Origin of the sequence: Kitasatospora sp. NBC_01539 (assembly GCF_045040525.1) — a bacterium.
In the GTDB taxonomy this organism is placed as follows: domain Bacteria; phylum Actinomycetota; class Actinomycetes; order Streptomycetales; family Streptomycetaceae; genus Kitasatospora.
Genome location: NZ_CP109390.1, coordinates 8639561 through 8754013, shown reverse-complemented (window position 1 = coordinate 8754013; position 114453 = coordinate 8639561). Strand labels below are relative to the sequence as shown.

General features: G+C 75.3%; 99 protein-coding genes (2 of these 99 only partly in view). 40 read left to right on the top strand and 59 right to left on the bottom strand.

Annotation, left to right across the window (positions count from 1 at the left end):
* Positions 1 to 790, bottom strand: partial view of a class I SAM-dependent methyltransferase gene (locus OG335_RS37890; RefSeq protein WP_405009323.1) — the 5' portion only. 101 nt of this gene lie to the left of the window's left edge; the window shows 790 of its 891 coding nt (coding positions 1–790); it begins with the start codon at positions 788 to 790; the stop codon falls past the left edge of the window.
* Positions 791 to 881: 91 nt separating this feature from the next.
* Complete coding sequence (locus OG335_RS37885; RefSeq protein WP_405015291.1) at positions 882 to 1736, bottom strand: spermidine synthase; 855 nt, start codon at positions 1734 to 1736, stop codon at positions 882 to 884.
* 243 nt (positions 1737 to 1979) lie between these two features.
* Here OG335_RS37885 and OG335_RS37880 point away from each other — a divergent pair, with 243 nt between their 5' ends.
* Both OG335_RS37880 and OG335_RS37875 read left to right on the top strand, forming a co-directional pair.
* Positions 1980 to 2939 carry an alpha/beta hydrolase gene (locus OG335_RS37880; RefSeq protein WP_405009324.1) on the top strand — a complete coding sequence of 320 codons (960 nt, stop codon included), beginning with the start codon at positions 1980 to 1982 and terminating at the stop codon, positions 2937 to 2939.
* Between the two features lie 48 nt (positions 2940 to 2987).
* A complete protein-coding gene (locus tag OG335_RS37875; RefSeq protein WP_405009325.1) occupies positions 2988 to 3458 on the top strand; it encodes a hypothetical protein in 471 nt (156 codons plus the stop codon).
* Here the strand turns inward: OG335_RS37875 and OG335_RS37870 are convergent.
* The 8 genes from OG335_RS37870 to OG335_RS37835 all read right to left on the bottom strand — a co-directional run bounded on the left by OG335_RS37870 (position 3455) and on the right by OG335_RS37835 (position 13379).
* Positions 3455 to 4681 (bottom strand): ATP-grasp domain-containing protein, encoded by a 1227-nt coding sequence (locus OG335_RS37870; RefSeq protein ID WP_405009326.1) that lies wholly within the window; start codon positions 4679 to 4681, stop codon positions 3455 to 3457. The two genes, OG335_RS37875 and OG335_RS37870, sit on opposite strands and share 4 nt — an antisense overlap.
* A 34-nt stretch (positions 4682 to 4715) precedes the next feature.
* Complete coding sequence (locus OG335_RS37865) at positions 4716 to 5969, bottom strand: MFS transporter (RefSeq protein WP_405009327.1); 1254 nt, start codon at positions 5967 to 5969, stop codon at positions 4716 to 4718.
* Complete coding sequence (locus tag OG335_RS37860) at positions 5966 to 7171, bottom strand: ATP-grasp domain-containing protein (protein WP_405009328.1); 1206 nt, start codon at positions 7169 to 7171, stop codon at positions 5966 to 5968. The genes OG335_RS37865 and OG335_RS37860 overlap by 4 nt, the downstream gene beginning before the upstream one ends.
* Positions 7172 to 7223: 52 nt before the next feature.
* Complete coding sequence (locus OG335_RS37855; protein ID WP_405009329.1) at positions 7224 to 8180, bottom strand: cupin-like domain-containing protein; 957 nt, start codon at positions 8178 to 8180, stop codon at positions 7224 to 7226.
* 5 nt (positions 8181 to 8185) lie between these two features.
* The gene (locus tag OG335_RS37850) at positions 8186 to 8962 is read right to left on the bottom strand and encodes an alpha/beta hydrolase (RefSeq protein ID WP_405009330.1); all 777 of its coding nucleotides are present in this window, start codon (positions 8960 to 8962) and stop codon (positions 8186 to 8188) included.
* Between the two features lie 44 nt (positions 8963 to 9006).
* On the bottom strand, positions 9007 to 9717 hold the full coding sequence (locus OG335_RS37845; RefSeq protein WP_405009331.1) for a GNAT family N-acetyltransferase: 711 nt from the start codon (positions 9715 to 9717) through the stop codon (positions 9007 to 9009).
* Positions 9717 to 11474 (bottom strand): AMP-binding protein, encoded by a 1758-nt coding sequence (locus OG335_RS37840; protein ID WP_405009332.1) that lies wholly within the window; start codon positions 11472 to 11474, stop codon positions 9717 to 9719. Before OG335_RS37840 ends, OG335_RS37845 begins: the two co-directional genes overlap by 1 nt.
* A 138-nt stretch (positions 11475 to 11612) precedes the next feature.
* Positions 11613 to 13379 (bottom strand): hypothetical protein, encoded by a 1767-nt coding sequence (locus tag OG335_RS37835; protein ID WP_405009333.1) that lies wholly within the window; start codon positions 13377 to 13379, stop codon positions 11613 to 11615.
* A gap of 619 nt (positions 13380 to 13998) precedes the next feature.
* Between OG335_RS37835 and OG335_RS37830 the strand changes: the two genes are divergently transcribed.
* Complete coding sequence (locus tag OG335_RS37830) at positions 13999 to 14943, top strand: hypothetical protein (protein ID WP_405009334.1); 945 nt, start codon at positions 13999 to 14001, stop codon at positions 14941 to 14943.
* Between the two features lie 18 nt (positions 14944 to 14961).
* Here the strand turns inward: OG335_RS37830 and OG335_RS37825 are convergent, their stop codons facing one another.
* The 5 genes from OG335_RS37825 to OG335_RS37805 form a co-directional block, all read right to left on the bottom strand.
* Positions 14962 to 16101: an AI-2E family transporter gene (locus OG335_RS37825; RefSeq protein WP_405009335.1), complete on the bottom strand. Its 1140-nt coding sequence runs from the start codon at positions 16099 to 16101 to the stop codon at positions 14962 to 14964.
* Between the two features lie 158 nt (positions 16102 to 16259).
* Complete coding sequence (locus OG335_RS37820) at positions 16260 to 17366, bottom strand: winged helix DNA-binding domain-containing protein (protein WP_405009336.1); 1107 nt, start codon at positions 17364 to 17366, stop codon at positions 16260 to 16262.
* Positions 17363 to 18058, bottom strand: coding sequence for a glycerophosphodiester phosphodiesterase (locus OG335_RS37815; protein WP_405009337.1), 696 nt, complete (start codon positions 18056 to 18058; stop codon positions 17363 to 17365). Before OG335_RS37815 ends, OG335_RS37820 begins: the two co-directional genes overlap by 4 nt.
* 37 nt (positions 18059 to 18095) lie before the next feature.
* Complete coding sequence (locus OG335_RS37810; protein WP_405009338.1) at positions 18096 to 18512, bottom strand: molybdopterin-binding protein; 417 nt, start codon at positions 18510 to 18512, stop codon at positions 18096 to 18098.
* A gap of 181 nt (positions 18513 to 18693) precedes the next feature.
* Positions 18694 to 19905, bottom strand: a complete 1212-nt coding sequence (locus tag OG335_RS37805; protein WP_405009339.1) for an ROK family transcriptional regulator — start codon at positions 19903 to 19905, stop codon at positions 18694 to 18696.
* Positions 19906 to 19994: 89 nt separating this feature from the next.
* On the opposite strand from OG335_RS37805, the gene OG335_RS37800 reads away from it, so the two are divergent.
* The 3 genes from OG335_RS37800 (at position 19995) to OG335_RS37790 (ending at position 23045) form a co-directional block, all read left to right on the top strand.
* Entirely contained in the window at positions 19995 to 21212 is a 1218-nt protein-coding gene (locus OG335_RS37800; RefSeq protein ID WP_405009340.1) for an MFS transporter, read from the top strand.
* Between the two features lie 148 nt (positions 21213 to 21360).
* Positions 21361 to 22329: a deoxyribonuclease IV gene (locus OG335_RS37795; RefSeq protein WP_405009341.1), complete on the top strand. Its 969-nt coding sequence runs from the start codon at positions 21361 to 21363 to the stop codon at positions 22327 to 22329.
* Complete coding sequence (locus OG335_RS37790; RefSeq protein WP_405009342.1) at positions 22326 to 23045, top strand: TVP38/TMEM64 family protein; 720 nt, start codon at positions 22326 to 22328, stop codon at positions 23043 to 23045. The genes OG335_RS37795 and OG335_RS37790 overlap by 4 nt, the downstream gene beginning before the upstream one ends.
* Here OG335_RS37790 and OG335_RS37785 read toward each other — a convergent pair.
* A complete protein-coding gene (locus tag OG335_RS37785; RefSeq protein ID WP_405009343.1) occupies positions 23035 to 23379 on the bottom strand; it encodes a DUF2568 domain-containing protein in 345 nt (114 codons plus the stop codon). The two genes, OG335_RS37790 and OG335_RS37785, sit on opposite strands and share 11 nt — an antisense overlap.
* A 120-nt stretch (positions 23380 to 23499) precedes the next feature.
* Between OG335_RS37785 and OG335_RS37780 the strand changes: the two genes are divergently transcribed.
* From OG335_RS37780 to OG335_RS37765, 4 genes are all read left to right on the top strand, one after another.
* Complete coding sequence (locus tag OG335_RS37780) at positions 23500 to 24012, top strand: DinB family protein (RefSeq protein ID WP_405009344.1); 513 nt, start codon at positions 23500 to 23502, stop codon at positions 24010 to 24012.
* 268 nt (positions 24013 to 24280) lie between these two features.
* Positions 24281 to 24676, top strand: a complete 396-nt coding sequence (locus OG335_RS37775; protein ID WP_405009345.1) for a cell division protein SepF — start codon at positions 24281 to 24283, stop codon at positions 24674 to 24676.
* Positions 24677 to 25076: 400 nt separating this feature from the next.
* Positions 25077 to 25631, top strand: a complete 555-nt coding sequence (locus OG335_RS37770; RefSeq protein ID WP_405009346.1) for a TetR/AcrR family transcriptional regulator — start codon at positions 25077 to 25079, stop codon at positions 25629 to 25631.
* The gene (locus tag OG335_RS37765) at positions 25628 to 27223 is read left to right on the top strand and encodes an MFS transporter (RefSeq protein WP_405009347.1); all 1596 of its coding nucleotides are present in this window, start codon (positions 25628 to 25630) and stop codon (positions 27221 to 27223) included. Before OG335_RS37770 ends, OG335_RS37765 begins: the two co-directional genes overlap by 4 nt.
* Positions 27224 to 27334: 111 nt before the next feature.
* Here OG335_RS37765 and OG335_RS37760 read toward each other — a convergent pair whose 3' ends face one another.
* On the bottom strand, positions 27335 to 27928 hold the full coding sequence (locus OG335_RS37760) for a helix-turn-helix transcriptional regulator (RefSeq protein ID WP_405009348.1): 594 nt from the start codon (positions 27926 to 27928) through the stop codon (positions 27335 to 27337).
* Positions 27929 to 27945: 17 nt separating this feature from the next.
* Positions 27946 to 28341: a hypothetical protein gene (locus OG335_RS37755; protein WP_405009349.1), complete on the bottom strand. Its 396-nt coding sequence runs from the start codon at positions 28339 to 28341 to the stop codon at positions 27946 to 27948.
* A gap of 270 nt (positions 28342 to 28611) precedes the next feature.
* Between OG335_RS37755 and OG335_RS37750 the strand changes: the two genes are divergently transcribed.
* Positions 28612 to 29007, top strand: coding sequence for a hypothetical protein (locus OG335_RS37750; RefSeq protein WP_405009350.1), 396 nt, complete (start codon positions 28612 to 28614; stop codon positions 29005 to 29007).
* Positions 29008 to 29107: 100 nt separating this feature from the next.
* Here OG335_RS37750 and OG335_RS37745 read toward each other — a convergent pair whose 3' ends face one another.
* The 5 genes from OG335_RS37745 to OG335_RS37725 form a co-directional block, all read right to left on the bottom strand.
* Positions 29108 to 30565 (bottom strand): oxidoreductase, encoded by a 1458-nt coding sequence (locus OG335_RS37745; RefSeq protein ID WP_405009351.1) that lies wholly within the window; start codon positions 30563 to 30565, stop codon positions 29108 to 29110.
* Between the two features lie 148 nt (positions 30566 to 30713).
* Positions 30714 to 35501, bottom strand: a complete 4788-nt coding sequence (locus OG335_RS37740; RefSeq protein WP_405009352.1) for a trypsin-like peptidase domain-containing protein — start codon at positions 35499 to 35501, stop codon at positions 30714 to 30716.
* Positions 35502 to 35572: 71 nt separating this feature from the next.
* A complete protein-coding gene (locus tag OG335_RS37735) occupies positions 35573 to 35914 on the bottom strand; it encodes a trypco2 family protein (protein WP_405009353.1) in 342 nt (113 codons plus the stop codon).
* Positions 35915 to 36029: 115 nt separating this feature from the next.
* On the bottom strand, positions 36030 to 37580 hold the full coding sequence (locus OG335_RS37730; protein ID WP_405009354.1) for a glycerol-3-phosphate dehydrogenase/oxidase: 1551 nt from the start codon (positions 37578 to 37580) through the stop codon (positions 36030 to 36032).
* Positions 37577 to 38161: a TetR/AcrR family transcriptional regulator gene (locus tag OG335_RS37725; RefSeq protein ID WP_405009355.1), complete on the bottom strand. Its 585-nt coding sequence runs from the start codon at positions 38159 to 38161 to the stop codon at positions 37577 to 37579. The genes OG335_RS37730 and OG335_RS37725 overlap by 4 nt, the downstream gene beginning before the upstream one ends.
* A gap of 20 nt (positions 38162 to 38181) precedes the next feature.
* Here OG335_RS37725 and OG335_RS37720 point away from each other — a divergent pair, with 20 nt between their 5' ends.
* The 3 genes from OG335_RS37720 to OG335_RS37710 all read left to right on the top strand — a co-directional run bounded on the left by OG335_RS37720 (position 38182) and on the right by OG335_RS37710 (position 41087).
* Positions 38182 to 39813, top strand: a complete 1632-nt coding sequence (locus OG335_RS37720; protein WP_405009356.1) for an FAD-binding oxidoreductase — start codon at positions 38182 to 38184, stop codon at positions 39811 to 39813.
* On the top strand, positions 39810 to 40736 hold the full coding sequence (locus tag OG335_RS37715) for a diacylglycerol kinase (RefSeq protein WP_405009357.1): 927 nt from the start codon (positions 39810 to 39812) through the stop codon (positions 40734 to 40736). Before OG335_RS37720 ends, OG335_RS37715 begins: the two co-directional genes overlap by 4 nt.
* A 99-nt stretch (positions 40737 to 40835) precedes the next feature.
* A complete protein-coding gene (locus OG335_RS37710; protein ID WP_405009358.1) occupies positions 40836 to 41087 on the top strand; it encodes a hypothetical protein in 252 nt (83 codons plus the stop codon).
* A 72-nt stretch (positions 41088 to 41159) separates the two neighbouring features.
* Here the strand turns inward: OG335_RS37710 and OG335_RS37705 are convergent, their stop codons facing one another.
* Both OG335_RS37705 and OG335_RS37700 read right to left on the bottom strand, forming a co-directional pair.
* Positions 41160 to 41771, bottom strand: coding sequence for a DUF5994 family protein (locus OG335_RS37705; RefSeq protein ID WP_405009359.1), 612 nt, complete (start codon positions 41769 to 41771; stop codon positions 41160 to 41162).
* A 126-nt stretch (positions 41772 to 41897) separates the two neighbouring features.
* Positions 41898 to 42086 (bottom strand): hypothetical protein, encoded by a 189-nt coding sequence (locus tag OG335_RS37700; RefSeq protein ID WP_405015267.1) that lies wholly within the window; start codon positions 42084 to 42086, stop codon positions 41898 to 41900.
* A gap of 116 nt (positions 42087 to 42202) precedes the next feature.
* On the opposite strand from OG335_RS37700, the gene OG335_RS37695 reads away from it, so the two are divergent.
* Positions 42203 to 42703 carry a hypothetical protein gene (locus tag OG335_RS37695; protein ID WP_405009361.1) on the top strand — a complete coding sequence of 167 codons (501 nt, stop codon included), beginning with the start codon at positions 42203 to 42205 and terminating at the stop codon, positions 42701 to 42703.
* A gap of 12 nt (positions 42704 to 42715) precedes the next feature.
* Here OG335_RS37695 and OG335_RS37690 read toward each other — a convergent pair whose 3' ends face one another.
* The 8 genes from OG335_RS37690 to OG335_RS37655 form a co-directional block, all read right to left on the bottom strand.
* Positions 42716 to 45190, bottom strand: a complete 2475-nt coding sequence (locus tag OG335_RS37690) for a SpoIIE family protein phosphatase (protein ID WP_405009362.1) — start codon at positions 45188 to 45190, stop codon at positions 42716 to 42718.
* A gap of 130 nt (positions 45191 to 45320) precedes the next feature.
* Entirely contained in the window at positions 45321 to 45974 is a 654-nt protein-coding gene (locus tag OG335_RS37685) for a TetR/AcrR family transcriptional regulator (RefSeq protein WP_405009363.1), read from the bottom strand.
* A 43-nt stretch (positions 45975 to 46017) separates the two neighbouring features.
* The gene (locus tag OG335_RS37680; protein WP_405015292.1) at positions 46018 to 47616 is read right to left on the bottom strand and encodes an AMP-binding protein; all 1599 of its coding nucleotides are present in this window, start codon (positions 47614 to 47616) and stop codon (positions 46018 to 46020) included.
* Positions 47617 to 47908: 292 nt separating this feature from the next.
* Positions 47909 to 49090, bottom strand: a complete 1182-nt coding sequence (locus OG335_RS37675) for an acyl-CoA dehydrogenase family protein (protein ID WP_405009364.1) — start codon at positions 49088 to 49090, stop codon at positions 47909 to 47911.
* Positions 49091 to 49147: 57 nt separating this feature from the next.
* Complete coding sequence (locus tag OG335_RS37670; protein ID WP_405009365.1) at positions 49148 to 51088, bottom strand: biotin carboxylase N-terminal domain-containing protein; 1941 nt, start codon at positions 51086 to 51088, stop codon at positions 49148 to 49150.
* An 11-nt stretch (positions 51089 to 51099) separates the two neighbouring features.
* A complete protein-coding gene (locus OG335_RS37665) occupies positions 51100 to 52698 on the bottom strand; it encodes an acyl-CoA carboxylase subunit beta (protein ID WP_405009366.1) in 1599 nt (532 codons plus the stop codon).
* Entirely contained in the window at positions 52695 to 54455 is a 1761-nt protein-coding gene (locus tag OG335_RS37660) for an acyclic terpene utilization AtuA family protein (RefSeq protein WP_405009367.1), read from the bottom strand. The genes OG335_RS37665 and OG335_RS37660 overlap by 4 nt, the downstream gene beginning before the upstream one ends.
* A gap of 169 nt (positions 54456 to 54624) precedes the next feature.
* Positions 54625 to 55476, bottom strand: a complete 852-nt coding sequence (locus tag OG335_RS37655) for a LysR family transcriptional regulator (RefSeq protein ID WP_405009368.1) — start codon at positions 55474 to 55476, stop codon at positions 54625 to 54627.
* 93 nt (positions 55477 to 55569) lie between these two features.
* Here OG335_RS37655 and OG335_RS37650 point away from each other — a divergent pair, with 93 nt between their 5' ends.
* Positions 55570 to 56301, top strand: coding sequence for an SDR family NAD(P)-dependent oxidoreductase (locus OG335_RS37650; protein ID WP_405009369.1), 732 nt, complete (start codon positions 55570 to 55572; stop codon positions 56299 to 56301).
* A gap of 145 nt (positions 56302 to 56446) precedes the next feature.
* Here OG335_RS37650 and OG335_RS37645 read toward each other — a convergent pair whose 3' ends face one another.
* Positions 56447 to 57349 carry a LysR family transcriptional regulator gene (locus OG335_RS37645; protein ID WP_405009370.1) on the bottom strand — a complete coding sequence of 301 codons (903 nt, stop codon included), beginning with the start codon at positions 57347 to 57349 and terminating at the stop codon, positions 56447 to 56449.
* Positions 57350 to 57527: 178 nt separating this feature from the next.
* Here OG335_RS37645 and OG335_RS37640 point away from each other — a divergent pair, with 178 nt between their 5' ends.
* Positions 57528 to 58466: a family 2A encapsulin nanocompartment shell protein gene (locus tag OG335_RS37640; protein WP_405009371.1), complete on the top strand. Its 939-nt coding sequence runs from the start codon at positions 57528 to 57530 to the stop codon at positions 58464 to 58466.
* Entirely contained in the window at positions 58441 to 60246 is a 1806-nt protein-coding gene (locus tag OG335_RS37635) for a family 2A encapsulin nanocompartment cargo protein cysteine desulfurase (RefSeq protein ID WP_405009372.1), read from the top strand. The genes OG335_RS37640 and OG335_RS37635 overlap by 26 nt, the downstream gene beginning before the upstream one ends.
* Before the next feature lie 84 nt (positions 60247 to 60330).
* Here OG335_RS37635 and OG335_RS37630 read toward each other — a convergent pair whose 3' ends face one another.
* Positions 60331 to 61332, bottom strand: coding sequence for a GlxA family transcriptional regulator (locus OG335_RS37630; RefSeq protein WP_405009373.1), 1002 nt, complete (start codon positions 61330 to 61332; stop codon positions 60331 to 60333).
* A gap of 71 nt (positions 61333 to 61403) precedes the next feature.
* Between OG335_RS37630 and OG335_RS37625 the strand changes: the two genes are divergently transcribed.
* Positions 61404 to 62744 carry an MFS transporter gene (locus tag OG335_RS37625; protein WP_405009374.1) on the top strand — a complete coding sequence of 447 codons (1341 nt, stop codon included), beginning with the start codon at positions 61404 to 61406 and terminating at the stop codon, positions 62742 to 62744.
* Positions 62745 to 62752: 8 nt separating this feature from the next.
* Here OG335_RS37625 and OG335_RS37620 read toward each other — a convergent pair whose 3' ends face one another.
* Both OG335_RS37620 and OG335_RS37615 read right to left on the bottom strand, forming a co-directional pair.
* Positions 62753 to 63187, bottom strand: coding sequence for a hypothetical protein (locus OG335_RS37620; RefSeq protein ID WP_405009375.1), 435 nt, complete (start codon positions 63185 to 63187; stop codon positions 62753 to 62755).
* 360 nt (positions 63188 to 63547) lie between these two features.
* On the bottom strand, positions 63548 to 64507 hold the full coding sequence (locus tag OG335_RS37615; RefSeq protein ID WP_405009376.1) for a helix-turn-helix domain-containing protein: 960 nt from the start codon (positions 64505 to 64507) through the stop codon (positions 63548 to 63550).
* A 102-nt stretch (positions 64508 to 64609) separates the two neighbouring features.
* On the opposite strand from OG335_RS37615, the gene OG335_RS37610 reads away from it, so the two are divergent.
* Positions 64610 to 65641: a saccharopine dehydrogenase NADP-binding domain-containing protein gene (locus tag OG335_RS37610; protein WP_405009377.1), complete on the top strand. Its 1032-nt coding sequence runs from the start codon at positions 64610 to 64612 to the stop codon at positions 65639 to 65641.
* A 332-nt stretch (positions 65642 to 65973) separates the two neighbouring features.
* Positions 65974 to 66225 (top strand): chaplin, encoded by a 252-nt coding sequence (locus OG335_RS37605; RefSeq protein WP_405009378.1) that lies wholly within the window; start codon positions 65974 to 65976, stop codon positions 66223 to 66225.
* 74 nt (positions 66226 to 66299) lie between these two features.
* On the opposite strand, the gene OG335_RS37600 is transcribed toward OG335_RS37605, so the two are convergent.
* Entirely contained in the window at positions 66300 to 67229 is a 930-nt protein-coding gene (locus tag OG335_RS37600) for a Gfo/Idh/MocA family protein (RefSeq protein ID WP_405009379.1), read from the bottom strand.
* A gap of 333 nt (positions 67230 to 67562) precedes the next feature.
* Between OG335_RS37600 and OG335_RS37595 the strand changes: the two genes are divergently transcribed.
* Positions 67563 to 68201 carry a DedA family protein gene (locus OG335_RS37595; protein WP_405009380.1) on the top strand — a complete coding sequence of 213 codons (639 nt, stop codon included), beginning with the start codon at positions 67563 to 67565 and terminating at the stop codon, positions 68199 to 68201.
* A gap of 172 nt (positions 68202 to 68373) precedes the next feature.
* A complete protein-coding gene (locus OG335_RS37590; protein ID WP_405009381.1) occupies positions 68374 to 68658 on the top strand; it encodes a DUF427 domain-containing protein in 285 nt (94 codons plus the stop codon).
* A gap of 7 nt (positions 68659 to 68665) precedes the next feature.
* Here OG335_RS37590 and OG335_RS37585 read toward each other — a convergent pair whose 3' ends face one another.
* The 7 genes from OG335_RS37585 to OG335_RS37555 form a co-directional block, all read right to left on the bottom strand.
* Positions 68666 to 69583 carry a LysR family transcriptional regulator gene (locus OG335_RS37585; protein WP_405009382.1) on the bottom strand — a complete coding sequence of 306 codons (918 nt, stop codon included), beginning with the start codon at positions 69581 to 69583 and terminating at the stop codon, positions 68666 to 68668.
* 72 nt (positions 69584 to 69655) lie between these two features.
* Positions 69656 to 71605, bottom strand: a complete 1950-nt coding sequence (locus tag OG335_RS37580) for a phosphatase PAP2 family protein (RefSeq protein ID WP_405009383.1) — start codon at positions 71603 to 71605, stop codon at positions 69656 to 69658.
* 322 nt (positions 71606 to 71927) lie between these two features.
* Positions 71928 to 73121, bottom strand: a complete 1194-nt coding sequence (locus OG335_RS37575; protein ID WP_405009384.1) for a glycine C-acetyltransferase — start codon at positions 73119 to 73121, stop codon at positions 71928 to 71930.
* Between the two features lie 21 nt (positions 73122 to 73142).
* Positions 73143 to 74171, bottom strand: coding sequence for an L-threonine 3-dehydrogenase (gene tdh / locus OG335_RS37570; protein ID WP_405009385.1), 1029 nt, complete (start codon positions 74169 to 74171; stop codon positions 73143 to 73145).
* Positions 74172 to 74465: 294 nt separating this feature from the next.
* The gene (locus tag OG335_RS37565; RefSeq protein ID WP_405009386.1) at positions 74466 to 75533 is read right to left on the bottom strand and encodes a hypothetical protein; all 1068 of its coding nucleotides are present in this window, start codon (positions 75531 to 75533) and stop codon (positions 74466 to 74468) included.
* Between the two features lie 277 nt (positions 75534 to 75810).
* Positions 75811 to 78273 carry a glycoside hydrolase family 9 protein gene (locus OG335_RS37560; protein WP_405009387.1) on the bottom strand — a complete coding sequence of 821 codons (2463 nt, stop codon included), beginning with the start codon at positions 78271 to 78273 and terminating at the stop codon, positions 75811 to 75813.
* 493 nt (positions 78274 to 78766) lie between these two features.
* The gene (locus OG335_RS37555; protein ID WP_405009388.1) at positions 78767 to 79825 is read right to left on the bottom strand and encodes an ATP-dependent DNA ligase; all 1059 of its coding nucleotides are present in this window, start codon (positions 79823 to 79825) and stop codon (positions 78767 to 78769) included.
* An 80-nt stretch (positions 79826 to 79905) separates the two neighbouring features.
* On the opposite strand from OG335_RS37555, the gene ligD reads away from it, so the two are divergent.
* Positions 79906 to 80889 carry a non-homologous end-joining DNA ligase gene (gene ligD, locus OG335_RS37550; RefSeq protein WP_405015293.1) on the top strand — a complete coding sequence of 328 codons (984 nt, stop codon included), beginning with the start codon at positions 79906 to 79908 and terminating at the stop codon, positions 80887 to 80889.
* Between the two features lie 69 nt (positions 80890 to 80958).
* Here ligD and OG335_RS37545 read toward each other — a convergent pair whose 3' ends face one another.
* The 3 genes from OG335_RS37545 to OG335_RS37535 form a co-directional block, all read right to left on the bottom strand.
* Complete coding sequence (locus OG335_RS37545; RefSeq protein ID WP_405009389.1) at positions 80959 to 81663, bottom strand: histone deacetylase; 705 nt, start codon at positions 81661 to 81663, stop codon at positions 80959 to 80961.
* Between the two features lie 38 nt (positions 81664 to 81701).
* Complete coding sequence (locus tag OG335_RS37540) at positions 81702 to 82505, bottom strand: alpha/beta fold hydrolase (protein ID WP_405009390.1); 804 nt, start codon at positions 82503 to 82505, stop codon at positions 81702 to 81704.
* A gap of 237 nt (positions 82506 to 82742) precedes the next feature.
* On the bottom strand, positions 82743 to 83591 hold the full coding sequence (locus OG335_RS37535) for an SMP-30/gluconolactonase/LRE family protein (RefSeq protein ID WP_405009391.1): 849 nt from the start codon (positions 83589 to 83591) through the stop codon (positions 82743 to 82745).
* 117 nt (positions 83592 to 83708) lie between these two features.
* Here OG335_RS37535 and OG335_RS37530 point away from each other — a divergent pair, with 117 nt between their 5' ends.
* On the top strand, positions 83709 to 84998 hold the full coding sequence (locus tag OG335_RS37530; RefSeq protein WP_405015266.1) for an NAD(P)/FAD-dependent oxidoreductase: 1290 nt from the start codon (positions 83709 to 83711) through the stop codon (positions 84996 to 84998).
* Between the two features lie 125 nt (positions 84999 to 85123).
* Positions 85124 to 85780, top strand: a complete 657-nt coding sequence (locus tag OG335_RS37525) for an HAD family hydrolase (RefSeq protein ID WP_405009393.1) — start codon at positions 85124 to 85126, stop codon at positions 85778 to 85780.
* Between the two features lie 65 nt (positions 85781 to 85845).
* Here OG335_RS37525 and OG335_RS37520 read toward each other — a convergent pair whose 3' ends face one another.
* Positions 85846 to 87024 (bottom strand): 8-amino-7-oxononanoate synthase, encoded by a 1179-nt coding sequence (locus tag OG335_RS37520; RefSeq protein WP_405009394.1) that lies wholly within the window; start codon positions 87022 to 87024, stop codon positions 85846 to 85848.
* A gap of 151 nt (positions 87025 to 87175) precedes the next feature.
* Between OG335_RS37520 and OG335_RS37515 the strand changes: the two genes are divergently transcribed.
* The 3 genes from OG335_RS37515 (at position 87176) to OG335_RS37505 (ending at position 90830) form a co-directional block, all read left to right on the top strand.
* A complete protein-coding gene (locus OG335_RS37515) occupies positions 87176 to 88768 on the top strand; it encodes a PucR family transcriptional regulator (protein WP_405009395.1) in 1593 nt (530 codons plus the stop codon).
* Between the two features lie 267 nt (positions 88769 to 89035).
* Positions 89036 to 89617 carry a TerD family protein gene (locus OG335_RS37510; protein ID WP_405009396.1) on the top strand — a complete coding sequence of 194 codons (582 nt, stop codon included), beginning with the start codon at positions 89036 to 89038 and terminating at the stop codon, positions 89615 to 89617.
* 103 nt (positions 89618 to 89720) lie between these two features.
* Entirely contained in the window at positions 89721 to 90830 is a 1110-nt protein-coding gene (locus tag OG335_RS37505; RefSeq protein ID WP_405009397.1) for a hypothetical protein, read from the top strand.
* Here OG335_RS37505 and OG335_RS37500 read toward each other — a convergent pair.
* The 3 genes from OG335_RS37500 to pgm all read right to left on the bottom strand — a co-directional run bounded on the left by OG335_RS37500 (position 90799) and on the right by pgm (position 95558).
* Positions 90799 to 93180: a SpoIIE family protein phosphatase gene (locus tag OG335_RS37500; RefSeq protein ID WP_405009398.1), complete on the bottom strand. Its 2382-nt coding sequence runs from the start codon at positions 93178 to 93180 to the stop codon at positions 90799 to 90801. The genes OG335_RS37505 and OG335_RS37500 overlap by 32 nt on opposite strands.
* A gap of 110 nt (positions 93181 to 93290) precedes the next feature.
* On the bottom strand, positions 93291 to 93869 hold the full coding sequence (locus OG335_RS37495; protein WP_405009399.1) for a PadR family transcriptional regulator: 579 nt from the start codon (positions 93867 to 93869) through the stop codon (positions 93291 to 93293).
* A gap of 48 nt (positions 93870 to 93917) precedes the next feature.
* On the bottom strand, positions 93918 to 95558 hold the full coding sequence (gene pgm, locus OG335_RS37490; RefSeq protein ID WP_405009400.1) for a phosphoglucomutase (alpha-D-glucose-1,6-bisphosphate-dependent): 1641 nt from the start codon (positions 95556 to 95558) through the stop codon (positions 93918 to 93920).
* Positions 95559 to 95954: 396 nt separating this feature from the next.
* On the opposite strand from pgm, the gene OG335_RS37485 reads away from it, so the two are divergent.
* The 3 genes from OG335_RS37485 (at position 95955) to OG335_RS37475 (ending at position 98670) form a co-directional block, all read left to right on the top strand.
* Entirely contained in the window at positions 95955 to 96332 is a 378-nt protein-coding gene (locus tag OG335_RS37485; protein ID WP_405009401.1) for a hypothetical protein, read from the top strand.
* 219 nt (positions 96333 to 96551) lie between these two features.
* Entirely contained in the window at positions 96552 to 97154 is a 603-nt protein-coding gene (locus OG335_RS37480; RefSeq protein ID WP_405009402.1) for a carbonic anhydrase, read from the top strand.
* 46 nt (positions 97155 to 97200) lie between these two features.
* On the top strand, positions 97201 to 98670 hold the full coding sequence (locus OG335_RS37475; protein ID WP_405009403.1) for a SulP family inorganic anion transporter: 1470 nt from the start codon (positions 97201 to 97203) through the stop codon (positions 98668 to 98670).
* Positions 98671 to 98825: 155 nt separating this feature from the next.
* On the opposite strand, the gene OG335_RS37470 is transcribed toward OG335_RS37475, so the two are convergent.
* The 3 genes from OG335_RS37470 to OG335_RS37460 are packed head-to-tail and all read right to left on the bottom strand — an operon-like array spanning position 98826 to position 101679.
* Complete coding sequence (locus OG335_RS37470; RefSeq protein WP_405009404.1) at positions 98826 to 99491, bottom strand: lactate utilization protein C; 666 nt, start codon at positions 99489 to 99491, stop codon at positions 98826 to 98828.
* The gene (locus tag OG335_RS37465) at positions 99488 to 100927 is read right to left on the bottom strand and encodes a lactate utilization protein B (RefSeq protein ID WP_405009405.1); all 1440 of its coding nucleotides are present in this window, start codon (positions 100925 to 100927) and stop codon (positions 99488 to 99490) included. The genes OG335_RS37470 and OG335_RS37465 overlap by 4 nt, the downstream gene beginning before the upstream one ends.
* Positions 100924 to 101679, bottom strand: coding sequence for a (Fe-S)-binding protein (locus OG335_RS37460; protein WP_405009406.1), 756 nt, complete (start codon positions 101677 to 101679; stop codon positions 100924 to 100926). Before OG335_RS37460 ends, OG335_RS37465 begins: the two co-directional genes overlap by 4 nt.
* Positions 101680 to 102104: 425 nt before the next feature.
* On the opposite strand from OG335_RS37460, the gene OG335_RS37455 reads away from it, so the two are divergent.
* Positions 102105 to 102740 carry a GNAT family N-acetyltransferase gene (locus OG335_RS37455; protein WP_405009407.1) on the top strand — a complete coding sequence of 212 codons (636 nt, stop codon included), beginning with the start codon at positions 102105 to 102107 and terminating at the stop codon, positions 102738 to 102740.
* 227 nt (positions 102741 to 102967) lie between these two features.
* Positions 102968 to 103714 (top strand): alpha/beta hydrolase family protein, encoded by a 747-nt coding sequence (locus OG335_RS37450; RefSeq protein ID WP_405009408.1) that lies wholly within the window; start codon positions 102968 to 102970, stop codon positions 103712 to 103714.
* Positions 103715 to 103817: 103 nt separating this feature from the next.
* Here OG335_RS37450 and OG335_RS37445 read toward each other — a convergent pair whose 3' ends face one another.
* Together OG335_RS37445 and OG335_RS37440 are read right to left on the bottom strand one after the other, a co-directional pair.
* Positions 103818 to 104309 (bottom strand): Zn-ribbon domain-containing OB-fold protein, encoded by a 492-nt coding sequence (locus OG335_RS37445; protein WP_405009409.1) that lies wholly within the window; start codon positions 104307 to 104309, stop codon positions 103818 to 103820.
* Positions 104310 to 104442: 133 nt separating this feature from the next.
* The gene (locus OG335_RS37440; RefSeq protein ID WP_405009410.1) at positions 104443 to 105168 is read right to left on the bottom strand and encodes a TetR family transcriptional regulator; all 726 of its coding nucleotides are present in this window, start codon (positions 105166 to 105168) and stop codon (positions 104443 to 104445) included.
* A gap of 356 nt (positions 105169 to 105524) precedes the next feature.
* Between OG335_RS37440 and OG335_RS37435 the strand changes: the two genes are divergently transcribed.
* The 6 genes from OG335_RS37435 to OG335_RS37410 all read left to right on the top strand — a co-directional run bounded on the left by OG335_RS37435 (position 105525) and on the right by OG335_RS37410 (position 112912).
* Positions 105525 to 106874, top strand: coding sequence for a transaminase (locus tag OG335_RS37435; protein ID WP_405009411.1), 1350 nt, complete (start codon positions 105525 to 105527; stop codon positions 106872 to 106874).
* Positions 106875 to 107034: 160 nt separating this feature from the next.
* Positions 107035 to 107475 carry an Lrp/AsnC family transcriptional regulator gene (locus tag OG335_RS37430; RefSeq protein ID WP_405009412.1) on the top strand — a complete coding sequence of 147 codons (441 nt, stop codon included), beginning with the start codon at positions 107035 to 107037 and terminating at the stop codon, positions 107473 to 107475.
* Positions 107476 to 108008: 533 nt separating this feature from the next.
* Entirely contained in the window at positions 108009 to 108533 is a 525-nt protein-coding gene (locus OG335_RS37425; protein ID WP_405009413.1) for a SigE family RNA polymerase sigma factor, read from the top strand.
* Positions 108533 to 109345, top strand: a complete 813-nt coding sequence (locus OG335_RS37420; RefSeq protein WP_405009414.1) for a hypothetical protein — start codon at positions 108533 to 108535, stop codon at positions 109343 to 109345. Before OG335_RS37425 ends, OG335_RS37420 begins: the two co-directional genes overlap by 1 nt.
* 195 nt (positions 109346 to 109540) lie before the next feature.
* Complete coding sequence (locus OG335_RS37415; protein ID WP_405009415.1) at positions 109541 to 111562, top strand: FAD-dependent oxidoreductase; 2022 nt, start codon at positions 109541 to 109543, stop codon at positions 111560 to 111562.
* 207 nt (positions 111563 to 111769) lie between these two features.
* Complete coding sequence (locus OG335_RS37410) at positions 111770 to 112912, top strand: ferritin-like protein (protein ID WP_405009416.1); 1143 nt, start codon at positions 111770 to 111772, stop codon at positions 112910 to 112912.
* Here the strand turns inward: OG335_RS37410 and OG335_RS37405 are convergent.
* On the bottom strand, positions 112905 to 113417 hold the full coding sequence (locus tag OG335_RS37405; RefSeq protein ID WP_405009417.1) for a methylated-DNA--[protein]-cysteine S-methyltransferase: 513 nt from the start codon (positions 113415 to 113417) through the stop codon (positions 112905 to 112907). The two genes, OG335_RS37410 and OG335_RS37405, sit on opposite strands and share 8 nt — an antisense overlap.
* Positions 113418 to 113448: 31 nt before the next feature.
* Positions 113449 to 114453, bottom strand: partial view of a LysR family transcriptional regulator gene (locus tag OG335_RS37400; RefSeq protein WP_405009418.1) — the 3' portion only. 27 nt of this gene lie beyond the right edge of the window; only the last 1005 of its 1032 coding nucleotides appear in the window; the start codon falls outside the window, past its right edge; the stop codon is at positions 113449 to 113451.

Sequence of the window (114453 nt, the reverse complement as noted above, 5' to 3'; positions counted from 1 at the left end):
ACGGCAGCAGGGCGCCGACGACGCCGCGTCCGCCGGCGGGGAGCACGTCGCGGATCTCGGTGACGGCGGGGTGCGCGGAGGCGAGCTTGGGCTGCTCGTCGGCGTCCATGCCCCAGGGCATCGGCGGGGCGGTCCAGCCGCGGCTGCGCAGGCGCCCCCGTGAGGCGAGGCGGGCGAACCAGCGGGGTACCGCGTCGAGGACGAGGGTGCCGTCGGGGAAGCGCTCGGCGCAGCGCGCGAGGAGGTCGCGGACCTCGGTGGGGCGCAGGTACATCAGCAGTCCCTGCGCGGTGATCAGGACGCCGCGGGAGTCGTCGACCTCGTCGAGCCAGGCCGGGTCGGTGGCGGAGCAGGCGAGGAGGCGCTGGCGCGGGGCCGCGGGCAGGAGCTGTTCGCGCAGGGCGACGGCCTCGGGGAGGTCGACGGAGAGCCACCGGGCCCGCCCGTTGTCGACCCGCCAGTACTGGGTTTCGAGGCCGTCGCCGAGGCAGACGACGGTGCCGTTGGGGCGGCGGGCGAGGAAGTCGGCGACCTCGCGGTCGAAGCAGCGGACCCGCAGCGCCTGGATCTGCCCGGCGAGGCCGCCGTCGGGGCCGAAGCGCTCGGTGAAGGGGTAGTCGATCCGGTCGACCAGCTCGACGGCCTTGGGGTCGGGCAGCACGGTGTCGGGGCGGCGTGCCTCGACCGCGCGGTGGTGGAGCGTCCAGAGCGCGGTCTCGGGGATCCCGCCGAGGGCGGCGCGGATCCGCTGCTGCGGCGCGTGGTCGTGCTCCGGCTCCTGGGCCGTCATCGCCGTGCTCCCTTCCGAGGGGCCGTGGACCGCCGGACCGCGGAGGCGGCCCGGCCGGCCCGTCCCGGCTGCATTCTGCCCGGCCGGGCGCTCAGCCGACGCTGAACGCGCCGTCCGGTGGCGGCGGCGAGTCGACGGCGTCCTCGTCGCGGACCGGCCGGGCCCGGCCGACCAGGGCGTCGAGGGCGGCCCCTTCGGAGAGCCGGGCCGGGAACGGGTCGGCGGCGAGGCGGCGGGCGAGCACGTCGGCGGGCAACGGCGAGAACGAGCCGACCAGCAGGATGTTGCCGTAGCGGCGGCCGCGGAGCACGGACGGCTCGGCGACCAGGCAGGTGTGCGGGAACACCGCGCGCACGGTCGCGGCCTGCGCGGCGGCGAAGGCGAGCGGCGGGCCGTCCGCGAGGTTGGCGGCGTAGCAGCCGGTGGGGCGCAGCGCGGCGGCGGCGAGCCGCACGAACTCCAGCGAGGTGAGGTGGGCGGGGGTGCGGGAGCCGTGGAAGACGTCGGAGACGACGAGGTCGGCGGCGGCGGGCGGGGCCGCGGCGAGCGCGGTGCGGGCGTCGCCGACGGTGACCTCGATGCCGGACGGCCAGGGCAGGTGCTCGGCGACGAAACCGACGAGCGGCCCGTCCGTCTCGACGACGTGCTGCGGGGAGCCGGGCCGGGTGGCGGCCAGGTAGCGGGGCAGCGTGAGCGCGCCGCCGCCGAGGTGCAGGGCGTCGAGCGGCTGCCCGGCGGGGGCGAGCACGTCGACGAGGTGGCCGATCCGGCGGGTGTACTCGAACTCGAGGTGGGTGGGCTCGGCGAGGTCGACGTACGACTGCGGGGTGCCGTCGAGGGTGAGCAGCCACGCCTGCGGGCGGTCGAGGTCGGGGAGCAGCCGGGCGGTGCCGAGCGCGACGGGGCGCTGTACGGGCCGGGCGTCGTCGGCCGGGTCGTCGGTCAGGTCGTCGGCCGCCGGGTCGGTCACGGGGTGGGCCTCGGGCTGCGTCACGGGGCGGGTCACCGGGCCGGGCGGGCGGACGGCAGCGGCTGCGCGGACGCGGCGGTGCGGTGGGTGAGGCTTCTGGGCATGTCGGAAAGCCTATGCCCCCGCCCGGGAAGGCCGGCACGGAGCGTTCGGCTACCGGCCGGTATCGTCAGGGGTCCTGGCAGTGGCGGGTCGGATCAGAGATTGGGTGCGGCAGACGTGGAGTTCCGAGAAGACATCCTGGGTGCCCCGTACGAGGCGGCCGAGCTGCCGCTCACCGCGGACGAGGAGGGGGAGGTCAGCGCGACGCTGGTCCGCCGCGTCGTCCCCGGTTCCCGGCAGGCCGTCCTCTACCTGCACGGCTACACGGACTACTTCTTCCAGACCAACCTCGCCGACCACTTCACCGCGGCGGGCTTCTCCTTCTACGCGCTCGACCTGCGCAAGTACGGCCGGTCGCTGCGCGCCCACCACTCGCCGAACTTCGTCCGCGACCTCGCCGCCTACGACGAGGAGATCGACGCGGCGGTGCGGATCGTCCGCGAGGAGGACGGCCACGACCGGCTGCTGGTCAACGGCCACTCGACCGGCGGACTCGTCGCCGCGCTGTGGGCGTCCCGGCGGGCGGGCCGCGGCACGGTGGACGGGCTCTTCCTCAACAGCCCGTTCCTGTCGATGCCGGCCGGGGCCGCGGTGCGCACGCTGGGCGCCCCGGCCCTCGACGTGCTCGGCCGCGTGGCGGCCACCCGCAAGCTGCCGGCGCCGCTCAACCCGCACTACGTGCACAGCCTCCACCGCGACCACCGCGGCAGCTGGGACTTCGACCTCGCGCTCAAGCCCGCGGAGGGCTTCCCGCTGTACGCGGGCTGGCTCGCGGCGATCCAGCGCGGGCAGCGGCAGGTGCGCCGCGGGCTCGGCGTCGACTGCCCGGTGCTGCTGATGGCGTCCACGGCGTCCACGGTCACCAACCGGTGGGATCCCGCCCTGCTGCGCACCGACGCGGTGCTGCGCGCCGACGACATCGCCGCGCTCGCGCCCCGGATCGGACGCCACGTCACGACCGTCCGGATCGACGGCGGCATGCACGACCTCGTGCTGTCGGGCGAGGCCGCGCGCACCCAGGTCTTCACCGAGCTGGACCGCTGGATCGGCGCGTACTTCCCGGCACCGCGCGCCTGAACCCGCGAGCGGCGCCGTCCGCGCCGGGCGGTGTGGGACGATCCGGAGATGATCAACTCTCAGGATCTGGTCGGCAGGCAGCTGCTGAAGGTGACGACGTCCTGGCACCACTACCCGGGGATCGAGCCCTGCCTCCTCCACCTGTGGCTGCACCTGGACGGGCTCGGTCCGGTGCGCTTCCGGCCGGAGGGGGTCGGCCTGGCGCTGGACGCCGACCGGCCGCACGGCCCGTTCGACATGGGCGAGCACGGCCGCACCGCCGTGGAGGACGACCTCCCGGACTTTCCGCTCGCCCCGCTCGTCGGCGGCCGGGTGGAGTCCGTCCGGGAGGTCCGGTACCGGGACGGGCCGCTGGAGTTCCCCATCGGCGTGGCCATCGGCTTCACCGCCGGGCCGGTGCGCATCCTCAGCCTCGGGGACGAGATCGTCGTCGCCCGTGACGAGCACCTGGGCGCGGTCGAGGCGCACCTGCACGTCGCGGCCGCGGCGGAGGTCTCCCCCGAGGCCGACCCGGTCTAACTCCCGTGCCGGTCGCCGGTGTGGACGAACCGGAGCGAGGCGACGGCGTCCCTGGCCCGCTGCAGGGCCTCCGCGGAGGTGCCGCCGGTGGCCAGGACGAGCGCGGAGCGGTCCGAGCTCCGCAGTACGGCGGACTGCCGCGCGCCGGGCTGCTTGAGCAGTTCGACGCGGTGCACGTACGGCAGGGCGCGGACGCCGTCCACCCCGCGTACCTCGACCAGGGTGCTGGTCGGCGGACCGGACGGGTCGGCGTACCAGACCGCCGCCGCGCGGTGCGCCGTGACCGGGTCGGGGAGCAGCGCGGACACGTCCTCGCCGATGCTCTGCCGGGCCACCAGCTCGTGGACGTCCACACCGGTGGCGAGTTCCACCAGATCCATGATCGAGTCGCCGCCGATGCGGTTGTGGGTCTCGATGATGCGCGGGCCGTCGGCGGTCAGCACGAGCTCCGTGTGGGAGGGGCAGTCGTGGAACCCGAGGGCGTCCAGCACGCTCTGCACGTAGCGGACGACCGACTCCCGGTCGTCCGCCGACAGGGGGGCGGGCACGACGTGCCCGCGTTCGACGAACGTCCGTCCGTCGCTGTGCTTCTCGGTGACCGCGAGGACGTGGTGGCGGGTGCCGACCGAGAGCGCCTCCACGCTGTACTCGGGGCCGGTCAGGAACTCCTCGACCAGGACGCCGCGGTCGATCTGCTCCTCGCCCAGCCGCAGCAGCGCCGCCTCGACGTCGCCGGGGCCCGCGATCCGGGCGACGCCCTCGCTCGCCTCGCCGTCGACCGGCTTGACGATGCACGGCAGGCCCACCGCCCGGACGGCCGCGGCGACCGACTCGCGGCCGCGCGCGAGCCGGTGGCGGCAGCCCGGCACGCCGTGCTTGTCGAGGACCTCCCGGGTGCGGGCCTTGTCCAGCACCCGGTCGAACAGGTCGGTGTCCACCACGGTGGGCACGCCGAGCCGGTCGGCGACGGCCCGGACGACGCGGTAGGTGTGCTCGTTGAAGGCCGCGACCGCACCGAACGGCGCGGCGGCGTGCAGCACGGCCGCCACGTCCGCCCACAGCTCGGGCCCGGCGTCGTCGTCGAGGATCACCACGTGCCGGTACGGGCCCGCCGGGTCACCCGGACGGGCCCGTCCGCGGGGCACCATCAGCACCAGCTCGTGCCCCTGGGCGTGCAGCCGGTCGTGGCACATCCGGTTGGTGCCTGCCACCAGTACGCGCATGTCGCGCCTCTCCTCTCGACGGCCCGCGGGCCGGTCAGTCGACGGCCACCCGGCGGTCCTCCGCGGGGGCCAGGGCCCGCAGGCCCGCGCTGCTCACGCGGAGGCGCTGGGTGAGCACGGCGGACAGCAGGGCGACCACCGCGGCGATCAGCCAGAAGGACGGGCCGTGCCCGCCGCCGTCGAGCCACCGGTAGAGCGCGACGCCCGCGCCGGCACCCACCGCCTCCCCCACGGCGTTGCCGATCGAGAACAGGCCGTAGCCCAGGGCGCGGCTCGCCGTGCCGAGCAGGCCCAGCAGCAGGACGTCCATGGTGGGCACGAACAGCATCTCGGCCAGCGTGAACAGCACCACGCCGACCACCGCGCCCGGGTAGCCGGGCAGCAGGTAGACGGTGGCGAAGGCGAGCGCGAACAGCGTGTACGAGGCGACCGCGGTGACGGTCTGCCGGCCTCCGGAGAGCCGTTCGCCGAGCCGGGTCACCCCGAGCTGGGCGACCACCACGAGCAGGGCGTTCAGCGTGTAGAGCGGGCCGAGGCCGCCCGCGGCGGCCGGGCCCGACGACACGTGCAGGGCCAGGGCGTTGAACAACTGCCCGTAGCAGCACCAGCCGAGGAGGTTGATCAGCATGAAGGCCCGCATGCCGGGCAGCCGCAGGATCGTGAGGTACCCCTGCAGCGAGGAGCCGGCGGGCCGCTCCGGACGGTCGGGGACGAGCCGGCGGTAGTTCAGGAACGTGACGGTGCCGGCCAGGCAGTAGACCGCGGCGACCCCGGTCAGCACGGCGCCGTGCCGGTGGTGGGCGACGAGGAACAGCGCGGCCGGCGCCGCGGCGGCGGAGGCGACGTTGACCGCGATGTTGACCAGGGAGAAGAGCCGGGCGCGGTCGCCCGAGCGGTCGCCGGCGTCCGCGGCCAGCTGCTTGGCGGCGAGGGCGTTGACGGAGACGCCGAGCCCGGCGAGGGCGAGCGTCGCCGCGGTGGCCGCCAGGCCGTCGGCGACCCGCAGGCCGACGAAGCCGACGGCGGCGGTGAGGCAGCCGGCCAGCACCGAGGAGGGCGCCGGGATGCGGTCCAGCCAGCGCGCCAGCGGCACCTTCGCGACCTTGTTGGCGATGGTGAACACGAGGATCAGGAAGCCGGTCTGCGCGCCGCCGAACCCGGCCGCCGTCAGGGAGACGGCGAGCGTGGAGAGCAGGCCGAAGAGGCCCGTGTTCGTCATGAAGTAGTGCAGGGTGACGGCGCGCGTGGTGCTGCGGGCGGCCGGGCCGTGCGGCCGGTCCGCCGTCATCCGCGACGGGCCGGCGCGGGGTCGATCCGCACCCGGTCGCGGGCGGACTCGGCCCGGGCCAGCGCCTCCGCGGTGTCCTCGCCCTCGCAGAGCACGTAGCCCTGCCGCGAGTCCGAGGAGGCGATCGGGCCGAGGACGCGTCCGGGCGTCAGCGTGCACACCAGCCGGCGGACACCGGGCGCCTGCCGGGCCTCGGCCAGCCCGTGCACCGCCCCGACCGTGGTGTGCTCGAAGGCCAGGAAGCGGATCGCCGCGGCACCCGCCCCCGGGGACCGGGCCGGGGCCGGAAGGCCGAGCAGCCCGGCGAGCGTCTCGCTGATGAGGTCGGCGCCGGTCACCAGCTCGGTCATCTCCCAGATCTGGTCGCCGCCGATCCGGGTCTGCGCCTCGATCAGCCGGGGCCCGGCGCGGGTGACGCGCAGCTCGGTGTGGACGGGCCCGGTGCGCTGACCGATCAGGTCGAGGAAGCGCAGCACCAGGCCGTCGACGGCCTCCCGGTCGGCGGGGGCGAGCCGGGCGGGCATCTGGTGGCCCAGCTCGACGAACCCGGGTGCGCCGGTGGTGAGCTTCTCGGTCACCATGACGATCTCGTGCTTGCCGTCCTGCGAGACGGACTCGACGCTGTACTCGGGGCCGTCGAGGTACTCCTCGGCGAGCACCGGCCCGGCCGCCACCAGGCTCGTCCAGCCCCAGCGTTCGTCGAGTTCGGACGCGTCGGCGACCAGGTAGACGCCCTCGCTGAGGCCACCCGCCGGCGGCTTCAGCACGATCGGCCGGCCGCCGAGCGCGGCCATGAACTCCCGCGCGTCGGAGGGTGTCTCGCACAGCCGGTGACGCACCGGGCTGAGGCCGTGCCGGTCGAGCAGCGCCCGGGTGCGGGTCTTGTCGCGGGTCAGCAGCACGGCGGCGAGGTTGTCGCCGGGCACACCGAGCGCGGCCGCGCACCGCGACGCCGGCTCCAGGCCGTACTCGGTGAACGACAGCACGGCGTCGAACGGGTCGGCCGCGTGCCAGGCCCGGGCCACCGGCAGGACCTCGTCGAACACCCGGTAGTCGCGCACGGCGTAGCGCTCCGCGCCTGCCGCGTGCTGCACGTCGTCCCGCTCGGGGCTCTGGATCATCGAGTAGCGCAGGCCCAGCCGGCGCACCTTGGGCAGTTCGTGCCCGCGCCCGCCGACCAGCAGGATGTGCTGTGCCCTCACCGGAGCCGCCTTCCGTCCGTGTCGTACCCGCCTGTCCGGAGCCGGCCCGGGCTCACTGCCGCAGCCGGGAGAGGTCGATGTCCATCTGGTGGGCCAGGGCGCGGCCGCGCGCCATGACGACGTCGAACAGCTCGGAGTGCGTACGGCGGAGCTCGTCCGGGTTGAGGGCGAGGGCGAGGAGTTCGCCGACCCGCTGGCGCACGTGCAGCTGGAGGTTGGCCTCGTCGAGGGCCTTGCGGCCGAGACCGATCGAGTCGCTGAGCAGTTCGATCCGGTGGAACCACCAGGCGGGGAGGTAGAGCACGTCGCCGGGCCTCAGCGCGAAACGGGTCAACTGCGCGGCCGGCGAGGCGCACAGGGCCTCGACGTCGAGCTCGCCGTCCGGGCCGGGCAGCAGCTCGGCGTCGGGGCCCATGATCGACCAGAGCTTCTCGCCGACGATCTGCGCGTGCAGCACGTCGACCGAGTAGGAGTCCTGGTGCAGCCGGGTGATGCCGCCCTGCTGGCCGAGCCAGAGCTGGTGGTTGGTGGAGCCCGCGTCACCGTACAGCTTGCGGCGGAAGTCGTAGCGGGCGATGTCGAGTTCGGGCATGTCGGCGGCCAGCTCGGGCGCGCTGGTCTTGTAGTACCACTCCTGGAGGTAGATCGGCGCCGCGCCCGTACCCGCGCTCGCCTTCAGCATCTCCACGAACCCGCCGAACGTCGTGGAGCGGGCGGCCGCGCTGTTGTAGCTGTCCACGACCACCGGCAGCGATCCGCAGCGCTCGGCCAGGTGCTCGAACGACCAGGTCCGTACGGACGGCCAGTCGGCGGCGTAGCCCTCCAGCACCACCGGCCGGCCCTTCGCCCGGTACTCGGCGTCGAACTCCTCACGGCCGATGCCGCTGCGGCGCTCGATGTCCGGGGCGGAGGCGTACGCCTCGGCGAGCGGCCCCTGGTGGAAGGCCGCCTCCACCGCCTTGAGGCTTGCCAGATCACGCCGCTTCAGGTAGTTCGGTTCGACCGCCATGGTCGTCAACTCCTCTGCAGGGTGGGTGCTTCGGCGGACAGCAGGCGCAGCATCGCCTGCACGACCTCGTCGCGGCGCTCCGGCTGCCCGGGCAGCCAGCGGTGCACGAAGTGGTCGCAGTCGTCGAGCCGCACGACCTCGGCCGAGCGGGCGTTCCGCGCGCTCTCCAGGTATCCGTCGACGACCTCGGGCCCGACCACCTGGTCCTGCCCGGCGGTGACGACGAGCAGGTCGCCGTCGAAGTCGCGCAGGCCCGCGTAGGCCGGGGAGTCGGGGTAGTTTCCGGGCCTCGCGAGGCTGCCGTCGAAGGGCAGCCCCTCGGCGTCCGCCGGGTAGGCCGCGGGGCAGAACAGCACCAGCCCGCGGGGCCGCAGCCGGGGCACCGACGCGGCGGCCAGATGGGCGCCCATGCTGGTGCCGATGAGCACCGGCGCGGTGGCGGGGTCGAGGTGGGCCGCGGCGGCGAGGGTCTCCGCCCGGCGGCCCCGCAGGGTCGACGTGGTGAGCGCACCGGTGCTCTCGCCGTTGCCCCCGAAGTCGAAGGTGAGCCAGCCGTGGCCGTGCGCCGCGACGGCGTCCAGCAGGTAGCGGATCCGGTGCCGGGTCGCGGTGGTGCCGAGCCCGTGCAGGGCCAGGACACCCGGCCGCGACCCGTCGGCCCGGACCGTCCGGGTGGCGGCGAGGCGCTGCCCGCCGCCCTCGAAGACGAAGTCCTCGGTCTCCGCCTCACCGCCCGCGCTGCCGTCCCGTACGCCGTCGCTCGCCACGGTGCTGTTCCCCACGGTGCCGCTCCCCCTCGGTGGACCTGCGGATGTCCGGACCCGGTTCAGCCGATGCCGGTACCGGTGTCGGTACCGGTGTCGGTACCGGTGTCGGCGTCGGCGTCGGCGTCGGTGGTGTGTGTGCCGGTGCTCCCGGCGCCGGCGGTGCCGGGGCTCTCCCCTCCCCCGAGGACCCGGCCGAAGCGCTCGCGGCGCACGGTGGGCCAGTCCTCGCGGAGGATGCTGTAGTAGACGACGTCACGGCGCCGGCCACCGGGCATGACGTTGAAGCTGCGCAGCACGCCCTCCTCGGTCGCCCCGATGCCCTCCAGCCCCCGACGCGCGCCGGTGTTCAGCACGTCCGTCTTGAACTCGACCCGTTCGCAGCCGAGTTCGGTGAAGGCGTGGTCGAGCAGCGCGAGCTTCGCGGCCCGGTTCACCCCGGTCCGCCGGGCGGCGCCGCAGACCCACGACCACCCGATCTCCAGCCGCCGGTCGGCCTCGGCCAGGTTGCCGTAGGCGCTGCTGCCGACGACGCGGCCGTCCGCGTTGTCGACGATCGCGAAGACGATGCGGCTGCCGTTCAGGGTGTCGCGGACGGCCGCCTCCACGAAGGCGTCCAGATCGGCGGGCGAGTCGATGCGCGTGACGAAGTACCGCCAGGTGTCCGGCTCGTAGACGATCCGCGCGAGGTCCGCCACGTCGCCGACGCGGACCCGCCGCAGCGTGACCCGACCGTTGGCCAGCACCGCGTCCGCCAGTTTGTCCCAGCTCATCATTCCTCCGACTGTCGGCTGCGCGGCCGTCCGACCGCCGCGGTCACCAGAACGGGCGCGCCCTCCGTGGTGCCGTCGTTGTACACGGAGTGCTTGCGGTAGACGAGTTCGAGGTCGTCGGCGAACACCCGGCCGATCTCCGCGCGCACCAGCTTGAACTGCGCGTTCAGCAGGCCGTTGTCGACGGAGAACTGCTCCCCGGCGACCACCGCCGCGTAGATCCGCTGTTCGTAACGGAGTTCGGTGTTCAGGCGGTCGATCGCCTGCGCGAGCTCCTCCGGGTCGGCGCCGGCGCCGGTCGGCGAGACGACGGCCGCGAGGTACGGCCGGCCGTCGCCGAAGACCGCGCAGTCGTGGACCCCGGGCAGCTCCCGCAGGCGCTCCTCGACCAGGGGAACCAGGATGTTGAGTGCTCCGCTGAGCGTGACGATGTCGTCGACCCGGCCGTCGATGTAGAGGAATCCGTCCTCGTCGACATGGCCGAGGTCGAACGTCCGCACCTCGCCGGTCGGCAGGAAGGTCCGCTCGCTCGCGCCCGGTGCGGACCACGTGTAGCGGGTGTTGACCGGGTCGGCACCGCCGACGATGAGGACGCCGTCCCGGTCGAAGCGGATCCGCTTGTGCGGCAGGACCCGGCCCACGCTGCCCAGCCGGAACGCCCCGGGGTGGTTCTTGGCCACGATGCAGGTCTCGTTGAGTCCGTAGCCCTCGTAGAGCGGCACACCGCAGTCGTTGAAGAACTCCAGCACGGGCCGCCCGGCGGGGGCCGAGCCCGTCCACAGGTAGCGGACGGCGCCGCCGAGTTCGGCCTGGACGGCGGCGCGGCGGGCTTCGGGCCCGGCCGGTGCGCCGGACGCCTCGACCCGCGCCTTGACCTGTTCGTAGAAGCCCGGCACGCCCATGACGACGGTCGGCGCGGTGGCGCGGGCCGTCTCGCACGCGGTGTGCCGGTCGGCGAGGGTGACGTCGTGTCCGTTCACCAGCGCCGAGTAGATCCAGTAGCGCTGCTGGAGGAACCGCACGGGCAGGAAGACGAGCAGGTTGTCGCCGTCGCGGTGGCCGAACATCTCCTGGACGGCGGCCATCGAGCGGTTCACGCTGGCGACCGTCGCCTCGATGCCCTTCGGGGTGCCGGTGCTTCCGGAGGTCTGCTTGACGGCGAAGACGTCCGCCGGGTCGTACGCCGCCCTGGACGGCGGCGGCGCGAGGTCGGCCTCCGCGTCCTGCGCCCATCCGCCGACCTCGGCGAGGTCGCGCACGACCGGCTCGCGGGCCGCCCGGGCAGAGCCCTCGCGGGGCTCCCCGCCGGGCTCCAGGCCGGGCTCCGGGCCGGGCTCCAGGCCGGGCTCCCCGCCCGGTTCCCCGCCCGGTTCCCCGTCGGCGGGCAGTCCCTCGGCGAAGAGCAGGACGAGGCCGAGGTCGGCGATCACCTGCCGCGGCGGGTAGCGGCCCGGTTCGACCCCGGCGACCACCGCGCCGAGCTTGACGCACGCGAGGTCGAGCAGCACCCACTCGATGCGGTTGCGGGACATGATGCCGACCCGGTCGCCCGCACGGACACCGGCCCCGTACAGCCGGGCGGCCACCCGGGCCGCACCGCGGTCGAGTTCGGCCAGCGTCAGCGACCGGATGCCGTCCGCGTCGCGGAACCTGATCCGGTGCTGCGTGTCCTGGCACCGCGTCAGGGCGATGGTGTTGACGGCGTCGGCCGCCCGGGCGGCAACGTCGAGGGGCGGGCCCGCGCTGTGCTCGGCCACGGTGGAGATCCTCCTCGCGGGGTCGGACGGGACGGCACGGCGGCTGCCGCCGGGCCGTCGGGGTTCGGGAGAGCAGAACTGCTGCGGAGGGACGGAGGGTTCAGGGGCCGACGGGAACGGCCCGGGTCGCGGACGGCCTCACCCGGGGACGGCCGGGACCTCCTGCGCGGGCACGCCGCCCGCGAGGGCGTACGGACGCAGGCGCTCCCAGCCGCGCGACTCGTACCAGGCGCGGTCGAAGCCGCCCACCGGCCGTACGGGCAGGGTGCCGTCCTGCAGGCCCTCCGCGAGGGTGCGCCACATCTCGTCGACGAGCGAGCAGTGCCGCACCGCCTCGGCGAGGTCGGCGACGGTGTACGGCGGGCCCTCCATCCGGACGAGCCGGATGTCGTAGCAGCCGCGGTAGCCGTGGCCGAAGACCGTGAACGGCGGGTGCCACACCTGGGCGCCGGGGGCGCGGATCGAGAACCGTACCCGCGAGGCGACGTGGCCGCCGTGGTGGTGCTCGGCGTGCTCCGCGATGTCCGGCACCTGCGGGGGGAAGAAGTAGTGCCGCTTCTCCGGGATCTCCGCCCGGTCGAACTCTCCGGGCGCGAAGTGCCAGCGGTTGTACATCATCCGCTGGGCGGCCCGCCACAGAATGGGCGTGACCTCGTCACCCACGGCCTCCATGCGCGTGGTGTGCGGCAGGCAGCAGCAGAAGAAGTCGTTCTTCTTCAGCGCGAGCACGCCGTCCGGCCCGCCGGGTTCGGCGCCGCGCAGCCCGGCGAGGTCGCGCACGGAGCTGCTCATGCCGTAGTCGGAATCGGTGGCGACGATCGCCGACAGCACGATCGCGCCGAGCAGTTCGCCGACGGCGCCGGGCCCGGCGGGCCCCGCGGCGTCCGCGTCGAGGGCGGCAGCGGCCAGGGTCATGGCCCGGAGGTCCTCGCGGACACCGCCGGAGGGCGCGACGCCGAGGCTCAGCAGGCCGTGCTGCGCGACGAGCTCCGGCATCGTCCGCGGGTCCCGGGGCAGCGGGAAGTCGAGCAGCCGCTCGTTCTTGACGAAGGTGAGTCCGTTGATCCGCCGGTAGCGCATCGACGGCGAGCGGTCGACCTCGGCCATCAGGGAGCGGACGAGCTCCGCGAGCTCCAGCAGCGGCAGGCCCCGCGGATTGCCCGGATCCCGCCGCAGCGCACCGCTGTACTGCGCGTGGCGGTCCAGGAAGAAATCGCGCAGGCCGGTCGCGGAGAGCTGCCGCGCGTTGAATTCCTCGAATCGCACCGATCTGCCGCTGACGAAAAGACAGTAGGCCAGGACGACGAAAAGGCGGTCGGCCGGCCGCCAGGTGTCGACGGGTAATTTCCTGAGATTTTCGAGAAGGCCCTCACGGGTCAGGGTGTTCGTGCCCGCGTCGGATTTCGAGAACACCTCGCGACCGATCAGGATGTAGACCGTCTCGACCCGCTCGACCCAGTCGGCGAGCTGCACGATCCGGGCGTCGAGTTCGCCGCTCTCCTCCCAGGTGCGCAGCAGCGCGTCGGCCTCGTGCCGGTCGGCCATCTCCCGCGCCTCGCGGACCCGGGACTCCTCGGCCACCGCGTCGAGGACCTCGGGCGGCACCCGCAGGCTGCCCAGCGGCTCCGCACCGGGTTCCGGCAGCTCGCCGGGCCTCCAGAAGGCGAGCCCGGCGGGCGCGGAGCGGGTCACGGGCACGAGGTCGGACGCGGGCGGCACCGCCGGTCCGAGGAGTTCGACGTCGGGTCGGCCGAGCACGTGCTGGACGAGCAGCGACTCCCAGTCGGTCAGCCGGGAACACGCGAGACGGAGAGATATCCTGCCGTTCCCGGTGAGTTCGCCGAGCAGTCGGCCGGTCGTTTCCGGCGCGTCGGCGACGGCCGTGCCGAAACCCGAATGAATCATGAAATCCCCCAGTGCGCGCAGTCAGACGGCGTATCCGCACCGGAACCGCCCGCCCCGCGATCGGCCCCGGCGACGAGATTACACGAACAGCACGGAACGGCAAGGGTTCGGACACGGTCACGACAATGCGCCCACAGGCCCCTCGGAATATGATCATTCCCGCGTCCGCGCGGCATTCACGAGCGTTTTGCTCGGAGATTGGACGATGCGTGCCGTTTTCCGCGGCACCGGCACCGCGACGGCTGTGGCGGGAGGGACGGACGGTGCTGCGGTGCCCGCCGGCATCACCGGGCGGGCGGTACCGGGGAGCCGGCCGGTGCAGCGGGGACGACCGGCACCACGCGGACGCCCGGGCGATCGACCCCGGGCCGTCGGGGCAATCACGGCGATCAGGACGGTCACGGCGACGACGAGCGACCACGACGGGTACGGCGGGTACGGACGGGCGGCCGCGGCGGTCCCGGCCGCACCCGACGGCACGTCGGCGAACGGTTCCGATCAGGCGTACACCGAGCAGCCGGGCCGGCCACGGAAGGCCCGCGGAAGGCCCGCGAAGGGACCCGGCGGCGGCTCGGCACGCCTTGGTACGGGACCGGCGGGTTCGCTAGCCTCCATCGGCATGCCGATCTTTGGACGACGCCGCAGCACCGACCCCCGCCTGGCGCCCGAGCTCGACGACGCCGAGCTCGGACGGGTGCGGCGGCAGCTCTCCGGGCCGCAGCTGCAGGGGCAGTTGGACGTCTCCGCCGCGCTGGCGGAGCAGCTGCTGCAGGGCGCCGGCACGAACTGGGACCGGCGGACCCACCGGCTGGCCGTGCTCGCCCAGGTGGCGACCCCGGCACTGGCGCAGGTCTGGCGGCGGCGGTGTCCGCGTGACGCCGACCCGCTCGTGCTGCAGTCGTGGATCGACGTGGCGCAGGCCCGGGTCGCCGGGGCCCTGGAGGATCCGCAGGCCACCGTGGACCGCTGCCGCCGGGCGGCCGAGCTCCGGCCCGAGGACCCGTCACCGTGGGTGGCGCTGCTGGCCGTGCACCGGATGCTGCGCCGGCCCGAGCCGGAGATGTACCCGCTCTGCCGGGAGATCGGGGCCCGGGACGCGTGGAACCGCATCGCCCACCTGGAGATGCTGCGCTACCTCGCGCCGGAGGAGTGCGGTTCGCACGGGCAGTCGCTGGACTTCGTCGCGGCGGTCCGGGAGGCGGCGCCGCCCGGAGCTCCGGTGGCGGGCCTGGAGCTGGCGATGCTGACGGACCGCTACCGGGCGGCGCTGGCCGCGGGCGGGGTGACCGCGCTGGGTGCCCGGCGCCGCTGGGGGCTGCCGGACGCGGAGGCCGCGCTGGAGCGGGCCGTGCGCGACTGGCCGGTGCCGGGGTTCCTGCGGCACGCCGCGGGGGCGGCCGACCTCAACCTGCTCGGCTACGCGCTGGGCCAGGCCGGACGGATCCGCGAGGGCGCCGCGGTGTTCCGGGCGCTCGACGGGCTGGTGACGGTCTGGCCCTGGGGGCTCGACGGCGAGCCGGTGCAGCAGTTCGTGTTCTGGCAGGAGCAGGCGCTGGTGGGCTGAGGTGCCGGGGCCGCCCGGTCACGCCTCTGCGGGGCCGCCCTGCACCGCGGGTCCGGGCGGCACCGCGGGTCCGTCCTGCACCGCGGGTCCGGGCGGTCCGGGCGGTGCCGCGAACCGGAGGACGGAGACCACGCCGAGCACGGCCGCGCACAGCGGGACGGCCAGCAGTGCGCCCAGGATCCCGGCGACCCCGGCTCCGGCGACCACCGCGATCATGATGGTCGCCGGGTGCAGCTCGACGGTGCGGCTCTGGATGACGGGCTGCAGGATGTTGCCCTCGACGGCCTGGACGGCCAGCACCACCCCGAGCACCCACAACGCCTTGGACAGCCCGCCGTCCGCGAGCGCGACCAGCACGGCGACCGTGCCGGAGAGGAACGCGCCGACGAACGGGATGTAGGCACCCATGAAGACGAGCGCGCCGAGCCCCGCCGCCCCGGGCACGCTCAGCACCAGCAGGCCGATGGTGATGAACACCGCGTCGATCAGGGCGATCAGGGTGGTGCCGCGCATGAAGCCGGACATCGCGGCGAAGGCCTGCCGCCCGCAGGCCACGACGGTCTCGGCGGTACCGGGGGAGAGCGCGGCGCGGACGGCGTCGCCGGTGCGTTCGCCGTCGCGCAGGAAGAAGAACACCAGCGCGAGGGTGAGCACGCCGCCGGTGAGCAGCTGGGTGGCGAGGCCCAGGCCGGAGAGCACGCCGTTGGCGAGCGAGTTGATCAGGGAGCTGCCGGACCCGGAGCTCTGGTCGAGGGCGTACTGGATCTTCTCCCCGACGGGGCCGAGCCAGTCGGCGATCCGGTTGCCGGCCTCCTCGACGGCGGAGGTGATCTGCGGGGCGCTGTGCACGAGGGAGTTGACCAGCAGGGCGATCACTCCGGAGACGGCGAGCACGAGCACCAGGCAGGTGAGGCCGGCGGCGGCGCCGCGACTCAGGCCGCGGCCGGTGAGCCAGGGCATCACGGGGTAGAGCAGGGCGGTGCCGAGGAGGGCGATCAGCACGGGCACGGTGGCTGCGCGCAGGACGACGACGGCGTAGACCACGAAGGCCGCGACGGCGATGAAGAGGATGACGGCGGCCGACCAGGCGGCTGCGCGTCCCACGACGCGCGGGAGGAGCGGGGCGGCGTGGTCGGCGCGCGGCGTCTCGGCCGGCATCGCACCTCCGGAGTCCACAGCACGGTTCGGATCTCCATATGAGCACACCGGCCCGCGGTTCGACCGTTCCGTACACCCGCCACGGCGCGCCGCTCCCCCGGCCCCCGGCCTGCCCGGGCCCGGCCCTCCGCGCGGCCGAGGGTCACCCGGCACCGCGGTCAGTCGGCGGCGGCGACCACCACGCGTCCGTCCACCGCCCCGACGAAGGCCAGCACCCGGGCGCCCTCCTCCTCGACGCCGGGCATCGCGGCCTCCGGCAGCGGCGCGAACGGACGGACCGTCAGCAGGTCCTCGTCGAGCCGCCAGGTGCCGGCGACCGCGCCGTCCACCAGCACCGTGCCGAGCACGATGCCGTTGACGGTCATCACCCGCGCCCGGTACTCCTCCGGCAGCACCCGGCTGCGGTCGGCGTGCGAGAGCAGCAGGTTGTCGAACGGCGCCAGCAGCCGGACGGGGGCGGGCACCCCCGCCCCGGGGCGCGGGGCGTCCGGCAGGTCGTACAGGGTGCGGCCGCTCTCGTCGCGGAGCCGGACGAGCCGGTCGGCGAGCCGGGCGAGCACCGGTCCGATCCGGGTCAGCCCGGACCACTTCTGCACGTCGGTGGCGGTGGCCGGGCCGAACGCGGCGAGGTAGCGGAGCACCAGGGCGTCCAGCACGGGCTCGGTGTCGAGGGGGCCGCCCAGCCAGTGTTCGGCGGTGGTGTGCGCGGCCGGGCCGCTGCGGCCCCAGACCCCGCGCGGCGGCACCTGGACGAGCGGCAGGGCGCACCGGGCGGCCTGGGCGAGCGCCGCGGGCTCGCTGCGCGGGAAGGCGGGGGCGAGCAGCGGGCCGAGCTTCTGGAAGGTGAGCGGCTCGGCCTCGACGAGCTCCCGGGCCAGCGCGGCGACGGGTGCGGCGCCGTCCGGCGCGTCGAGGTCGAGGTCGGGCAGCCGCTTGGCGTACGAGCCGCGCAGCCAGCGGTCGTGCACGGGCTGGAGGAGCGGACGCAGTGTCAGGCAGTCGCGGGCGGTGACGAGGTGGATGGTGCCGCGCTGGAGGGCGATCCGGACGGCCTGCCGGCTCTCCAGCAGGGTGCTGAGCTGGGCGGGGTGGAATCCCTCGATGCGGCTGAGCAGGCCGAGGTAGGGCGGTTCGGGGGCGGCCTGCGCCTGGAGGCCGACGAGGTGCTCCAGCATGGCGGCGGCGTCGAGCGGGCTGCGGGCGAGGAGGTGCTGACGGGCCAGCAGGGCGCGGCCGAGGGCGCGGGAGCTGAGCGGGGCGCTCATCCGCCGAGCACCCGTCGCAGCAGTTCGATCCGGTTGCTGGTGAGGGAGTCGACGTTCGTGCGGAGCATGCGGCGCATGGTGCGGCGCAGGTCGACCGTCCAGGTGGAGACGAGCAGGCCGGCGTCGTGGGCGGCGTCGACCAGGCGCGGCTCGACCAGGCCGAAGGGCGGGTTGAGGTAGCGCGGGCGCAGGTCGTCCAGGAGGGGGCGGCCGGGCAGTTGGGGGCGGCGCCAGGTCAGCGAGAGCTCGGCGCCGGGGTCGAGCGCGCGGACGGCGAGCATGGCGGCGGTCGGCCCGCAGTACGCGACGCGGCCCTCCGCCCCGAGGTCGGCGACGGCGCGGTGCACGGCGGCCGCGGGGCCGGGGTCGTCGAGGTCGATCAGGAGGCGGGCGCCGGGTGCGGCGGCGACGGCCTTGAGGGCCTCGGCGAGGCCGGGGATCCGTACGCCGGGCGTGCCGAGGGCGGCGGCCTCCTCGGCGGTGACCCGGTCGATCGGGCGGGGGTCGCCCCAGAGCCGCTGCAGGGTGGCGTCGTGGAGGAGCACGGGCACGCCGTCCCTGGTCAGCCGGACGTCGACCTCGACGGCGTCGGCACCGGCGGCGAGGGCCGACTCCACCGAGCGCAGGGTGTTCTCCCGGTGGCGGTACGGATCGCCGCGGTGGGCGACGGCGATCACGGTGGGGCGGCTCATGGGTTCCGGGTCCTTCCGGGCCGGGGCCGAGGGCGCGTCAGCGCCGTTCGACCACCACGTTGGTGGACTTGATGACGGCGGTCGCGGGTGCGCCGGGCACGAGGGCGAGCTCCTCGGCGGATTCGCGGCTGATGAGCGAGACCACGCGGAACGGGCCGGCCTGGATCTCGACCTGCGCGGCGACGTCGCCGAGCACCACGTGCGTGACGATGCCGGGGAAGCGGTTGCGGGCGGAGGACGGCCGGCCCTCGGCCTCGGTGCTGTCCTGGCGCGCGAGTTCGCGGGCGAACGCGGCGAGGCGGTCACCGGGGATGATGCGGTGACCGTGCTCGTCCCGGGCGGCGTCGAGCCGGCCCGCGTCGACCCAGCGGCGCATGGTGTCGGCGCTGACACCCAGCAGGGCGGCGGCCTCGCCGATGCGGTACGGGTGGACCGGCCGGTCGGGCTGGGCCATGGGGGTCTCCTGGCGTGGGGTGCGGGGCGGTCCGGGCGGTTCCGGGTGCCCGCGGCCATCCTGCCCTACCGGGCCGTGCGCGGGCGAAAACCGGGGCGCTGCCCGGGAGGCCGGGTTGCCCGGCCCTGCCGAGGCGGTCACCACCCCCGCGCTCCGTGCGCCGCCGGCCGGTCGGCGGCGCTCAGGCCCCGCCGAAGAGGTCGCGGCGGGCCGCGTCGCCCGCGGTGAGCACGGCACCGGCGAGCACCGCGCCGCCGCCGGCGGTGCCGGCCCGCACCTCGGTGCGCAGCGGCAGCAGTTCGGCGAGCCGCTGTTCGACGCGCCGGGCGAGGGTGGGGCCGCCGGCGCGGCCGATCTCGCCGCCGAGGACGATGCAGCCGGGGTCGAGCACCGCGCAGACGGCGGCGGCGCCGAGTGCGACCCGGCGGGCGTAGGCGTCGAGGAAGCCGTGCCCGGCGGGGCCCGCGGCGACGGCGGCGCGGACCTCGGCCTCGCCGGGCGGGGCGCTGGTGCGCTCGCCGGGGCGGGCGGGGTCGGGCAGTCCGTGGTCGCGGGCGAGCGCGCGGACGGCCGCGGAGGAGACGAGCGTGTGGTAGCCGCCGCCCGCGCAGCCGGTGACGTTGTCGGGAAGGTCGGCGCCGTGCACGGGGAGGTAGCCGATCTCGCCGGTGCCGCCGGTGGCGCCGCGCCGCAGCCGGCCGTCGAGGACGACGGAGGCGCCGACGCCGTGGCTGAGCCAGATGAGGACGAAGGTGTCGCGGTCGCGGGCGGCGCCGAGGCGGTGCTCGGCGATGCCCGCGAGGTTGACCTCGTTGTCGACGACGACGTCGGTGTGGGCGATCACGTCGGCGGCGGTGCCGTCGTGGAGTGCGGCGATGAGGTCGGTGTGCCAGCCGGGCAGGGCGCCGGAGTTGTGGTGCTCGCCGGTGGCGGGGTCGAAGAGGCCGGGTGCGCCGACGGCGACGGTGTGCAGGCTCGTGGCGCCGGCCTCGGCGGCGGCCGCGGCGAGGGCGCCGACGGTGCGGGTGACGAGGGTGCCGAGATCTCCCGCGGGCACGTCGGCGGTGGCGCGGGTGCGGCCGGTCAGGTCGGCGACGACGAGGCTGACGCCGGTGGAGCGGACGTCGAGGCCGGCGAGGTGGGCCCGGTCGGCGACCAGGGCGTAGAGGCGCGCGTTGGGTCCGCGGCGCTGCTCGCCGCTCTCCCCCACGACGGCGACGAGGCCGGACCGCTGGAGGCGGTCGAGGAGGTCGGCGACGGTGGGGCGGGAGAGGCCGGTGAGGACGCGCAGCTCGGTGGCGGTCAGCGGTCCGCTCTCCAGGAGGAGGTCGAGCGCCAGCCGGTCGTTGATGGCCCGGGCGGTGCTGGGCGTCGCCGTACGCGCGGTGGTCATGGCAACGCATCCTTCCAGAGGTTTCTATCAGGGTCCCTTCCTGATAGTTTACCGGAGGCATGCTGGAGCAGACCGGAGAGGACCGACGCATGGCAGACGATCTGCACGCCGCACGGCGCGCCAGGGTGGGGGTGAGCCTCGTCTTCGCCGTGCACGGGGCGGTGACGGGCACCTTCGCCACCCGCATCCCCTGGATCCAGGACCACACCGGCGTCGGCCCGGGACAGCTCGGCCTCGCCCTGCTCGCACCGGCGGTCGGCTCGTTCCTCGCGATGCCGCTCGCCGGGCGGATCGTGCACCGCTTCGGCGCCCGGGCCGCCGTCCGGGGCCTGCTGATGCTCTGGACGATGTCGCTGGCGCTGCCCGCCCTCGCCCCGAACCTCGGACTGCTCTGGCTCTCGCTGTTCGTGTACGGCGCCAGCGCCGGCATGTCCGACGTCGCGATGAACGCGCAGGGCGTCGAGGTCGAGTCCCGGCTCGACCGCTCCATCATGTCCGGCCTGCACGGCCTGTGGTACGTCGGCGGGCTGGCCGCCTCGGGATTCGGCGTGCTCGCCGCCCACCTCGGCGTCGACCCCCGGCTGCACTACGCGGTGGTCGCCCTGATCCTCACCTGCCTCGGGTACGGCGTCTCCGGTCTCCTGCTGGACGTCCGCCCGGCGGCCGGGGAGGAGGCCCCGCCCCGCTTCGCCCTGCCCCCGCGCGCCGCCCTGCTCATCGGACTGGTCGGCTTCTGCGGCGTCTTCGCCGAGGGCGCCAGCGTCGACTGGAGCGGCGTCTACATCAAGGCCGTCACCGGCTCCTCCGCGGGCACCGCCGCCGCCTGCTACGCCGTCTTCGCCGCCACCATGGCCGTCGTACGGCTGGCCGGCGACCACGTCGTCGACCGCCTCGGGCCGGTCCGCACGGTACGGCTGGGCGGCACCGTCGCCACCGCCGGCGGCCTCCTCGTCGTGTTCGCCCGCACGCCGTACCTGGCCATCCCGGGCTTCGCCCTGATCGGCCTCGGCGTCGCCGTCGTCGTCCCGCTGGCGTTCGCCGCCGCCGGCCGCGCGGGCGGCAACGCCAGCCAGGCCATCGCCGGCGTCGCCACCGTCACCTACACCTCGGGCCTGGTCGCCCCCGCGATCGTCGGCGGCATCGCCCAGATCAGCTCGCTCACCGTCTCCTTCGCCGTGGTCACGCTGATGGCCGCCGCCCTCGTGCCGTCGGCGGGCGTCCTCGGACGGCGGCGGCGCACCGCACCCACCGCCGGCGCCCCGGCCGGCAGCACGACCCGCCGACCCGCCGGCACCCGCGCCGACTGACCCGCAGCACCGCCCACCCGGCCCGGGACGTCAGCCGGCCTCGACGCCCCGGGCCGCGGCACGGGCCCGCGACGCACCGGCACCCGCAGCGCACCGGCACCGGCACCCGATTTCCACCCGCGGCACCCCATCGGGCATGCTCGCCGCCATGGACCTCCCCGCACGGCGCAACCCCGTCGGCGCCCACGTGCCCGTCGCGGGCCGCGGGCTGGTCGGCACCGGGCTGGCGTACGCGCGCCGGGTGGGCGCCGAGGCCGTGCAGGTCTTCGTCGCCAACCCGCGCGGCTGGGCGACCCCGCCCGGCGACCCACGACAGGACGAGGCGTTCCGCGAGGCCTGCGCCGAGGCCGGTATCCCGGCGTACGTGCACGCGCCCTACCTGATCAACTTCGGCTCCGGGTCGGACGCCACCCGCGAGCGCTCCGCCGAGTCGCTGCGCCACTCGCTGCACCGGGCCCGCGCCATCGGCGCCCTCGGCGTGGTCGTGCACACCGGCTCCGCGCTCTGCGGCCCGCGCGAGGCCGCCCTCGCGCACCTCCGCGCGCAGGTGCTGCCGCTGCTCGACGAGTCGGACGCACACGGCGACGACTCACCGCGCCTGCTGCTGGAGCCCACCGCCGGCCAGGGCAGCTCGCTCTGCGGACGCATGGCCGACCTCGCCGACTACGCCGCCGCCCTCGACCACCACCCCCGGCTCGGCGTCTGCCTCGACACCTGCCACGCCTTCGCCGCCGGGCACGACCTCGCCGCGCCCGGCGGCACCGCACGGATGCTGGAGGAACTCGCCGACGCCGTGGGCCCCGGCCGCCTCGGGCTGATCCACGCCAACGACTCGGAGGACGTCGTCGGCGCCCGCAAGGACCGGCACGCCAACATCGGCGCCGGCCACATCGGCACCGCCGCCTTCGCCGAACTCCTCGCCCACCCGGCCACCGCCGGCGTGCCGCTGATCATCGAGACACCGGACGGCCGCCACGACCCGCAGCGGGTCGAGGGCGCCCGGCACGCCCTCGACATCACCCGTCTCAAGGAGCTCCGCCTCCCCCCGGGCAGGCCCGCCGCGGCACGCCCCGCAGGCAGCGCCGGGCCCGCCGTTCCCGCCGGGCTGCCCGGGTGAGCGCCGGCCGGGCCCGGCTGCGCCTCGCCCTGCTCGTCGTGCTGCTCGCCGCGGCCGCCGGGTCGCTGCTGCTCTGGAGCCCGGCCGACGCCCTGCGCAGCGCCGACGGCCCGTGGCAGCTACCGCTCGCCCTCGCCGTGTACGCCCTCGGCACGCTCGCCTTCGTGCCCAAGCCCGCGCTCAACGCGGCGGCCGGGCTGCTGCTGGGCGTCGCCCAGGGCCTGCCGCTGGCCGTGGCCGGCACCACCCTCGGCGCCGCCGCGGCCTTCGTGCTCGGCCGCACCCTCGGCCGGGACGCGCTGCGCCCGCTGCTCCGCACCCGCGCCGCGGCCGCGCTGGACCGCCGCCTCACCGACCGGGGCTTCCGCAGCGTGCTGATGCTGCGGCTGGTCCCGGGCGTGCCGTTCCAGGCGGCGAACTACGCCTGCGCGGTCTCCGGGGTGCGCCCCGGCCCGTACCTCGGGGCGACCGCGCTCGGCGTGCTGCCCGGCACCGCCGCGTACGTCGCGGCCGGGGCCGGTGCGTCCTCGCCGACGTCGGCGGCCTTCCTCGTCCCGACGGGGCTGATCGTGCTGCTGAGCGCCGCGAGCGGGTACTCGCTGTGGCGGTCCCGCCGCGCGGCCGCGGCCGCGACGGCAGCCGCGGGCGCAGTCACCGCCGGGACCGCGGCGCCGGCACCCGACCCCGTACCGGTCGCCGTCGGGCCTACGGCCTGACCGGCGGCCGCAGCCGGCCCAGGGCCACCAGCAGAGCGGTGTTGACGGCCGCCGCACCGGCCAGCAGCGCGGCGGCGAGCGGGTGGCCGGCGAGCGCCAGGGCGAGCACCGCGCCGCCGAGTACGAGCAGCTGGGTCAGCAGCCAGGCGGCGGGCGACTTCACCGGCGCGTTCGGGGCGGCGTAGCGGCCCCACAGCAGGGCGGCGGCCAGTGGCAGGACGACGGCGAGCAGGGCGCGCACCACGACCGGGCCCGGCGCGGCCCAGCCGCCGACGGCGAGCGCGGCGAGGGCGCAGAGCTCCAGCAGGAAGCGGACCAGCAGATTGACCCCCATCAGACCGGCCCTCACGGTTCCCCCCTTGTCCGTCCCGGCTCCCGGGGTCCTGTGCGGACGGCCCGGGCGGTCGCGTTATTGGGTGGCAGCCCCTCCCGACGCTGCATCAGGATATGCGGCATGACCACGACCGAACGCATCGATCCGCCTTTCGCCGCCGACGAGACCGCCATGCTCACCGCGTGGCTCGACTACCACCGCGCCACGCTGCTGCTGAAGACGGAGGGCCTGACCCCGGAGCAGCTCCGCGAGCGCTCGGTGCCGCCGTCGTCGCTGTCCCTGCTGGGCCTGGTGCGCCACATGGCCGAGGTGGAACGGCACTGGTTCCTCGGCATCCTCCAGGGCCAGGAGTTCGAGGAGGGCATCTACTGGACCTCCGAGGACGAGGACGGCGACTTCAACCAGGTCGACGGCGCCGACCCGGAGGCCGACCTGGCGACCTTCCGCACGCAGGTCGGGCTCGCGCGCGAGGCTGCCGCCGGGCTGCCGCCGGAGACCCCGGGCAAGCGGCTGCGCCGGGGCGAGGAGGTCACGCTGCGCTGGATCCTCGTCCACATGATCGAGGAGTACGCGCGGCACAACGGCCACGCCGACCTCCTCCGCGAGCGGATCGACGGTGCCACGGGAGAGTGACGGAGTTACACGATCGTTGACGAATAGTCAACTTGCCGACTCCGTTCACCGATAAGGTCCAGCCACGGAACCGTCCGGCCACCTGCTGCGTCGCACCGAATGTCGGGTTCATCCCGACCCGGGGCCACGCCACGAGCCGCACTGCGGTCGCGTGCAGGCACCGAACCGGTGATCAGTGCGATACTCGGACAGTTCCAACAAGTGGATGACGTGTCAAAAAGACACGCTCACCCGGGGGACGCGTACGGGACGGAGAGGGAGGCGCGGCATGGGAGCACTTCGCGACGAGCACCACAACGGGTGGTTGATGCCCTCCGGAAACTACCCTGCTGCGGTCTACGACGATCCGTGGGACACCGAGGAGACGCTGCCCTCCGTGCCGGCCCCGGCGGCGAAGATCGTCTCGCTGCGGCCGACCGGCTTCGAGGCCGCGCGCACCGTCGGCGAGCACCTGCGCGCCGGCACCCCGGTCGTGATGGACCTGACCGAGATGGACGACCCCGAGGCCAAGCGCATGGTCGACTTCGCCTCCGGGCTGGTGTTCGGCACCCGTGGCGGCATCGAGCGGATCGCCCGCCGGGTCTTCCTGCTCACCCCGGCCGAGGTCGAGGTGACCGTGATCGACCGCCCGCTGGACGGCACCGGCTTCTACAACCAGAGCTGACCCGGCCGCCCGGCCCACCCTCCCCACCGGGGACGGCACCCGCCGTCCCCGGTTTTTCGGCTCTCCGGACGGCCCGGCCGACCGACACGGCCGGGTGGGCCGTCGGCCCGGGCGACCGCCCCCGGGGCGCATCAGGTCGTCGTCTTCGCGTTCGCGGACGCGGCAGTGGTGGGCGTACGCCGCCGGGAGTTCGGTGCCGCTGCCCGGAATCGACGCGATCGTCCCCGTGGGCGGGGTGAACCCCCTCGCACCTCCCGGTGCGCCGACCGTACGGGGGTTTCGACGGGCCGGTTCGGCAGGACGTCGGACGTGGTCCCGGATGATGACCGTCCGGTCCACCGAACGAGACAGCCAGCCCTCCCATGAGACGTCCATGTCTCACATGCGCTAAGCTCGATCCATGGCCACCGATCGCGACTCCGTCCTCGAAGCCGCCGTCGGCGTGCTCTCCCGGCGCCCCAACGCGCACCTCGACGAGATCGCCCGCGCGGCCGGCATCAGCCGGGCCACGCTGCACCGGATCTTCCCGGGGCGCGAGGCGCTGATCCGCGAGGTCGGCATGCTCAGCCTCCGCAAGTTCGCCGAGGCCTGCGACACCGCCCGCATCGAGGACGGCGACGCCCGCGACGCGCTGCGCCGCCTCGTCGAGGCCGTCGTCCCGGACGCCGCCCTGTGCGCCTTCCTCGCCGGCGAGAACCAGCTCTACGACGACCCCGAGATCAACTCGCTCTGGGACGTCCAGGACGAGCGCGTCCGCGCGCTCTTCCTCCGCGGCCAGCAGCAGGGCGTCTTCCGCATCGAACTGTCGGCCGGCTGGCTCAGCGAAGCCTTCTTCGACCTCGTCGCCGGCGTCGGCTGGGCCGTCCAGGACGGACGCCTGGCCCCCCGCGACGGCGCCTACTCGCTCACCGAGCTCTTCCTCGGAGGAGCCCTCAGGAGAACAGAACCCTCATGACCGGCACCCACGTCCAGGCCCGCGCGCAGCACCGCTGGGCCGGCCTGGGCGTACTCGTCCTGGCCGTCACCCTGGTCGCGGTCGACGCGACCGTGCTCTCCCTCGCCATCCCCTCCATCAGCGAGACCCTCCGCCCCAGCGGCACCCAGCTGCTCTGGATCGGCGACGCCTACTCCTTCGTCCTCGCCGGGCTGCTCGTCAGCATGGGCGCCCTCAGCGACCGCATCGGCCGCAAGCGGCTGCTGCTGCTCGGCTCCACCGCGTTCGGCGCCGCCTCCGTGCTCGCCGCGTACGCGCCCGGCCCCGGCTGGCTGATCCTCGCCCGGGCGCTGCTCGGCGTCGCCGGCGCGACCATCATGCCGTCCACGCTGTCGCTGATCCGCGCCCTCTTCCCGGACGCCCGGGAGCGCGCCACCGCCATCGGCATCTGGGGCGCGGGCGCGACGGCCGGCGCCGCCCTCGGGCCGCTCGTCGGCGGCCTGCTGCTGGAGCACTTCTGGTGGGGCTCGGTCTTCCTGCTCAACCTGCCGGTGCTGGCACTGCTGCTGGTGCTCGGCGCCTGGCTGCTGCCCGAGTCCCGCAACCCCCGGCCCGGCCGGTGGGACACCCCCAGCGTCGTCCTCTCCATGGCCGGCGTGATCGGCGTCGTCTACGCGGTGAAGGAGGCCGCCGCGCACGGCCCGTTCGCGGAGCCCGCGGTGCCTGCCGCGTTCCTCGCGGGCGCCACCGCCCTCACCCTCTTCGTCCGCCGCCAGCTGCGCCTGGAGTCGCCGCTGCTGGACGTCCGGCTGTTCGCGGACCGCCGGTTCACCGCCGCCGTGGTCGGCTCGCTGACCTCGCTGATCGGGCTCTCCGGCGTGGTGTTCTTCATGTCGCAGTATCTGCAGCTGGTGCGGGGCATGTCGCCGCTGGAAGCGGGTGTCGCCGAGATGCCGGCCTTCGTCGGCGCCGTCGTCGGCGGGCTGCTCACCGCCTGGCTGGCCCGCCGTACGGGTGCCCGCTTCACCCTGACGGCCGCTCTCCTGGCCATGGGCGCGGGCATCGCCCTGCTCGGCCTGCTGCACCGCGACAGCACGTACCTGCTGCTCGGCGCCGCGTTCCTCGCCGTCGGCACCGCCGAGGGCGTGGTCTACACGCTCGCCTCCGACCTCGTGCTCGGTGCCGCGCCCGCCGAGAAGGCCGGCGCCGCCTCGGCGGTGTCGGAGACGGCGTACGAGCTGGGCACCGCACTCGGCATCGCCCTCGTGGGCTCCGTCGTGACCGCGATCTACGCGGGCGCGCTCAGCGTGCCCGCGGGCGTCGGGGCGTCCGCCGCGAGCCAGGCCCGCGAGTCGATCGGCGGTGCGCTGCAGAGCGCCGCCTCGCTGCCGGGGCCGGTCGGCGCCCGGCTGGTCGACGACGCCCGGCTGGCCTTCCTGCACGGTGTCAACGTCGCGGCCTGGCTCGCCGCTGCCCTGCTGCTGGCCTCGGCCGGTCTCGCCTGGTGGCTCCTGCGCGACCGCCCCGGCACGGCGACCGCCCCGCACACGGCCGCCGCCCCCGGGACCGCCGGGCCCGCGACGGCCGGTCGGGCCCACCAGCCGGTGGGCTGACGGGCAGCGCGGGCCCGCCCCGGCCCGCGCGGGCCGGGGCGGCGGGATCGTCGCCCGAGTGGCGCCCGCGGAGCGGTGGCGCCTGCGCTCACCGGGGATGCGGGGACTGAATCAGCCCGCCCCCGCCCCCGCCCCCGTCCCCGCCCCCGTCGGCCGCCGTCCGGGCGTTCGGTACTCGCCGGGTGGCCGCCCGTACGCCGCGCGGAAGGCCCGGCTGAAGTCGCCGGGCCGGGAAAAGCCCCAGCGGGCGGCGATGGCGGCGATGTCCAGGTGGCGCAGCAGGGGGTCGGCGAGGTCGTTCCGGGCGCGTTCCAGGCGTTGGGCGCGGACGGTGGCGGCGACGGTGGTGCCGCGCTGCCGGAACACCCGGTGCAGGGTGCGCAGCGAGATGTGGTGGGCGGCGGCGATGGTGGCGGGGGTCAGGTCCGGTGAGCCGAGGCGGGTCGCGATGAAGGTGTCGATGCGCAGGCTCAGGACGTGGGCGCGGGTGTCGGGCGGCAGTTTGGCGGCCTGGTCGCTGCGGGCTGCCAGCAGGGCCGTGACGAGGTCCAGGGTGCTCGTCTGCAGCCGGCTGCGGTCCGGCGCACTGAGGTGGTCGGCCTCCGCGGCGAGGGAGGTGAGGAACCGTCCGGCCATCGCGCTGAGGCCGGTGCGGCCGAGCGGGGTGGCGAGCAGCGGTGTGAGGCGGTCCGCGCTGAGGGGCACGAGGTTCTTGGGGAAGTTCAGGACGAGGCTGGTGGCGCGGGGCTCGGGCGGGACGTCGGTGTCGAAGGGGCGGGAGCTGTCGTACAGGACCAGCTCTCCGGGCCGGAGCCGGTGCGACCTGCCGTGCTGGTCGATGGCCTGGTTGCCGGAGCGGACGAGGGCGAGGCGTAGTGCTCCGGATCGTCCTTGCGGATCATGTCGGCGGTGCGGGTGGAGCGCAGGGCGGTGTAGCTCAGTGCGCAGAGCAGGCCGGCGCCCACGCTCATCGCACGGATCGAGGCGCTGAACGCGGCGGGCTCGCCGATGGTGAAGCGGGTGCGGGTCATGGCCCGTGCGGTGACCTCCTCCCAGGCCTCGATCCGCTCGGCGGGCGGCAGCCGGCCGCTGTCGAACACCAGGTCCATCGTCCTCATACGGCCCGACCATAGCCGAGCCGACATGCCGGGTCGGGGCCTTCGGGCGAAGCCGCCGGCAGGGTTGTTGCCGCTGGGGCGTCCGGGAACGGATGTGCGCTGCGTGCCGTGCACTGTGCCGTGCGTGCCGTCTCCACCGGGACGTCCTGTGCCGGGCGGTCACGGGATGGAAGTGTCTGGCGGTGCCGGCCGGTCCTCGGTCGGTGACGCCGGACCGGGGCCGTCGGTGCCCCCGGACCGCCCCGCCCGTCCGAGAGTTCGAGGAGACCCATGACCGTCCTCCGCCGTTTCACCGCCTCCGCGGTCGCGACCGTTGCGCTGGCCGCCGGCACCGTCGTCCTCGCCCCTGCCGCCTCGGCGGCCGAGGCTCCCGTCCCCGGCACCCGGTGGGGCTTCGCCGACTGCTGGGTGGAGATGTACAGGCGTGACGACGGGTACGTGCAGGCCCGCGGCACCAGCTCGCACAACAACTCCTGCTCGATCTGGCTCCAGCGGCAGCGGGTCGGCGACGGCGGCTACCCGTGGACGACCGTCTCCGGGGTCCTGGACATGTACAACAACCAGCGGGCCACCGCGTACCACTGGAACGGCACCGACGCGGCCTCGCGCGTCTGCCTGAACAACGCCAGCCTCGGCGCCACCAACTGCGGCATCACCGTCTGGTAGTCGGTCGGCGGCTCGCCGGGAGAGGTGGCGGGGCCGCCTCCTGACGGCCCGCCGGGGACCGGTCGCCCCCGCCGCGCGTGCACGCCGCCGCGGCGGGGGCTCAGGTGCGGTTGAGGGAGCGGGTGACACCGGCGACCGCCGCGGTGGTGAGGATCCACCCGGCGGCGACGAGGGCGTAGCCGAGCCACTGGTGGGCGTCGGTCCAGTACCAGGCGGTGCGCTGGCCGAAGCCTCCGATCGGGATCAGCAGGTCGACGGTGTAGATCAGCGGGTTGAAGGGGGCGCCCTGACCGGGCTGGGCGGCGGAGGGCCGGCCGCCGTGGCCGAAGGCGACGGTGCCCGCGGCGACGAGGGCGAGCAGCCAGAGGGCCGCCTGCCAGGGGCGGTAGCCGTAGCCGACGGTGACGTCGAGGATGCCGCCCCAGGCCCGTCCGAGCGGGTGCAGCGTGCGCCGGCGGCGGCGCTGTTTGGCGAGCAGCACGCGTCGGGCGTCGTCGTCGTGGCCGATCCGCCGGTACCAGGCGGCGAGCTGTTCGTACGGCTGCGGCGTGTAGCCGGGTGTTCCGGTGAGCCAGGCGAGCCGTTCGGCGAGGCCGGTGGCGCCCTGGAGCGAGGTGTAGGCGAGGCCGTCGAGGCGGGTGCTGGCGGCGCGGCCGTGCGCGTTGTCGTGGATGACCGCGACCTGCGCGTCGCGCAGGTCGACGCTGCCTTCGGGGCGGGCGGCGGGGGTGAGGTGGAGGTCGCCGGCGGTGAGGCGGGTGGCGTCCAGGGCGGTGGTGCCGTCGCCGTGCAGCACGGCACCGTCGAGGGAGAGCTTGCTGCGGACGGTCGCTCCGGGCAGCCGTATCGCGCCGCGGGCGGTGAAGCCGTCGGCGAGGATCATCGTGGAGGCGGTGAGGTCGTCGCCGGTGAGGGCGTCGCCGCCGGGGTTGTCGAGCACGGCACCCTCCATGAAGAGCCCGCCGCCGAACTCGGCGCCGACCAGGCGCAGGCCGCCGCGGGCGTGGAAGCCCTTGCGGGCGAAGCAGCCGCCCTCCATGACCAGACCGCCCGCCCACAGCGCCCAGGCGGGCCCGGCCGCGGCGTCGGCTCCGAGCCGTTCGGTCGCCGTCAGCCGGACGCCGCTGAGCCTGAGTTCGCCCGCGATGTGGGCGCGCGTGAGGGTGAGGCGCCCGTCGATGACGGAGTCCTCCAGGAAGAAGTTGCCGTCGACGCGGAGCAGCCAGCCGTCGAGGCCGGGGAGGCTGCAGCGGAGGAACGTGGTGGAGCGGAGGCCGGCCCCGCGGAGCACGACCTGCTCGTCGAACGCGCACGCGGTGAACTGCACGGGCAGGTCGACCGCGGCTCCGCCGAGGTCGAGCCGGCCGGTGATCCGGGCCCCGGTGAGCTCCAGGCGGCCGACCCGCCCGTCGACGGGTGCGGGCCCACCGCCGAGGAGCAGGGCCGTAAGGACGTCCGCCCGGATGTCGCGATCCTCGCACCCGCCCAGGTCGAGGTGCTCCCCTCGTTCGAACGCCTCCCACAGCCGCCGTTCGGCCTCGCCGAGTTCCCCGTACACCGGCACTGTGCTCCCCCTCCGCCGGTTGACACCGGGTCAGCAGCGTAGTGCAGGGTCGAACGGCCGTCCGGTGGCGCCCCGGGCCGGCGGCGAGGCCGGGAGTCCCGGGTGTGCTCCGGTCGGGAGCGCACCCCGTCGGGTCGGTCGGCTATCGCTCCGGCGACCGCGCTGCCGCCTCCTCGGCGACCGCGCCGAGCAGCAGGGCGCGGAGGGCCGCGGCCTTGCCGGTCAACTGCCCGGCCAGGTGTGGTTCCCGCTCCCCCAGGCCCTCCAGCAGGGCGACGGCCTCGTCGATCGCGGCCAGTGCCTCCGTGTGCTCCACGCCGGCGAGCCGGCGGGCCACGGCGAAGGCGTGGAGGGCGTCGACCGGTTCGAGGACGTGCGCGTCGCGATCGACCGCCAGGTGCGCGCGGCCCAGCCGCACGGCCTCCGCCGTGAGCCGGAGGCTCTCCTCGCTGCGGCCCGCCTCCGCGAGCCGCAGCCCCTGCTGCGTGGTGGCCCGGGCGAGGAGGCCCACTCCGGCCTCCGGGTCGTCCGCAGCGAGCCGGCGGCAGATCTCCAGCGCCTCGGTGGTGGCCGCGAGGGCCCGCTCCGGCTGGGCGGGCTCCAGGGCCAGGCAGGCGGCCAGCGTGCCGAGGCAGGTGGCCAGGATGATCTCGTACCCGGCCTCTCCCGCCTCCACGGGGGCCCGGCACAGGGCGACGGCACGTTCGAGGTGGGGCAGGGCCTCCTCGCGGAGTTCCAGGTCGGTCAGCACCGATCCGGCCGCGAACAGCACCACGGGCAGTCCGGGCATCCGGCCCGGGGCGGTTTCGGCGAAGCGGTCGGCGGCGGCCACGGCCTCCCGGACGGTCGAGAGGGCCTCCGTGCGGCGCCCGACCATGAACAGGAGCAGTCCGCGGAAGCGCTGGCCGAAGGCCAGAACCGACTCGTGGGCGGCGGCCTCCTCGGGCGTCATCCGCCGTTCGTGGTCCCGCGCCAGGTCGAGGGCCTCCAGCGCCTGCCGAGGGCTCAGCCGCATCATCAGGAGTTCGGCGAGGCCGGTGAGTCCGGCGGCGACGTGGATCCGCGCGGCGGCCCCGTCGCGGTCGGCGACCCGGCACCGGACGGCGACCGCTTCGCGGGCCGCCGCCTCGGCCTCGTCGTACCGCGCGATCGACCCCAGGAGGTTCACCTGGTGGCTCAGGGTGCCGGCCAGGTCGGCCTCGTACCGCTCCGGCTCGGTCCGTGCCCGGCTCCGCAGCAGCGCGATCGCCTCGGCCACGGTCCCGGCCGCCTCGGCGCGCCTCCTGACGCGGAACGCGAAGGCGGCGAGCAGTCCCAGCTGGCCGACCAGGGCGGCCGTTCCCGCGCCCCCGGGGCCGTCCGCCCGCCTGCGGGCGATCTCCACCGCCAGGCGCAGGGGCGCCAGGCCCTCGTCCGTCCGTCCGAGCGTGTCCAGGCACGTGGCGCGGCTGTTCAGCAGTTCCACGATCACGGGATGGAGGTCGTCGGCCCCGGCCCGGTCGGGGTCGGCGTAGGTCGCGAGGGCCTCGTCGACGAGGTCCATCGCCTCGGACGTCCGGTCGGCGGCCACAAGGCAGATGCGGAGGTTGTGCAGCGCTCGGGCGAGGCTGCCGGCGTTCGCGCGGGGTTCCGAGGCAGCGAGTTCACGGCAGGCCGCCACGACCGCGAAGAGCGACGCGATGGCCTCGTCGGGCCGTCCGGCGGCCGCCTCGCAGTTGGCCCGGGTGAACATGCCCATGGCCAGGTCTGCGGCGAAGACCCCGGGGGTCGCCTCGTCGAGCTCGGCGTAGATGCGGGCGGCCTCCTCGGCCGCCGCCAGGGCCGGCTCGCCGTCGTCGGCGCTGCTGTACTGGTTGGCCAGGGTGTTCAGTGCCATGGCCAGCTCGGGGCGGTGGCCGTCCGGTTCCTGTGCGACGAGTTCCCGGTAGAGCCCGACCGACCGCTCGGCGGTGCGGACGGACTCCGCGACGTGCCCCAGCTCGCCCAGGTCGATGGCCAGCGAGTTGAGTGCCATGGCGAGGAGGTGGCGGAAGCTCTCCGGGCGCTCCCGGAAGAGCCGCTCGCGGATGTCGACGGACCGCCGCACCAGCGCCAGCGCCTTCTCCGGGTTGCCCAGGTCACCGTGGCAGGTGGACAGCGTGCCCAGCACCATGGCCAGCTCGGGCAGGTGGGCGTCGGGGTGCCGGTCGGCCAGTGGCTCGCAGCGTTCCGCCGCCTCCGAGGCCGCCTCGAAGGCCTCGCGGTGGTGGCCGGTGTCGGTGTGGCGGATGGCGAGGTTGTTGAGCTGGGCCACCAGGCCGGCCTCCGCCTCGGGTGCGCCGGCCCGCACCAGCCCGCGCTGGATGCCGACCGCCTCCTGGATCGCCTCCAGGGCCTCCGGGTTCCGTCCGAGCCTGCTCTGTGTGGCGGCGAGGCCGCCGAGACTGGTGACCAGGTTGCCCCGGGCGTCCTCGGGCACGGGTTCGGTGCCGACCACGATGCGGTAGTGGGCGACCGCTTCGAGGGCCGGTGGGAGCGCCTCGGTACGCCGGCCCAGCACGCCGAGGCACACCGACCGGTTGTTCAGGGCGGCGGCCAGATGCACCCTGGCGCTCTGCGGGTGGGTCGCCAGGAGCGGCTGCAACAGGTCGACGGCCTCGTCGGCGGCGGTCAGGGCCTCGGCGGTCCGGCCCGTCCAGAGGAGCCGTTTGGCGAGATGGCGCAGCTCGGCGCCGAGCGCGACGCTGTCCTCGACGGTGCCGGTGCCGGCGGCCCGGCGCAGTGCCACCAGCCGCTCCACCAGGTGGAGCGCCCACGCCGCCAGCGCGTGCGAGGTGCGGGGCAGGTGGTCGGCGAGCTCGGCGAGGGCCGGGATCGACACCTCCTGGTCCTCGGTGCGCCGTGTCAGGGCGTCGACGAGCGGCTGCGGCCGTTCGACCTGGGTGGCGACGTCGATGGTGACCGTCCCGAGAAGGTCCGCGTGGCGGGTGCAGACGTCGACGATCAGGTCGTCGAGCGTGCCGGCCAGCGGCGGGTGCGCGGCCGCCCGCGAGAGCAGGGTGAGCAGCCGGGCCGACTGCGCCGCGCCGACCGGGCCCGCCGGCGGGCGGCGCGTGTCGGCCGGGGCCAGCAGGGTGTGCACGAGTCTGCGGTTCTCCAGCAGGTGCCTGCCGATGAAGCGCTCGGCCAGCCTGTCCGGTTGGACGATCTCCCAGGGATCCCGCTCGGCGGACGGGTAGACGGCCTCGATCCACTCCCGGACGACCAGGAGTTCGTGGTCGTGCAGGCCGGAGAGGACGGGCGTGCGCCGGAGGAGGTCCTCCCGTTCGTGCTCCTGCAGGGGCACGCCGCCGAGCAGCACCACGGTGGCGAGGGCGTCGGCCAGGGAGCGTCGGCGGACGAGGCCGTGCGGCAGGGGGTGCTGCCCCGCGACCTTGGTCCAGTACGCCCGTTCGTGGTCGAGGATGCGGTCCTCGGCGTCCTTCCGGTCATACGGGTCGGTGTCCGGGTCGGTGGCCTCGGCGGGCGTCGGCCCGTCGGCGCGGCCGGGGGCACTGCGGAGCGCGGCGTCGAGGAGGTCCGCCAGGGCCGTCATGTGGAGCGTCAGGACGTTGCCGGACGGCAGGGCCCGGGGCCCGGGGTCGGGCAGGTCCTTCGCGAGCGCGGCCCAGCCGTTCCCGCCCGGTGCGTGCGCCGGGCCGGCCAGCCGTTCGGCGAAGGAGGCCGCGGCCTGCCGGTAGAGCAGCGCGCGGGTCTCGTGGTCGGGTGCGAGGACCGGCAGTTCGTCCGTCGGCGCGCCGCCCAGCACGGCACCGCCGGGCGCGTACCCGGCGTTGTCCCACCACTCGCCCGCGGTGCGGGCGAGCAGGAGCACCTTCAGCGGGACGCCGCCGCGGTGGAGCGTGCCGGCCCGCAGCAGTGCGGCGAGCTCGTCCTGCCGGGTCTCCGCGTAGTCGAGCACCACCAGCAGGGGCTCCGCGGTGTCCCGCAGCCGGGTCAGCTCCGCCGGACCGGCGCCGGGGTCGGGCCAGAGCACCGTCCACCGGCGGTCGGCGGCCTGCAGCACCTCCCCCAGCCGGGCGGCGAGGCGGGTCTTGCCCTGGCCTCCGGGCCCGTGGAGCAGCCGGACGCCGAACCCGGCGGGTTCGCACCACCGCCTGAGCCGGGTGAGGATCTCCTCGCGGCCGGAGAAGGCGACGACCTGCCGGCCGGCCTGGAGCAGGCTGCCCGGTGGGAGCAGGCCCTCGGACGGCGCCGGGGTGTCCCGTGCGTGGAGTTCGTCGAACTCCACCTGGCCCAGGGTCAGCGAGGAGGCGGCGTTGTCCTTCAGGGCTTTCAGGAAGCCGTCGTCGGTGTGCAGGAGGTAGGCCGGCACCACCTCCAGCAGGCCGTGGCCGAAGCCCGGCACCTCCGCCTTGACGACGCCGACGAGGAGCCCGCCGCAGACCACGGCCGCACCCGACAGGCCCGCCCACACCGGCCCGTCGGCCGGCCACTCCCGCATCGAGTGCTCGGTGAGGGCGAGGAGGTGGCGCTTCTCGACGTAGCCGCTGCCCGGGTTGATCGTTCCCGTCAGCTGCATGGCCTCCGAGGGCGGGTGCGGCCGTTCGGCCGTTCCGGCGCGCCGGATCACCCCGGGGATCCCCCAGGTCTCGCACAGCTGGCCGGTCCGCGTGGTGGCCATCCGGCCCCAGGGTTCCGCCGTGCCCGCCGGCTCCCGCCACTCGGCGGCCTCGACGCGCACCAGGGCTGCGTCGTCGCGTCCGTGCGGCGTGCCGCGCCAGACCACCACGGCGTGGTCGTGCCGTCTCCGGCCGGGCCTCAGCACGGTGACCGGCGTCCCCGCCTCGCCGACGACGTGCGCCGAGGTCAGCACCAGGCGCGGCCCGACGACGTATCCGCTGCCTCTGGTGTCCTCGCCCAGGACTCCGACCAGCCGCTCGCGATCCACTGCTCCCCCTCGCGTTCCCGTCCGCCCGCACCGGGACCGCGTACGGCGGTCCGGTCGGTGCTGCGCCCCCGTCAGTCCTCGGCGTCGTCGTCCACGGCCTCGTGCCCGAGGTCGTGGTCGCGGCGGTCGTTGATGCTGAAGGAACCCGGGGCGGGGACGGCGTCGCGGGTGCGCGGGGTGAGCGTGAAGGACACCCGGTGCGTGCTGCCGCGGGACACTCCGGCCTCGGCCTCGCCGGAGACGACCCAGGCCCGGAACTTGCCGCCGGCCTTGGCCTCCGCTCGGAGTTCGATCTCGAACTCCATCTCGACCGGGCCGACGTCGAAGGCCAGTGCCCGGCCCTCGCCCCGCGTGGCCGCCTCCATCAGTTCGTCGCGCACCGCGGCCACCGCGTCGGCCAGACCGATCCTCATACCCACCCCGCCCATCACCGTGACCGGCCCCCCGATCATCCTGGCGGTCAGGCTAGCGGGCGGCCGGACGGATCGCCTGACACTTCGCCAGGTCGGCTCGGTGAGGCCGTCGGTGTCACTCCCGTCCGCGGACGAGTCCGATGATCTCCTCGACGGCGGGCCGGGCGCGTTCGGCGTCGGCGGGGACGAGGCCGATGCGGGTGCGGCGGTGCAGCACGTCGGCGGCGTCGAGGGCGCCCTCGTGGGTGACGGCGTACGCGATCTCGGCGCGGGTGACGTCGATGCCCTCGGCGACGGCGTCGCAGGGCCGGGGCACGTCGGCGGCGAGGACGGCTCCCGCGGCCGCCCCGTGACGCAGGGTCAGCGAGGTGGGGGCGCCGGAGGACGCGGCCGGGCCGGAGTCGCGGTGGGCGGGGGCGCCGACCAGCGGGAGGCGGGCCGTGGTGCACGGCCCGGCGCGCAGGCCCCGGAGGCGGACGGCGGTGTCGACGGCGTCCTCGGCCATCCGCCGGTAGGTGGTGAGTTTGCCGCCGACCACGGTGATCACTCCGGTGGGCGACTCCAGTACGGCGTGCCGGCGCGACAGGTCGGCGGTGGCGCCGCCGCCCCGGTCGATCAGCGGGCGCAGCCCGGCGAAGGCGCCGCGGACGTCGGCCCGGGTGAGCGTGGTGCGCAGCGCGGTGTTGACGGTGTCGAGCAGGAAGGTGATCTCGGTGTCCGTCGGCTGCGGCTCGTCGGGGACCGGCCCGGGCGCGTCCTCGTCGGTGAGGCCGAGGACGACCCGGTCGAGCTGCTGCGGGAGCGCGAAGACGAAGCGGCCGGTGGAGCCGGGTACGGGCACGGTGAGCGCGGCACGCGGGCGGCCGAGGGCCGCGGCGTCGAGCACGAGGTGGGTGCCGCGGCTGGGCCGCAGCCGGACGGCCGGGTCGACCTCGCCGGCCCACACGCCGGTGGCGTTGAGCACGGCGCGGGCGGTGACGGTCAGGCTCTCGCCGGTGAGGGTGTCGGTGAGGCGTGCGGAGGTTCCGGTGACCTGCTCGGCGCGGACCCGGGTGAGCACGGTGGCGCCGTGCTGTGCGGCGGTGCGGGCGACGGCCACCACGAGGCGGGCGTCGTCGACGAGTTGGCCGTCGTGCGCGACGAGGGCGCCGCGCAGGCCGTCGGTGCGGACGGCCGGGGCGAGGCGGACGGCCGCGGGTGCGCCGATCCGCCGCACGCGGGGCAGCAGGGCGGCGGGGGTGCCCGCGGCGAGGCGCAGCGCGTCGCCGGCGAGGAGGCCGGCGTGCACGAGGGCGGCCTGCCGCCGGGGGACGCCGGGCAGCAGCGGTACGAGCTGGGGCAGGGCGCGTACGAGGTGGGGTGCCGTGCGGGTCATCAGGATGCCGCGTTCGGCGGCGCTCTCGCGGGCGACGCCGATCCGTCCGGAGGCGAGGTAGCGGAGGCCGCCGTGGACGAGTTTGGAGCTCCACCGGCTGGTGCCGAAGGCGAGGTCGCGCGATTCGACGAGGACGGTCCGCAGGCCGCGGGCGGCGGCGTCGAGGGCGATGCCGGCGCCGGTGACGCCGCCGCCGACGACGAGCAGGTCGACGGCGGGCCGGTCGCCGAGGGCGCGGAGGGCGGCGGTGCGGCGGCGGGCGTCGAGCACGGTGCTGCCGGTGGGGGTCATGGCGCGAGGTATCCGTTCAGGGCGCGGGCCAGTTCGCGGCGCCAGGCCTGCTCGGGCAGCAGGTGCGCGACCATGCGGTGCGACTGGACGGTGGACTGGGCGATGAGCAGCACCATGGCGGCGAGTTCGGTGGGCTCGCCGGCGCGGACGGAGCCGTGCCGCTGGCCCTGGACGACGGCGGCGCCGATGGCGTCGAGGAGGCCGCGCTGGCTGGTGCCGAGCCGTTCGACGACGTACTCGACGAGGGTGTCGGAGTGCAGGAGTGCGCCGAGGACGGGGTTGTCGCGCAGGCGGACGGCGACCTCGACGACGCCCTCGACGAAGGCCTCGCGGTCGTCGCCGTCCAGGGTGACCTGCTCCTGGGTGCGGCGGATCTCGCGGGTGAGGAGGGCGCCGATGACGGCCCGGACGTCGGGCCAGCGGCGGTAGACGGTGGGCCTGCTGACCCCGGCGCGGCGGGCGATCTCGGCCAGTTGGGTGCGCTGGGGGCCGAGGTGGACGACCAGGTGCGCGGCGGCGTCGAGGATCGCGTCGTCGGTGGTGGGGGTCCGGGCCCCGGCACTCTCGTTACTACTTGACATAATGCGTCATACTGTAACGCATGGCATCCGATACGCAAGCAGGTCAGGACCGCGGCCCGGCCGCCCTGCCGCTCCCCCCGATGAAGTGGGACGCCTGGGGCGACCCGGCCCTCGCCAAGCCCCTGTCCGAGGACGTCAAGGCCCTGCTGGCCGCCGCCCTCGGCGTGTCCGCGGACGCGGCCGACACCCCGCTCGCCCCCGAGGAGGTCGAGCTCCGCCCCTCCGCCCTCCCCGCCGCCGACCTCGCGGCACTCGCCGCCCTCGTCGGCCCCGGCCACGTCAGCGCCGCCGACGCCGACCGGCTGCCCCGCGCCGGCGGCAAGTCCACCCCCGACCTGCTGCGCCGCCGCAGCCGCGGCCCGCAGGACGCCCCCGACGCGGTCGTCCTGCCCGGCAGCGAGGACGAGATCGCCGCCGTCCTCGCACTCTGCGCCGAACGCCGCATCGCCGTCGTGCCGTTCGGCGGCGGCACCAGCGTGGTCGGCGGCGTCGACCCGCTGCGCGGCGGCCTCACCGCCGTCATCTCCCTCGACCTGCGCCGCCTCGACGCCCTGCACGTCCTCGACGAGGTCTCCGGCGAGGCCGTCCTCGGCGCCGGCCTCACCGGCCCCCGCGCCGAGGAACTGCTCGCCGAACGCGGCTGGGAGCTCGGCCACTACCCGCAGAGCTTCCGGTACGCCACCATCGGCGGCTTCGCCGCCACCCGCTCCTCCGGCCAGGACTCCGCCGGGTACGGGCGGTTCGACGAGATGGTCCGCGGGCTCCGCGTCGTCACCCCCGCCGGTGTGCTCGACCTCGGCCGGGCGCCCGCCTCCGCGGCCGGGCCCGACCTGCGCGAGCTCTTCCTCGGCTCGGAGGGCGTGTTCGGCGTGATCACCCGGGTCCGGCTGCGGGTGCACCCGCTGCCCGCGGAGAAGGTCCACGAGGCGTGGAGCTTCCCCGACTTCACGACCGGCGCCGCCGCGCTGCGCGCCGTCGAGCAGCAGGGCACCGGCCCCACCGTCATCCGCCTCTCCGACGAGTCCGAGACCGCCGTCAACCTCGCCATGACCGACCGGATCGGCGGCGACCGGGTCACCGGCGGCTGCCTCGCCGTCACCGTCTTCGAGGGCACGAAGGAACAGACCGCGGCCCGCCACGAACGCACCCACGCCGTGCTGCGCGCCGCCGGCGGCACCCCTCTCGGCGCCGGACCCGCCCGCGCCTGGGAGCACGGCCGCTTCTCGGCGCCGTACCTGCGCGACGCCCTCCTCGACTGCGGCGCCCTCTGCGAGACCCTGGAGACCGCCACCGACTGGGCCGGACTCGACCGGCTCAAGGCCTCCGTCACCGCCGCCCTCCGGGAACACCTGGCCGGCGCCCTGGTGCTCTGCCACATCTCGCACGTCTACCCGACCGGCGCCTCGCTGTACTTCACCGTGCTCGCCGCCCGGCAGGGCGACCCGCTCACCCAGTGGGACGCCGCCAAGCGGGCCGCCGGCGACGCGATCATGGCCGACGGCGGCACCATCAGCCACCACCACGCCGTCGGCGCCGACCACCGCCCGTGGATGGGCCGGGAGATCGGCGACCTCGGCGTCCGCATCCTGCGGGCCGTCAAGGACACCCTCGACCCGGCCGGCATCCTCAACCCCGGCAAGCTGATCCCGTGACCGGCCCGACCACGGCACGGCCGCCGCTCAGCGTCCTGGTGCTGACCAACCCCGCGGCCGGCGGCGGCCACGCGGCGAAGGCCGCCGTCCGTGCCACCGCCCGCCTGCGCGCCCGCGGCGTCGAGGTGGTCAACGCCGCCGGCGCCGACCCCGAGGACGCCGTACGGCTCGCCCGCGAGGCGGCCGGCCGCGGCGTCGACGCCCTCGCGGTCGCCGGCGGCGACGGCATGATCAGCCTCGCCCTGCAGGCCCTCGCCGGCACCGGCGTCCCCCTCGGCGTCGTACCCGCCGGCACCGGCAACGACCACGCCCGCGCGCACGGACTCCCCCTCGGCGACCCGGAGGCCGCGGCGGACGTCGTCGCCGACGGGCACACCGTCACCGTCGACCTCGGACACGCCACCGCCGCCGACGGCACCGCGCGCTGGTTCGGCTCGGTGCTCGCCACCGGCTTCGACTCGCTCGTCAGCGACCGCACCAACCGGCTCACCTGGCCGCGCGGCCGGATGCGCTACAACCTGGCCGTCCTGGTCGAGTTCGCCAACCTGCGGCCGCTGCCGTTCCGGATCGAACTCGCCGACGGGACCGTCGTCGAACACGACCTCACCCTCGCCGCCGTCGGCAACACCCGCAGCTACGGCGGCGGCATGCGGATCTGCCCCGACGCCGACCCGGCGGACGGGCTCCTCGACGTCACCGTGGTACGGGCCATGCCGCGGCACCGGGTGGCCCGGTTCTTCCCGTCGGTGTTCAGCGGCACCCACGTCCGCCACGAGGAGGTGGAGACCCACCGGACGCCCTCGCTGCGCATCGACTCACCCGGCATCACGGCGTACGCCGACGGCGAGTACATCGGCCCGCTGCCCGTCGACGTCCGGGTGGCACCGGGCGCACTGCGGCTCCTGGTGCCGCGCCCGGCCTGACGCGGGCCCGGCCCCGTCCCCGGTCGCCGCGGGGCGGTGCCGGACCTACGGTCGTGTCCGGGGCGGGCTCGCGTTCGGATCGGCACCCAGGAGACCGGCATGCGGCACTACCGATGGGTCCTGGAGACCCAGGACGACCACGGGCACTGGTCCCGCCAGGAGGGTTCGCCGGTTCCGAACCCTCTGGAGTACGACGGGCCGCCCCAGAAGGCGGCCAACCACGTGCGGGACGTCCTCGTGCGCACGCTGTCCCGGCCCGCACCGGGGCCCCGGGCGATCAGGGTGTGCGTCTGGGAGGACGACGCGACCGTCGGCGAGCCCCTGGCCCGGACGGAGTGGTCACGCGGGTGAACCGCTCGGCCCCGGGCGGCTCACCCGGGCGGCCGTCCCGGGCGGGGGATGCGCCGGAGCGCCGTCAGGCCGTCAGGCGGGCGCCAGCCACGTCGCGGCACGGGTACGGGCCACGGCGTCGCGCCGCTCGGCGTCGCCGGAAACGTCGCCGGGCGCGGCGGCCGACGGCAGGAAGCCCGAGCCCCGCACCTCCGGCGCGTCCGCGGGACCGGCCGGCCCCGCGGGGGCTGACGCGGTCTCCGCGCCCTCCGCGAGCAGGGCGCTCGCCGTGCAGGTGTTGGCCGGGTCCGCGGCCCGGACCATCAGCCGGGCGGCCTCGACCGGGTCCGTCGACGGCGGCACGACCAGCAGGTCGAGCCGCCGGGGGGTGTACGAGCACACCATGATCATGTGCTCGTCCTGTTCGACGGTGAACCAGCCGGCATGCACCGAACGCCCGGCGACCGGGATGCGGCGCGGGATGACCGGCCACTGCGCCGGATTCACGGTGATCCGGGTGACCCGGCCCCACCGAGCGTCCAGCTCCGCGGCGAGGGCGGGGATTTCGAGGAGGAGATCACGCGACCGGGGCCACCAGGCGCCGTCGAGGCGGCCGGGCCGGACGCCGTCGGGCGCCAGCGAGAGCCGCATCGGGGCGGCTGCTGCGGCCAGGGGCGAGGTTGCGGGATCGAGAACGGTGGACATGGTCGACGACCTGTCTCCGGGTCCGCCCGAGGGCCGGATCCGGAATTGCCGTGCTCCGGAGACGACGCCAGTGTCCGGTGCCGGCATGCGAGGTGCCTTCGGTAGTGCCCAGGTTACTCCTGGTCGTCACCGGCCGGGCGCCATCGGGCGCAGCGACTTCCCCCGGTCGGGCACCATCGGGCGCAGCGACTTCCCCCGGTCGGGCACCATCGGGCGCAGCGACTTCCCCCGGTCGGGCACCATCGGGCGCAGCGACTTCCCCCGGTCGGCCCGGACGGCCGGGAAGGACGCCGTCGCCGACGGGCCTACCGTCACCTGCCCGACGCGGGCCCGGCGGGGTCCCTGCGGGAACCGCCGGCCACCGGGAGACCGTCCCACCGGTCTCAGGACCCGTGTCGCCGCCCGACCCCTCACCGACCCCAGGACCCCGTGTGAAGAAGAGATCCGCCCGCATCGCGACCGCCGCCGCGCTCACGGCCGTCGCGGCGGCCGCGTTCGCGCTGCTGTACCTGCCGGAGGCGCTGCGCCCGGGGTGCTCCGTCCCGGCGGCGAGGGGCCCCGGACACCCGGACACCCTGCGGCTGCTCTCCTCGCACCCGGCGGGCGCCACCCCGCTCGGTGCCGTGGCGTCCTCCTGCGAGGACGGCCGGTTCAGCGACGAGTCGGGGTACGCCGAGGCCTCCGCCGTCTACGCGTACACCGCCGGCGAACGGGAGTTCGCCGCCCACTACGACGCCGAGGCGGCCGGGTCGGGCTGGGTGGCGCACCCATTTGAATCCGCCACGGGCGCCGTCGAGACCTTCGACCGCTGCTGGACCCGGACGGTCGGCGGCAGCCCCGTCACGGTCGAGCTGCGGTACGACCCCACCGCGCGGACGTACGGCCTCACCGCCACGAGCGCGCTGGACGGCAGCGGCATCCGCTGCCCCTGACCGGACCGGCCGTCAGCCGCCCGCCCTGAGCGGGAGTTCGATCTCCGCCCAGACGACCTTGCCCTCCTTCGTCGGGCGGGTGCCCCAGCGGTGGGCGAGTTCGCTGACGAGGTGCATGCCGCGGCCGCCCTCGTCCTGTTCGGCGGAGGAGCGCAGCCTCGGCGAGTGGCCGCCCGCGTCGGCGACCTCGACGGTGAGGGTGCGGTCGTCGCGGTAGAGCCGCAGTCGGCGGGGGGCGTCGGCGTGCAGGAGGGCGTTGGTGACGAGTTCGCTGACCATGAGCTCGGTGAAGTCGGCGTGCACGGCGAGCCCCCACGCCTGCAGGGTGGACCGGGCGAAGCGCCGGGCCTGCGACGCGAGCGGGCCCTCCCCGGTGAGGTGCAGGGTGGCGATCCGCTCGGCGGGCACCGGGAGGGCGCGGGCGAGGATCATCGCGATGTCGTCGTCGGTGCCGTCGGCGACCAGTGTGGCGAGCACCGCGTCGGCGCTCTCCTCCAGCGTGCGGGAGCGCCCCGACAGCGTACGGGCGAGGAGGCCGATGCCCACGTCGAGGTCCTGGCCGCGGCGTTCGACCAGGCCGTCGGTGTAGAGGGCGACCGTCGCCCCGACCGGCAGGGTGAACTCGATGCTCTCGAAGGTCGCGCCGCCGACGCCCAGCGGCAGGCCGGGCGGCAGGTCGACGGGGCTGGACGAGCCGTCCGCGCCGACCCGCACGGGTGGCAGGTGGCCGGCCGAGGCGACCAGGCAGGTGCGGTCGACGGGGTCGTAGACGAGGCAGACGCAGGTCGCGAACTGTCCCTCGCCGATGGCGCTGGCCGTCTCGTCGAGCCGGGTCAGCACCTGCTCGGGCGGCAGGTCGAGGGTGGCGAGGGTGCGGGCGACGGTCCGCAGCTGGCCCATGGTGGCGGCGGCGCGGATGCCGTGGCCCATGACGTCGCCGACGACGAGGGCGACCCGCCCGCAGGAGAGCGGCACCACGTCGAACCAGTCGCCGCCGACCTCGGAGACGAGGCTGCTCGGCAGGTAGCGGTGGGCGATCTCCAGGCCGAGCGTGCGGTGGATCTCCTGCGGCAGGAGGCTGCGCTGCAGGGTGAGGGCGGTCTCGCGCTCGCGGCGGTAGAGCCGGGCGTTGTCGATGGCGAGGGCGGCGCGGGCGACGAGCTCCTCGGCGAGGGCGACGTCCGCGGCGGTGAACGGCTCGGGGTTGCGGGTGCGGACGAACTCCGCCCCGCCGAGCACCATGCCGCGGGCGAGCACCGGCACCATGAGGTAGGAGTGCACGCCGGCCTCGACGCCGGGCGCGACGCGGTCCGAGTTCGGCACCAGGCCGCGCAGCACCTCCTCGTCGACGTGGGAGCGCAGCAGCGGCCGGCCGCTGCGCAGGCACTGCGTGTAGACGCGCTGGGCGTCGTACTCGGTGGTGGCGCCGACGGCGTCGGCGGCGCGCGTCAGCCCGGCCTCGTACGCCTCGCCGACGGCGACGGCCCGGACGAGGACCGGCCGCTCGGGGTGGATCGGGGCGGGCTCCTCGCCGCGGAGCACGGGCTCCAGCAGGTCGACGGTGGCGAAGTCGGCGAACCGCGGGATGACGGCCTCGATCAGCTCCTCGGCGGTGCGCTGCAGGTCGAGGGTGGTGCCGATCCGGGCGGTGGCCTCGGCGAGCAGGGCGAGGCGCTCCTGTGCGCGGGCGGCGCGGGCCTCGGCCTGGAAGCGCTCGGTGACGTCGATGAGGTTGGAGCTCACGCCGAGCACCCGGCCGGTGGAGTCCTCCAGCCGGAAGTACGACGCCGACCAGGCGCGGTCGCGGCGCGGGTCGCCGGGGGTGCGGCCGTGCGAGCGGGCGTCGACCACCGGGCGGCCGGTGGTGAGCACCTGCCGCATGACGGCCTCGATCTCGGCGCTGTTGAGGCCCGGCAGCAGGCTGGAGACGCGGTGGCCGATGTGTTCGTCGACGGTCAGGCCGTTGATCTTCGCGAGGGCGTGGTTGAGGCGGACGAACCGCAGGTCGGTGTCGTAGACGGCCATGCCGATCGGCGACTGGTTGAAGAGGCCGTCCAGCACGGCGAGGTCGGCCTCGACCTGGCGCAGCGTGCGGACGTCGGAGGCGGTGACGAGCAGCAGCGGCTGCCCGCCGGGCCCGGCGATCGGGTAGGTGTGGAACTCCAGCTCGACGCTGCTGCCGTCGCTGTGGCGGACCGCGTGGACCCCGGACCGGCCGGAGCCCGCCATGACCTCCTGGAACAGCTCCTGCACCTTCGCCTGCATGCCCTCGGGGGCGAGCAGCCGGGCGGCGTACGCGCCGACGGCGCGGTCCGCGGGGTGTCCGGTGAGTTCCTCGGCCTCGGCGCTCCAGTGCAGGATGCGGCCGTCGGCCTCCAGCAGCGCGGTGGCGAGCGGTACGAGCCGGTGGCCGCCCAGGCGCGCGGAGGCGGCGCCCGCCTCCACGCGGCCGGCGCCGTCCTCGGCGATCCAGTCGAATCCGTGCATGATCAGGAACTCACCCGCCCGGTACCTTCCCTACGGGAGGCCGGCCAATCCGGTCCCCACCAGACTGCACAAAGCCCGGCCGGTCGGCGACTGCGCGTCGCCGGCCGGGCCGGGCGGGGTGCCGGAGAGCTCAGCACCCGGGTCTCCCCGCGCCGGGGGCCGGGCCTGCCGGACCGGCGAGCGCGGAGTCCAGGAGGCCGGCCCACTGGCGGACGATGCCGGCGCGGCGCGGGCCGTCGTCGGTGAGCAGGTTGGCCAGGCCGAGGCCGCGGGCCATGTCCAGGGTGGCCTGGACGGTCTCGCGGACCCCGGGCACGCCCTCGTCCGCGCCGAGGAACTCCACCGCCGCCCGGTGCGACTCCCGGCCGACGTGGTGCTCCAGCGCGACGATCCGCTCCCGCAGCGCGTCCTCGGTGGCGGCGGCCACCCACAGGTGCAGGGCGGCGCGGAACAGCGGGCCGGTGTACAGCCGGACGATCATGGAGACGACGGCCTCCGTCCGGCCTGGGCCGTCCGGCGGCAGCTGCTCCGCGCTGGCACGCACCGCGGCGAGCCGCTCGTCGGCGACGTGCTCGACGGCCGCCGTGAAGAGGTCCTCGCGGGTCGGGAAGTGGTGCTGGGCCGCGCCCCGCGTCACCCCGGCCCGCTCGGCGACGACCGCGACCGTCGACCCCTGCCAGCCGACCTCCGCCAGGCACTCCACGGCGGCCTCCAGCAGGCGGCGGCGCGTGGCGCGGCTGCGGTCCTGCTGCGGGGTGCGCAGCGTGGCGGCGTGGGCGTTCATGGCGTGGCTCTCCGATGGCGGCGGACGGGACGGGCCGATCCTCTCAGATCGGGCCCACCCCGCTGGACTGCGGGCGGGCCCGCAACTCCCGTCGCAGGATCTTGCCGCTCGCGGACTTCGGAACGGCGTCGAGGAACTCCACCGCCCGCACCTTCTTGTAGGGGGCCACCTGTGCCGCGACGTACGCCTCGACCTGGTCCCCGGTCAGTTCACTGCCCGGCGCGCGCACGACATATGCCTTCGGACGCTCGGTGCCGTCCTCACCGGTCACGCCGACCACCGCGGCGTCGGCGATCTCGGGGTGGGTGAGCAGCAGCGCCTCCAGCTCGGCGGGGGCGACCTGGTAGCCCTTGTACTTGATGAGCTCCTTCACCCGGTCGACGACGAAGAGGTAGCCGGCCTCGTCGACGTAGCCGACGTCTCCGGTGTGCAGCCAGCCGTCCTCGTCGATCATCGCGTCGGTCTCCGACTGCCGGCCGAAGTAGCCCTTCATCACCTGCGGCCCGCGGAAGAGCAGCTCGCCGCGCTGCCCGGCGGGCAGGTCGGTGGCGGGGTCGTCGAGGTCGGCGACGCGCAGCTCGGTGGAGGCGACCATCCGGCCGACCGTGCCGGGCGGCGGCGCCGGGTCGTCCAGCGGCACCACGTGCGTCACCGGGGAGAGTTCGGTCATGCCGTACCCCTGGTGGATGCGGGGCAGGCCGAGACGGCGCGCGGCCGCGTCGGCGAGGTCGGCGTCGAGCGGTGCGGCGGCGCTCAGCACGTACTTCACGGAGGAGAGGTCGAAACGGTCGACGAGCGGGTGCTTGGCCAGGGCGAGCACGATCGGCGGGGCGGCGAAGACGCCCTCGATGCGCTGGTCCTGGATGGTCCGCAGGAACTGCTCCAGGTCGAAGCGGGGCAGCACGACGACGGTCGAGCCGCAGCGCAGCGGATGGTTGAGCAGTGCGGTGAGGCCGTAGATGTGGAAGAAGGGGAGCACGGCGATGATCCGCTCGCCGGGGGCGGTGGCGTGCACCGCGTCGGTCTGCGCCAGGTTGGAGGCGACCGAGCGGTGGGTGAGCATGACGCCCTTGGGCAGGCCGGTCGTGCCGCTGGAGTACGGCAGCACGGCGAGGTCCGTGGCGGGGTCGATCCGCGGGGCGGGCTCGGGCGCCGTCGAGGCGGCGAGCTCCGCGAGGGAGCGGTGGCCGGGAGCCGGGTCGCAGACGAAGATCTCCGCGATCGGGCTGCCGTCCGCGGCGACGGCGGCGGCGGCCGCGGTGGCCACCGGCAGGAACGCGGCGATGGTGATGATCCAGCGGGCCCGGCTGTCGCGGAGCTGCCCGGCGAGCTCGCCCGCGGTGGCGAGCGAGCTGACGGTGGTGACCGTGGCGCCGGTGCGGGTGGCGGCGTAGAAGGCCACCGGGTAGGCGATGGTGTTGGGGCTGTACAGCGCGACGACGTCGCCCTGCCGCACACCGGCCTCGGCCAGCCCGGCGGCGGTGCGGCGGCTCGCGCGGTCGAGCTCGGTGTAGGTGAGCGAGCGGCCGGTGACGCCGTCGACGAGGGCGGGCAGGTCGGCCCGGCCGTCCAGGTCGCCGAGCACGGCGTCGTGGATGGGCAGGTCGAGCGGCTCGATGTCGGGATGGTCGCTGCGGAACACCATGCATGCCTCCGGCGGGTGGGGGGGCTCGTCCTCGGGGGTGGCCGAGGTGCTCGGTGACAGCGTGCCCGGTTTCCGCACCGGGGCCCAGAGGGCGTGCACCGCCGATCCCGTGCACCGCGATCCCGCGCGCCACCGTCCGTGCCCGGCACGGCCGGACATGCCGGACAGGTCGCTCTGCGGCGACCGGGAGCAGCCGTGAGCAGCCGGGAGCGGCGGGTGGTCAGGACGAGCGGGGCGGTGGGCAGGAGCGGCCGGGAGCGGCGGTCAGTACGAGCGGAGCGGCGGGCGGTCAGTACGAGCGGGGCAGGCCCAGGGTGTGCTGGGCGACGTAGTTGAGCACCATCTCCCGGCTCACCGGCGCGACCCGCCCGACCCGGGTGACGGTGAGCAGCGCGGCGAGCCCGTACTCCTGGGTGAGGCCGTTGCCGCCGAGGGTCTGCACCGCCTGGTCGACCGTGCGGCAGGCGGCCTCCCCCGCCGCGTACTTGGCCATGTTGGCGGCCTCGCCGGCCCCCGCGTCGTCACCGGCGTCGTAGAGGTGCGCGGCCTTCTGCATCATCAGCCGGGCCAGCTCGACCTCGACGGCGCACTGCGCGAGCGGGTGCGCGATGCCCTGGTGGGCGCCGATCGGGGTGTCCCAGACGGTGCGGGTGCGGGCGTAGTCGACGGCGGTGTCGAGCGCCCGGCGGGCCGCGCCGATGGAGAACGCCGCCGTCATGATCCGTTCCGGGTTGAGCCCGGCGAAGAGCTGCAGCAGCCCCGCGTCCTCGTCGCCGACCAGGGCGTCGGCGGGCAGCCGGACGTCGTCCAGGAAGACCTGGAACTGCTTCTCGGCGGCGACGATGTCCATCGGGATCGGCCGGTACTCGAAGCCGGGGGTGTCGCGCGGCACCACGAACAGGGCGGGCTTGAGGCGGCCGGTCCGGGCGTCCTCGGTACGGGCCACGAAGAGCACCGCGTCGGCGTGGTCGACCCCCGAGATGAACACCTTGCGGCCGGTCAGCAGCCAGTCGTCGCCGTCGCGGCGGGCGACCGTGGAGATCCGGTGGGAGTTGGAGCCGGCGTCGGGCTCGGTGATGCCGAACGCCATCCGGCGGGTGCCGTCGGCGAGCCCCGGCAGCCAGCGGCGGCGCTGCTCCCCGGTGCCGTAGCGGGCGATCACGGTGCCGCAGATCGCGGGCGACACGACGAGCATCAGCAGCGGGCAGCCGCCCGCGCCGAGCTCCTCCAGCACGATGGCCAGTTCGGTGATCCCGGCGCCGCCGCCGCCGTACTCCGCGGGCAGGTTGACGCCCAGGTAGCCGAGCTTGCCGGCCTCCGCCCACAACTCGTCGGCGTACCGGCCGGCGCGGGCCCTCTCCTGGAACCACGCCGGGCCGAAGCGGGCGGCGAGGGCGGCGACGGCCCGGCGCAGGGCCTGCTGCTCGGGGGTCTCGACGAGGGTGCCTGCGGTGGTGCGCGGTGCGGACATGCGGGTTGTCCTTCCGGGCGGGGAGGGCGGGGGTGGTTCGTGACCGGGACGGCGTGTTCAGGCGGGCTGGACGACGGCGAGGACGGTGCCGGGCTCGACCTGCTGGCCGGGCACGACGCGGAGTTCGGTGAGGAGGCCGTCGGCGGGCGCGGCGACCTGGTGCTCCATCTTCATCGCCTCCAGCCAGAGCAGGGGCTGGCCGGCGGCCACGGTGTCGCCGGCCGCGACGGCCGTGCGGACGACCGTGCCCGGCATGGGGGCGAGCAGGGCTCCCGGGTCGGTGCGCGCGGCCGGGTCGGGGAAGCGGTCGAGGGCGGTCAGGACGGTGGCGCCGGACGGCCCGTCGACGTACACCTGCGCACCGTGCACGGCGACCTCGAAGACCTGCCGCAGGGTGCCGGTCTCCAGCACGACCCGGTCGGGCGCGGCGGTGAGGAGGCGGGTGCCGGGGTGGTCCGCGGCGTCCAGGCCGGTGCGGGTCTGCCGGTAGCGCACCTCGGTCTCCGTGCCGTCGGCGGTGCGGTAGCGCTTGACCTGCGGCTGGGAGGGCAGGTTGCGCCAGCCCGGGGGCAGGGCGGTGCGGCGGCCCGCCGCGTCGGCGAGGGCGGCGGCGAGCGCCGCGAGCGGGGTGTGCTCGCCGTCGGCGGCGGGGTCCGGAGCGAGGTCGGCGGCGTGTTCGGTGAGGAATCCGGTGTGCAGGCGGCCGTCGAGGAAGGCGGGGTGGCGCAGGGCCCGTACGAGGAGGTCGCGGTTGGTGGCGGGGCCGTGCAGGCGGGCGCGGGCGAGGGCGGCGGCGAGGCGCCGGGCGGCGGCCGCCCGGGTGGGTGCCCAGGCGACGGCCTTGGCGAGCATGGCGTCGTAGTGCACGGTGACGGTGGAGCCGTCGGTGACGCCGGAGTCGAGGCGCAGCCCGGTGGGGGCGGCCGGGTCGGCGGCGAACTCGGCCGTCACCCCTGGGAGGTCGATGCGGTGCACGGTGCCGGTCTGCGGCTGCCAGTCGCGGGCCGGGTCCTCGGCGTAGATCCGGGCCTCGACGGCGTGGCCGGTGGTGGCGGGCGGCCCGGGCGGCAGCGGCTCGCCCTCGGCGACGGCGATCTGCAGGGCGACGAGGTCGAGGCCGGTGGTGCACTCGGTGACGGGGTGTTCGACCTGGAGGCGGGTGTTCATCTCCAGGAAGGCGAGCCGGCCGTCGGGGGCGAGCAGGAACTCCGCGGTGCCCGCGCCGGTGTAGCCGATCGCCCGGGCGGCGTCGGCGGCGGCGCGGTGCAGCCGCTCCCGCAGGGCGGCGGGGAGGCCGGGGGCGGGGGCCTCCTCGATCACCTTCTGGTGGCGGCGCTGGAGCGAGCAGTCACGGTCGCCGACGGCCCACACGGTGCCGTGCGTGTCGGCCATCAGCTGCACCTCGACGTGCCGTCCGTCGGGCAGGTACGGCTCGCAGAAGACCTCGTCGGAGCCGAACGCGGCCAGTGCCTCGGCGCGGGCCGCGGCGAGTGCGGCGGGCAGGTCGGCGAGGTCGCGGACGACCCGCATGCCGCGGCCTCCGCCGCCGGCCGCGGCCTTGACGAGCAGCGGCAGGTCGGCCTCGCCGGGCCGGTCGCCGACGGTGAGGACGGGCACCCCGGCGTCGGCCATGAGCCGTTTGGCCGCCGTCTTGGAGCCCATCGCGGCGATCGCGGCGGGCGGCGGACCGATCCAGGCCAGTCCTGCGTCGAGGACGTCCTGCGCGAAGGCGGCGTTCTCGGAGAGGAAGCCGTAGCCGGGGTGGACGGCGTCGGCCCCGGCCGTTCGGGCGGCGGCGACGAGGAGGTCGCGGCGCAGGTAGGTGTCGGCGGGCGCCGCGCCGGGCAGTCGGACCGCGTGGTCGGCCTCCCGGACGTGCGGCGCGTCGGTGTCCGGGTCGGCGTAGACGGCGACGGTCGCGATGCCGAGGCCGCGGCAGGTCCGGAAGATCCGGCGGGCGATCTCGCCGCGGTTGGCGACCAGCACTGAGGTGATCACGACTGCACCTTTCACATCCGGAAGACGCCGTAGCCGCGGGCGCCCTCGACGGGGCCGCTGTGCACGGCGGACAGGCAGAGGCCGAGCACGGTACGGGTGTCGCGCGGGTCGACGACGCCGTCGTCGTAGAGGCGGCCGGAGAGGAACGCGGGCAGCGACTCGGCCTCGATCTGCTGCTCGACCATGGCGCGGATCGCGGCGTCGGCGTCCTCGTCGTAGGGGCGTCCCTTCGCGGCGGCGGACTGGCGGGCGACGATGGAGAGCACTCCGGCGAGCTGCTGCGGGCCCATCACGGCCGACTTGGCGCTCGGCCAGGCGAAGAGGAAGCGCGGCTCGTAGGCCCGCCCGCACATGCCGTAGTGGCCGGCGCCGTACGACGCACCCATCAGCACCGACAGGTGCGGCACGCGGGAGTTGGCGACGGCGTTGATCATCATGGCGCCGTGCTTGATGATGCCGCCCTGCTCGTAGGCCTCGCCGACCATGTAGCCGGTGGTGTTGTGGAGGAAGACCAGCGGGATGTCGCGCTGGTTGGCGAGCTGGATGAACTGCGCGGCCTTCTGCGACTCGGCGCTGAACAGCACGCCCTGCGCGTTGGCGAGGATGCCGACGGGGTAGCCGTGCAGGGTGGCCCAGCCGGTGGCGAGGCTGGTGCCGTAGAGCGGCTTGAACTCGTCGAAGTCCGAGCCGTCGACGATCCGGGCGATCACCTCGCGCGGGTCGAAGGGCACCCGGAGGTCGCCGGGGACGATGCCGAGCAGTTCCTCCTCGTCGTGGGTCGGCGGCTCGGCGGCGGTGTCGGGCAGCGGGCCGTGGCGGCGCCAGTGCAGGCGCCTGACGATGCGGCGGGCGACGCGGCACGCGTCGGGCTCGTCCTCGGCGACGTGGTCGGCGAGGCCGGAGGTGCGGGCGTGCATGTCGGCGCCGCCGAGGCGCTCCTCGTCGGCCTCCTCGCCGGTGGCCATCCTGACCAGCGGCGGCCCGCCGAGGAAGACCTTCGCCCGGTCGCGGACGAGCACGGTGTGGTCGGACATGCCCGGCACGTACGCGCCGCCGGCGGTGGAGTTGCCGAAGACGACCGCGACGGTCGGGACGCCCGTGGCGGAGAGCCGGGTGAGGTCGCGGAAGAGCGCCCCGCCGGGGATGAATATCTCCTTCTGGCTGGGCAGGTCGGCGCCGCCGGACTCGACGAGGTTCACGAGGGGCAGGCGGTTCTGCAGGGCGATCTCGTTGGCCCGCAGGGCCTTGCGCAGCGTCCACGGGTTGCTGGCGCCGCCGCGCACCGTGGGGTCGTTGGCGGTGACGACGCACGTCGTGCCCTCGATCACGCCGATGCCGGTGACGAGGCCGGCGCCCACCGGGTACTCGCTGCCCCAGGCGGCGAGCGGGGAGAGTTCGAGGAACGGCGAGTCCGGGTCGACGAGCAGTTCGATGCGTTCGCGGGCGAGCAGCTTGCCGCGGGTGCGGTGCCGCTCGACGTAGCGCGGGCCACCGCCGGCCAGGGCCTTGGCGTGTTCGGCGTCGAGGGCGGCGAGCTTCTCCAGCATCGCGGCACGGTGCGCGGCGTGGTCGGGGCCGCCGGGGTCGAGGCGGCTCGCGAGGACGGTCACAGGAGGGCCTCCGGGATGTCGAGGTGCCGGGAGCGCAGCCACTCCCCCAGCGCCTTGGCCTGCGGGTCGAAGCGGGCCTGCGAGGCGACGCCGTCACCGAGCAGGCCGGGCAGGGTGAAGTTGACGGCGCGCAGGTTCGGGAGCAGGTGCCGTTCGACGGCGAGCCCCGCGGTCTCGGGCAGCAGCCGGCGCAGCACGTCCTCGGTGAGGGTGTGGGCCAGCCACCGCCAGGCGTCCTCGGTGCGCACCCAGACGCCGAGGTTGGCGTCGCCGCCCTTGTCGCCGCTGCGGGCGCCCGCGACGAGGCCGAGCGGGGCGCGCCGGGTGGGTCCGTCGGGCGGCGGGGCGGGCAGCGGCGGCGCGGGCAGCGGCACCGGTGCACGGGTGAGGGCGGGCGGGGCGATCGCGAGGCGGCGGCCGTCGGGCAGCACCGCGGTGTGCGGCACGCTCCCGGCGTCGAGGTACGCGCTCTCGAAGACGCCGTACGGGGTGCCCGGCCCGGGCGGCGCGGTGAGGTGGAAACCCGGGTAGGAGGCGAGGCCGAGCTCGACGGCGGCGGCGCCGACCGCGCGGCCGACCGCGCGCTCGTCGGCGTCGCGGACGGTGAGCCGCAGCAGTGCGGACGCCGTCTCCTCGGTGTCGGCGTCGGCGTGGTCGGTGCGGGCGAGGGTCCAGCGGAGGTCCGCGGGCGGTTTCGCGAGGCCGGCGGCGAGCTGACGGCGCACCAGGTCGGCCTTGGCCTCGATGTCGAGGCCGGTGAGCACGAACACGACCTCGTTGCGCCAGCCGGCGAGCCGGTTGAGCCCGACCTTGAGGGTGGGCGGCGGCGCCTCGCCGCGCACGCCCTCGATCCGCACCCGGTCCGGGCCCTGCTGGGTGAGCCGTACGGAGTCGAGGCGCGCCGTCACGTCCGGCCCGGCGTAGCGGGGGCCGGCGGTCTCGTAGAGGAGCTGGGCGGTGACGGTGTCGACGGTGACGGCGCCGCCCGTGCCGGGGTGCTTGGTGACGACGCAGCTGCCGTCGGCGTGGATCTCGGCGAGCGGGAAGCCCGGGCGGGGGTCGGCCTGCACGCCGAGGTGCTCGCGGAACGCCGAGTGGTTGCCGCCGGTGGCCTGGGCGCCGCACTCCAGGACGTGCCCGGCGACGACGGCCCCGGCGAGCGCGTCGTGGTCGTCGGGGGTCCAGCCGAAGTGCGCCATGGCGGGCCCGGCGACCAGGGCGGCATCGGTGACGCGGCCGGTGACGACGACGTCGGCGCCGCCGCGCAGGCAGGCGGCGATCCCGGCGGCGCCGAGGTAGGCGTTGGCGGCGAGCAGGCCGGGCCGGGGGCCGAACTCGGCGGCCCGGTCGAGCAGGTCGTCGCCGAGCACGTGGCCGATCTTCAGGTCGAGGCCCTGCCGGGCGGCGAGCGCGCCGACCGCCTCGGCGAGTCCGGCGGGGTTGAGGCCGCCCGCGTTGACGACGAGGCGGACGCCTCGCTCGGCGGCGAGGGCGAGGCAGGTCTCGGCCTGCCGCAGGAACGTCCTGGCGTAGCCGAGGGCGGCGTCCTTGAGTCGGTCGCGGGCGAGGATGAGCATGGTGAGTTCGGCGAGGTAGTCACCGGTGAGGACGTCCAGCGGCCCGCCGGTGAGCATCTCCTCGAACGCGGCGAACCGGTCGCCGTAGAACCCTGACGCATTGCCGATCCGCAGCACGGCCCGCCTCCCCTGCCCTGGTCGTGGAGCAGCGTGGCACCGGACCCGGGATAAATCAAGCATGCATGCTTGTTTTCAGGCGCACAGCAGCGAGGGCGATGCCCAGGAGCCGTGACGGGACGTCATGGTCGGCGATCGGAAGCCGTGGTCGGCGGATCGCCGGCCGCGCCACGCCGAGTGCCGAGTGACGAGCCGGGCCACGACGGGCGGAACCCGGCCAGGCGTGTCGGAACTACCGGAGACGTGTCGCGGTCCGGACGAGGTCGGCGACGGCTCTGGACCGGCTGTGCGGCGGCCAGGCGATCACGGTGGTGACCGGGGGCGCGTCCAGCACGGGCACGGCGGCCAGGTCGCCGTGCAGTTGGGCTCGACACGACTGCGGTGAGACCGCGCAGGCCCGGCCGAGCGCGACGAGCTGCAGCAACTGCGCGTGGTCGCGGACCTGCGGGCCGGGGCCGGGCCGGTAGGTGCCGTCGGGCTCGGGCCAGCGCGGCAGGGGCAGACCCGGCAGCCCGGTGATGTCGGCCATGTGCACATGGGTCCGGGCGGTGAGCGGATGCCCGGCCGGCAGGACCACGACCTGGCCCTCCGTGCTGAGCTCCTCGGTGTGGAACCCGGCCGTCGAGTCGAACGGCCGGTGCAGCAGCGCCACGTCGGCCCGGCCCTCGCGCAGGAGTCGTGCCTGCTCGGCCGGGCCGCACAGGATGACCTCGACGGGAACCGCGCCGGGTTCGGCGGCATACGCGTCGAGCAGCTTCGCCAGCAGTTCGCTGGACGCGCTGGCTTTCGTGACCAGGACCAGGCCGGGACGGCCGGTCGCGGGCAGGGCGGCGCGGCGGGTCCGCCGCTCGGCGGCGTCGACCGCGTCGAGGGCCGCCCGGCCCTCGGTCAGCAGCACCCCGCCGGCCTCGGTCAGCGTGACCGTGCGACTGGTCCGGTCCAGCAGCGCCGCCCCGAGCCGACGTTCGAGCTGCTGGATCGCCCGCGACAGAGGCGGCTGCGCGATCCCGAGCCGCTGTGCGGCACGCCCGAAGTGCAGCTCTTCGGCGACGGCGACGAAGTACCGCAGTTCCCGGGTCTCCATGCCGCCACGGTACCGGATCGATACCCGGGCGGTATCGTTGCCCACCCGATCGGTCTTGGACCCCCGCCGAGGTCCGAGGGCAGCATGGTTCCCATGAGCGAACGAACGATTGCGCTGGTCACCGGCGCCAACAAGGGAATCGGCTACGAGATCGCCGCGGGCCTCGGTGCACTCGGCTGGAGCATCGGCGTCGGCGCCCGCGACGAACAGCGCCGCGACGCCGCGGTGGAGAAACTGCGCGCGGCCGGCGTCGAGGCGTTCGGCGTGCCCCTGGACGTGACCGACGACGCGAGCGCGACCGCCGCCGCACGGCTGATCGAGGAACGGGCCGGACGCCTCGACGTGCTCGTCAACAACGCCGCCGTCACCGGCGGCATGCCGCAGGAGCCCACCCGGGTCGATCCCGCCACCATCCGGACGGCCGTGGAGACCAACGTGATCGGCGTCGTCCGCGTCACCAACGCGATGCTGCCGCTGCTGCGCCGCTCCGCCTCACCACGGATCGTGAACATGTCCAGCACCGTCGGATCCCTCGCCCGGCAGTCGGGACCCGCTGCCGAGCAGACGGCGGGTCCGGTGTCCGCGGCCTACGCGCCGTCGAAGGCGTTCCTGAACGCCGTCACCCTCCAGTACGCCCGGGAACTGAGCGGCACGAACATCCTGATCAACCTCGGCTGCCCCGGCTACGTCGCGACCGACCTCAACGGCTTCCGCGGCGTGCGCACCCCCGCACAGGGCGCGGCGATCGCCGTCGAACTCGCGACCCTGCCCGACGACGGCCCGACCGGGCAGTTCTTCGACGACGCCGGCGTCGTTCCCTGGTGATGCGCAGGACCGGCATCGCCGGGCCTGTACAGCCGGTGACGGAACCGGCCCCGACCCGGCGCGGGCGTGGTCGGGGCCGGTTCCGCTCCGGCCGTTTCACGGACCGTCACCCGCACCCTCCCGGTGAGGCGGTGCGGATCCGGGGTCAGGAGGGCCACTCCGGTGCGCAGATGGTCGCGTCGAGCGCGTCGAGGAGCACCTGGGCGGGCTGGGAGGCGGGCGGCTTGCCGTACACGGCGGCGACGACCCGTCGGCGCATGCCGGGCATCCGTTCGAGCCTGACCCCGGGGTGCCGGTTGGCGAGGAGGGTGAGCCCGGGCAGCAGGCTGACGCCCAGCCCGGCCGCGACGAGCGCCTGGACGGCGACGTAGTCGTCCGTCTCGAACTCGACGACCGGCGAGAACCCGGCCCGGCCGCAGGCCGCGACGAGGTTCTCGCGGCAGCGCTCGCACCCGGCGATCCAGCGGGTCTCGGCGTAGGTGGCCAGCTCCTCCCGGGGTCCGTCCCAGGAGCGGTCGGCCGGGGTGACCATGTACAGCGGTTCGTCGAGCAGCGGTGTCATGGTGGTGTCGCGCCGGTCGCGCTGGGGTTGATCGCCGTGCTCGAAGATCAGCGCCACGTCGACGTCGTTGTTGCGCAGGGCGCTGAGCGCGTCCGGTGGTTCGGCTTCGACGAACGTCAGCTGGATGCCGGGGTGTTGGGCGGAGATGCGGGCAGCCGCGAGTGGCACCAGGGTGGCCAGCGCCGAGGGGAAGGCGGCCAGGCGGACCCGGCCGGCGCGCAGCCCGGCGAGCTCGTCCAGTTCGGCGTGCACCGATTCGACCTGGGCGAGGATCGCCTCGGCGCGGTCCACCAGCAGCCGGCCGGCCTCGGTGAGCCGGATGCCGCGACCCATCCGCTGCAGCAGCGGCACACCCGCTTCGGCCTCGAGTTTGGCGAGTTGATGACTCACCGACGGCTGGGCGTAGTGCAGGGCCTCGGCGGCCGCGGTGATCGAACCTTCACGGGCGACGGCCACCAGCACACGGAGCCGACTCAAGTCGATCATGTGTAAATCATAGCCTGCGTCGATGAAAGCCTCGAAAAAGCGCATTGGACCGCCACCGGGCCTGCTGGAAGGGTGAGTTGAGACGCAGATGCGAGAGATCCCGACCGCGGACCCCGCCGTCGACGATCTCGCCCCCCCTCAGCGTGCCCGCCCCTCGGGCACGGAAAGGAGATGCTGCATGACCACGGCTGCGAATCCGCCGTCGCGACCGGTGTCGGTGAGCGACACCGCGGCACGGACCCTGGCGAACGCCACCAAGAGCGTTCCGCAGATGGCCTCCATCACGCCCCGCTGGCTGGTGCACCTCATGTCCTGGGTGCCGGTCGAAGCCGGTATCTACCGCGTGAACAAGGTCGTCCACCCCGAGTCGGTGCGCATCGAATGTGACAACTTCGACGAGTCGCCGCTGCCCGACACCTTCGTCGACTACGCACGGGAGCCCCGGGAGTACCGGCTCAAGGCCGTCCAGACCGTCCTGGACATCCACACCCGGATAGCCGACCTCTACTCGAGCCCGCACGACCAGACCGCCCAGCAACTGCGCCTGACCATCGAGGCGGTGAAGGAGCACCAGGAGGGCGAGCTGATCAACAGCCCGGAGTACGGGATGCTGAGCAGCGTCGCCGACACGCAGCGGATCTCCACGCTGACGGGACCGCCGACGCCGGACGACCTGGACGCCCTCATCACGAAGGTGTGGAAGCAGCCGGCCTTCTTCCTCACCCACCCGGAGGGGGTCGCCGCGTTCGGCCGGGAATGCACCCGGCGCGGTGTGCCGCCGGCGACGGTCAGCATGTTCGGCTCGCAGTTCCTGACCTGGCGCGGCCTGCCGATCATCCCGTCGGACAAGGTCCCGCTGGAGAACGGCAGGACGAAGTTCCTGCTGCTGCGCACCGGTGAGTCGCGCCAGGGCGTGGTCGGCCTGTTCCAGCCCGGACTCTCGGGCGAGCAGGGGATGGGCCTGTCGGTGCGCTTCATGCAGATCGACCGGAGTGCCATCGCCTCCTACCTGATCTCCCTGTACTGCTCGCTCGCGGTGCTGACCGAGGACGCGCTCGCGGTGCTCGACGACGTCGAGGTGGACAAGTTCCATGACTACGCCCCCGTTTACCGGTGACGAAGCCGCCCCGGCGTGGCTGCCGGACGAGGCGACACTGAGCCGACTGGCCGGGGAGTTCTTCCGGGCACTCCCCGGGCAGTCCCCGGAACCCGGGCCGCCGGCCCCCGACGGCCGGTCGGGGTGGCCGACGCCGACCGGCCTCCCGGCCGCGGACCCGCCGCCCCCGGCGCCGACCGCCGGGATGAGCCGACCGGCGGGGCCGCCACCGACCAGCGCCCCGGCCACCTACGCGGCGAGTGCGCCCGGTGCCGCCGGACCCACTCCGGAGCTGCCCGCGCTGCCGGTGACACCCGCGCCGCCGCCGGTCGCGGCGCTGCCCGCACCGGCCCCGGCCCAGCCCTCGGCCACCGGGCCGTACTACTTCCTGACCGAGGCACCCGGCTACCCCGCGAAGGCGCCGGCGCTTCCCGGCTTCGGGCACCTGGGGCTGCCGCCCCTCGTCGAGCCCGCGGCGCCGGTGGCCACGGCCTCGCCGTACTACTTCGTCCGGGAGCCCGAGGCCACCGGCACGGCCGCCGCACCGGTGGGGCTGCCGTTCGACCGGCACCCGGCCTTCGACGTACGGGCGGTCCGCCGGGACTTCCCGATCCTGTCCGAACTGGTCAACGGCCGCCCGCTGATCTGGCTGGACAACGCCGCGACCACGCAGAAGCCGCGCGCGGTGATCGACCGGCTGGTCGAGTTCTACTCGCGGGAGAACTCCAACATCCACCGGGCGGCCCACGAGTTGGCCGCCCGGGCGACGGACGCCTACGAGGGCGCGAGGAACACCGTCGCCCGGTTCGTCGGAGCGGGTTCCGCCGAGGAGATCGTGTTCGTCCGGGGCACCACCGAGGCGATCAACCTGGTGGCGAAGGCGTGGGGGCCCCGGCACATCCGGGCGGGGGACGAGATCGTCATCTCCCACCTGGAGCACCACGCCAACATCGTGCCCTGGCAGATGCTGGCGGAGCAGACCGGTGCGGTGATCAAGGTGATCCCGGTCGACGACGACGGGCAGCTGCTGCTCGACGAGTACGCCGCGCTGCTGTCCGACCGCACCAGGCTCGTCGCGGTCACCCAGATGTCCAACGCGCTCGGCACCGTCGTGCCGGTCGAGCAGGTCATCGAGATCGGGCACCGGGCCGGGGCACGCGTCCTGGTCGACGCGGCGCAGTCGGTTCCGCACCTGCCGATCGACGTCACGGCGCTGGACGCGGACTTCCTGGTCTTCTCCGGGCACAAGCTGTTCGGGCCGACGGGGATCGGGGTGCTCTACGCCAAGCGGGAGGTCCTTGAGGACATGCCTCCGTGGGAGGGCGGCGGCAACATGATCACCGACGTCACCTTCGAGCGGTCCGCCTACCAGCCGCCGCCGGGTCGTTTCGAGGCCGGCACCGGCAACATCGCCGACGCGGTGGGGCTGGCCGCGGCCATCGACTACGTCGGGCGCATCGGCCTGCCGAACATCGCCGCCTACGAGCACACCCTGCTCGAACACGCCACCGAAGGACTGCGCGGCGTGCCCGGGCTCCGGCTGGTCGGCACGGCCCGGCACAAGGCGAGCATCGCCTCGTTCGTCCTGGACGGCTACGAGCCGACCGAGGTCGGCACGGCGCTCAACAAGGAGGGAATCGCGGTGCGTTCGGGCCACCACTGCGCGCAGCCGATCCTGCGCCGCTACGGCCTGGAGGCCACCGTCCGGCCGTCGTTCGCCTTCTACAACACGCACGAGGAGGTGGACACGCTGGTCTCCGTGGTCCACCGGCTCGCGGAGCGCCGCGACCGGCGCCGCTGACCCGTGCCCCTCGACGGCCCGGACCGCACCACGGTCCGGGCCGTCGTCACATCCCGCCCCGGCTCACCCGGCCTCACCTCCACCTCACCCCCGCCTCACCCCCGCCTCGCCCGCGCGGAAGGCGCGCCGGTAGGCGGCGGGTGTGGTGCGCAGGGCCTCGTGGAAGCGCCGGCGCAGGTTGACGGCCGAGGAGAGGCCGACCCGGCGCGCGATGGTCTCCACGGGCAGGTCGGTCTCCTCCAGCAGCGCCCGGGTGGCGGCCAACCGCCGGTCCAGCAGCCAGCGTCCGGGGCTGATGCCCAGTTGCTCGGTGAAGCGTCTGGTCAGCGTGCGGGCCGAGACCTGGGAGTGGACGGCCATCTCGGCGACGCTGACCGGCTGGTCCAGCCGCCCGGCCAGCCACTCCAGCAGCGGGGCCAGCGAGTCGGCGACCGGGCCGGAGGTGGGCAGTTCGGCGTACTGCAGCTGGCAGCCCTCCCGGTGCGGCGGCATCACCATCTGCCGGGCGATCCGCAGCGCGTGCGCGGCGCCCTGGTCGGTGCGCACCAGGTGCAGGCAGAGGTCCACGCCGGCCGCGGATCCGGCGCTGGTGGCGACGTCGCCGTGGTCCACGTACAGCACTGCGGGGTCGACCCGGACCCTTGGGTACCGGGCGGCCAGCTCGGCGGCCCGGGCCCAGTGGGTGGCGGCCCGCCGGCCGTCCAGCAGTCCGGCGGCGGCGAGCACGAAGGCGCCCGAGCAGATGCCGACGATCCGCGCGCCGCGCCGGTGCGCTCCGCGGACCGCCTCGGCCACCGCGGGCGGCACCTCGGCTCCGGCCGGCTGCTGCCAGCCGGGCACCAGCACGGTGTCCGCGCGCTCCAGCGCGTCCAGGCCCGCGGTGACCAGCAGGTCGTAACCGACCCGGGTGCGCACCGGACCGGGGTGCTCGGTGCAGACCTCGAACGTGTAGCGGTCGGGGACCGCCGGACCGTGGTCGCCGAACACCTCGGTCGCGCAGGCCAGCAGGAACGTCGACTGCGGGGGCTGCAGCAGGGCCACGACCCGGTGCAGCGCAGGGGACCTCGGCGGCGGACGAAGCGTCATGGCGCGAAAGTACCCCATCATGTCGTTCCGGACACTGGGGCACCCGATTGGTCCAGACCAGTATCGGTGCTGTGACCACCGACCAGACCCGGACACGGCTCCGGCAGCAGACCCGACAGCACACCCCGACGACCCCGACCGATCCGCCGGCCCCCCGGCCCCCGGCCGGACCCCCGCTGTGGGACCGCCGCTTCACGCTCTACTTCACCGCCCGCACGGTCTCGCTGGTCGGCGACGCCATGATGCCGGTGGCCGCCGCACTCGCCGTCGGCGCGCTGTACGGGATCTCCGGCGTCGGCATCGTCCTCGGCACCTGGACCGGGACGGTCGTCGCCCTGGTCCTGTTCGGCGGGGTGCTCGCCGACCGCATCGGCGCGCGCCGGATGATGGTCGGCGCGGACCTCGCCCGGGTGCTCACCCAGGGCGCGCTGGCCGCCGCGTTCTTCGCCGGGACGCCGCCGCTCTGGCTGCTGGTGACCATGGCGGCCCTGGCCGGGGCGGCCACCGCGATGTTCCAGCCGGGCGTCAACGGGATGGTCCCGCTGATCGCCCGCGATCCGCAGCGGGCCAACGCCACGCTCAAGGTGGCCGACGCGCTCGCCCAGCTGCTCGGCCCGGCCCTGGCGGGACTGCTGATCGCCGTGACCGGCGCCGGGACGGTGTACGCGATCGACGCCGGCACCTTCCTGCTCAGCGCCCTGTGCCTGGCTCTCATCCGGCTCACCCCGGCCGACGCCGCCTCCTCCGCCCGCCGGGGCGGCTCGCTCCGACGCGATCTGCGCCAGGGCTGGCACGAGTTCCGCGCACGCACCTGGATGTGGGCGGTGATCCTGATCTGGGTGGGCTACGGCGTCCTGCTCTTCGGCCCGCTCGTGCCCCTCGCCTCGGCGCTGGTCGGCGAACGGCTCGGCCCGAACGCCTACGGCCTGGCGGTCTCCTTCCTCGGCGTCGGCACGGTGCTCGGCGGTCTGCTGGCGCTCCGGCTGCGCCCCGCCCGGCCACTGGCCGCCGGCGCGGTGGCGATGGCGCTGTACACCGTGCTGCCGCTCTGCGTAGCGCTGGACACCGGCCTGCCGGTCCTGCTCGCGGGCCACGTCCTCGGCGGCGCCGCCTGGGCGTTCTGGTCGGTGATGTGGGCGACCAGCGTGCAGACCCACACCCCGCCCGCGGTCCTCAACCGGGTCACCGCGTACGAGCTGGCCGGCTCGGTGTCCGGGATCGCGCTCGGCCAGATCCTGGCGGGGCCGGCCACCGCGCTGGCCTCCCCGCAGCGGCTGCTGCTCGTGTCGGCAGGCGCCTGCCTGGCGGGCTGCGTGGCCCTGTTCGCGACCCCGGCGATCCGCACGCTGCGCCGCGCCGCCCCCACGGGCGGCCACGAGCCGGGGACGCCGGACGGCCCGGACGGCGGATGAGCCGACGCTCAGGGCCGCGCGGAACCCGGTGAGGGGTCACCGAGGTTAGCCGCGGAGACATACACCGTGTCGGTCGCCCGGTCGAAGTGCAGTTGCGCACTGTCCGCCCTGACGAGCGACGTGTCCAGCTCGCCGTCCCGCACCCAGGACGCGCTGGGGGGCAGGAACGGCGCGAGCGGCGCGGGGACCTGCCAGCCGGCGTACCCCGGTCCGGGCGTGGCTCCCTGCAACGGCGGTGACAGCTCCGGGGTCATCGGCCGCTCGCCGAGCAGGCGCGCCACCTGTCCCGAAGCCAGGTGCGCCACGATGTCGTAGAAGTAGTCCGTCGGCCCGATCGGAAGCCGGTCCCCCGGCACGGCGGATGAGGTCCGCAGCCAGTGGGTGGAGACGACCGGCCCGAGCAGCACGAGCGCCCGCCCCACCCACGTGAGGTCCGTGGACACCTCTGGAGGCTTGTCCGCCTCCGCCGCGTCGAGCCCGTCGGACTCCCGCTTCAGCCACACCCCGCCAACCACCAGTGACACCGCAACTGCGGCACCCGGCAGCAGGAACCCTCTGCGTCGCACTCAACTCCCCCCTCGCCGATCGGCCCATTCGACCACGCCGACAGCACGGGGTCCAGGCTGCGGCCTCGGTCTCGGCCCTCGCCGGACACGCCGTCACCACCGCGGCACAAGCCCGCCGCTACCGACCGGCGTGCCCTTCACCGCGCCCGACCGCCGACCGCCGACGGCGGACGGCGGACGGCGGACGGCGGACGGCGGACGGCGGACGGCGGACGGCGGACGGCGGACGCGCGGGCCTCACGCCATCGGGGCGGGGCGGGATCGTGCGCGGAAGGTGCGGCGGTAGGTGTCCGGGGGGACGCCGACGGTCCGGTTGAAGTGTCGGCGCAGGGTGGTGGCGGTGCCCATGCCGGTGGCGGCGGCGACGGTCTCGACGCTGTCGTCGGTGTTCTCCAGCAACTCCTGGGCGCGGCGGATCCGCTGGGTGAGGAGCCACTGCAGCGGGGTGGTGCCGGTGGCGGCCCGGAAGTGGCGGCCGAGGGTGCGGGAGCTCGTCCCGGCCCGGCGTGCCAGGTCGTCCACGGTCAGCGGGCGGTCGAGGCGTTCGAGCACCCAGGGGAGGAGGGCGGCGAGCGGGTGGTCGTCCTGGGCGGGCACCGGGGTGGTGACGAACTGCGCCTGGCCGCCGGCCCGGAGCGGCGGCACGACGAGGCGGCGGGCGACGGCGTTGGCGACGGACGAGCCGTGGTCGAGGCGGACGAGGTGCAGGCAGAGGTCCAGTGCGGCGGCCTTGCCGGCGGAGGTGAGCACGGTGCCGTTGTCGACGTAGAGGACGTCCGGGTCGACCTCCACGCGGGGGTGACGGGCGGCCAGCTCCGCGGTGTGCGCCCAGTGGGTGGTCGCGCGGCGCCCGTCGAGCAGGCCCGCAGCGGCCAGGACGAAGGCGCCGGTGCAGAGGGAGGCGACGCGCGCGCCCGCCGTGTGGGCCGCGCGGACCGCCTCGACCAGGTCGGCGGGCGGCGGCACGTCGACGTCGGCCCAGGCGGGGACGATCACGGTGTCGGCGTGCCGGAGCCGGTCGAGCCCGGCGTCGGGCTCCAGCCGGAACCGCCCGACCCGCACGGCGTCCGGCCCGCAGACGGCCAGGTCGTACCAGGGGACCGTGACGGCGGCCGGCGCGGGGCCGAAGACCTCGTACGCCACGGCGAGTTCGAAGTGCAGCATCCCGTCGGTGACGGCCAGTGCGACAGTACCCATGTCCGGAATTGTACGCAGCGTGGCGTTCCGGACACTCACGACCGGGCACCCTCCCCCGCCAGAATGTTCACGGTTGAACATTCGGGCACGGAGGGGGACCCCATGGGATCGGCGCAGAAGGTAGCGGTGTTCGGCGCGTACGGGCACACCGGGCGGTTCGTGGTGGCGCAGCTGCGGGAGCGCGGGTTCGTCCCGGTCGCGTCCGGGCGCGACGCCGTGAAGCTGAAGGCGCTGGCGGCGGCCACCGCCGGGCTGGAGACCAGGACGGCCTCGGTCGACGACCCGGCCTCGCTCGACCTCGCCCTGGCCGGCACGGCGGCCGTGATCAACTGCGCCGGGCCGTTCGCCACCACCGCCGCCCCCGTGATCGAGGCGGCCCTGCGCGCCGGGATCCCGTACGTCGACGTGGCGGCCGAGATCGAGGCCAACCTCGACACCTTCACGCACTTCGCGGAGCGCGCCCGCGCCGCGGGGACGGTCGTCGTCCCCGCGATGGCGTTCTACGGCGGTCTCGGCGACCTGCTGGCCACCGCGGCGATGGGCGACCGGACGACGGCCGACGAGGCGCACATCGCGTACGGGCTGAACGGCTGGCACCCCACCGAGGGCACCCGGGTGGCGGGTGCGGTCTCCCGGGAGCGGCGGAACGGCCGGCGCATCCGCTTCTCGGAGGGGCGGCTGGAGTACCGCGATGACGCCCCGCCCACCCTCGACTGGGACTTCCCCGAGCCGCTGGGCACCCGGGCCGTCATCGGCGAGTTCACGATGGCCGACGTCGTCACCGTGCCCAGCCACCTGTCCGTCCCCGAGGTGCGCACCTACATGACGGTCGAGGCCGCGGGCGACCTGTCGCGCCCGGACACTCCGGCGCCGACCGCGGTCGACGGGCGCGGGCGGTCCGCGCAGACCTTCCTCGTCGACGTCGTCGTGCGCTCCGGCGGCACCGAGCGGCGTGCGACGGCCCGGGGCCGCGACATCTACGCCGTCACCGCGCCGCTCGCGGTGGAGGCGGTCGAGCGCATCCTCTCCGGGCGGACCAGGGCGGTCGGCGTCGTCTCCGCCGGGGCGGCCTTCGACGCGGCCGACTTCCTCCGCGCGCTCTCCGCGCACCTCTCCGTCGACCTCCCCGGGTAGCGGCCGGGGAGACGGGCGGCGGACCCGGGGCGGGGGCCCGGCGCGACGTCCGGCCCGCTCCCGGCGACCGCTCCGACGGCGAAGCACCCTGCCGCGACGGGCTCGTCCGTGGCCGAAGCCGCACGCCGCTCACTGTCCGTAATCGTCATGGTGGCCTGCGGTACCGCCGATGGCGCAGCGGATCCGGAGATTCCCACCCGCCCGGCCGAACCTCGCGCGTGCCCGGAGGACCGCTGCGCCTCCCCGTGCCAAGACTTGGTCGCGGGCGCCGCCCGGCCGGCACGACTCCGGCCCGGCGTCCAGGATCCATCTCAGGCACGTCCCCTCCCGAATTGGAGAAGACCGTGAAGGACATCCGCAGGGCTCTCGCGCTGACCGGCGTGGCCGGTGTACTCGTGCTCGGCACGGCCGGCGTCGCGAACGCCGACGCCACGGCCACCGGCACCGCCACCGGTTCGCCCGGCATCCTCTCCGGCAACGTCATCCAGGTCCCGATCCACATCCCGATCAACCTCTGCGGGAACAGCATCAACCTGATCGGCCTGCTGAACCCGACCGCCGGGAACGTCTGCACCAACAGCTGAGCCCGCTGCGCCCCGGCGCCCCCCGCACGGCCCGAACGAGGGCTGTGCCGGGGGCGCCGGTACGCGAGGACCCGTCAGGCCTGCTCCTCCACCGCGCGGACGACGAGCTCGCACAGTTCGTGGGTGGCCAGGGCGTCCCGCGCGGAGAGCACCTTGCCGGCCCGGACGGACTCCAGGAAGGCGAGCACGACCTGCTCGATGCCGCGCTGGCGCGAGACCGACACCCAGTCGCCGCGGCGGCGGACGGTGGGCTGGCCGCGGTGGTCGACGACCTCGGCGAGGTTGTGCACCTCACGCTTGGAGTCGCCGCCGGAGATCTCCAGCACCTCCTCCGTGGAGCCGCTCATGCGGTTCATGACGCCGAGCGCGGTGAAGCCGGCGCCCGCGAGGGTGAGCACCACGTGCTCCAGCAGGCCGTTGCGGCTGCGCGAACGGACGTCGACGTGCTCGACCTCCCCGGGCACGAGGAAGCGCAGGGTGTCGACGACGTGGATGAAGTCGTCGTACACGACGGTCCGGGCGGCCTCCGGCAGCCCCTCCCGGTGCTTCTGAAGGACGATCAGGTCGCGCGGGCGCTCCAGGGCGAGCAGGTAGCCGGGGGCGTGCCGGCGGTTGAAGCCCACCATGAGCGAGCGCTCCTCCCGCTCGGCCAGCTCGACGAGGTGCCGGGAGCCCTCCAGGGTGTGGTCGAGCGGCTTGTCGACGTACACGTCGACGCCGGCCGTCAGCAGCCGCTCGACGATCGGCACGTGCTGGTCCGTCGAGGCGTGCACGAAGGCGGCTCGCACGCCGCTGTCGATGAGCTCGCCGAGGTCGGTGAAGCGGTGCGCGATGCGGTGGGCGTCGCCGATGCGGTCGAGCTTGGCGCGGTCCCGGGTCATCAGGCGCAGGTCCAGCCCGGGCTGGGCGGCGAGCACCGGGAGGTAGGCCTTCTGCGCGATGTCGCCGAGGCCGATCACCGCCACCGGAAGGGCGGTGCTGTCGAGGTCGTGGTCCTGACTCACGGAACGCTCCTGCTGAGGGTGCGGTGGCCCCCCTGTGGCGGACCCACGGGGGCCGGGCCGCCCAGCAGCATATGCCAGAAGCGCCGGTGAGCAGCGGGAACGCGAAAAGATCCGGCCGTTCCGGTCGGCTGTCACCACGTCCGGCGGTGGGCGCGGCCGCCGGGCTCCGCCGGATGCCGGGCTCCCCCGGGGGCCGCCCGGGGCGCGCGGCACGGAGGCCGCCCGGGCTTCCTGCTGTGGCCGGGCGGGGAGCCGTGCGCGTACGGTTCGAACCGTGTCCAGTACTCCGGCAGACCGGCGCCCGCACCGGCGCCCGGCCGCGGCCGGGCCCCGATGAGCGGGCCGCTGCTGCTGGCCGTCGACCCGACGAGCGGGTCCTCGCTGCTCGCCGCCTTCGGCGCCCTGGCCGTACTGGTCGTGCTCTTCGCCGAGTCGGGGCTGCTGGTGGTGGGCTTCTTCCTCCCCGGCGACACGCTGCTGCTGCCCGCCGGGGTGCTCTGCGCCACCGGCGACGGCTCCGGGCCCCACCTGGAGCTCTGGCAGGTGATGCTGTGCGCCGCCGTGGGGTCGGTGGCCGGTGCGCAGGTCGGCTTCCTGATCGGGCGCCACGGCGGACGCACCGCGCTGGCCCGCACCCGGAGCGGACGCCTGAAATCGGCGGCGGCCCGGGGCGAGGCGCTGCTGCGCCGCTACGGCTACCGCAAGGCGATCGTCCTGGGCCGTTTCGTGCCCGTGGTCCGGACGGTGCTCGGCCCGCTGGCGGGCATGCTGGACGTGCCCACGCGCACCTTCACCGTCTGGCAGATCGTCGGCAGCCTGCTGTGGTCGCAGAGCATGGTGCTGGCCGGGTACTGGCTGGGCGCGGCCGTCCCGGGGATCGAGCGCTACCTGTGGCTGCTGGTGGCGGCGGCCGTGGTGGTGTCGCTCCTGCCGCTGCTGTTCCGGTCCCGCAAGGACAGCCCTCCCGGGTGACCGCCGGCCGCCGCGGCAGGCGGCCCGTCCGGCGGCCGCCCGTCGCGCAGCCGGCGCCGGCCCGAGGGTCGGCGGGCGGCCTGTCCGGTCCCCGGACACGGACACGGACACGGAAGCCGAGGACGGCCGAAGTGCCGCCGCCCGCCGCCGGTGTCCGGGCAGAATGGCCGCCATGGCCACTGCACGATGGAACGGCGAGATCATCGCCGAGAGCGACCGGACGACGGTCGTCGAGGGCAACCACTACTTCCCGCTCGACTCGGTGCGGGAGGACCTCCTCGACCACTCCCCCACCACGACGTTCTGCCCCTGGAAGGGCACCGCCTCGTACTACACGGTGCGGGTGGCCGGCTCGGAGAACCCGGACGCCGCCTGGTACTACCCGGAGCCCAGCGAGGCGGCCGCGCACATCGCGGGCCGGGTGGCGTTCTGGCGCGGCGTGGAGATCACGGACTGAGCGGCCGTCAGCCGCCGGGGGGCCGCTCGGCCACGGCGGTGAGCGCCGCGAGCACCGGGGCGATCAGCGGGTGGCGCTCCGCGCCGGCCCGCACCGCCGCGAACACCTTGCGGGTCGCGAGGTCGCTGTCCACCGGCCGCACCGCGACGGCGGACAGGTCGGCGCCCCGCAGCGCCGAGCGCGGCACCAGGGCCACGCCCGCGCCGGCCGAGGCGAGCGCGACGACCGCGGTGAAGTCGTCCGAGGAGTGCACCAGCCGCGGCTGGAACCCGGCGTGCTCGCAGGCGAGCAGCACCACGTCGTGGCACGGGTTGCCGGGGTAGGGGCCGATCCACGGCTCCGCGGCGAGGTCGGCCACCGCGATCGGGCCCTCCCCGGCCGCCAGCGGGTGCCCGAGCGGCAGCACCGCCCGGAACGGCTCGGCGTACAGCGGCACCCGGGTGAGCCGCCCGTCGCCGGCGCGCGGCGCCCCCCGGTACTCGACGGCCACGGCGAGGTCGGCCTGGCCGTCGAGGAGCATCGGCAGGCTGGCGTCGCCCTCCGCGTCCAGCACCTTCAGCCGGACGCCGGGGGCGGTGACGGCGAGCTCCCGTATCGCCGGGGCCAGCACCAGCGTGATCCCGGTCGCGAACGCGGCGACCGTCACCTCGCCCGCGATGCCGGCGCTGTACGCGGCGAGGTCGGCCTCGGCCCGTTCCAGCTGGGCGAGCACGGCGTCCGCGTGGGCGAGCAGGATCTCGCCCGCGGCCGTGAGGCGCACGCCGCGGCCGTCCCGGGCGAGCAGGTCGTGGCCGGTCTCCTGTTCCAGGGCGGTGAGCTGCTGCGACACCGCGGAGGGCGTGAGGTAGAGCGCGGCCGCGGCGGCCGTCACGGTCCGGTGGTCGGCCACCGCCCGCAGGGTCCGCAGCCGTCGTGCGTCGATCACGGTGCCAATTCTGCCAGCGCCGGAGGGCCGCGCCGGACGCGCCCGGGCTCAGACGCCGCCGGGCGCCCGGGCTCAGGCGCCGCGGGGCGGGCTGCCGCGTTCCGCTCCGCCGGCGACCTGCTGCTGCGGCAGGACCGTGCCGGGCGGCAGGCCCGCAGACCGGTCGAGCAGCCTGCGCCCGGTGAGCACGTACTGCACGAGGCAGCCGACGGCCACGACCGCCGCGCCGCCGACGGCGTCGAGCACCCAGTGGTTGGCCGAGGCGACGACGGCGAAGAGGGTGGCCGCCGGGTACAGCCAGGCGAGCCCGCCGAGGCCCCGGCGGCGGGTCGCGGCGTACACGCACAGCGCGCACCACAGCGCCCAGGCGATGTGCAGCGACGGCATCGCCGCGTACTGGTTGGTGAGCTCCGTCAGCGCGCCGAGCGGGGCGGTCGCGACGGTGCCGACCGGGCTGTCGCGCAGGCCGAGGCCGGGGGTCAGTCGGGGAGGCGCCAGCGGGTAGGCCCAGAACCCGGCCAGGGCGAGGCCGGTGGCGGTGAAGAGCACCGTCCGCGAGGTCCGGTAACGGGCCGGCCGCCACAGGTACAGCCAGACCAGCACCACCATCGGCACGATCAGGTGGAAGGACTTGTAGAAGGACAGCGAGAGGTCCAGCACCGCCGGCTCCCGCAGCGCCCAGCCGTTGAGCAGCCGCTCGGCGTCCAGGTGCAGCAGTTCCTCGGCCCGCAGCACCTGCCGGGCGTGGCCGACGGCCACCGCCGCGCGGTCCGGGGCCGCGTTGCGGATCCACGAGTACACGCCGTAGCCGACCTGGACGAACAGCAGCTCCAGCAGCGGGTTCGGCCGTGACACCGGGCGCAGCCCGCCGGGCAGCAGCGGCAGGTACGACCGGCCGAACGGGCGCGCCGGCGTCGGCCCCGGCCGCCGCCGCACCGACCAGAGCGGGTCGCCGGTCCGCCGGAACGGGAGCACCGCCGCCGCGGCGGCGGCCGTCAGCGCCGGGGCGTTGCGCAGCAGCAGGCCGGAGACGGGTTCGACGGTCGGGTCGAGGAGCGACGGCGGCAGCAGCGCGACGGTCGCCGCGACGACCGGCCACAGCGCACGGTCCTCCGGCCGCCGCCCGACCCGTCCGACGGCGGCGAGCAGCAGCCACGCCGAGCCGTCCGCACCGGCGCGCGGCGCCGCGAACGCCACCGCGCAGCCCGCCACCCCCAGGGCGAGCGGCCGCTGGAGGTCCGCGGCGAGGAGGCTCGCCCGCCGCAGCGCCAGGACGCAGACGGCCGTGCCGGCCATCGCCCAGAGGAGCAGCAGCGGGACGCCGTGCAGGTGCAGCTGGGCGAGCAGGCCCGGGACGGACCGGTTGTCCGGACCTGCGGCGGCCACGGAGTCGGCGGCCCTCCGCCAGCCGCGGGCGGACTCCGCGGGACGGGCCGCCCAGGCCGCCGCGTCCAGCGCGAGCGCCAGCGCCACCGCCCGCAGGGCCCGGCGCCGGGCGCGCCCGACGGCGAGCAGCACCGCGAACAGCACCAGCGCCGGCTGCAGGGCGACGGCCAGGCCGAGCGCCACGCCGCCCGGCAGCGGCCGGCGGCGGGCGGGGGCGAGGAACTCCGCCATCACCAGCGCCACGCAGCACAGGCCGACCACCGCGGCGCCGGGACGTTCCCGCAGGCCGGTGGCGACCAGGACGGCACCGGCCGCGAGCGTCCCCGTCACGCGCGGCAGCGGCAGTCCCTGCGGCGGATCCCGCGCGAGCAGGGCCCCGACCGCCGCCACGGCGGCGACGCCGGCCGCGGTGAGCACCGCCCGTGCGGCGGTGCCGGAGGCCCCGCCCAGCGCGCCCGCCGCGAGACCGGCCACCGGGCCGGACCAGGGCCCGCCCGTCGTGCCGCCGCCACGCGTCAGCGCCGACCACGTGAACGCCGCGGCCACCGCGAGGACGGCCGCCAGGCCGAGCCCGACCAGGGCGGCAGGGAGCGCGGCGCCGTTCCGGGACGCGGATGCCGGAAGGATGGGGCGCACCTCGCTCCTCCCGCCGCTGCCGTCCGTGCCGTCCCTGCCGACTCTCGGACGGCGGCGGCCCGGTCGCATCCGGTGGGCTGCCGGGCGGGTGGACGGCGCCGCGCGACGCCGGGGCTGGGGGCCGTGTGCGGCACGGGGGCCGGGGCCGTGTGCGGCACGGGGGCCGGGGCCGTGTGCGGCACGGTGCGCGGCGCGGGGGCTTCGGTGACGACGCGGGGAGGAACGCCGCCGCCGGCCCGGTGGAAGCCGGGCCGGCGGCGGGTGCGGGGCCGGGGGGTACCCCGCGGGAGGGCGCGGTGAGGGTGGGTCCGCGCCTGGTCGGTCACTCCCCCAGGGCGGCGCGGGCGTCGACGAAGGCGGCGACGGCCCGCTCCACGTCCGCGGTGGAGTGCGCGGCGGAGAGCTGGACGCGGATCCGGGCCTGGCCGTGCGGCACGACCGGGTACGAGAAGCCGATCACGTACACGCCGCGCTCCAGCAGCAGCTCGGCGAGGCGGCCCGCCTTCGCCGCGTCGCCGATCATCACCGGGGCGATGGCGTGCTCGCCGGGCAGCACGTCGAAGCCCTCGTCGGTCATCCGGCTGCGGAACAGCTTCGTGTTCGCGGCGAGCCGCTCCCGCAGGTCCGCGGAGCGCTCCAGCAGGTCGAGCACGGTCAGCGAGGCCGCCGCGATCACCGGGGCCAGCGAGTTGGAGAAGAGGTACGGGCGGGAGCGCTGGCGCAGCAGGGCGACGACCTCGCGGCGGGCGGCGACGTAGCCGCCGGACGCCCCGCCGAGGGCCTTGCCGAGGGTGCCGGTGATGATGTCGACCCGGTCCATGACCCCGTGCAGCTCGGGGGTGCCGCGGCCGGTCGGGCCGACGAAGCCGACGGCGTGCGAGTCGTCGACCATCACCATGGCGTCGTAGCGGTCGGCGAGGTCGCAGATCTCGCGGAGCGGCGCGATGTAGCCGTCCATGGAGAACACGCCGTCGGTGACGATCAGGCGGCGGCGGGCGTCCTGGCTGGCCTTGAGCTGCGCCTCCAGGTCGGCCATGTCGCGGTTGGCGTAGCGGTGCCGGCGGGCCTTGCAGAGGCGGATGCCGTCGATGATGGAGGCGTGGTTGAGGGCGTCGGAGATGACGGCGTCGCGGTCGTCGAGGAGGGTCTCGAAGACGCCGCCGTTGGCGTCGAAGCAGGAGGAGTAGAGGACCGTGTCCTCCTGGCCGAGGAACTGCGAGAGGCGCTCCTCCAGCTGCTTGTGCACGTCCTGGGTGCCGCAGATGAAGCGGACGGAGGCCATGCCGTAGCCCCAGCGGTCCAGCGCCTCCTTGGCGGCGGCGACCACGGCGGGGTGGTCGGCGAGGCCGAGGTAGTTGTTGGCGCAGAAGTTCAGCACCTCGCCGGGGCGCCCGCCGCCGGTCACAGTGACGGCGGCGCTCTGCGGCGAGCCGATGACCCGCTCGGGCTTGAAGAGGCCGGCCTCGCGGATCTCGTCGAGGGTCGCGGCGAGGTCGTCACGGACGTTGTCGAACATGTGCGGCTGCTCCTGAGGGTGTCAGACGGTCCAGTCGAGGATGACCTTGCCGCAGTTGCCGCCGGACGCCTCGTCGAAGGCGGCCTGGAAGTCGGCGGCGGCGTAGCGGCCGGTGATGACGGGGCTGAGGTCCAGGCCGCCCTCCAGCAGCACGGACATGGCGTACCAGGTCTCGAACATCTCGCGGCCGTAGATGCCCTTGATGGTGATCATCGAGGTGACGATGCGGGCCCAGTCGACGGGGAAGTCGTTCGCGGGCAGGCCCAGCATGGCGATGCGGCCGCCGTGGGTCATGTTGGCGATCATCGACTGCATGGCCTCCGGCCGGCCGGACATCTCCAGGCCGACGTCGAAGCCCTCGCGCAGGCCGAGCTGCCGCTGGCCCTCCTCGATGGTCTGCTGCGAGACGTCGAGGGCCAGCGTCACACCGACCTTGCGGGCGAGGTCCAGCCGGTACGGGGAGACGTCCGTGATCATGACGTTGCGGGCGCCGGCGTGCTTGGCGACCGCCGCCGCCATGATGCCGATCGGACCGGCACCGGTGATCAGGACGTCCTCGCCGACCAGCGGGAACGACAGCGCGGTGTGCACGGCGTTGCCGAACGGGTCGAAGATCGCCGCGACGTCGAGCTCCACCGGCACCCGGTGCACCCAGACGTTGGCGGCGGGCAGCGCCACGAACTCGGCGAACGCGCCGTCGCGGCCCACGCCCAGGCCGACCGTGTTGCGGCACAGGTGCCGGCGCCCGGCCAGACAGTTGCGGCACTTGCCGCAGACGAGGTGGCCCTCGCCGCTCACCAGGTCGCCGACCTCGATGTCGGCCACCGCCGCACCGGTCGCGGCGACCTCGCCGACGAACTCGTGGCCCAGCGTCAGGGGCGTCGTGATGGTCTGCTGCGCCCAGCCGTCCCAGTTGCGGATGTGCAGGTCCGTTCCGCAGATGCCCGTGCGGAGCACCTTGATGAGCACGTCGGAGGGGCCGATCTCCGGCATCGGGACGTCCACCAGCCAGAGCCCGGGCTCGGCCTTCTGCTTGACGAGTGCCTTCACGGCGAGCGCTCCTGACGCACGATGGAACGGAAGCCCGGCGAGGCAGGAACCGCCCCACCGGACACTGTGCAATCTGCCCGGTCGGAGCCCGTCCGGTCCATCGAGGAATTCTTAAGGGCGGTCACAGCTGGGCTGAACGATCGTCCCCGAGCCCCGCCCTAGACAGGCCCACGGCGTGCCGAGGCACACCCGGACGGGTGAGCGACCGCCGCCCCGGGCCCGTACGGGCCCGTACGGCCCCCTGCCCGGCCGCCGCCCCGGCGCCCATCCGCGCCCGGGGCACCCCCTGCCCCGCTACCGCACCGGGCCGGCGCCCGGTCCGCCGCTCCGCACGGCCGTGCCGTCCCGGCCGACCACCGCGGCCCGGCCCGGCACCGCACCCGGGCCGGGCGTCGTGCCCCGACCCCGTGCGGCATCCGGCCGCCCGGCCGCGGCCAGGGCCAGCCGCGCGAAGGCGCCGCCGGAGAGCCCGGCGAGCAGGGCGATCGCCAGGGCGATCGGCCGCTCCGGGGCGCCCCAGGAGTTCTCCAGGAACACCTCGCCCAGCAGGCCCAGCCGAGGATCCGCGAGCGTCCGGACGAGCAGCAGGCCGCCGACCGCCGCGAGCGCGCCGCCCACCGGGGCCAGCACCGGCACGCCCCGCGGCGAGGGCCGCTGCGACCGCACCGCACCGACGAGCGGCGACAGGAACCCGCCCAGGGCGCCGACCAGCAGTGCCGGCCCGTTCCCGAACACCAGGCCGACCACGAGCACGACGCCGAGCCCGGTCGTGGCGAGCCAGAGAGCGGCCCGCTGCTGCTCGTACTCCCGCTCGGCCGCACCGTCCTCGCGGTCGTCGAGCAGCTCGGTCGCGGCCACCAGCAGCGGACGGGCGGCGCCGCCCGGCGAGGTCGAGGCGGCCGCCAGCTCGGCGGCCAGCGACGCGTCCGCGGGGAGACCGGTGGCCACCAGCCGGAGCCGGACGGTGCGGACCCGCGCCTCGGTCTCCTCGCCCGCCTCCAGCAGCAGGAGCCGGCGCTCGGCACCGTGCAGCGAGCGCCACGCCGCGGCGAGCTTCGCCAGCGACATCGTCACCGCCGGGGCACCCGGCACCGCCCGGCCTGCCGTTCCGCGGCCCACCGGGCTCTCCGCACCGTTCAACAGGTCGGTCACGACGGCCAGTTCGGCTTCCCGGAGCGGATCACCGCCTGATCCGGCGGCCAGCACGGCGATCCGCGCCCGGCAGCTGCGGACGCGCGCCAGCAGTTGCCGGTGACGGGGGGCGGCGATCAGAAGCCGGCCGGCGAGCAGCGCGAAGCCCTGATAGCACGCACACACCAGCAGCAGTGCCCCCCGCCCGTCCCGCACCACTGCCTGCCACACCTGCGCCCCCTCGAAATGCCGTTGTCCGCCGCACCGTTGCCGCGGACCGTCGCCGAGCATCCTCCCGTATCCGGATCCCTCCGGAGGATTGATGCGGGAAAGATCCCCGGCGGGGTGCGCGCCGCGGTAGTGGGCCCTGAGCCCGGGGTCCGAGGGGCGGCCGCCCGGACGCGCGGCATGCCCGAAGCCTGCCGCCCCGGCGGGGCGGCAGGCAGCGGGAAATGCGGTCCGGCCTGCCCCCTCAAGCAGGCCGGACCGCGGCTCGGGGTGGGGTGCGTCAGGCTGCCGTGCAGGCCTTCCCGTTGAGGGTGAAGGCCGGTACGGCGGCGGGCGCACCGGACGCCTGGAACCCGAAGGAGGTGGAGGCCCCTGCGGCGATGCCGGCGTTGTAGCCGGCGTCCTTGGCGGTGACGGCGCTGCCTGTCTGGGCCACCGTCGCGCTCCAGGCGTTGGTGATCTTCTCGGCGCCCTGGAACGTCCAGGCCAGCGTCCAGCCGGAGACCGGCGCGGACCCGGTGTTCTTCACCGTGACGTTCGCGGTGTAGCCGGTGCCCCAACTGCTCGCGATCGCATAGGTGACGGCGCAGCCACCGACCGGAACGCTGGGGCTCGGCGACGGCGAGGAGGACGGGCTGGGCGAAGGCGAAGGGGACGGCGAAGGCGAGGGCGACGGCGAGGAGGACGGGGAGGACGAGGGCGAGGCCGACGGCGACGGGGACGGCGTGGAACCGTCCGGCAGGGCGCCCCACTGCTTCACACCGCCGTCGAGCAGCACGAGGTGCGTGGTGTCGACGGGCGGGGAGCTCGGGTTGGTCTCGATGCCCTGGTACGACCAGTCGTTGGTGGGGTCCCACGCGCCGGAGGAGGCGATCCGGAACTGCACCTCCTTGCGGTACGCCGACTGGCCCGCCGGTGCGATCACCGTGTTGGAGCAGTCGATCGACACGTAGTAGACCGAACCCGCGTACTGGGTGGGCCCGCTGACGGCCCCGCACTGGTTGTAGTTGGTGGTCACGGTGAGCTGGCTCGGGCTGACACCGGGTTCGAGCGTGAAGTAGTAGCGCAGTTCGGCGCGCTTCATCGCACGGGCCGGCCACGCCGACTTGTTGATGAGGTACGCCTTGACCTCGGTGAAGGTCGTCCCGGTGGTGTTCAGCGACGCCTGCACGGACATCTCGGGCCCGTCCGGGGCCTCCTTCGTCGGGAACGACGCCAGCGTGGTGCCGCCGTACTCGGTGTAGAGGCGGGCCAGCGCCCCGGTGAAGGCCGCGTTGTAGTCGGTCGCGACCTCGTTGTTGGTGTAGTTGCCGCGGTCGTCGGTGTAGGTGTCGTCCGGCGAGCTCGGGCCCCCGACGAGGGCGCCGACGAGCAGGTGGCGGCTGTTGACGGGGCTGGTGAGCTGGTCCGTCCAGGAGCCGTGCGCGGTGCGGTGGTGCGGGTTCTTCGGGGAGTTGTCGCCGAAGCCGATCAGGTAGCTGGACTTGCGCGGGTTGTCGCCGAGCGCGTAGTTGATCTGCCGGACGGCGAAGTCGTGGTACCGGGCCTTGCGGGTGGCGTCACCGGTCAGGCCGTCGGAGTAGACGAGCGCGGCGAAGGCCGTGTTGGCGGCGTAGCGCAGCGAGCCCCACGAGTCGAGGACGGCCTCGCCGCCGGGCGAGTACCGCACCTTCGCGCCGTCGACGCCGACGGTCCACCAGTCGAGCCAGCGGTTGGTGTCGTCGATGTACTGCTGCTTGCCGGTGAGCTGGGCCAGCAGGACGTACGCGCCGTACGACTTGTCGTCCCACGCGATGGTCCACTTGTAGGAGCGGGTGGTCGACTGCGGCTCGGTGGAGAGGCCGGCGTAGGCCGCCTCTGCCTTGGCGAGGTAACTCGCGTCCCCCGTGGCCTTGTAGAGCCAGATCGCGCCCCAGACCAGCTCGTCGTTGTAGCCGCTCCAGGAGTTGTAGTAGTCCTTGGCGTCGGTGATGCAGTCCGAGTACTTGCCGCGGTAGGTGTCGGCGAAGGTGTAGAGCTGCTTGGCGTGCGTCAGCAGGGTGGCTGCGTACGCCGGGTCGCTGTCGGCGAAGACCATGGACGAGGAGGCCATCGCGGCGGCCGTCTCGCCGGCGAGGTCGGAGCCGGGGCAGGAGGCGTCGATCTTGTACGACGGCCGGGCCATCGGCAGCACCTCGGCCGGTCCCCACCAGGCGTGGTCCTTGGTGCCGTTGCCCACCTGGCCGTAGAGGACGTTGGGGGCGGGGTGCGCCTTGATGAAGTAGTCGTTGACGAAGCGCAGGTTGTTCTTGAGGTACTGCATCTGCCCGGAGGCGGTGTAGCCCTGCTTCTGGGAGATGCCGCCCCACGCCAGCATGGTGGTCGAAGCGGCCATCGGCAGGCCGAACTTGACGTGGTCGCCGGCGTCGTACCAGCCGCCGGTCAGGTCGAGGCCGGCGTCCTTGCCGTCGTCGAGCGCGGAATTGCCGCGCCAGGAGACCCGGTTGGTGGCGGGGAGCGTTCCCGACTGCTGGGCCTCGTAGAAGAGCACCGACTTCTGCAGCGCCTCCGCGTAGTTGAAGGCGGGGGTGGCCGCCTGCGCTGCGGAGTGGAGCGGCAGCAGGAGGCCCGCGGCGAGCGCCCCCGCGAGGGCGAACCCGGCCACGCCGCGGTGCACCCTGCCGCGCCGGGGCGCGGCGGGCTGCTCGGACAGCAGGCGGGCCGGGACGGACCGGCCGGGTGGGGGTGCGGCGGGGTACGACATGGCGTCCTTCCGGGACGGCGGGGGCGGGAGCGCCCGGCGGAGGGACGCGGCTCGCGGCGCCGGGCGGTGGTGGGGCACGTGGGTGCGGCGGTGGGGGATGCAGCAGTGGGGGATGCAGCGGTGGGGGTACGGGGTGAAGTGGTGCGGGCGCAGGGGGGTTGCGCGGGGTGCGGTGGGGGTGGGGGCAGGGGGGTGTCCGGGCATGCCGGACGGGCCGGGCAGGGGGTGGGGCCGTACGGGGGGTGGGGGGCGTACGGGTGACGGCACAACGGGGCGGCCGGCTGCCACGGGGGTGGGAGCAGCCGGTCTACCTGCCCAAACATCGTGGGAGCGCTCCCACTTCGGTACGGGAGAGTGCGCCTTCGGACGGTCGGGCGGTGCGGTCCATGGTCGCGGCGGGGGCGTGGCCGTGTCAATGAGGAACGCAGCACCGGAATCACGGAGTTGCGCCCGCCGCTCCGGCCGCCCGCGGTGGCGGGCGGCCGGCGCCGGCTCAGCGGAGGACCTCCGCGAGGTCGTACGAGAGCGGCTCCTCCAGCTGCCCGTAACCGCAGTCGGACGGCTCCCGGTCTGGCCGCCACCGGCGGAACTGCGTCGTGTGCCGGAAGCGCGTGCCCTCCATGTGGTCGTACGCCACCTCGACCACCCGCTCGGGGCGCAGCGGCACCCAGGAGAGGTCCTTGGTGCCCGTCCAGCGGCTGACCGCGCCGGGCAGCCGGGAGGAGGCCTGGGCGCTCTCGTCCGCCCAGGCCGCCCACGGGTGGCCGGCCAGGTCGTCGAGGCGCAGCGGGGCCAGCTCCTCGACGAGTTCCCGGCGGCGGGCCATGGGGAAGGACGCGCACACCCCGACGTGCTGGAGCCGGCCGTCGTCGTCGTGGAGGCCGAGCAGCAGGGAGCCGACGACCGGCCCGCTCTTGTGCTCGCGGTAGCCGGCGAGCACGCAGTCGGCCGTCCGCAGGTGCTTGATCTTGAAGAGGGTGCGTTCGTTCGGCGCGTAGGGCGCGTCCAGGGGCTTGGCGACGACGCCGTCCAGTCCGGCGCCCTCGTACTGCGCGAACCAGGTGCGGGCGACGTCGATGTCCGTGGAGGCCGGGGCCACGTGCACCGGCGCGCCGGCGCCGGCGAGGGCCGTCTCCAGGGCGGCTCGGCGCTCGCCCAGCGGGAGGTCCGCGAGCGCGGTGCCGTCGAGGGCGAGCAGGTCGAAGGCGACGAAGGCCGCCGGGGTGCGCTCCGCGAGGGCGCGGACCCGCGAGGCCGCGGGGTGGATGCGCTCCAGCAGTTCCTCGAAGCGCAGCCGGCCGTCCCTGGCGATCACGATCTCGCCGTCCACCACGCAGCGGGCGGGCAGCTCGCGGCGGAAGGCCTCCACCAGCTCGGGGAAGTACCGGGTGAGGGATCTGGTGGTGCGGCTGCCGATCTCGATCTCGTCGCCGTCGCGGAAGACGATCGCGCGGAAGCCGTCCCACTTGGCCTCGTACTGCATGCCCGGCGGGATCTCGGCCACGGGCTTCGCGAGCATCGGCCGGACGGGCGGCATCATGGGAAGGTCCATGGTGCGATCCTCGCCGCAGGCCCCGCGGCCCGCGCGCCGGATGCCTCGGCCCCGCCTAGCGTGGGGCCATGGGCTCAGCAGTGGAACTGGACGTGGACGGCAGGGCCGTGCGCCTCTCCAGCCCGGACAAGGTGTACTTCCCGGCACGCGGCTACACCAAGCGCGACGTCGCCGAGTACTACCTGGCGGTCGCGCCGGGCGTGCTGCGCGGCCTGCGTGACCGGCCGACGACCCTGCAGCGCTTCCCGGACGGGGTGGAGGGCGAGTTCTTCTACCAGAAGCGCGCCCCCCGGGGCCTGCCGGAGTGGCTGGAGACCGCCCGGATCTCCTTCCCCAGCGGCCGGAGCGCCGACGAGATCTGCCCGGCCGAGCCGGCCGCCGTGCTGTGGGCCGCCAACCTGGGCTGTCTGACGTTCCACCCGTGGCCGGTGCGGCGCACCGACACGGAGCACCCGGACGAGCTGCGCATCGACCTCGACCCGCAGCCGGGCACCGACTTCCACGACGCCGTCCGGGCCGCGCACGAGCTGCGGGCGCTGCTGGAGGAGCTCGGGCTGCGCGGCTGGCCGAAGACCTCGGGCGGCCGCGGGCTGCACGTGTACGTACCGGTGGAGCCGCGCTGGACGTTCACCGACTGCCGGCACGCCGTCATCGCGCTCGGCCGGGAGCTGGAGCGCCGCATGCCGGGCCGGGTCACCACCGCGTGGTGGAAGGAGGAGCGCGGCGAGCAGATCTTCGTCGACTACAACCAGATGGCGCGGGACCGCACCATCGCCTCGCCGTACTCGCTGCGCGCCCGCCCCGAGGCGACGGCGTCCGCGCCGCTGCGCTGGGAGGAGCTCGACGACGTGGTGCCGCTCGACTTCGACCTGCGGACGGTGCCCAAGCGGTTCGCCGAACTCGGCGATCTGCACGCCGACATGGACGACCACGCGTTCGACCTGACGCCCCTGATGGAGCTGTACGCGCAGCAGGACTCCGGCGACCTGCCCTACCCGCCCGACCACCCGAAGATGCCGGGCGAGCCGATGCGGGTGCAGCCGAGCCGGGCGAAGAAGGACTGACCGCGGGGCGCACCGGCCGGCGGTCGGCCCGGTCGGCCCGCCGGGTGGTGCGCCCGGCCCGGGGCCCGTTCATCCGCGGATCGCGGCGAGGAGCGCCTCGGCGGTCCAGTGTCCGGTGGCGCCCGGGCGGCTGCTCAGGTAGGCGGCGGCCCGCTCGGCCGGCCAGCCGTGGGACTCGGCGAGGCCGGCGGCGATGGCGCGACAGTAGACGGCGGTGGGCGCGCCGAGTTCGGCCGTGGCGGAGCCGCCGGGAGCGGTGAGGGTGAGCACCGGGTGGCCGTCCAGGGTGCCGGCGCAGAGCAGGGTCTCGTAGCGGCCCGGCCCGAGCCGCAACCGGCCGTCGCGGTAGGCCGTCGCGAGATCGGGGAGGGGATCCGGCGCGGGGCCGTCCCCGGGGGTGCGGTGCATCTCCTGCGCGGCGATGTCGAGGAGTTGACCGTACGTCAGGAGATAGGCCCTGGCCGGTAGTTCTCCGGCCGCGGCCGGGTCGAGGAACGCCATGCCCCCACCCCAGACCCGGGACCGGCGGGCGAAGTAGAGCGCCCCGGGCAGCAGGACGGGCAGGTCGGCCGCGGGCGGGCGGGCGTCGCGACAGCCCGGGTGGACCCGGGTGCTGCCGGGCAGCCGGCCGCCGGAGAGGTAGAGGCCGAGGCGGGCACGCCGCAGGTTGGAGCCGTACGCGGCGTACCAGACCGGCAGGTCGGGGGTGGCGGCCCGGCCTGCTTCCGGCACGCCGGGGCGCGGCCCGGGGCGGCGGGGCGTGGGGGTGCGCATGGCCGGAGAGTGTGCGGGGCCGGGCCGCCGGGGCCCGGCTACGCCCCCAGCACCACCCCGGCGACCAGCTTGGCAAGCGCCGCAGGCTGGTCGATCATCAGCATGTGACCGGCGTCCGGCACGGTGACCAGGGTGATCTGCGGCCCGGCCGCCAGCTCGGCCCGCTCCTCGTCCGTCAGCCCGATCTCGTCGCGGTCGCCGCGGACCACCCAGGCGGGCACGCCGGACGCCCGCAGCCGGGGGGCGAGCGAACCGTAGCGGTCGAGGTGGTCGAAGAAGTGCTGGACGATCCTGCGGCAGACCGCCGGATCGTTCTTCCGCAGGTCGGCGATGAACGCCTCCCGCCGTCCCTCGGGCAGTTCGCCCTCCATCATCCGCGGGGTCAGCCGCATCGCAGCCGCCCAGGTCGCGCCGCCCAGCCCGGGAATCCGCCCCAGGCGGTCGATGACCGTGAGGTCACGCGCCTCGTCCGGCCGGGAGATCGAGGGCGACAGCAGCACCACCGGCCCGGGGGCGTGCCCGGCGGCCGCCATCTCCAGCGCGATGTTCGCGCCCAGGCTGTGGCCGACCACCGTCGTGCAGCCCCGCTCCGCGCCGAACCGGCCCAGCAGCGCCGCGTAGTTCTCCATGCCGAGGTCCTGCGGGGCCGTGGTGCCGGCGAACCCCGGGACGGTCACCGCCACCATCCGCACGGGCGCGTCGGCCAGCGCCGGGTCGGCCGCCATGTCGTCGAACACCGCGGTGCTGCACAGCGCGCCGGGCAGGAGCAGCACCCGGTGCGGGGCGTCGGCGGGACCGTACTCGTGCACGTCCCACGCGTCGAACTCCTCGATCCCGCTCACGTCCTGACCTCCGCCTCCGGGGTGTACCGTCCCCGCAGTCTGCGGCCTCCGCGCGGACGAACCGGAGAGCTTGGTCCGAACGCGGCATGTCGGACCGGCCGACCCGCCCGTGCCGCGTCAGCACCGGGCGCCCGCGAGGCGCACCACCCAGGCCCGCTGCTCGTCGGTGTCCGGCACCGCGAGCCCGCGGGCGCGTGCCGGCCGTCCCCGCATCCGCCGCGACCGGCGGCCGTGGCCCTACGGCCGCGCGGCCGCCGGAGCGGGAGCGGGCACCGCGAGGACCTGCCCGGTGCGGGCGGCACCGGCGGCGGCCGGGCCGTTCCACTCGGCGGCGGTGATGTACAGCGTCGGGCTGCCGTCCGGGCCGCCGAGGGCGCACGAGAAGCAGCCGCGGTCGACCTCGACGGTCTGCAGCACCTCCCCGCCCTCCCGCACGCGGACGCAGCGGCGGTTGGGCACGTCCGCGTACCAGAGCGCACCCTCGGCGTCGAGGGCGACGCCGTCGGGTGCGGAGCCCTCGATCCGCGCCCACGTGCGGCGGTTCACCAGGCCGCCGTCGGCGGCGATGTCGAAGGCGGTGATGCAGGCCGCGTACGACTCGGCGAGGAGCAGCACGGCGCCGTCCGGCGTGACGGCCATGCCGTTGGGGAAGGCGACGTCACGGGCGACGGTGCGGGCGGTGCCGTCCGCGGCGATCCGGGCGACGAGACCGGCGGCCGGGGCCTCGCCGGACATCAGGTCGAAGCCGATGCAGTTGGCGTACGCGTTGCCGCGGCCGTCCGCCGCGACCTCGTTCCACGGGCGGTCGCACAGGGCCCGGAGCTCCGCGAACGGGGTGAGGGTGCCGTCGGGCCCGCGGTGCAGGAGGCGGCGGTCGCCGCCGGCGAGGAGCAGCAGGCGGCCGTCGGGCAGCGGGTCGATGCAGAACGGGAAGGAGTCGATGCCGCCGGCCGTCTCGCGGGTGCCGTCCGCGGTGACGGTGAGGAGCTCCCGGGCGCCCCAGTCGCAGACCCAGAGGCGCCCGTCGTGCCAGCGGGGCGATTCGCCGAGGACGAGGCCGTCGAGGAGGACGCGGGGTTCGGGCACGGCGGGCTCCTCGGTCGTCCGGCTGACGCCCCATCATGACGAAGCCCTCCGGGGGGTGGAAGGATTCCTCGGGGGCGGCGTGTCGGCCGCCCGTGGTCCGAGGGAGAGGTGCTCGCGTTGTCCGCAGACGCCGTCGTGGTCGGTGCCGGAGTGATGGGTGCCTCGATCGCCCTGGAGCTGGCCCGGTCGGGCCGCCGGGTGGTGGTGGTCGACAAGGCCGGCGGGATCGGCCACGGGTCGACCTCGGCATCCAGCGCCGTGGTGCGCTTCAACTACTCGACCTGGGCCGGGGTGGCGACCTCGTGGGAGGCGCGGTCGCACTGGGTGCACTGGCGCGAGCACCTGGGCGTGCCGGCCGGCACGGACGGGCTCGCCCGCCTCGTGCCGTGCGGCCTCGCGCTGCTGGACGTCGACGTGCTGCCGCGCGACCGCTTCCTGCCGTCCTTCGACCGCGCCGGGGTGCCGTACGAGGAGTGGGACGCCGCCGGGCTCGCCCGCCGGGTACCGGGTCTGGACCCCGGCCGGCACTGGCCGCCCCGGCGGCTCTCCGACGAGAGGTTCTGGGCGGAGCCGGAGGCGTCGCTGGGCGCGGTGTTCACCCCCGACGCGGGCTACGTCACCGACCCCCAGCTCGCCGCCGCGAACCTCGCGGACGCCGCCCGGCGCCTCGGCGCGGAGTTCCGCCTGCGGCGCACGGTCACCGCGATCGACCGGACCGGCGACCGGGTCCGCGCCGTCCGGCTCGACGACGGCAGCGTGATCGCCACTCCCGTCGTGGTGAACGCGGCCGGCCCGTGGTCCACCCGGGTCAACGAACTGGCCGGTGTCGGAGGCGACTTCGCCGTCGGGCTGCGTCCGCTGCGGCAGGAGGTGCACCGGGTCGCGGCGCCACCCGGCTGGAACGGCATCGCGCTCGCCGACGTCGACCTCGGCGTCTACCTGCGGGGCGACTCCGGCGGCGGCCTGCTGGTCGGCGGCACGGAACCGGAGTGCGACCCGCTGCACTGGGTGGACGACCCGGACGCGGTCGACCACCGGGTCACGGGAGCGGTGTTCGAGGCGCAGGTGACCCGGGCGGCCCGGCGGCTCACCGGCCTGTCCGTGCCGAACCGGCCGAGCGGCGTCGTCGGGGTCTACGACGTGGCCGACGACTGGACACCGGTCTACGACCGGACCGATCTGCCGGGCTTCTTCGTGGCGATCGGCACGAGCGGCAACCAGTTCAAGAACGCGCCGCTCGTGGGGGCCTTCCTGCGCGCCCTGGTCGACCACGCGGAGGACGGCAAGGACCACGACACCGATCCGGTGCACCTCCGGGGCCCGTACACCGGAGCGGAGATCGACCTGTCGGCGTTCTCCCGGCTGAGGCCGGGCGGTGCGGGCAACTCCGGTACGGTCATGGGCTGATGCGGCGGCCGGGACGGTCCACCGGGGCCGGGCCTGCCGAGCCCGTCCGGACGGCCGGGGCCGTCGGGCCCGCAGCGGCCGCCCCGCCCTGCCGGGCCGGGCGGCGGCCGTGGTATCCAGGCAGGATGACGATCTCCGGGCCGGACGCGGCACCCTTCGATGCCGTGCTGTGCGACATCGACGACGTGATCCGCTTCTACGACGTCACGGAGGTGACCCGGCTGGAGCACGCCGCGGGCCTGCCGGTCGGCAGCACGGCGGCGGCGGGCTTCGCGCCGGAGCGGGGCCGCCCGCTGGTGCTCGGCCGGCTGACGAAGGACGCGTGGGTGGGGGCGACGGCCGCCGCGCTCGCCGACCGGGTGCCGCACGACCGGGCCGTCGAGCTGGCCGCGGCGTTCGCCGGGGCGCCGTTCCGCGCCGAACCCGGGGCGGTCGGCCTGCTGCGCCGTGCGCGCGAGCACTGCCCGGTGCTGCTGGTCACGAACGGCACGCCGTGGCTGGACGAGGACCTGGCCCGGGTGGGCCTGGACGGCCTCGCGGACGACGTCGTCAACAGCTCCCGGGTGGGCGTCGCCAAGCCGGACCCCGGGATCTACCTGATCGCCGCGGCGCGGGCGGGGGTCGACCCGGCCCGCTGCCTGTTCGTCGACGACCGGGCGGAGAACGTGCGGGCCGCCGCCGCGCTCGGGATGGCCACGGTGCACTACCACGGCCCGGCCGACCTCCGGGCGGCGCTGGCCCCGCTGCTGGGCCCCGCCGTGGAGGCGCCCACCGGGCCGTGACCCGTCATGGCGGTGACCGGTCACGGGCCGTGCCCCGTCGCGGCCCGGGCCGTTCGGCGGCCGGGTCAGCCCTGCGGTCGGGTCGCCGCGATGATGCGTACGGCGTCGGCGATCTGCGCGTCGGTCAGGTCGCCGCGGGCGGTGAGGCGCAGCCGGGAGATGCCGTCCGGCACCGACGGCGGCCGGAAGCAGCCGACCGCGAGGCCCGCGGTACGGCAGTCCGCGGCCCAGCGGACGGCGGCCTCGGGGCCCGGGGCACGGACGGAGACCACGGCGGCGTCCGGGGTGGAGGCGTGCAGCCCGGCGGCGGTGAGCAGCGCGGAGAGCCGGTGCGCGACCTCGCGGGCGCGGTCGGCGCGGCCGGGCTCGGCGCGCAGCAGGCGCAGCGCGCCGAGGGCGGCGCCGGCGGCGGCCGGGGCGAGTCCGGTGTCGAAGATGAAGGTGCGGGCCGTCTCGGCGAGGTGCCTGATGACGCGTCGGGGGCCGAGGACGGCGCCGCCCTGTGCGCCGAGCGACTTGGAGAGGGTGACGGTCGCGACGGTGTCGGGCTCCCCCGCGAGGCCTGCCGCGGCGAGCGCGCCGCGCCCGCCAGGGCCGACGACGCCGAGGCCGTGCGCGTCGTCGACGAGCAGCGCGGCCCCGTGGGCGCGGGCGGCGGCGGAGAGGTCGGCGATCGGCGCGGCGTTGCCGTCGACGGAGAAGACCGAGTCGGAGACGACCAGGGCGCGCGGATGCCGGCGATCGGCCAGCACGGCGCGGACGGCGTCGGGGTCGGCGTGCGGCGCGCGGTGCACGTCGCTGCGGGCGAGGCGGCAGCCGTCGATGAGCGAGGCGTGGTTGTACGCGTCGGAGACGATCAGGGTGTCGGGGTCGGTGAGCGCGGTCAGTGCGGCGAGGTTGGCGGCGTAGCCGGAGGAGAGCACGAGGGCGGCCTCGAATCCGCAGAACGCGGCGAGCTCGTCCTCGAGTTCGGTGTGCAGCGCGGTGGTTCCGGTGACCAGGCGGGAGCCGGTGGCGCCGCCGCCCCAGCGCAGCGCGGCGTCGGCGGCGGCGCGGGTGACGGCGGGGTGGCGGACGAGTCCGAGGTAGTCGTTGCTCGCGAGGTCGAGCACGGGGTCGTCGGCGGGGCGGCTGCGCAGGGTGCGGGTGAGTCCGGCGCGGGCGCGGAGGTCGGCGGCCTCGTCCAGCCAGTCGAAGACGGCGGTCGGCGTGCGGGTCGGCTGCGGCGCGGTGGGGTGGACCATGGCCGCACTCTGGCATGCGCCGGCGAGGGGCGGCAACGTGCGCCTGCGCACACGCGGCGCCGGTGCGGGGTGCGCGCGTAGACTCCCCCGACCGGCGGGGCCGGGCGGGCGGTGCCCGGCCGGTGGGGCCCGGCCGGTGGAGGGAGACCTGGTGGACGACGGCCGCCTGACGGTGCGGGACGTGCTGGCGCTGGAACTCGTCGCGCCGTGGGGGGCGGAGGTGGCGGCCTGCCCGGCCCTGCTGGACCGGCCGGTGCGGTGGCTGCACGTGGCGGAGGCCGCGGACGTCGCGGTGATGCTGACCGGCGGGGAGATGGTGCTGACGACGGGTCTGCTGCTGGCGGGTGACGAGCAGGCGCAGACCGCGTACGTCGAGTCGATGCGGGAGGCCGGCGCGGCGGCCGTGGTGCTGGGGCTGGGCCGGGCGTTCTCGACCACTCCGGAGGCGATGCGGCGGGCGGCGCAGCGGTGCGGGGTGCCGCTGGTGGTGCTGCACCGCCCGGCGTCGTTCGCGCGGCTCACCGAGGAGGTGCACGCGAGGCTGCTGCACGGCCGGTACGCCGCGCTCGACCTGTCGGACCGGCTCGGCGGCTCGCTGTCGGCGCTGAACCTGTCGGGGGTGCCGTTGCAGCGGCTCCTCGACGAGATCGCCGGGTACGCGGGCTGCCCGGCGGTGGTGGTGAACCTGGCGCACCGGGTGCTGGCGTCGGCGGGTGAGGCCGCGGCGCTCGGCGACCTCCTGCGCGACTGGGAGCGGGTCTCGCGGCAGGTGTCCGAGCTGCGGGGCAACGGTCCGGTGACGCTCGGCCCGGACGGCTGGATCACGGCGCGGCTGGAGGCGCGCGGGCGCCAGTGGGGGCATCTGGTGCTCTTCGGCCACCAGGGCGGCGAGGAGACCGGCCGGGTGCTCGGGCGGCGGGCGGCGGAGGCGCTGGCGGTGCACCGGTTGCTCGGCGACCGGGAGATCGGCCGGCAGCGCGGCTGGGAGGACCAGGCGGCGGAGGCCCTGCTGAGCGACCTCGCCTCGGGCACGGTGCACCCCGAGCAGTTGCTGCCGAGGCTCCGGGCGGCCGGGCTGCCCACCGAGCGCCGCACGCTGGTGCCGGTGGTGCTGCGGCTGCCGTCCGGTGACGGCGCGGCGGGCGGCACGGTGTGCGGTGCGGCGCGGCGGGCGCTGGAGGAGGAGTCGCTGGCCGGGCTGGTCGCCCGGATCGGACCGGACGGCACGGTCGCGGTACTGGTCGGCGTGCCGCCGGGGCGGAACGCCGACACGGAGGTGGACCGGCTCGCCGTGCGCCTGCAGGAGCGGGCGCCGGGGGCGGTGATCGGGGCCGGTTTCGGCTGCCTGGTGCTGGACGAGGTGCGCAGGTCGTTCCTGGAGGCGGTGCACGTCGCGGACGCCGCGGTGGCGGGTCCGCCGTCGGGTCCGGTGGCGCGCCTGCGGGACGTACGGCTGCGCGGCCTGGTGCGGCTGCTGCGGGACGAGCCCGAGCTGCAGGCGTTCATCGGCCGGGAGCTGGGGCCGCTGCTGCGGCACACGGAGCTGCTGGACGTGCTGCGCACCTACCTGCGGACCGGCCGCAACAAGTCGCTGGCCGCGCAGGAGCAGCACGTGAGCCGCCCGGCGCTCTACCGGCGGCTGCAGAGCATCGAGGCCCTGCTCGGCATCGACCTGGCCGACCTGGAGCAGCTGACCTCGCTGTACGTGGCGCTGCTCGCGCACGACGCGCAGCGCGGGCCGTAGCGGGCGCCGCCGCCGGTGCCGTGGCGGGCGCCGGGCGGCGTCCGTGCAGGCGGGCGCGGGTGGACGGGGTGGTCCGTCCGCGGCGCCCGGGGGTTCGGGACCGGCCCCCGGCGGGTAAAGTCCGGGCAAAGAACCGGGCGCCGGGCAACGGGCACGCGCTGCCGGGAGTCGTCGCGGTCCCGGAGGGGAACGCCGTACTCGTCGGCCGGCGACCACCGGCCGCCCGGCGCAGCACGGCACGCACAGAGCGGAAGGGTGACGCACCCGATGACGGTGAACCTCGGCAAGGGCCAGAAGGTCGACCTCGGCAAGCCCGGAGGGGGCACGCTGGAGGTGGTCCGGATGGGCCTCGGCTGGCAGGCCGCTCCCCGGAAGGGCTTCTTCGCGAAGCTCATGGCCCGCGACATCGACCTGGACGCGTCCGCGGTGCTCTTCGCCGGGCGCGAGCCGGTGGACGTCGTCTACTTCCAGCACCTGACGAGCTCCGACGGCTCGGTGCGGCACAGCGGCGACAACCTGACCGGCGGCGCCGGCCAGGGCGCCGACGACGAGACGATCACGGTGAACCTGACCCGCGTGCCGAAGAAGGTCGACCAGATCGTCTTCACCGTGAACTCCTTCACCGGCCAGACCTTCCAGGACGTGCAGAACGCCTTCTGCCGGCTGGTCGACGACTCCACCGGCCAGGAGCTCGCCCGCTACACCCTGACCGGCGGGGGCACCAGCACGGCGCAGATCATGGCGAAGGTGCACCGGTCGAACGGCGGCTGGCAGATGACGGCGATCGGCGCCCCCGCCGACGGGCGGACGTTCCAGGACGTCATCCCCGCCATCGAGCCGCACCTCTGACGGCGGACCTCCGCGCGGGTCCGCCGGGCCCGCGCGCCCTCGCGGGCGCAGGCTGTCAGTAGGGCCGGGAGCCCGCGAGGACGGCACGGCGAAGGCGGTGGCGATGGACGGCGGCGGGCCCGAGACCACCGCGGCACCCGGCACGCCGCCGTCCGGCCGCGCGCCCTGGCCGCCGATCGACCTGCTCGCCAGGATCCGGCGCGATCCCCGCCACATGCCCGAACGGGCCGCGCTCTTCGCCGTCGACCGGATCGGCGCGGAGTCGTCCGAGCGGCTCGCCCGGCTGCGGCGCTCCGGGAGTCCCCGGCGGGAGGTCCTGGAGACGGTCGTCGCCCACGGGGTCCGGACGGCCGTGGTCGACGGCGCCTTCGTCGGCGGACCGTTCATCGCGCTGGTGCCCACGGCCTTCTGCGCGGCGCTGCTCGCGCAGGGCCGGATGGTGATGGAGATCGGCGAGCTGTCGGGCCGTCCCGCCACCGATCCGGCGCGGGCCGCCGACCTGCTGTTCCTGCAGGGCGTGTACCCGACGGTCGAGGAGGCGCGGCGGGCGCTCGACGCCCTGCCGCCGGACGACGGACCAGCCGGACCGCCCGGACCGCCCGGACCGCCCAGAGCAGCCGAACCGCCCGGACCGCCCGAGGAGCCACCGCGGCTGTCCCTGCGGGAGTGGGGGCGGGTGGTCGTGCGGATGGCGTACGTGCTGGGCGTCGTCACGCCCTCCGCCCCGGGCCCCGCGCCCGGGCCGCGCCCGGGCCGGTACCTGCGCTGGGTGGCCGTCGCCCTGCTGGTCGCCGTGGGGGTCCTGCTGCCGTTCGTCTGGGTGCCGGTGCTGGGGTTCGCCTACCGTTCGGCGACGCTGCGGCTCGCCGAACGCGCCATCACGCACTTCGGCGCCTCCCCCGGGGACGAGGACGAGGACGCAGCCGACGCCGCGGAGGGCGGACGGCCCCGGCGCGGCCGGGTGCGGCCGCTCGCCCTGCTGGTGGCGCTGCGGACGCTCGCCGCGCTGCTCCTGCCGTTCGCGGCCGCCGTCCTGCTGGTGGTGAGCGGCGGCCGGGTCGCCGGACACCGGTGGCTGGCCGTCGGCGCCGGGCTGGTGGCCGTCTCACTGATCTCCTGCGTGGTGTGGCGGTTCCGCCAGTGGCGGCGCACGTCGGGGCGCGGCCGCCCGGCGGCCGGGCTCACGCCGGGGGCGGGCCCTCCGCCGCGGTGATCTCCTGCTCCGTCCAGATCACCTTGCCGTCGGGGGTGTAGCGGCTGCCCCAGCGGCTGGTGAGCTGGGCGATGAGGAAGAGTCCGCGGCCGCCCTCGTCGGTGGGCCGGGCGCGACGCAGCCGCGGCTGGGTCTGGCTGGGGTCGGAGACCTCGCAGATCAGCCGCTCGTCCCTGATGAGGCGCAGCACGATCGGCCCGCCGGCGTAGCGGATGGCGTTGGTGACGAGCTCGCTGACGATGAGCTCGGTGGTGAAGACCAGGTCGTCGAGGCCCCAGGCGGTGAGCTGCGCGGCGGCGGTGGAGCGGGCGTCGGCGACGGCGGCCGGGTCGACCGGGAACTCCCGGCTCAGGACGGAGCCCTCGGGCAGGGTGCGCACCCGGGCCAGCAGCAGGGCGAGGTCGGTGCCGGGCGGGTCGGTGAGGATCCGGGTGAGCACCTCGCGGCCGAGGCCGGCGACGGGGGCGGCGGGCTGCGCGGCGTCCCGCAGGGCGTCACCGAGCATCCGCACGGCCTTGTCCTCGTCCGCCCCGGCGCGTTCCAGCAGGCCGTCGGTGAAGAGCGCGAGCAGCGTGCCGGGCGGCACGTCGACGCTCACGGGCTCGAACGGGGCCGCGCCGGCACCGAGCGGCGGTCCGGGCCGCAGGGCGAGCGGGGCGGCGGGCCCGTCGGGGGTGGCGACGACGGGCGGCCGGTGGCCCGCGGAGGCCGCGGTGCAGGTGCCGTCGGAGGGGTCGTAGACGGCGTACAGGCAGGTGGGTCCGTCGACCGGCTGCGGCAGCCCGTCGGCGCGCAGGTGCAGGGCGAGGTCGTCGAGGTGGGTGAGGAGTTCCTCCGGCGGCAGGTCGAGGTCGGCGAGGGTGCGGACGGCGGTGCGCAGGCGGCCCATGGTGGCGGTCGCGTCGAGTCCGTTGCTGCGGGCGTCGCCGACCACGAAGGCGACCCGGGCGGACGACAGCGGGATCGCGTCGAACCAGACGCCGGAGATCTGCGCGGACGTGCCGGCGGGCACGTAGGTGCCGGCGGTCTGCGCCGCGCCGACGTCCAGCAGCGGGCGGGGCAGCAGGCTCTCCTGGAGGTTCTGCACGAGCTGGTGCTCGCGGGTGTAGCGGCGGGCGTTGTCGATGCTGAGGGAGGCGCGTGAGCCGATCTCGCCGACCAGGGTGGCGTCGTCCGCGTCGAACGCGGGGCGGTCCGCGGTGCGCCAGAGGCCGAGCGCGCCCAGCACCAGGCCCCGGGCCTGCAGCGGCAGCACGAGGAAGCTGCTGGCGCCGTCGGGCAGCAGGAGCCGCTCCCGGTCGGTCTGCCCGGCGACGGCACGGCGGAGCTCGCCCATGTCGGCGATCCGCGGCAGGCCGCTGCGCAGGTAGTCGCTCTCGCGGGCGCGGACCCGGATGGTGGCGCCCGGCGGGTGCACCTCCTCCGGCCAGGTGCCGTCCGCGGAGGCGACGGCGGCCCGGCGCAGCGGCGCGTCGATGAGGAACTCGCCGGGCTCCTCGCCGCGCAGCACGACCTCGGTGAGGTCGACCGAGGCCAGGTCGGCGACGGCGGGGACGAGCGCCGCGACGAGTTCCTCCGCGCAGCGGGTGACGTCGAGGGAGCGGCCGATGCCCCGGGCCGCCTCGTCGATGACGTCGATGCGGCGCTGGGCGGTGTGCTGGGCGGTGACGTCGGCGAAGCTCAGGAGGGCGCCGACGATGCGGCCCGCCGGGTCGCGCATGGGCATGGCCGACAGGGACAGGATGCGTTCGTCGCCGGGGTCGCGCCGCAGCCGGACGGGCCGCACCCAGTCGTTGAAGGGCTCGCCGGTCGCGACGACGGCCGCCACCCGGGCCTGGATCCCGGCCGCGTCGGCGGGCAGCAGCACGCTGTCGAGCCCGGCCCCGGGGCGGGCCGGGTCGGGCTGCGGGGTCAGGTTGGCGCGGACGAGGCGCAGGTCGGTGTCGAGGACGAGCAGGCCGATCCGGGTCTGGCCGAACAGCGCGGCGAGCAGCGCCCGCTCGTGCTCCCGGTGGCGGGCGGCGGCGGTGGGGGCGAGGTGCACGAGGGCGAGGGCGCCGTCGGGGCCGTGCAGCGGCCGGATGCGGAGCCGGACGGCCACGGCGAAGCCGTCGCGGTGGCGCAGGACGGCGTCGGCACCCGTCCGGGCGGTGTCGTCGGCGGGCGGCGGCCACGGGGTGCCGGGCGGGAGGAGCAGGTCCTGGACGGGGCGCCCGCACAGCTCGGCGGGGGCGCGGCCGAGCAGCGCGCCGGCGGCGGGGCTGCAGGCCGTGATCCGGGCGCCTTCGTCGACCACCAGGGTGGCCTCGCCGTGCGACGGCGGGGCCGTGTGCTGTGAGCCGTTGTGCATCCGCGGATCCTCCACCGGCCGGAGTCCCCCCGCTGCCCGCCCCCGGACACCATTGAACACCCGGGGGCGTGGCGTGCGCCGGGCGGAGGCGCGGCGCCGGGGCCCGCCGGTCAGGGGCCGCCGGGCGCCGGGGCGGGGCGGTCCGGCGCGGTGCCGCCGGGGCCGGGCAGCGCGGCCAGGGCGGCTTCCAGCCAGTCGATCCAGTGGCTCTCCAGCCCGAGCCCGGCCTGCAGCACGACGTGGTGGAGCCGGCTCGCCTCGTCGGTCCGCCCGGGCGGGAAGTCGCGGAGCTCGATGGCGCGGTACTCCTCCAGCTGCGCCCGGTGCAGGTCGAGGTGGCGGCGGAGCTCGCCGGTCAGGGCGCCGCCGGTGCCGGTGGCGGCGGCGGCCCGCAGCCGCAGCAGGAGGGGGTCGCGGGCGGGCTTGGGGTCCTGCGGTTCGGTGATCCACGCGGCGAGCGCGGTGCGGCCCGCGGGGAGCACCTCGTACTCCTTGCGGCGGCCGCGGCTGGGCGGCTGGGGGACGGCCCTGATCAGGCCGTCCGTCTCCAGCCGCCCGAGCTCGCGGTAGATCTGCTGGTGCGTGGCGGACCAGAAGTAGCGGATCGACTTGTCGAAGCGCCGTGTCAGCTCCAGCCCCGAGGACGGCTTCTCCAGCAGGGCGGTGAGGATGGCGTGCGGCAGCGACATGGGGTCGATCCTAGGGCGCGGCGCGCGGCCCTCCGGCGCGTCCTCCGCTCAGGAGTCCAGGGCCTCCCCCACCAGGGCGCGGGCCTCCTCCTGCACCCGGGCGAGGTGCGCCTCGCCGTGGAAGCTCTCCGCGTAGATCTTGTAGACGTCCTCGGTGCCGGAGGGACGTGCGGCGAACCACGCGTTCTCGGTGCAGACCTTGAGGCCGCCGATGGCGGCGCCGTTGCCGGGGGCCTCGGTGAGGACGGCGGTGATGGGCTCGCCGGCGAGGCTGTCGGCGCGCACCCGGCTCGGCGAGAGCTTCGCGAGGACGGCCTTCTGCGCGCGGTCGGCGGGAGCGTCGACGCGGGCGTAGGCGGGGGCGCCGAAGCGGCCGGTGAGCTCGCCGTACAGCTCGGACGGGGTGCGGCCGGTGACGGCGGTGATCTCGGAGGCGAGCAGGGCCAGCAGGATGCCGTCCTTGTCCGTCGTCCAGACGCCGCCGTCGCGGCGCAGGAACGACGCGCCGGCCGACTCCTCGCCGCCGAAGGCGACGGTGCCGGAGAGCAGGCCGTCGACGAACCACTTGAAGCCGACGGGCACCTCGACGAGCTCCCGCTTCAGGTCACCGGCGACCCGGTCGATCATCGAGGAGGAGACCAGGGTCTTGCCGATCCCCGCCTCGGCGGGCCAGTCGCGGCGGTGCCGGTAGAGGTAGTCGATGGCGACGGCGAGGTAGTGGTTGGGGTTCATCAGCCCGCCGTCGGGGGTGACGATGCCGTGCCGGTCCGCGTCGGCGTCGTTGCCGGTGGACACCGTGTAGGCGTCCTTGCGGCCGATCAGGGAGGCCATCGCGTACGGCGACGAGCAGTCCATCCGGATCTTGCCGTCCCAGTCGAGCGTCATGAAGCGCCACGCCGGGTCGGTGGCGGGGTTGACGACGGTGAGGTCGAGGCGGTGCGTCTCCGCGATCCGGCCCCAGTACGCGACGGAGGCGCCGCCGAGCGGGTCGGCGCCGATGCGCACGCCGGCCGCCCGGACGGCGTCGAGGTCGAGCACGGCCGGGAGGTCGTCGGTGTAGGTGCCGAGGAAGTCGTACCGGCCGGTGGTGTCCGCGGCCAGTGCCCGCGCGTACGGCACCCGGTGCACGCCCTTGAGGCCGGCCTCGATGAGGGCGTTGGCGCGGTCCTGGATCCAGCCGGTCGCCTCGGACCCGGCCGGGCCGCCGTTCGGCGGGTTGTACTTGAAGCCGCCGTCGGCCGGCGGGTTGTGCGAGGGGGTCACCACGATGCCGTCCGCCAGCCGCTTCGGCGCGGAGCGGTTGTGGGCGAGGATCGCGTGCGAGACCGCCGGGGTGGGCGTGTAACCGTCTGAGGTGTCGAGCAGCACGGTGACGCCGTTCGCGGCGAGCACCTCCAGCGCGGTGGCGCGGGCGGGCTCGGAGAGCGCGTGGGTGTCGATGCCGAGGAAGAGCGGCCCGGTGGTGCCCTGGGCGGCCCGGTACTCGCAGATCGCCTGGGTGGTCGCGGCGATGTGGTCCTCGTTGAAGGCGGTGGCGAGCGAGGAACCGCGGTGCCCCGAGGTGCCGAACGCGACCCGCTGGCCCGGCTCGGCCGGGTCGGGGTGCAGCGTGTAGTAGGACGTCACCAGCCGGGCCACGTCCACCAGGTCCTGCGGGGCGGCGGGCTCCCCGGCTCGTACGTGCACCATCTCTTCGCTCTCCTCCTCGACGTGGCCGGGCGCGCGGCCCGGCCGGGGCCCGGTCCCGGAACCCCACTCTCACCTACCCCGTGCGCGCGCACGCATGCGGCGCACGGGACGGCCGTGCCGTGACGGCACCAGCGGGACGGACGGGCCCGGCACCGGCTCCGCCCCGGCACGGCACCGCAGCCCGGCGCTCACCCGGACGGGGACACCACTCCCGTGCGCCCTTCCTGCTCCCCCTCACTCTCCGTCACCGTTGCTCCCAGGCGGGGGACCGCTCGGACACAAACCGATCCCCCGCATTCCCTCACACGGGGTACATCCATCGGAAACTGATCTGGCATCAGATTCGTTTATCACCATGAGCATGTACACCGGCCGGTCGGCGGAGGGAGGGCACCGGTGCGAACGCACGGCACCATCAGGGCCCTGCTGTCCGCACTGCTCGGCGCCGTCCTGCTGTTCGCGGGCGCCGAGGCCTCGGACGCGCTGAAACCCCGTCAGGCCGTCCAGTCGGCAGGCGTCGTCGCACCCGCCGAACGGTCCGACGACGAGAAGGACCTGCCCACCGGGCTCTCCCAGCGGCACGGGCCGCACGCCACCGCACGCCCCCTCCCCGGCACGGCCGCCGCCCTGCGGCCCGCCCGTCCCGACCACACCGCCGCCGCGCCCGGCCGGTCGCCGTGCCCGCCGCCGGCCGGCTCCGCCGGGGCCCCGACCTACCCGTCGAGACCCACCGGCGGCGCCACCGCCTCCGTGTTCCAGGTCTTCCGCTGCTGAGCTGACCCGGGCCCGCCCGGCACCCCGGCAGGCGGTGCGCCCGCGCACCGCCCCGGGTCCACCGCCCCTGCGCGCCGCACCACGCCGGCGCCCGGCCGCCGCGGCACACCCCCCGCAGCCCAGCACCGCCGCCCGCCCTCCGGCGGAACGGCGCACAAGACCCCTGGTCCACCGTCCGCCCCCGCGCGCACCGCGCCGGGGCCATGGAGGTATGCCCCGATGGATCCCTTGAGGGACCGCGCCCGGTCGTTCCGCGACCGCGCCGCCCGCGACGGCCGCGAGTTCGCCGGACTCGCCGCCGGCCAGCAGCCGCAGGCACTCTTCGTCACCTGCTCCGACTCACGCGTCGTGCCGTCGCTCATCACCGGCGCCGACCCCGGCGACCTGTTCGAACTCCGCACCGCCGGCAACATCGTGCCGCCGTACCGGGCCGACCGGCCGAGCGGCGAGGCCGCCACCGTCGAGTACGCCGTCGAGGTGCTCGAGGTCCGCGACATCGTCGTGTGCGGCCACTCCCACTGCGGCGCGGTCGGCGCCCTCGTCCGCGGCGACGACCTCAGCGCCGTGCCCGCCGTCCGCGACTGGCTCGCGCACAGCGACCCGGCGGCCCTCGCACCGGCCCCCTCCGACGTCTTCGACCCCACCGTCGCCGGACCGGTGCAGCGCCACGTGCTCGCCCAGCTCGACCGCCTCCGCGGCTACCCCGGCATCGCCCGGCGCACCGCCCAGGGCCGACTGCGCCTGCACGCCTGGTTCTACGAGGTCCACACCGGACTCGTCCTGGCCCACCGACCCGGCCCCGATGCCTTCCTCCCGCTCTGAGCGGCCCTCCAGCCGGCCGTTCCACGACCGACCCCAAGAGGACCTGATGTTCCGTAGAACCCCCTCCGTCCCCGCACTGCGGGCGGACTTCGCCGCCTCCCTCGTCGTCTTCCTCGTCGCCCTGCCGCTCTGCGTCGGCGTGGCCGTCGCCTCCGGCGTGCCCGCCGAACTCGGCCTCGTCACCGGCATCGTCGGCGGCCTCCTCACCGGCATGCTGCCCGGCAGCAGCCTCCAGGTGTCCGGCCCCGCCGCCGGACTCACGGTGCTCGTGTACGAGGCCGTCACCGAGTACGGCCTGCCCGCACTCGGCGTCATCGTGCTCGCCGCCGGCCTGCTCCAGCTGCTGATGGGCGCACTGCGCCTCGGCCGCCTCTTCCGCGCCATCTCCGTCTCCGTGGTGCAGGGCATGCTCGCCGGCATCGGCCTCGTCCTCGTCGCCGGACAGCTCTACGCGGCAGCCGGGGCGAAGGCGCCCGGCAACGGGCCCGCCAACATCGCCGGACTGCCCGGCCTGGTCGCCGACACCGCCGGATCCGCCGCCGGCCGGGCCTCGCTCGCCGTCGGCGCCGGCACCGTCGCCGTGCTCGTGCTGTGGAAGAGACTGCCCGCCCGCGTCCGCGTCGTACCCGCGCAGCTCGCCGCGGTGGCGCTGGCGACCCTCGCCGTCGCCACGCTCGACCTCCCGGTCGGCCGGGTCGAGGTGAGGGGCCTGCTCGGCGTCGTCCAGCCGCCGGGCACCTCGGCCTTCGACGTGCTCACCGAGGTCGGCGCCCTGGCCACCGTCGTCGCGTTCACCCTCATCGCCTCCGCGGAGAGCCTCTTCAGCGCGGCGGCCGTCGACCGGCTGCACGACGGCAGGCGCACCGACTACGACCGGGAACTCATCGCCCAGGGCGCCGGGAACACCGTGTGCGGGCTCCTCGGCGCCCTGCCCATGACCGCCGTCATCGTCCGCAGCGCCGCGAACGTACAGGCCGGCGCCCGTACGAAGGCCTCCCGGGTGATGCACGGCGGGTGGCTGCTCCTCTTCGCGGCCCTGCTCCCGGCCGCGCTGGGCGTCATCCCGCTCGCGGCGCTGGCCGGCGTGCTGGTGCACGCGGGCACCAAGCTGCTGCCGGTGAGCACCCTCCGGCCGCTGTGGCGGTCGCACCGCGGCGAAGCGGTCGTCCTGGTGGCGACCGCGGTGGCCATTGTGGTGACCAACATGTTCGAGGGCGTACTGATCGGCCTGCTGCTCGCCGTGCTGAAGACCGCGTGGGAGACCTCCTCCGTGCACCTGGAGGTCGACGACCGGCCCGGCGGCGCCGTCCGGGTGATGATCTCGGGCAACGCCACCTTCCTCCGGCTGCCCCGCATCCTCGACACCCTGGAGGCCCTCCCCCGCGACCGCGCCATCGAACTCGACCTGGCCGCACTGCGCCACCTCGACCACGCCTGCCGGACGGCCCTGCAGGACTGGGCCGGACGGCACAACACGAAGGGCACCGACCCCGTGCACGCCCCGGCGCTGCACTGAGCCACCACCGCCGTCCCCGCCTGCCTGGCCCCGTCCGGCGGCGCGGCAGGCGGGGACGGCCGCCGCTCACGGCGGGTGACCGCCGTGAGCGGCCCGGGCCGTCGGGGTTCCGGCCCGTCGGGGTTCCGGCCCGGCGCTGCCTCCGGAGGCTGCGGCTACGACCGATCGCCGTCGGACGGGCCCGGCCCGACGATCACGACATCAAGGGTGCGCGGGCCGTGCACGCCCTCGACGCGGTCGAGTTCGATGTCGCTGGTGGCGGACGGTCCGGAGATCCAGGTCTGCGGTCGGGCCGGGTCCAGCAACGGCAGGGCCTGGGGAAGGGAGGCGACCACCTGGTCGGCACGGACCACGCAGACGTGGTGGTCGGGCACCAGGGTCAGCAGGCGACGGCCCTGGGCGGGCCCCGCGTCGAGGACGATCGTGCCGGTCTCGGCGACGGCGAGCGCGCAACCGGTCACCACACTGTCCACGGTGTCGAGGCGGCGGGGCGTCAGGGCGCCGTCGTCGTGGAGCTGTTCGACCCCGGCGGCCCCGGCGAGCCAGTGCGACGGCAGACCGGCCGGCACCGCGAGGGTACGGGTGCCGCGGTCCGCGAACAGGCGGGCGAGGACGGCGGGCAACGCGTCGTCCGTGGTGCGGTGGAGGTGCGCGCGGTAGTCGGTGAGGTTCTCCGCGAGCAGGTCCAGGAGGGCAGGCCCGTCGGGGGTGTGGGCGGTGCGGTAGGTGCGCTCGATGCCGCCGGACCTGTCCTGCTCCCGGTCGGGGACGTCGGTGAGGGCGGTGCGGATGCGGGCGAGGATCTGCTCGCGGGAGCTCATCGGTCCACCTCGGGAGTGCGGTTCTTCTTCCACCAGTCGCGGAAGGGCTCGGCGGGCAGCTGCGGCAGGTCGCGGGTGTCGGTCCAGGCCTTCGCCGGGCCCGGCAGCGGCAGCTTCCCGGGGTGCAGGGCGCGGGTCTTCGCGGCGACGCGTTCGGCGGCGCCGAACGCGGCGGGGTGGTCCAGCAGCCAGGTCGCGGCCTTCATCGCGGCCCGCTCCACACGGTGGCCGGAGCTCTGTTCGACAACCTGTTCGCGCAGGTGCACCAGCACCTCGGGAATGTCGATCGCCACCGGGCACACCTCGTAGCACGCCCCGCACAGCGTGGACGCGAACGGCAGCGAAGCGTCCACCTCGGAGGCCAGGCCCCGCAACTGCGGGCTGAGGATCGCCCCGATCGGCCCCGGATAGGGCGAGCCGTACGCGTGACCACCCGCCCGCTCGTAGACCGGGCACACGTTCAAGCACGCCGAGCAGCGGATGCAGCGCAGCGCCTGCCGCCCGACCTCGTCCGCGAGCGTGGCCGTGCGGCCGTTGTCCAGCAGCACCAGGTGGAACTCTGCGGGGCCGTCGCCGTCGGTGGTGCCCGTCCAGGTCGAGGTGTAGGGGTTCATCCGCTCCGCGGTCGAGGAGCGCGGCAGGAGTTGCAGGAACACCTCCAGGTCACGCCAGGTCGGGATGACCTTCTCGATGCCGACCACCGAGATCAGCGTCTCCGGGAGGGTCAGACACATCCGGCCGTTGCCCTCGGACTCCACCACCACCAGCGTGCCGGTCTCGGCGATGAGGAAGTTCGCGCCGGAGACCGCGACCTTCGCCCGCAGGAACTTCTCCCGCAGATGCAGCCGCGCCGCCTCCGCCAGATCCGCCGGACGGTCGCTCAGCCCCTCCGGCGCAGGCCGGCCCCAGCGGCCCATCGCCTCGGTGAAGATGTCCCGGATCTCCCCGCGGTTGCGGTGGATCGCAGGCACCAGGATGTGCGAGGGCAGATCGTCCCCCAGCTGCACGATCAGCTCCGCGAGGTCGGTCTCGTAGGCGGTGATGCCCTCCGCGGCCAGCGCCTCGTTCAACCCGATCTCCTGCGTCGCCATCGACTTGACCTTCACCACCTCCCGCTCGCCCTTCGCCTTCACCAGACCGGCCACGATCCGGTTGGCCTCCGCCGCATCCGCCGCCCAGTGCACGATGCCGCCGGCCGCCTGCACCGCCGCCTCCGCCTGCAGCAGATACTCGTCCAGGCGGGCCAGCGTGCGGTCCTTGATGTCCTTGCCCGCCTGCCGCAGCTGCGCCCAGTCGTCGAGTTCACCGACCGCCACGGCCCGCTTGTCACGGATCGTCCGCGTCGCCCGGGTCAGATTCGCCCGCAACCGCTCGTTCTTCGTGGAGACCCTGGCAGCCTCAGGAAAAGCGGGCATGCCCAGGTAGGTGCCACTCATGCGAACAACTCCCCTTCGGTGGAAGCAAGGATCTCCGCGAGGTGCACCGCACGGACCGGCGCGCCCTGCCGGCGCAGGGTGCCACCGACGTGCAGCAGGCAGGAGTTGTCCGCCCCGCACAACACCTCCGCACCAGTGGCGAGCGCGTTGCGAACCTTGTCCGCACCCATCGCCGCAGACACATCCGGATTCTTCACCGCGAACGTGCCACCGAACCCGCAGCACTCCTGCGCACCCGGCAACTCCCGCAACTCCAGCCCCTTCACCGCCTCCAGCAACCTGCGCGGCCGCTCCCCCAGCCCCAGCACCCGCAACCCGTGACAGGACGGGTGGTACGTCACCGTGTGCGGGAAGTACGCCCCCACATCGACCACGCCGAGCACGTCCACCAGGAACTCCGTCAGCTCGAACACCCGCGGCACCAAGACATCAGCCACCGAGGCGAGTTCACTCCCCCGGCCCTCCGCCGCCGCCTTCGCCCCGATCCGCGGATAGTTCTCCCGCACCATCGCCGCACACGAGCCCGACGGCGTCACCACGAAGTCGTAGCCCGCGAACGCCTCACCCATCCGGCGCACCAGCGGCTCCGTCCCCCGCCGGTACCCGGTGTTGAACTGCGGCTGCCCGCAACACGTCTGCGCAGCCGGGAAGTCCACCTCCACCCCCAGCCGCTCCAGCAACGCCACCACCGCCCTGCCCGTACCCGGGAAGAGGGCATCGTTGACACAGGTGACGAACAACGCGACACGCATCGCAGCTCCCTCGGACGGCGATCGGGTACGGCGGCCGCCGGATCGGGCCGCCGGGTCGGGCCGCCGACCACGGCCTGCGGCTCCGCCCCTGCGTCCCGTCGCCGGGCCACCGGCCGGAGTGTAGCCGCGCGGTCGCCGACGGACGGCCGCCAACGCGCCCGCGGCTCTGGCCGCTTCGGGCGGTTCGGGCGGTTCCGGGGGCGGCCGGTCGACGGCGGTCGGCGCCACCACCCACACGCCACCGGTCCTGACCCGCCGCTCGGCAACACGACGGTCCGGATCGGTACTCACGTATCGGCCGCAGGCTCCCTCCCCTCGTGTCCGCAGGGATCCCCTGGACGTGCGTGCCGATCCGTCGATGGCTGTCACCACGCTTATGTAATATTCGAAGCCAGACTTCAGTCATTACTCGGAGGGGTGTCCGGATGATGGAGCTCATGCGCTCGTGGGTCGACGGATGGACGGTCTCGCGGCGGGCACCGAAGCCGGTGGACGAGCCGTGGGGGCTGAGCATCCAGGTCGGACTGCCGACCCAGGCGGTCCGTCACGTCCTGCTCGACGCCGATGTCGAGACTGCCCGCGGGCTCGTCGACGCGATCACCGAACCGGCCACCTGGATCAAGGCCTTCCTGGAACCGGACGTCATGGAGCCGTGGTTCTCGCCCGCGTGGGAACCGACCGATCCCGGCTTCCTGATGGCCGTCGACCTGCGCCCGTCCGTCACGCGCGCGCCCGACGGCTACACGGCCACCGCCGAGACCGCCGACGATGTCGTCAGCGTGCGCATCCTGACCGCCGACGGCGCACTCGCCGCGCGCGGCCGGATCGGCCTGACGGGTGCCGCCTGCGTCTTCGACCAGATCGTCACCGAGGAGGCCCACCGGCGCCGCGGCCTCGGGACGGTGGTGATGGGCGCACTCACCGACGCGGCCGTCCGGCACGGCGCCGCCACCGGCATCCTGGGCGCGACCGTCCAGGGCCGGGCGCTCTACGAAACGCTCGGCTGGAAGGTCCACGCGCCGCTGACCGGCTTCGTCCACCGGCCCGCCGCCATCCCCTGAACCGCCACCCCCTGAACCGCAACCCACGGCGCGGCCGCCACGAACGGCCGCCTCCCGGGGCGACGCCGGACGGCACCCCACCCCGTGGAACCGTGGCAGGCCGCCACCCGCACCGCCCGCGGCCGTCCGAACAGGATCCAACAGATTGGTACAGACCATTGACGCCGGTTCGGGACCGTCCCTAGCGTCGGGGCACACGCATGCCGCTGCACGGGGGAGATCCAGCGATGAACCGCACCGTTCTGTCGACCGCCGCATCCGCGGGGGCCGTCCTCCTTCTCGCCGGGTGCGGGTCGTCGGGGGCGCCCTCGGCGGCGCCGGCTCCGACCGCCGCGACCTACGGCTGCCTGACGCCCGGACAGGCGAAGGCCGGCTCGTTCGACCTGCGCACCCAGGACGTCACGGTCGGGGCCTACTTCCGGGACTCCGACGCCGGGAACGCCACGGTCGGCGTGGTCTTCGCGCCGCAGGCCGGCGGGTCGCTCTGCGACTGGTCCCCGCACTACGCCGCGTTCACCGCGGCGGGCTACGCCGTGCTCGGCTACATGGTGAGCGGCGGCGGACCGGCCGACGTCCGCGCCGCGATCGGGCACCTGAAGACCAAGGGCGTCACCAGGGTCGCCCTGGTCGGGGCCTCGAAGGGCGCCAGCGCCTCGCTGGAGGTCGCGGCCGGGCCCGCCACCAGCCCGCTGCCGGTCGCCGCCGTGGTGTCGCTCAGCTCGCCGCTGGGACACCCGGGCGAGTCGAACGCCGAACACGCGGTGGCCGCCTCCACGGTGCCGACCCTCTTCGCGGTGGAGGCCCGGGACGGCCGGTACCCCGAGTTCACGCAGCAGTTGCACACGGCCGCCGTCGCCCGGGTGAAGGAGCTGAAGGTCTACCCCGGCGCGAACCACGGGGCGGCCGTGCTGACGGACGGGGCGCTGCCGGACGTGCAGGCGTTCCTCGGCCGGAACGCACCGGCCGCGGGCTGATCCCCCGGCCCGCCGACGCGCACCCCGCCGCCCGTGCCACCGCGACACCGCGACACCCGCATCCGGGCGGAACGGCGGTGGCGCGGCGGTGCGGCGGCGGGGGTCAGCCGGCGCGGCGGGCGCCGGGCTCGTGCGCGTACCAGCGGGCGCCGCCGTTGAAGCGGTAGGAGAAGCCGGAGTCGAAGGAACCGGGCTGGCCGGGGGCGGTGCGGAAGGCGACCAGACCCTCGGTGGCCGCGGTCAGTTCGACCCTGGTGCCGGCCGGGACGGCCCCGGGCAGTGTGCCGGCGACGGCGGCCTGCACGGTGAAGCCCTCGTCGAGGGCGACGACGTACGGCATCGGCTCGCCGCTGCCGCGGCGGGACAGCGGCAGCAGGCGGCGGACGGTGCCGGCACCGGCACTGCGCTCCTCGACGAGGTCGGTGCTGCCGCAGGCGGGGCAGAGCATCCGGACCGGTGCGGCCGCGGAGCGGCACCACTGGCAGCGCAGGAAGTGCAGGGCGGGCCCGCGGTCACCGTCGGCCTGGGCGTCGGCGGACGCGCCGTCGACGGTGACGACGGAACCGTGGGGGACGGCAGTGGCGACGGGGTTCATGGCGGCTCCTCCCGCTCCGGGCCGGGGCGTACGGCGACGGTGCCGCGCCCGGCCGACCTGAGGCCGCCAGCGTATGGCACCGAGTGTCAGCGCGTAAAGGCACTGAGTGCCGATATCTGGCGCCGCCGGCCGGTCAGGCCTCCAGCGCGCTCTCGACGCCCTGGACGACCCGCCACATCGGCGTGCCGCGGCGGGCGACGACGACCACGACCTCCTCCTCCCGCACCGGCGCCTGCGCCGGACCGGGACCGTCGCCGAAGGTCTTCGCGGCGTAGCCGAGCGCGCTGTCGACGGCCTCCTCCACGTCGCCCTCCCCGCCGGAGCGCAGCCAGGTGCGGAGCGCGTGGTTGTGGGCCGCGACGACCGCGGCAGCGATCACGTCCGCCCGCAGCGCGCCGTCGGCGCGCACCGCGAACCGGGCCCGCAGGTGGTCGGCGAGGGCCCGCTCGTAGCGCCACACCACGGAGAGCTCGTACGCCCGGAGGCCGGGCACCTGCCGGGTGAGGCGGTAGCGCTGGACGGAGAAGGCCGGGTTGGCGGCGTACGTGCGGAGCACCAGCCGGGTGGCGTCGCACACCTGCTCCACCGGGTCTCCGGTGTCGTCCGCGTCCTCCAGGTACGCCGTCATCGCGGCGAGCCCGCCCTCGTGGTCGGGGAAGACCACGTCCTCCTTCGACGGGAAGTGCCGGAAGAAGGAGCGCCGACCGACACCGGCGAGCGTGACGATGTCGTCGACGGTGGTCTGCTCGAAGCCCCGCTCGCCGAACAGCCGGAAAGCAGCCGCGACGAGGGCCTCGCGCATCGCCGGACGCTCGGCGGCCGCGGCCTGGCCGCGCCCCCGTTTCTGCAGGTCGCTCATGGCTGGGACGGTAGCACCGCACGCCGCGCCACTCACGCACCGGACGGCACTCCACACACGTCAGGGATGGCACTCCGTGCCGTCGGAGTGCCATCCCTGGCACCCGGACCTCGAAACGCCGGGCGCCCTCGTCATGCCGGGCGCCCTCGTCATGCCGGACACGCCGGTCGGTCCGGGCACTCGGGGGCGTCCGGCGGCCCCACACCCGGACCGGATCCCCCCGTCTCCGACCTCCACACTTCTTCGGACAATCGAATCGATTGTCGAAACAATCGAAATGGTCGTCATTTGTTGCCGAGGCGCATGATCCGACCTACAGTCGTGCCACATCCCGGCCCCGACGTGAGGCACCTCCCATGGACCGAGCACGCCTGCAGCACCTCCTCGCCCGTGAGAGCGCCGAGGCCGAGCGCCGCAACCCCCGGTCGAAGGCGGCCTTCGACCGCGCCGACCACCTCTTCGGGCGTGTGCCGATGACCTGGATGAACAAGGCCGCAGGTGCGTTCCCCCGCTACCTCGCCACCGCGCACGGCGCCCGCATCACCGACATCGACGGCCACGAGTACATCGACTTCTGCCTCGGCGACACCGGCGCCATGGCCGGCCACTCCCCGGAGCCCGTCGCCGCGGCCGTGCACCGGCGTTTCGCCGAACAGGGCGGCGCGACCGCGATGATGCCGACCGAGGACGCCGAGTGGGTCGGCGCCGAACTCACCCGGCGCTTCGGCCTCTCGCACTGGAGCTTCTCGCTCACCGCGACCGACGCCAACCGGTGGGCGATCCGGCTGGCCCGGGCCGTCACCGGACGTTCCAAGATCCTCGTCAACAGCTACAGCTACCACGGCAGTGTCGACGAGTCGCTCATCGTGGTCGGCCCCGACGGGCAGGGCATGTCGCGGCCCGGCAACGTCGGGGCGCCCTGCGACGTCACGCTCACCAGCCGGGTCGCCGAGTTCAACGACCTGGAGCAGTTGGAGCGGGAGCTCGCCCACGGCGACGTGGCGGCCGTGCTGATGGAGCCCGCCCTCACCAACATCGGCATCGTGTTGCCCGAGCCCGGCTACCTCGCAGGGGTCCGCGAGCTCACCCGGCGCCACGGCGTGCTGCTCGTCAACGACGAGACGCACACCTTCTCCGCCGGGCCCGGCGGCTGCACCGCCACCTGGGACCTCCAGCCCGACATCCTGACGATCGGCAAGGCGATCGGCGGCGGCATCCCCGCGGGCGCGTACGGGCTCTCCGCGGAGCTGTCGGACCGGCTGCTCGGCCGCAACGACCTCGACCTCGTCGACATGGGCGGTGTCGGCGGCACGCTGGCCGGCAACGCACTCTCCGTCGCCGCGATGCGGGCCACCCTGGAGCACGTCCTCACCGACGACGCCTTCGCCGGCATGGCGAAGCTCGCCGAGCGCTTCGAGGCCGGCGTGCAGCGGGCCGTCGACGCGCACGGGCTGCCGTGGTCGGTCAGCCGGCTCGGCGCACGCGTCGAGTACCGCTTCGCCTCCCCGGCGCCGCGCACCGGCGGCGCGTCCGCGGCGGCGGCCGACACCGAGCTGGAGGACTACCTGCACCTCCACCTCGCCAACCGGGGCATCCTGCTGACCCCGTTCCACAACATGGCCCTGATGTGCCCGGCGACCACCGAGGAGGACGTCGACGCGCACACCGACGTCTTCTCCGTGGCCCTCGCCCAGCTGGCCGCCTGACGCCGCCCGAGCCCGCCCGGCCCGGCGCCCGGCCCCGAATGCCGCGGCCGGCCCGCGGACGGCCCCCGCCCCGCACCGTCGGCCCCGAGTAGTCTTCGGGGCTGACAGCAGGGCGGGGGCCGTCGGCACGGAGCCGGGGCGGCGGGACCGAGGAGCACACGTGGACGACATCGACCGGGCGATCCTGCGCGAGCTGCAGACCGACGGCCGGATCGCGTACGCCGATCTCGGCCCGAAGGTCGGCCTGTCGGCATCGGCCGCCCGCCAGCGGCTCCAGCGCCTGCTCGACGCCAAGGCCGTCCAGGTCGTCGGGGTGACCGACCCGATGGCGATGGGCGGGCAGGCCATGGCGATGCTCGGCATCGGCGTGGACGGCGACCCGCGCGGTGTCGCCGACGCGCTCGCCCACCACGGCGAGGTCGTCTACTCGGTGCTCACCTCCGGCGGCTTCGACCTCTTCGCCGAGGTCGTCTGCCCCGGGCCGCGCGAACTCCTCGACTTCGTCAACGACGTCGTCCGGCCGATCGAGGGGATCCGGCTGGTCCAGTCGTTCCCGTACTTCGGCATCCACACGCACCGCTTCTTCTGGGAGGTCGGCTGACAGCCCGCCGGGGCCGGCGCGTCCGCCCGCCGGCCGGCCCCGCGGCGCACGGCCCGCGACCCGCGTCCGTCGCGGCCGTCCGGAGCACGGCCACCGTCGGAGGCCCGACGAGCGCCCGGTGCCCGACGTCCGACGGGCGGGCGGCAACCTTCGGGCGGGCGGCGGCGACCAGCACGTGTCAGTCCTCACCGAAGGAGACGTCACGTGCCCGCCCCTGCCTCCGCCCGGCCGTCAGGCCCGCGCCCCGCACCCGGCTCACGCGCGGCCGTGCCCCCGCACGCCCCGGGCCGGTGCGAGGCCCCGGCCCCGCCGGTCCGTGCAGCCCTTCGCCCGCGGTCCGCGGGCTGATGGCCGCGGACGTGCTGCCGGCGTCCGGCCGGGTCCGGGGCCGGAGGGCGGCCGGATTCCACGGCGCCGCCGCGACGGGCACGCACCCGGCTCCGCGTGATGCGGCGGTCCGCGCGGTTGGTACGCTGCCGCCTTCCCATCGGGATGAGAACGCTAACATCGGATCGAGAGGGCTCGCCCCGTACATGATCGTCGACGAGGCGTCCGCGGAGTTCCACGACTTCTTCGAACGCCACCACGCCGAACTCGCGCGCTTCGCCCACCTCGTGACGGGCGAGGCGGACGCCGCCGACGACCTTGCGGCGGACGCGATGGTCGCGCTCTGGCACCGGTGGGACCGCGTGCGCGGCGCCGACCATCCGGTGGCGTACGCCCGCGGGGTGGTCGCCAACATGGCGCGCAGCCGGATCCGCAGCCGGGTCAGGGAGCGCCGCCGGGTGCTGCTGTTCTGGTCCGAGCGGTCGGAACGGACGGACGGGCCCGACGTGGCCGCGGTGGTGGACGTCCAGTCGGCGCTGGCGCGGCTGCCGTTCCGCAAGCGTGCCTGCGTCGTGCTGCGGCACGCCTTCGACCTGTCGGAGAAGGAGACGGCGCTCGCCCTGGGCGTCTCGGTCGGCACGGTCAAGAGTCAGACCTCCAAGGGCATGGCCGAACTGCAACGGCTGCTCGGCAGCCGCGCCGCCGGTGAACTGGCGGGGAGGAAGCGGTGATGGACGATCTGCACGGCCGACTGCGGGAAGCCGCGGAGGCCCACCGCCCGGACCGGGAGCGGATGCTCGCCCGGGTCGAGCGCGGCATGGAACGCCCCGCCGACCGGCGGGCGGGCCGCCACCGGGAGCGCACCCGCCTGCTGGGATGGCCGAAGGTGGTGCTCGCCGCGGTGGCGGCGGCCGGCGCGATGGCGGCGGGCGGCCTGGCCGTGGCCGCGATCGCGCAGCGCCCGGACCCGAAGCCGGTGCCGACGATGACGGCGAGTCCCTCGGTGTCGGCCGCCCCGAGCCCGTCGGCGGCCGTGGTGCCGCCGTCCCCGGGGCCGAGCGCGTCGCCGACCCGGAGCCCGTCCGCCCGGCCGTCGGTGAGCGCGTCGCCCACCCACCGCCCGGCCGCCCGGCCGGCCGGGAGCCACACCGAGGACGGCCCGTTGTGGGCCGACGGCTCCGTCGACCCGCACAGCACCGACGCGTGGGCGCAGAGCAACGTCACGCTCAGGACGCGCGACCCGCTGACCGCGCTGACCCTGGAACTGCACGTGGCGAGGACCCCCGGGGCGAAGGACGCGGGGCACTGGCAGACCCTGCCGACCGCCGACTTCACGACGACCGTGCGGGTCGAGGACGGCGACCTGGTCTACCGCTGGACGCTCAGGGCCGGACGGACGGTCCCCGCCGGGGAGCACGTCTTCGCCGGGCAGTACGACCACGCGACCGGCGGCCGCGACGCGGAGGACGACTGGTACCGCGCGGACACCGGCGGGGCGGCGGGCACCGCCTCGGTGTGGGGGGACTTCGCGCGCACCGACTGAGCGGCGGCCCGGACGGGAGCAGCGACGGCCCCGACGTGAGCGGTGGTGGGCCGCGGCGGGCCGGGTGGTTGGTGCACCCGCCCGCGCCACCCCCGCAGGTGTCCGACGGCACGCCCCAGGTTTATGCACCCAGTTGCAAAGAAGGCCCGGGACGGTCTACAAAGGGCTGGTCACGAGCGACCGAGGAGACCCCGGATGACCGCGTACCCCCACCTGCTGCGCCCGCTGGACCTCGGCTTCACCACGCTGCCGAACCGGGTGATCATGGGCTCGATGCACGTCGGCCTGGAGGAGGCCCCCGACGGCTTCGAGCGGATGGCGGAGTTCTACGCCGAACGCGCCCGCGGCGGCGTCGGCCTGATCGTCACCGGCGGCATCGCCCCCAACGAGGAGGGCCGCCCCTGGGAGGGCGGGTCGATGCTCACCACCGAGGAGGAGGCCGCCCGGCACCGGCCGGTCACCGACGCCGTGCACGCCGCCGGCGGTCGCATCGCGATGCAGATCCTGCACTTCGGCCGGTACGCGTACCACGCCGGGCTCGTCGCACCGAGCCCGCTGCAGGCACCCATCAGCCCCTTCGTGCCGAACGAGCTGACCGACGAGCAGGTCGAGCGCACCGTCGAGGACTTCGTGCGCTGTGCGGCGCTCGCCCGCAGCGCGGGCTACGACGGCGTCGAGATCATGGGCTCGGAGGGCTACCTGATCAACGAGTTCGTCGCCGCGCCGACCAACCGCCGCACCGACCGCTGGGGCGGCACGTACGAGAACCGCATGCGCTTCCCCGTCGAGATCGTCCGCCGGGTGCGGGAGCGGGTCGGGCCCGACTTCGTGCTGATCTACCGGCTCTCCATGCTCGACCTCGTCCCCGGCGGGTCCACCCTGCCGGAGGTCGTACGGCTCGCGCAGGCCGTCGAGGAGGCCGGCGCCACCATCATCAACACCGGCATCGGCTGGCACGAGGCGCGGATCCCCACCATCGCCACCTCGGTGCCGCGGGGCGCCTACACCTGGGTCACGAAGAAGCTGATGGGCTCGGTGGGCATCCCGCTGGTGACCAGCAACCGCATCAACACCCCCGAGCTCGCCGAGCAGCTGCTCGCGGACGGCCACGCCGACCTCGTCTCGATGGCCCGCCCGCTGCTCGCGGATCCGGCCTTCGTCGCCAAGGCCGCGGCGGGCACGCCGGAGGCCGTCAACACCTGCATCGGCTGCAACCAGGCGTGCCTCGACCACACCTTCAGCCTCAGGATCACCTCCTGCCTGGTCAACCCGCGCGCCTGCCACGAGACGGAGCTGGTGCTCGCCCCGACCCGGCTGCGCAAGCGGATCGGCGTCGTCGGCGCCGGCCCCGCGGGCCTGGCCTTCGCGGTGTCGGCGGCCGAGCGCGGCCACGCCGTCACGCTGTACGACGCGGCCGACACGATCGGCGGCCAGCTGAACGTCGCCCGGCGCATCCCCGGCAAGCAGGAGTTCGACGAGACGATCCGGTACTACCGCCACCAGTTGGAGGCGCACGGCGTCGACGTCCGCCTCTCCACCACGGTCACCGCCGACGACCTGGCCGACGCCGGGCACGACGAGATCGTCGTCGCCACCGGCGTCACCCCGCGCGTGCCCGACATCCCGGGCATCGACCACCCCAGCGTCGTCGGCTACCTGGACGTGCTGCGCGACGAGGTGCCCGTCGGCCGCCGGGTCGCCGTGATCGGGGCGGGCGGCATCGGCTTCGACGTCGCCGAGTACCTCACCGACCCGGGCACCGGACCGGACCGCGACCCCGCGGTGTTCTTCGCCCAGTGGGGCGTCGACACCGCCCACACCACGCCGGGCGGTCTCACCGCGCCCGTCCGGACGCCGGCGCCGCGCACCGTGCACCTGCTGCAGCGCAAGGCCGGCAAGGTCGGCGCCGGCCTCGGCAAGACGACCGGCTGGATCCACCGCACCGAGCTGAAGCACCGCGGCGTCACCATGACCGCGGGCGCGGCCTACGACCTCGTCGACGACGCCGGCCTGCACCTCACCCTCGACGGCGAGAAGCAGGTGCTGCCGGTCGACACCGTCGTGCTCTGCACCGGCCAGGAGCCCCGCCGCGACCTGTACGACGCGCTCCGCGCGCGCGGCCTCGCGCCGCACCTGATCGGCGGCGCCGACGTCGCGGCCGAGCTCGACGCCAAGCGCGCCATCGACCAGGGCACCCGCCTGGCCGCCGCGATCTGACCGCCCGGTGCCGGCGGACCCGGCGGTGGCGCGCGCGGCGCCGCCCGGTCGCGGCCGTCGGTTGATCCGGTCGGGTGGTGGCGGACCACCCTGAAGCGTCGAGGCCCGGCCGCGGCCCGGACGCTTGCTACCGTCACCATTCCTGCACATGTCCGCGCACACCGGCTGCCGTACCGGGCTGCACCGCTCCTGGGAAGGGAGTCAGGCATGACCGAGCCGTCCGGGGAGGCGCGTCCGCCGCGTACGTGGGACCGGCGGGGGTTCCTCCGGTCGGCCACGCTGGCCACCGCCGCGCCGATCCTCACCACCGCGGCCGGGCTGGCGGCCGCCGCTCCGCTCCCCCCGGCCGCGGCGGCCGCCGGCCCGCCCGGCGCGGTCGCCCGGCTGATGGCGGTGGCCGACCAGGGGCGCGACCTGACGTGGCTCAGGTCGGCGCTGCAGATCGCCGTGGAACTCGAACTCGCCACCATCCCGCCCTACCTGTGCGCCTGGTGGTCCGTCAGGGACCGGACGAGCGAGGCGGCCACCCTCATCGCCGACATCGTGCACGACGAGATGTTCCACATGGGCCTGGCGTGCAACATGCTCGCGGCCGTCGGCGGCACGCCCCGCATCTACGACGCCGTTCCCGCCTACCCGTCCGGGCTGCCGGGCGGTGTCCGCGAAGGCCTCACGGTGTACCTCGGCGGGCTGACCCGCCCGTACGTGCAGGACGTGCTCATGGGGATCGAGACCCCCGAGTCACCGCTCGTCCGCGCGGGTGCCGCGCCCACCATCGGCGCCTTCTACACCGCCCTGCTGGAGGTGTTCCAGGGCCTCGCCCCCGTGCTCTCCCCGGACCGCCAGCTCGGCACCCGGATCGGCTCGAACACGCTGCGCCCGGTGCTCGGCCCGGCCGACGTCGAGGAGGCGATCGACACCATCAAGGAGCAGGGCGAGGGCAGTTCGGTCTCCCCCGAACCGCCGCACGGCGGTCACGGGGCGCCGTCGCACTACTACGCGTTCGGCGAGATCTTCCACGGCGCCCGCATCCGGGAGGCGGGCGGCCGCTTCGAGTACACCGGGGACGTGCTGCCCTTCCCGGAGGCCCGTCCGATGGGCACGGTGCCCGCCGGCGGCTGGCCCGACCCCTCCCCCGAGGTCCGGCGGCTGCTCGGCCGGTTCGACGCCACCTTCTCCCGGGCGCTCCGGGCGCTGCAGTCGGCCTGGACGCGCGGCAGCGCCCGCGCCCTGTCGGCGGCCGTCGAGGAGATGCGCGCACTGGAGGGGCCGGCCGTCCGCCTGATGGAGATCCCGCTGCCCGACGGCAGCGGCCTCACCTACGGGCCGCAGTTCCGCCCGATCACCTGAGGGCGGGGCGGGCGCCGACCTCCAGGTCGAGCAGCCACCGCTTGCGGTCGAGCCCGCCGGCGTAGCCGGTCAGCGAGCCGTCCGCGCCGATCACCCGGTGGCAGGGACGCACGACGAGCAGCGGGTTGGCGCCGATCGCCGCACCCAGGGCCCGGACCGCCGCCCGCGGGATGCCCGCCCGCTCGGCGAGCCCGCCGTAGGTGGTGGTCGTGCCGTACGGGAGGGCGTCCAGCGCCTGCCACACCCGGCGCTGGAAGTCGGTGCCCGTGGCGGTGTGCTCCAGGTCGAAGGAGTCCGCCGAGCCGGAGAAGTACGCGCGGAGCTGCCGGGCGATGCCGTCGAACCGCTCCGGCGCGTGCCGCCAGCCGTCACGCACCAGGGCCGCGTTGCGCTGCCCGGTCATGGACACCGAGGCGAGTGCGATGCCGCCCGGCGCGGTGGCGGACTCCTCGCCCACCAGCAGGAGGTCGCCCAGCGGGCTGTCCACGGCGGTGTACACGGTCACGGTCTTCTCCTCGGTCCTTCGCCCACGTCGTTCACCCGCCAGTCTCCCCTGCCCGCGCCGGCGGCTCCGGCGGGAATCGGACACCGCGCTGCCGCCCCGCCGGGCCGCCCGCCCCCGGCGCGATCAGGTCGGCGACCGCCGCGACCGGCGGCCACGACCACTGGCCGGTCCGCGCCAGCAGCAGGCTGCGGCGGGTGCCCGCGAGCGGGTCGACCGGGCGGAAGGCGACGTCCGTCCGGTCGCGTTCGATCCCGGACTCCGCCAGGAGCGCGACGCCGAGACCCGCCCCGACCAAGCTGTTGACCAGGTGCAGGCTGTCCATGCGGTGCACGATCCGCGGGGTGAACCCGGCGACGGCACAGACCCGGTGCACGAGCTCGTCGTCGTCGCTGCCGCGGGAGTTGGCGATCCAGCCGACGTCCGCGAAGCCGCGCAGGTCGGCGAGGGCCGCCGGCCGACCCGAGTCCGGCGAGCCCGCCGGCACCGCGAGGTAGAGCGGCTGCTCCGCGAAGAGCCGGGCGTCCAGTTCCTCGGGCACGGCCCGCGGCACCAGGCTGTACTCGTAGACCACGCCCAGGTCGACGGCCCCGGCCCGCAGCAGCTCGACGGTGTGCTCGGGCTCGTGCTCGTGGAGTTCGAGGGAGACCCGCGGGTGCAGCGTGCGGAGCCGGGCCAGCGCCGGCAGCACGACCGGCTCGACGGCGGTGAAGAAGCTCGCGAGGCGCACCCGCCCGACCGGTTCGGTGCCCCCGCGCAGCTCGGCCCGCACCGCCTCCACCGAGGCGAGGACCCCGACGGCGTGCTCGGCGAGCCGCTCGCCCGCGGGCGTCAGCCGCACCCGGCGGCCGACCGGGCGCAGCAGCCGCACGCCCATCTCCTGCTCCAGCACGGCGAGGTGCTTGGAGACGGCGGAGGTGCCGTAGCCGGTGCTCGCGGCGACGGCGGCCATCGTGCCGAGCCGGTGGAGTTCGGTGAGCAGGCGGAGCCGCCCGAGGTCGGGCAGCCGGGACGGCCCGTCGCCGGTCGCCGGGTCGGG

Bases quoted from the DNA above. Each gene is read 5' to 3' on its own strand.
- OG335_RS37785 (WP_405009343.1), bottom strand. From the start codon at position 23,379: ATGGGGGTCAATCTGCTGGTCCGCTTCCTGCTGGAGCTCTGCGCCCTC.
- OG335_RS37640 (WP_405009371.1), top strand. From the start codon at position 57,528: ATGACCACGGCTGCGAATCCGCCGTCGCGACCGGTGTCGGTGAGCGAC.
- OG335_RS37755 (WP_405009349.1), bottom strand. From the start codon at position 28,341: ATGAGGACGATGGACCTGGTGTTCGACAGCGGCCGGCTGCCGCCCGCC.
- OG335_RS37730 (WP_405009354.1), bottom strand. From the start codon at position 37,580: ATGACCCCCACCGGCAGCACCGTGCTCGACGCCCGCCGCCGCACCGCC.
- OG335_RS37575 (WP_405009384.1), bottom strand. From the start codon at position 73,121: ATGTTCGACAACGTCCGTGACGACCTCGCCGCGACCCTCGACGAGATC.
- OG335_RS37415 (WP_405009415.1), top strand. From the start codon at position 109,541: ATGACCGCGTACCCCCACCTGCTGCGCCCGCTGGACCTCGGCTTCACC.
- OG335_RS37865 (WP_405009327.1), bottom strand. From the start codon at position 5,969: ATGACGGCGGACCGGCCGCACGGCCCGGCCGCCCGCAGCACCACGCGC.
- OG335_RS37520 (WP_405009394.1), bottom strand. From the start codon at position 87,024: ATGGTCCACCCCACCGCGCCGCAGCCGACCCGCACGCCGACCGCCGTC.
- OG335_RS37545 (WP_405009389.1), bottom strand. From the start codon at position 81,663: ATGCGCACCCCCACGCCCCGCCGCCCCGGGCCGCGCCCCGGCGTGCCG.
- OG335_RS37830 (WP_405009334.1), top strand. From the start codon at position 13,999: ATGCCGATCTTTGGACGACGCCGCAGCACCGACCCCCGCCTGGCGCCC.
- OG335_RS37805 (WP_405009339.1), bottom strand. From the start codon at position 19,905: ATGACCACCGCGCGTACGGCGACGCCCAGCACCGCCCGGGCCATCAAC.
- OG335_RS37685 (WP_405009363.1), bottom strand. From the start codon at position 45,974: ATGAACGCCCACGCCGCCACGCTGCGCACCCCGCAGCAGGACCGCAGC.
- OG335_RS37780 (WP_405009344.1), top strand. From the start codon at position 23,500: ATGACCACGACCGAACGCATCGATCCGCCTTTCGCCGCCGACGAGACC.
- OG335_RS37765 (WP_405009347.1), top strand. From the start codon at position 25,628: ATGACCGGCACCCACGTCCAGGCCCGCGCGCAGCACCGCTGGGCCGGC.
- OG335_RS37500 (WP_405009398.1), bottom strand. From the start codon at position 93,180: ATGCACAACGGCTCACAGCACACGGCCCCGCCGTCGCACGGCGAGGCC.
- OG335_RS37635 (WP_405009372.1), top strand. From the start codon at position 58,441: ATGACTACGCCCCCGTTTACCGGTGACGAAGCCGCCCCGGCGTGGCTG.
- OG335_RS37705 (WP_405009359.1), bottom strand. From the start codon at position 41,771: ATGTCCACCGTTCTCGATCCCGCAACCTCGCCCCTGGCCGCAGCAGCC.
- OG335_RS37710 (WP_405009358.1), top strand. From the start codon at position 40,836: ATGCGGCACTACCGATGGGTCCTGGAGACCCAGGACGACCACGGGCAC.
- OG335_RS37750 (WP_405009350.1), top strand. From the start codon at position 28,612: ATGACCGTCCTCCGCCGTTTCACCGCCTCCGCGGTCGCGACCGTTGCG.
- OG335_RS37770 (WP_405009346.1), top strand. From the start codon at position 25,077: ATGGCCACCGATCGCGACTCCGTCCTCGAAGCCGCCGTCGGCGTGCTC.
- OG335_RS37630 (WP_405009373.1), bottom strand. From the start codon at position 61,332: ATGACGCTTCGTCCGCCGCCGAGGTCCCCTGCGCTGCACCGGGTCGTG.
- OG335_RS37815 (WP_405009337.1), bottom strand. From the start codon at position 18,058: ATGAGCCGCCCCACCGTGATCGCCGTCGCCCACCGCGGCGATCCGTAC.
- OG335_RS37410 (WP_405009416.1), top strand. From the start codon at position 111,770: ATGACCGAGCCGTCCGGGGAGGCGCGTCCGCCGCGTACGTGGGACCGG.
- OG335_RS37590 (WP_405009381.1), top strand. From the start codon at position 68,374: ATGGCCACTGCACGATGGAACGGCGAGATCATCGCCGAGAGCGACCGG.
- OG335_RS37445 (WP_405009409.1), bottom strand. From the start codon at position 104,309: ATGAACCCCGTCGCCACTGCCGTCCCCCACGGTTCCGTCGTCACCGTC.
- OG335_RS37510 (WP_405009396.1), top strand. From the start codon at position 89,036: ATGACGGTGAACCTCGGCAAGGGCCAGAAGGTCGACCTCGGCAAGCCC.
- OG335_RS37495 (WP_405009399.1), bottom strand. From the start codon at position 93,869: ATGTCGCTGCCGCACGCCATCCTCACCGCCCTGCTGGAGAAGCCGTCC.
- OG335_RS37420 (WP_405009414.1), top strand. From the start codon at position 108,533: ATGGACGATCTGCACGGCCGACTGCGGGAAGCCGCGGAGGCCCACCGC.
- OG335_RS37820 (WP_405009336.1), bottom strand. From the start codon at position 17,366: ATGAGCGCCCCGCTCAGCTCCCGCGCCCTCGGCCGCGCCCTGCTGGCC.
- OG335_RS37875 (WP_405009325.1), top strand. From the start codon at position 2,988: ATGATCAACTCTCAGGATCTGGTCGGCAGGCAGCTGCTGAAGGTGACG.
- OG335_RS37655 (WP_405009368.1), bottom strand. From the start codon at position 55,476: ATGGAGACCCGGGAACTGCGGTACTTCGTCGCCGTCGCCGAAGAGCTG.
- OG335_RS37650 (WP_405009369.1), top strand. From the start codon at position 55,570: ATGAGCGAACGAACGATTGCGCTGGTCACCGGCGCCAACAAGGGAATC.
- OG335_RS37845 (WP_405009331.1), bottom strand. From the start codon at position 9,717: ATGAGCTGGGACAAACTGGCGGACGCGGTGCTGGCCAACGGTCGGGTC.
- OG335_RS37855 (WP_405009329.1), bottom strand. From the start codon at position 8,180: ATGGCGGTCGAACCGAACTACCTGAAGCGGCGTGATCTGGCAAGCCTC.
- OG335_RS37810 (WP_405009338.1), bottom strand. From the start codon at position 18,512: ATGGCCCAGCCCGACCGGCCGGTCCACCCGTACCGCATCGGCGAGGCC.
- OG335_RS37675 (WP_405009364.1), bottom strand. From the start codon at position 49,090: ATGTCCGCACCGCGCACCACCGCAGGCACCCTCGTCGAGACCCCCGAG.
- OG335_RS37615 (WP_405009376.1), bottom strand. From the start codon at position 64,507: ATGGGTACTGTCGCACTGGCCGTCACCGACGGGATGCTGCACTTCGAA.
- OG335_RS37800 (WP_405009340.1), top strand. From the start codon at position 19,995: ATGGCAGACGATCTGCACGCCGCACGGCGCGCCAGGGTGGGGGTGAGC.
- OG335_RS37440 (WP_405009410.1), bottom strand. From the start codon at position 105,168: ATGAGCGACCTGCAGAAACGGGGGCGCGGCCAGGCCGCGGCCGCCGAG.
- OG335_RS37455 (WP_405009407.1), top strand. From the start codon at position 102,105: ATGATGGAGCTCATGCGCTCGTGGGTCGACGGATGGACGGTCTCGCGG.
- pgm (WP_405009400.1), bottom strand. From the start codon at position 95,558: ATGGTGCACGTACGAGCCGGGGAGCCCGCCGCCCCGCAGGACCTGGTG.
- OG335_RS37595 (WP_405009380.1), top strand. From the start codon at position 67,563: ATGAGCGGGCCGCTGCTGCTGGCCGTCGACCCGACGAGCGGGTCCTCG.
- OG335_RS37835 (WP_405009333.1), bottom strand. From the start codon at position 13,379: ATGATTCATTCGGGTTTCGGCACGGCCGTCGCCGACGCGCCGGAAACG.
- OG335_RS37425 (WP_405009413.1), top strand. From the start codon at position 108,009: ATGATCGTCGACGAGGCGTCCGCGGAGTTCCACGACTTCTTCGAACGC.
- OG335_RS37645 (WP_405009370.1), bottom strand. From the start codon at position 57,349: ATGATCGACTTGAGTCGGCTCCGTGTGCTGGTGGCCGTCGCCCGTGAA.
- OG335_RS37870 (WP_405009326.1), bottom strand. From the start codon at position 4,681: ATGCGCGTACTGGTGGCAGGCACCAACCGGATGTGCCACGACCGGCTG.
- OG335_RS37825 (WP_405009335.1), bottom strand. From the start codon at position 16,101: ATGCCGGCCGAGACGCCGCGCGCCGACCACGCCGCCCCGCTCCTCCCG.
- OG335_RS37735 (WP_405009353.1), bottom strand. From the start codon at position 35,914: ATGAGGATCGGTCTGGCCGACGCGGTGGCCGCGGTGCGCGACGAACTG.
- OG335_RS37690 (WP_405009362.1), bottom strand. From the start codon at position 45,190: ATGCACGGATTCGACTGGATCGCCGAGGACGGCGCCGGCCGCGTGGAG.
- OG335_RS37610 (WP_405009377.1), top strand. From the start codon at position 64,610: ATGGGATCGGCGCAGAAGGTAGCGGTGTTCGGCGCGTACGGGCACACC.
- OG335_RS37555 (WP_405009388.1), bottom strand. From the start codon at position 79,825: ATGGACCTTCCCATGATGCCGCCCGTCCGGCCGATGCTCGCGAAGCCC.
- OG335_RS37795 (WP_405009341.1), top strand. From the start codon at position 21,361: ATGGACCTCCCCGCACGGCGCAACCCCGTCGGCGCCCACGTGCCCGTC.
- OG335_RS37465 (WP_405009405.1), bottom strand. From the start codon at position 100,927: ATGAGTGGCACCTACCTGGGCATGCCCGCTTTTCCTGAGGCTGCCAGG.
- OG335_RS37450 (WP_405009408.1), top strand. From the start codon at position 102,968: ATGAACCGCACCGTTCTGTCGACCGCCGCATCCGCGGGGGCCGTCCTC.
- OG335_RS37475 (WP_405009403.1), top strand. From the start codon at position 97,201: ATGTTCCGTAGAACCCCCTCCGTCCCCGCACTGCGGGCGGACTTCGCC.
- OG335_RS37725 (WP_405009355.1), bottom strand. From the start codon at position 38,161: ATGTCAAGTAGTAACGAGAGTGCCGGGGCCCGGACCCCCACCACCGAC.
- OG335_RS37560 (WP_405009387.1), bottom strand. From the start codon at position 78,273: ATGTCGTACCCCGCCGCACCCCCACCCGGCCGGTCCGTCCCGGCCCGC.
- OG335_RS37460 (WP_405009406.1), bottom strand. From the start codon at position 101,679: ATGCGTGTCGCGTTGTTCGTCACCTGTGTCAACGATGCCCTCTTCCCG.
- OG335_RS37505 (WP_405009397.1), top strand. From the start codon at position 89,721: ATGGACGGCGGCGGGCCCGAGACCACCGCGGCACCCGGCACGCCGCCG.
- OG335_RS37470 (WP_405009404.1), bottom strand. From the start codon at position 99,491: ATGAGCTCCCGCGAGCAGATCCTCGCCCGCATCCGCACCGCCCTCACC.
- OG335_RS37660 (WP_405009367.1), bottom strand. From the start codon at position 54,455: ATGCTTGATTTATCCCGGGTCCGGTGCCACGCTGCTCCACGACCAGGG.
- OG335_RS37720 (WP_405009356.1), top strand. From the start codon at position 38,182: ATGGCATCCGATACGCAAGCAGGTCAGGACCGCGGCCCGGCCGCCCTG.
- OG335_RS37775 (WP_405009345.1), top strand. From the start codon at position 24,281: ATGGGAGCACTTCGCGACGAGCACCACAACGGGTGGTTGATGCCCTCC.
- OG335_RS37435 (WP_405009411.1), top strand. From the start codon at position 105,525: ATGGACCGAGCACGCCTGCAGCACCTCCTCGCCCGTGAGAGCGCCGAG.
- OG335_RS37525 (WP_405009393.1), top strand. From the start codon at position 85,124: ATGACGATCTCCGGGCCGGACGCGGCACCCTTCGATGCCGTGCTGTGC.
- OG335_RS37480 (WP_405009402.1), top strand. From the start codon at position 96,552: ATGGATCCCTTGAGGGACCGCGCCCGGTCGTTCCGCGACCGCGCCGCC.